Annotated in this window: 114 protein-coding genes, 1 other RNA gene, 2 pseudogenes, 1 riboswitch and 1 other annotated feature (2 of these 119 only partly in view); of the genes and pseudogenes, 86 read left to right on the top strand and 31 right to left on the bottom strand. The window is 46.5% G+C overall.

Annotation, left to right across the window (positions count from 1 at the left end):
• The 4 genes from mutM to KJS52_RS05510 form a co-directional block, all read left to right on the top strand.
• Positions 1–250, top strand: the end of a protein-coding gene (gene mutM, locus KJS52_RS05525; protein ID WP_213513668.1) for a DNA-formamidopyrimidine glycosylase. The gene continues 581 nt to the left of window position 1, outside the view; 250 of the gene's 831 nt are visible here — the last part of the coding sequence; the start codon falls outside the window, past its left edge; the stop codon is at positions 248–250.
• Positions 251–418: 168 nt separating this feature from the next.
• Positions 419–1,132, top strand: coding sequence for an MntP/YtaF family protein (locus KJS52_RS05520; protein ID WP_306433567.1), 714 nt, complete (start codon positions 419–421; stop codon positions 1,130–1,132).
• A gap of 12 nt (positions 1,133–1,144) precedes the next feature.
• Positions 1,145–1,741 carry a dephospho-CoA kinase gene (gene coaE, locus KJS52_RS05515; protein ID WP_213513667.1) on the top strand — a complete coding sequence of 199 codons (597 nt, stop codon included), beginning with the start codon at positions 1,145–1,147 and terminating at the stop codon, positions 1,739–1,741.
• Positions 1,738–2,310 carry a lytic transglycosylase domain-containing protein gene (locus KJS52_RS05510; RefSeq protein ID WP_213513666.1) on the top strand — a complete coding sequence of 191 codons (573 nt, stop codon included), beginning with the start codon at positions 1,738–1,740 and terminating at the stop codon, positions 2,308–2,310. Before coaE ends, KJS52_RS05510 begins: the two co-directional genes overlap by 4 nt.
• A 161-nt stretch (positions 2,311–2,471) precedes the next feature.
• Here the strand turns inward: KJS52_RS05510 and KJS52_RS05505 are convergent, their stop codons facing one another.
• Positions 2,472–2,690: an alpha/beta-type small acid-soluble spore protein gene (locus KJS52_RS05505; RefSeq protein WP_213513665.1), complete on the bottom strand. Its 219-nt coding sequence runs from the start codon at positions 2,688–2,690 to the stop codon at positions 2,472–2,474.
• Between the two features lie 93 nt (positions 2,691–2,783).
• On the opposite strand from KJS52_RS05505, the gene nrdR reads away from it, so the two are divergent.
• A complete protein-coding gene (nrdR, locus tag KJS52_RS05500) occupies positions 2,784–3,263 on the top strand; it encodes a transcriptional regulator NrdR (protein WP_213513664.1) in 480 nt (159 codons plus the stop codon).
• 112 nt (positions 3,264–3,375) lie between these two features.
• On the opposite strand, the gene infC is transcribed toward nrdR, so the two are convergent.
• Complete coding sequence (gene infC, locus KJS52_RS05495; protein WP_213513663.1) at positions 3,376–3,852, bottom strand: translation initiation factor IF-3; 477 nt, start codon at positions 3,850–3,852, stop codon at positions 3,376–3,378.
• Between the two features lie 26 nt (positions 3,853–3,878).
• The gene (locus KJS52_RS05490; protein WP_246563150.1) at positions 3,879–4,574 is read right to left on the bottom strand and encodes a Crp/Fnr family transcriptional regulator; all 696 of its coding nucleotides are present in this window, start codon (positions 4,572–4,574) and stop codon (positions 3,879–3,881) included.
• Positions 4,575–4,870: 296 nt separating this feature from the next.
• On the opposite strand from KJS52_RS05490, the gene KJS52_RS05485 reads away from it, so the two are divergent.
• The 6 genes from KJS52_RS05485 to KJS52_RS05460 all read left to right on the top strand — a co-directional run bounded on the left by KJS52_RS05485 (position 4,871) and on the right by KJS52_RS05460 (position 12,813).
• Positions 4,871–5,845, top strand: a complete 975-nt coding sequence (locus KJS52_RS05485; RefSeq protein ID WP_213513662.1) for a 2-hydroxyacid dehydrogenase — start codon at positions 4,871–4,873, stop codon at positions 5,843–5,845.
• Between the two features lie 48 nt (positions 5,846–5,893).
• Positions 5,894–6,673 (top strand): glutamate racemase, encoded by a 780-nt coding sequence (gene murI, locus KJS52_RS05480; RefSeq protein ID WP_213513836.1) that lies wholly within the window; start codon positions 5,894–5,896, stop codon positions 6,671–6,673.
• A gap of 100 nt (positions 6,674–6,773) precedes the next feature.
• Positions 6,774–8,717, top strand: coding sequence for a carbohydrate-binding domain-containing protein (locus KJS52_RS05475; RefSeq protein ID WP_213513661.1), 1,944 nt, complete (start codon positions 6,774–6,776; stop codon positions 8,715–8,717).
• 43 nt (positions 8,718–8,760) lie between these two features.
• Entirely contained in the window at positions 8,761–9,642 is an 882-nt protein-coding gene (locus tag KJS52_RS05470; RefSeq protein ID WP_246563148.1) for an ROK family protein, read from the top strand.
• A 94-nt stretch (positions 9,643–9,736) separates the two neighbouring features.
• A complete protein-coding gene (locus tag KJS52_RS05465) occupies positions 9,737–10,417 on the top strand; it encodes a PspA/IM30 family protein (protein WP_213513659.1) in 681 nt (226 codons plus the stop codon).
• Between the two features lie 74 nt (positions 10,418–10,491).
• On the top strand, positions 10,492–12,813 hold the full coding sequence (locus KJS52_RS05460; protein WP_213513658.1) for a septation ring formation regulator EzrA: 2,322 nt from the start codon (positions 10,492–10,494) through the stop codon (positions 12,811–12,813).
• A gap of 84 nt (positions 12,814–12,897) precedes the next feature.
• On the opposite strand, the gene nagZ is transcribed toward KJS52_RS05460, so the two are convergent.
• On the bottom strand, positions 12,898–14,136 hold the full coding sequence (gene nagZ, locus KJS52_RS05455; protein WP_213513657.1) for a beta-N-acetylhexosaminidase: 1,239 nt from the start codon (positions 14,134–14,136) through the stop codon (positions 12,898–12,900).
• Positions 14,137–14,231: 95 nt separating this feature from the next.
• Between nagZ and KJS52_RS05450 the strand changes: the two genes are divergently transcribed.
• Both KJS52_RS05450 and KJS52_RS05445 read left to right on the top strand, forming a co-directional pair.
• A complete protein-coding gene (locus KJS52_RS05450) occupies positions 14,232–15,236 on the top strand; it encodes a Gfo/Idh/MocA family protein (RefSeq protein WP_213513656.1) in 1,005 nt (334 codons plus the stop codon).
• A 64-nt stretch (positions 15,237–15,300) separates the two neighbouring features.
• A complete protein-coding gene (locus KJS52_RS05445) occupies positions 15,301–16,224 on the top strand; it encodes an aldo/keto reductase (protein ID WP_213513655.1) in 924 nt (307 codons plus the stop codon).
• A 235-nt stretch (positions 16,225–16,459) separates the two neighbouring features.
• Here the strand turns inward: KJS52_RS05445 and KJS52_RS05440 are convergent, their stop codons facing one another.
• The 4 genes from KJS52_RS05440 to KJS52_RS05425 all read right to left on the bottom strand — a co-directional run bounded on the left by KJS52_RS05440 (position 16,460) and on the right by KJS52_RS05425 (position 20,620).
• Positions 16,460–17,395 carry a ribose-phosphate diphosphokinase gene (locus KJS52_RS05440; protein WP_213513654.1) on the bottom strand — a complete coding sequence of 312 codons (936 nt, stop codon included), beginning with the start codon at positions 17,393–17,395 and terminating at the stop codon, positions 16,460–16,462.
• 134 nt (positions 17,396–17,529) lie between these two features.
• Positions 17,530–18,720: an enoyl-ACP reductase FabV gene (gene fabV, locus KJS52_RS05435; RefSeq protein WP_213513653.1), complete on the bottom strand. Its 1,191-nt coding sequence runs from the start codon at positions 18,718–18,720 to the stop codon at positions 17,530–17,532.
• 620 nt (positions 18,721–19,340) lie between these two features.
• Positions 19,341–19,547 (bottom strand): alpha/beta-type small acid-soluble spore protein, encoded by a 207-nt coding sequence (locus tag KJS52_RS05430; RefSeq protein ID WP_281425550.1) that lies wholly within the window; start codon positions 19,545–19,547, stop codon positions 19,341–19,343.
• A 77-nt stretch (positions 19,548–19,624) separates the two neighbouring features.
• Positions 19,625–20,620, bottom strand: coding sequence for an aldo/keto reductase (locus KJS52_RS05425; protein ID WP_213513651.1), 996 nt, complete (start codon positions 20,618–20,620; stop codon positions 19,625–19,627).
• Positions 20,621–20,774: 154 nt separating this feature from the next.
• Here KJS52_RS05425 and KJS52_RS05420 point away from each other — a divergent pair, with 154 nt between their 5' ends.
• The 5 genes from KJS52_RS05420 (at position 20,775) to KJS52_RS05400 (ending at position 25,538) form a co-directional block, all read left to right on the top strand.
• Positions 20,775–22,262, top strand: a complete 1,488-nt coding sequence (locus tag KJS52_RS05420; RefSeq protein WP_213513650.1) for an alpha-N-arabinofuranosidase — start codon at positions 20,775–20,777, stop codon at positions 22,260–22,262.
• 24 nt (positions 22,263–22,286) lie between these two features.
• Complete coding sequence (locus KJS52_RS05415; RefSeq protein ID WP_213513649.1) at positions 22,287–22,574, top strand: DUF6171 family protein; 288 nt, start codon at positions 22,287–22,289, stop codon at positions 22,572–22,574.
• Between the two features lie 143 nt (positions 22,575–22,717).
• On the top strand, positions 22,718–23,503 hold the full coding sequence (locus KJS52_RS05410) for an ABC transporter ATP-binding protein (protein WP_246563145.1): 786 nt from the start codon (positions 22,718–22,720) through the stop codon (positions 23,501–23,503).
• Between the two features lie 39 nt (positions 23,504–23,542).
• A complete protein-coding gene (locus KJS52_RS05405; RefSeq protein ID WP_213513648.1) occupies positions 23,543–24,379 on the top strand; it encodes an ABC transporter permease in 837 nt (278 codons plus the stop codon).
• Between the two features lie 73 nt (positions 24,380–24,452).
• Entirely contained in the window at positions 24,453–25,538 is a 1,086-nt protein-coding gene (locus KJS52_RS05400; protein ID WP_213513647.1) for an ABC transporter substrate-binding protein, read from the top strand.
• Positions 25,539–25,663: 125 nt separating this feature from the next.
• On the opposite strand, the gene KJS52_RS05395 is transcribed toward KJS52_RS05400, so the two are convergent.
• The 3 genes from KJS52_RS05395 to KJS52_RS05385 form a co-directional block, all read right to left on the bottom strand.
• On the bottom strand, positions 25,664–27,793 hold the full coding sequence (locus tag KJS52_RS05395) for a coiled-coil domain-containing protein (protein WP_213513646.1): 2,130 nt from the start codon (positions 27,791–27,793) through the stop codon (positions 25,664–25,666).
• Positions 27,794–28,283: 490 nt separating this feature from the next.
• On the bottom strand, positions 28,284–29,096 hold the full coding sequence (locus KJS52_RS05390) for an aldo/keto reductase (protein WP_213513645.1): 813 nt from the start codon (positions 29,094–29,096) through the stop codon (positions 28,284–28,286).
• Positions 29,097–29,134: 38 nt separating this feature from the next.
• On the bottom strand, positions 29,135–30,301 hold the full coding sequence (locus tag KJS52_RS05385; RefSeq protein WP_213513834.1) for an iron-containing alcohol dehydrogenase: 1,167 nt from the start codon (positions 30,299–30,301) through the stop codon (positions 29,135–29,137).
• Between the two features lie 165 nt (positions 30,302–30,466).
• On the opposite strand from KJS52_RS05385, the gene KJS52_RS05380 reads away from it, so the two are divergent.
• The 4 genes and pseudogenes from KJS52_RS05380 to KJS52_RS27645 all read left to right on the top strand — a co-directional run bounded on the left by KJS52_RS05380 (position 30,467) and on the right by KJS52_RS27645 (position 34,328).
• Complete coding sequence (locus KJS52_RS05380; protein ID WP_213513644.1) at positions 30,467–31,381, top strand: ArsR/SmtB family transcription factor; 915 nt, start codon at positions 30,467–30,469, stop codon at positions 31,379–31,381.
• 406 nt (positions 31,382–31,787) lie between these two features.
• Positions 31,788–32,123, top strand: a pseudogene (locus tag KJS52_RS27295) (hypothetical protein); the annotation flags it as partial.
• A 479-nt stretch (positions 32,124–32,602) separates the two neighbouring features.
• Positions 32,603–32,989, top strand: a pseudogene (locus KJS52_RS27965) (hypothetical protein); the annotation flags it as partial.
• A gap of 547 nt (positions 32,990–33,536) precedes the next feature.
• Positions 33,537–34,328: a collagen-like domain-containing protein gene (locus KJS52_RS27645; RefSeq protein WP_213513642.1), complete on the top strand. Its 792-nt coding sequence runs from the start codon at positions 33,537–33,539 to the stop codon at positions 34,326–34,328.
• A gap of 101 nt (positions 34,329–34,429) precedes the next feature.
• Here KJS52_RS27645 and KJS52_RS05360 read toward each other — a convergent pair whose 3' ends face one another.
• On the bottom strand, positions 34,430–35,353 hold the full coding sequence (locus KJS52_RS05360; RefSeq protein ID WP_213513641.1) for a hypothetical protein: 924 nt from the start codon (positions 35,351–35,353) through the stop codon (positions 34,430–34,432).
• 223 nt (positions 35,354–35,576) lie between these two features.
• On the opposite strand from KJS52_RS05360, the gene KJS52_RS05355 reads away from it, so the two are divergent.
• The 17 genes from KJS52_RS05355 to KJS52_RS05275 all read left to right on the top strand — a co-directional run bounded on the left by KJS52_RS05355 (position 35,577) and on the right by KJS52_RS05275 (position 47,407).
• Complete coding sequence (locus tag KJS52_RS05355; protein ID WP_246563143.1) at positions 35,577–36,158, top strand: hypothetical protein; 582 nt, start codon at positions 35,577–35,579, stop codon at positions 36,156–36,158.
• Positions 36,159–36,212: 54 nt separating this feature from the next.
• Positions 36,213–36,256: riboswitch (PreQ1 riboswitch) on the top strand.
• 166 nt (positions 36,257–36,422) lie between these two features.
• The gene (queC, locus tag KJS52_RS05350) at positions 36,423–37,079 is read left to right on the top strand and encodes a 7-cyano-7-deazaguanine synthase QueC (protein WP_213513640.1); all 657 of its coding nucleotides are present in this window, start codon (positions 36,423–36,425) and stop codon (positions 37,077–37,079) included.
• 1 nt (position 37,080) lies between these two features.
• Positions 37,081–37,542 carry a 6-carboxytetrahydropterin synthase QueD gene (gene queD / locus KJS52_RS05345; protein ID WP_213513639.1) on the top strand — a complete coding sequence of 154 codons (462 nt, stop codon included), beginning with the start codon at positions 37,081–37,083 and terminating at the stop codon, positions 37,540–37,542.
• Positions 37,539–38,309, top strand: a complete 771-nt coding sequence (gene queE / locus KJS52_RS05340) for a 7-carboxy-7-deazaguanine synthase QueE (protein WP_246563141.1) — start codon at positions 37,539–37,541, stop codon at positions 38,307–38,309. Before queD ends, queE begins: the two co-directional genes overlap by 4 nt.
• Positions 38,310–39,198: 889 nt before the next feature.
• Positions 39,199–39,699 (top strand): preQ(1) synthase, encoded by a 501-nt coding sequence (gene queF / locus KJS52_RS05335; protein ID WP_213513638.1) that lies wholly within the window; start codon positions 39,199–39,201, stop codon positions 39,697–39,699.
• A 505-nt stretch (positions 39,700–40,204) separates the two neighbouring features.
• Positions 40,205–40,615, top strand: coding sequence for a YhjD family protein (locus tag KJS52_RS05330; protein ID WP_213513637.1), 411 nt, complete (start codon positions 40,205–40,207; stop codon positions 40,613–40,615).
• 134 nt (positions 40,616–40,749) lie between these two features.
• Positions 40,750–41,139 (top strand): cupredoxin domain-containing protein, encoded by a 390-nt coding sequence (locus KJS52_RS05325; RefSeq protein ID WP_213513636.1) that lies wholly within the window; start codon positions 40,750–40,752, stop codon positions 41,137–41,139.
• Positions 41,140–41,444: 305 nt separating this feature from the next.
• Positions 41,445–41,732, top strand: coding sequence for a Dabb family protein (locus tag KJS52_RS05320; protein WP_213513635.1), 288 nt, complete (start codon positions 41,445–41,447; stop codon positions 41,730–41,732).
• A 159-nt stretch (positions 41,733–41,891) separates the two neighbouring features.
• A complete protein-coding gene (locus KJS52_RS05315; RefSeq protein WP_213513634.1) occupies positions 41,892–42,314 on the top strand; it encodes a DUF86 domain-containing protein in 423 nt (140 codons plus the stop codon).
• Positions 42,315–42,332: 18 nt separating this feature from the next.
• The gene (locus tag KJS52_RS05310) at positions 42,333–42,968 is read left to right on the top strand and encodes a helix-turn-helix transcriptional regulator (protein ID WP_213513633.1); all 636 of its coding nucleotides are present in this window, start codon (positions 42,333–42,335) and stop codon (positions 42,966–42,968) included.
• A gap of 142 nt (positions 42,969–43,110) precedes the next feature.
• The gene (locus KJS52_RS05305) at positions 43,111–43,563 is read left to right on the top strand and encodes a DUF948 domain-containing protein (RefSeq protein WP_213513632.1); all 453 of its coding nucleotides are present in this window, start codon (positions 43,111–43,113) and stop codon (positions 43,561–43,563) included.
• A gap of 1 nt (position 43,564) precedes the next feature.
• Positions 43,565–43,981, top strand: a complete 417-nt coding sequence (locus KJS52_RS05300) for a YtxH domain-containing protein (RefSeq protein ID WP_213513631.1) — start codon at positions 43,565–43,567, stop codon at positions 43,979–43,981.
• Positions 43,982–44,040: 59 nt separating this feature from the next.
• Entirely contained in the window at positions 44,041–44,895 is an 855-nt protein-coding gene (murI, locus tag KJS52_RS05295; protein ID WP_213513630.1) for a glutamate racemase, read from the top strand.
• 194 nt (positions 44,896–45,089) lie between these two features.
• Positions 45,090–45,329 (top strand): hypothetical protein, encoded by a 240-nt coding sequence (locus KJS52_RS05290; protein ID WP_213513629.1) that lies wholly within the window; start codon positions 45,090–45,092, stop codon positions 45,327–45,329.
• Between the two features lie 32 nt (positions 45,330–45,361).
• On the top strand, positions 45,362–45,664 hold the full coding sequence (locus KJS52_RS05285; RefSeq protein WP_213513628.1) for an iron-sulfur cluster assembly accessory protein: 303 nt from the start codon (positions 45,362–45,364) through the stop codon (positions 45,662–45,664).
• 37 nt (positions 45,665–45,701) lie between these two features.
• Positions 45,702–45,929 (top strand): YuzB family protein, encoded by a 228-nt coding sequence (locus tag KJS52_RS05280; RefSeq protein ID WP_213513627.1) that lies wholly within the window; start codon positions 45,702–45,704, stop codon positions 45,927–45,929.
• A 77-nt stretch (positions 45,930–46,006) separates the two neighbouring features.
• A complete protein-coding gene (locus KJS52_RS05275) occupies positions 46,007–47,407 on the top strand; it encodes a PDZ domain-containing protein (protein ID WP_213513626.1) in 1,401 nt (466 codons plus the stop codon).
• Here the strand turns inward: KJS52_RS05275 and KJS52_RS05270 are convergent.
• Together KJS52_RS05270 and KJS52_RS05265 are read right to left on the bottom strand one after the other, a co-directional pair.
• Positions 47,401–47,610, bottom strand: a complete 210-nt coding sequence (locus KJS52_RS05270) for a hypothetical protein (protein ID WP_213513625.1) — start codon at positions 47,608–47,610, stop codon at positions 47,401–47,403. The genes KJS52_RS05275 and KJS52_RS05270 overlap by 7 nt on opposite strands.
• A gap of 43 nt (positions 47,611–47,653) precedes the next feature.
• Positions 47,654–48,796 (bottom strand): THUMP domain-containing class I SAM-dependent RNA methyltransferase, encoded by a 1,143-nt coding sequence (locus KJS52_RS05265; protein ID WP_213513831.1) that lies wholly within the window; start codon positions 48,794–48,796, stop codon positions 47,654–47,656.
• Positions 48,797–48,959: 163 nt separating this feature from the next.
• Here KJS52_RS05265 and KJS52_RS05260 point away from each other — a divergent pair, with 163 nt between their 5' ends.
• Positions 48,960–49,631 carry an O-methyltransferase gene (locus KJS52_RS05260; RefSeq protein ID WP_213513624.1) on the top strand — a complete coding sequence of 224 codons (672 nt, stop codon included), beginning with the start codon at positions 48,960–48,962 and terminating at the stop codon, positions 49,629–49,631.
• Here the strand turns inward: KJS52_RS05260 and KJS52_RS05255 are convergent.
• Entirely contained in the window at positions 49,628–50,836 is a 1,209-nt protein-coding gene (locus tag KJS52_RS05255) for an MFS transporter (protein WP_213513623.1), read from the bottom strand. The two genes, KJS52_RS05260 and KJS52_RS05255, sit on opposite strands and share 4 nt — an antisense overlap.
• Positions 50,837–50,995: 159 nt before the next feature.
• Between KJS52_RS05255 and hemE the strand changes: the two genes are divergently transcribed.
• The 5 genes from hemE to KJS52_RS05230 all read left to right on the top strand — a co-directional run bounded on the left by hemE (position 50,996) and on the right by KJS52_RS05230 (position 56,928).
• Positions 50,996–52,045, top strand: coding sequence for a uroporphyrinogen decarboxylase (hemE, locus tag KJS52_RS05250; protein ID WP_213513622.1), 1,050 nt, complete (start codon positions 50,996–50,998; stop codon positions 52,043–52,045).
• An 86-nt stretch (positions 52,046–52,131) separates the two neighbouring features.
• The gene (gene hemH, locus KJS52_RS05245; RefSeq protein WP_213513621.1) at positions 52,132–53,076 is read left to right on the top strand and encodes a ferrochelatase; all 945 of its coding nucleotides are present in this window, start codon (positions 52,132–52,134) and stop codon (positions 53,074–53,076) included.
• A 4-nt stretch (positions 53,077–53,080) separates the two neighbouring features.
• Positions 53,081–54,514, top strand: a complete 1,434-nt coding sequence (hemY, locus tag KJS52_RS05240) for a protoporphyrinogen oxidase (RefSeq protein WP_213513620.1) — start codon at positions 53,081–53,083, stop codon at positions 54,512–54,514.
• Between the two features lie 191 nt (positions 54,515–54,705).
• Positions 54,706–56,070 (top strand): CapA family protein, encoded by a 1,365-nt coding sequence (locus tag KJS52_RS05235; protein ID WP_213513619.1) that lies wholly within the window; start codon positions 54,706–54,708, stop codon positions 56,068–56,070.
• Between the two features lie 42 nt (positions 56,071–56,112).
• Positions 56,113–56,928, top strand: a complete 816-nt coding sequence (locus KJS52_RS05230) for a DUF92 domain-containing protein (RefSeq protein ID WP_213513618.1) — start codon at positions 56,113–56,115, stop codon at positions 56,926–56,928.
• A gap of 98 nt (positions 56,929–57,026) precedes the next feature.
• Here the strand turns inward: KJS52_RS05230 and pepF are convergent, their stop codons facing one another.
• A complete protein-coding gene (gene pepF / locus KJS52_RS05225) occupies positions 57,027–58,817 on the bottom strand; it encodes an oligoendopeptidase F (protein ID WP_213513830.1) in 1,791 nt (596 codons plus the stop codon).
• Positions 58,818–59,061: 244 nt separating this feature from the next.
• Between pepF and KJS52_RS27875 the strand changes: the two genes are divergently transcribed.
• Positions 59,062–59,238, top strand: coding sequence for a hypothetical protein (locus KJS52_RS27875; protein WP_213513617.1), 177 nt, complete (start codon positions 59,062–59,064; stop codon positions 59,236–59,238).
• Here KJS52_RS27875 and KJS52_RS05215 read toward each other — a convergent pair.
• Positions 59,235–59,477 (bottom strand): hypothetical protein, encoded by a 243-nt coding sequence (locus KJS52_RS05215; protein ID WP_373871339.1) that lies wholly within the window; start codon positions 59,475–59,477, stop codon positions 59,235–59,237. The genes KJS52_RS27875 and KJS52_RS05215 overlap by 4 nt on opposite strands.
• Before the next feature lie 226 nt (positions 59,478–59,703).
• On the opposite strand from KJS52_RS05215, the gene KJS52_RS05210 reads away from it, so the two are divergent.
• From KJS52_RS05210 to KJS52_RS05195, 4 genes are all read left to right on the top strand, one after another.
• Positions 59,704–59,901, top strand: coding sequence for a cold shock domain-containing protein (locus tag KJS52_RS05210; protein ID WP_306433566.1), 198 nt, complete (start codon positions 59,704–59,706; stop codon positions 59,899–59,901).
• Between the two features lie 340 nt (positions 59,902–60,241).
• Positions 60,242–61,273, top strand: a complete 1,032-nt coding sequence (locus KJS52_RS05205) for a tetraprenyl-beta-curcumene synthase family protein (protein ID WP_213513614.1) — start codon at positions 60,242–60,244, stop codon at positions 61,271–61,273.
• Between the two features lie 32 nt (positions 61,274–61,305).
• Entirely contained in the window at positions 61,306–62,274 is a 969-nt protein-coding gene (gene pfkA, locus KJS52_RS05200) for a 6-phosphofructokinase (protein ID WP_213513613.1), read from the top strand.
• A gap of 236 nt (positions 62,275–62,510) precedes the next feature.
• Positions 62,511–63,530 carry a glycoside hydrolase family 53 protein gene (locus tag KJS52_RS05195; RefSeq protein ID WP_246563191.1) on the top strand — a complete coding sequence of 340 codons (1,020 nt, stop codon included), beginning with the start codon at positions 62,511–62,513 and terminating at the stop codon, positions 63,528–63,530.
• Between the two features lie 103 nt (positions 63,531–63,633).
• Here KJS52_RS05195 and KJS52_RS05190 read toward each other — a convergent pair whose 3' ends face one another.
• Together KJS52_RS05190 and KJS52_RS05185 are read right to left on the bottom strand one after the other, a co-directional pair.
• Positions 63,634–63,828, bottom strand: coding sequence for a hypothetical protein (locus KJS52_RS05190; protein WP_213513611.1), 195 nt, complete (start codon positions 63,826–63,828; stop codon positions 63,634–63,636).
• Positions 63,829–63,959: 131 nt separating this feature from the next.
• A complete protein-coding gene (locus KJS52_RS05185; RefSeq protein ID WP_373871337.1) occupies positions 63,960–64,811 on the bottom strand; it encodes a YitT family protein in 852 nt (283 codons plus the stop codon).
• Between the two features lie 168 nt (positions 64,812–64,979).
• Between KJS52_RS05185 and cshA the strand changes: the two genes are divergently transcribed.
• Positions 64,980–66,545 (top strand): degradosome RNA helicase CshA, encoded by a 1,566-nt coding sequence (gene cshA / locus KJS52_RS05180; RefSeq protein WP_213513610.1) that lies wholly within the window; start codon positions 64,980–64,982, stop codon positions 66,543–66,545.
• 65 nt (positions 66,546–66,610) lie between these two features.
• Here cshA and KJS52_RS05175 read toward each other — a convergent pair whose 3' ends face one another.
• Positions 66,611–66,733 carry a YjcZ family sporulation protein gene (locus KJS52_RS05175; RefSeq protein WP_213513609.1) on the bottom strand — a complete coding sequence of 41 codons (123 nt, stop codon included), beginning with the start codon at positions 66,731–66,733 and terminating at the stop codon, positions 66,611–66,613.
• A 144-nt stretch (positions 66,734–66,877) separates the two neighbouring features.
• Here KJS52_RS05175 and KJS52_RS05170 point away from each other — a divergent pair, with 144 nt between their 5' ends.
• The 3 genes from KJS52_RS05170 to KJS52_RS05160 all read left to right on the top strand — a co-directional run bounded on the left by KJS52_RS05170 (position 66,878) and on the right by KJS52_RS05160 (position 68,423).
• On the top strand, positions 66,878–67,687 hold the full coding sequence (locus KJS52_RS05170) for a YesL family protein (RefSeq protein WP_213513608.1): 810 nt from the start codon (positions 66,878–66,880) through the stop codon (positions 67,685–67,687).
• A gap of 51 nt (positions 67,688–67,738) precedes the next feature.
• A non-coding RNA gene (ssrS, locus tag KJS52_RS05165) (6S RNA) lies at positions 67,739–67,923 on the top strand.
• A 104-nt stretch (positions 67,924–68,027) separates the two neighbouring features.
• Complete coding sequence (locus KJS52_RS05160) at positions 68,028–68,423, top strand: DUF1499 domain-containing protein (RefSeq protein WP_213513828.1); 396 nt, start codon at positions 68,028–68,030, stop codon at positions 68,421–68,423.
• A gap of 42 nt (positions 68,424–68,465) precedes the next feature.
• On the opposite strand, the gene tpx is transcribed toward KJS52_RS05160, so the two are convergent.
• Entirely contained in the window at positions 68,466–68,984 is a 519-nt protein-coding gene (gene tpx, locus KJS52_RS05155) for a thiol peroxidase (RefSeq protein WP_213513607.1), read from the bottom strand.
• A 118-nt stretch (positions 68,985–69,102) separates the two neighbouring features.
• Between tpx and KJS52_RS05150 the strand changes: the two genes are divergently transcribed.
• Positions 69,103–69,762, top strand: coding sequence for a rhomboid family intramembrane serine protease (locus KJS52_RS05150; RefSeq protein ID WP_246563136.1), 660 nt, complete (start codon positions 69,103–69,105; stop codon positions 69,760–69,762).
• Positions 69,763–69,777: 15 nt separating this feature from the next.
• On the top strand, positions 69,778–70,677 hold the full coding sequence (gene gltC, locus KJS52_RS05145; RefSeq protein WP_213513606.1) for a glutamate biosynthesis transcriptional regulator GltC: 900 nt from the start codon (positions 69,778–69,780) through the stop codon (positions 70,675–70,677).
• Between the two features lie 79 nt (positions 70,678–70,756).
• On the opposite strand, the gene KJS52_RS05140 is transcribed toward gltC, so the two are convergent.
• Together KJS52_RS05140 and KJS52_RS05135 are read right to left on the bottom strand one after the other, a co-directional pair.
• Positions 70,757–71,425 carry a zinc metallopeptidase gene (locus KJS52_RS05140; RefSeq protein WP_213513605.1) on the bottom strand — a complete coding sequence of 223 codons (669 nt, stop codon included), beginning with the start codon at positions 71,423–71,425 and terminating at the stop codon, positions 70,757–70,759.
• 71 nt (positions 71,426–71,496) lie between these two features.
• Positions 71,497–71,937, bottom strand: a complete 441-nt coding sequence (locus KJS52_RS05135) for a MerR family transcriptional regulator (RefSeq protein ID WP_213513604.1) — start codon at positions 71,935–71,937, stop codon at positions 71,497–71,499.
• Between the two features lie 321 nt (positions 71,938–72,258).
• Between KJS52_RS05135 and KJS52_RS05130 the strand changes: the two genes are divergently transcribed.
• From KJS52_RS05130 to KJS52_RS05120, 3 genes are read left to right on the top strand one after another with little or no spacing between them, the layout of a single operon-like run.
• The gene (locus KJS52_RS05130) at positions 72,259–73,611 is read left to right on the top strand and encodes an ammonium transporter (protein ID WP_213513603.1); all 1,353 of its coding nucleotides are present in this window, start codon (positions 72,259–72,261) and stop codon (positions 73,609–73,611) included.
• A 41-nt stretch (positions 73,612–73,652) separates the two neighbouring features.
• On the top strand, positions 73,653–74,723 hold the full coding sequence (locus tag KJS52_RS05125) for a DUF294 nucleotidyltransferase-like domain-containing protein (RefSeq protein ID WP_213513602.1): 1,071 nt from the start codon (positions 73,653–73,655) through the stop codon (positions 74,721–74,723).
• Between the two features lie 12 nt (positions 74,724–74,735).
• The gene (locus KJS52_RS05120) at positions 74,736–75,473 is read left to right on the top strand and encodes an exonuclease domain-containing protein (RefSeq protein ID WP_213513601.1); all 738 of its coding nucleotides are present in this window, start codon (positions 74,736–74,738) and stop codon (positions 75,471–75,473) included.
• Here the strand turns inward: KJS52_RS05120 and KJS52_RS05115 are convergent.
• Positions 75,459–75,872 (bottom strand): M67 family metallopeptidase, encoded by a 414-nt coding sequence (locus tag KJS52_RS05115; protein WP_281425549.1) that lies wholly within the window; start codon positions 75,870–75,872, stop codon positions 75,459–75,461. The genes KJS52_RS05120 and KJS52_RS05115 overlap by 15 nt on opposite strands.
• A 156-nt stretch (positions 75,873–76,028) precedes the next feature.
• On the opposite strand from KJS52_RS05115, the gene KJS52_RS05110 reads away from it, so the two are divergent.
• Positions 76,029–76,586, top strand: a complete 558-nt coding sequence (locus KJS52_RS05110; protein ID WP_213513599.1) for a TlpA family protein disulfide reductase — start codon at positions 76,029–76,031, stop codon at positions 76,584–76,586.
• 53 nt (positions 76,587–76,639) lie between these two features.
• Here KJS52_RS05110 and cimA read toward each other — a convergent pair whose 3' ends face one another.
• Positions 76,640–78,256 carry a citramalate synthase gene (gene cimA, locus KJS52_RS05105; protein WP_213513598.1) on the bottom strand — a complete coding sequence of 539 codons (1,617 nt, stop codon included), beginning with the start codon at positions 78,254–78,256 and terminating at the stop codon, positions 76,640–76,642.
• Between the two features lie 217 nt (positions 78,257–78,473).
• On the opposite strand from cimA, the gene KJS52_RS05100 reads away from it, so the two are divergent.
• Positions 78,474–79,769, top strand: a complete 1,296-nt coding sequence (locus KJS52_RS05100) for a DNA polymerase IV (protein ID WP_373871336.1) — start codon at positions 78,474–78,476, stop codon at positions 79,767–79,769.
• Positions 79,770–79,875: 106 nt separating this feature from the next.
• Positions 79,876–80,112, top strand: a complete 237-nt coding sequence (locus tag KJS52_RS05095) for a ferredoxin (protein WP_213513597.1) — start codon at positions 79,876–79,878, stop codon at positions 80,110–80,112.
• A gap of 125 nt (positions 80,113–80,237) precedes the next feature.
• Here the strand turns inward: KJS52_RS05095 and KJS52_RS05090 are convergent, their stop codons facing one another.
• Positions 80,238–80,378: a hypothetical protein gene (locus tag KJS52_RS05090; RefSeq protein WP_213513596.1), complete on the bottom strand. Its 141-nt coding sequence runs from the start codon at positions 80,376–80,378 to the stop codon at positions 80,238–80,240.
• Positions 80,379–80,557: 179 nt separating this feature from the next.
• On the opposite strand from KJS52_RS05090, the gene KJS52_RS05085 reads away from it, so the two are divergent.
• Positions 80,558–81,655 carry a quinone-dependent dihydroorotate dehydrogenase gene (locus tag KJS52_RS05085; RefSeq protein WP_213513595.1) on the top strand — a complete coding sequence of 366 codons (1,098 nt, stop codon included), beginning with the start codon at positions 80,558–80,560 and terminating at the stop codon, positions 81,653–81,655.
• Positions 81,656–81,672: 17 nt separating this feature from the next.
• The gene (gene yjbM / locus KJS52_RS05080; RefSeq protein ID WP_213513594.1) at positions 81,673–82,476 is read left to right on the top strand and encodes a GTP diphosphokinase; all 804 of its coding nucleotides are present in this window, start codon (positions 81,673–81,675) and stop codon (positions 82,474–82,476) included.
• Positions 82,477–82,563: 87 nt separating this feature from the next.
• Here yjbM and KJS52_RS05075 read toward each other — a convergent pair whose 3' ends face one another.
• Positions 82,564–83,067, bottom strand: coding sequence for a PCYCGC motif-containing (lipo)protein (locus tag KJS52_RS05075; RefSeq protein WP_213513593.1), 504 nt, complete (start codon positions 83,065–83,067; stop codon positions 82,564–82,566).
• 12 nt (positions 83,068–83,079) lie between these two features.
• Positions 83,080–83,595 carry a thioredoxin family protein gene (locus tag KJS52_RS05070; RefSeq protein ID WP_246563133.1) on the bottom strand — a complete coding sequence of 172 codons (516 nt, stop codon included), beginning with the start codon at positions 83,593–83,595 and terminating at the stop codon, positions 83,080–83,082.
• Positions 83,596–83,719: 124 nt separating this feature from the next.
• Here KJS52_RS05070 and KJS52_RS05065 point away from each other — a divergent pair, with 124 nt between their 5' ends.
• The 3 genes from KJS52_RS05065 to KJS52_RS05055 all read left to right on the top strand — a co-directional run bounded on the left by KJS52_RS05065 (position 83,720) and on the right by KJS52_RS05055 (position 86,719).
• Positions 83,720–85,252: an RsmB/NOP family class I SAM-dependent RNA methyltransferase gene (locus KJS52_RS05065; protein WP_213513591.1), complete on the top strand. Its 1,533-nt coding sequence runs from the start codon at positions 83,720–83,722 to the stop codon at positions 85,250–85,252.
• On the top strand, positions 85,253–86,020 hold the full coding sequence (locus tag KJS52_RS05060; RefSeq protein ID WP_213513590.1) for a pseudouridine synthase: 768 nt from the start codon (positions 85,253–85,255) through the stop codon (positions 86,018–86,020).
• A gap of 429 nt (positions 86,021–86,449) precedes the next feature.
• Positions 86,450–86,719 (top strand): hypothetical protein, encoded by a 270-nt coding sequence (locus KJS52_RS05055; protein ID WP_306433565.1) that lies wholly within the window; start codon positions 86,450–86,452, stop codon positions 86,717–86,719.
• A 1,262-nt stretch (positions 86,720–87,981) separates the two neighbouring features.
• On the opposite strand, the gene KJS52_RS05050 is transcribed toward KJS52_RS05055, so the two are convergent.
• Positions 87,982–89,529, bottom strand: a complete 1,548-nt coding sequence (locus KJS52_RS05050; protein WP_213513589.1) for a bifunctional metallophosphatase/5'-nucleotidase — start codon at positions 89,527–89,529, stop codon at positions 87,982–87,984.
• 240 nt (positions 89,530–89,769) lie between these two features.
• Here KJS52_RS05050 and KJS52_RS05045 point away from each other — a divergent pair, with 240 nt between their 5' ends.
• From KJS52_RS05045 to KJS52_RS05025, 5 genes are all read left to right on the top strand, one after another.
• Entirely contained in the window at positions 89,770–90,870 is a 1,101-nt protein-coding gene (locus KJS52_RS05045; RefSeq protein ID WP_213513588.1) for a phosphate/phosphite/phosphonate ABC transporter substrate-binding protein, read from the top strand.
• A gap of 102 nt (positions 90,871–90,972) precedes the next feature.
• On the top strand, positions 90,973–91,773 hold the full coding sequence (phnC, locus tag KJS52_RS05040; RefSeq protein ID WP_213513587.1) for a phosphonate ABC transporter ATP-binding protein: 801 nt from the start codon (positions 90,973–90,975) through the stop codon (positions 91,771–91,773).
• Positions 91,733–92,545 carry a phosphonate ABC transporter, permease protein PhnE gene (gene phnE, locus KJS52_RS05035; RefSeq protein WP_213513586.1) on the top strand — a complete coding sequence of 271 codons (813 nt, stop codon included), beginning with the start codon at positions 91,733–91,735 and terminating at the stop codon, positions 92,543–92,545. Before phnC ends, phnE (KJS52_RS05035) begins: the two co-directional genes overlap by 41 nt.
• Positions 92,546–92,555: 10 nt before the next feature.
• Complete coding sequence (gene phnE, locus KJS52_RS05030; RefSeq protein ID WP_213513585.1) at positions 92,556–93,362, top strand: phosphonate ABC transporter, permease protein PhnE; 807 nt, start codon at positions 92,556–92,558, stop codon at positions 93,360–93,362.
• Positions 93,363–93,608: 246 nt separating this feature from the next.
• Positions 93,609–95,399, top strand: coding sequence for a sensor domain-containing diguanylate cyclase (locus tag KJS52_RS05025; RefSeq protein ID WP_213513584.1), 1,791 nt, complete (start codon positions 93,609–93,611; stop codon positions 95,397–95,399).
• Positions 95,400–95,423: 24 nt separating this feature from the next.
• Here KJS52_RS05025 and KJS52_RS05020 read toward each other — a convergent pair whose 3' ends face one another.
• On the bottom strand, positions 95,424–96,842 hold the full coding sequence (locus KJS52_RS05020; RefSeq protein ID WP_213513583.1) for a DEAD/DEAH box helicase: 1,419 nt from the start codon (positions 96,840–96,842) through the stop codon (positions 95,424–95,426).
• 168 nt (positions 96,843–97,010) lie between these two features.
• Here KJS52_RS05020 and KJS52_RS05015 point away from each other — a divergent pair, with 168 nt between their 5' ends.
• From KJS52_RS05015 to leuS, 3 genes are all read left to right on the top strand, one after another.
• A complete protein-coding gene (locus tag KJS52_RS05015; protein WP_213513825.1) occupies positions 97,011–97,325 on the top strand; it encodes a hypothetical protein in 315 nt (104 codons plus the stop codon).
• A 40-nt stretch (positions 97,326–97,365) separates the two neighbouring features.
• Positions 97,366–97,803: a hypothetical protein gene (locus KJS52_RS05010; RefSeq protein ID WP_213513582.1), complete on the top strand. Its 438-nt coding sequence runs from the start codon at positions 97,366–97,368 to the stop codon at positions 97,801–97,803.
• 48 nt (positions 97,804–97,851) lie between these two features.
• Positions 97,852–98,077 (top strand) — a binding site (T-box leader).
• A 72-nt stretch (positions 98,078–98,149) separates the two neighbouring features.
• A complete protein-coding gene (gene leuS / locus KJS52_RS05005; RefSeq protein ID WP_213513581.1) occupies positions 98,150–100,591 on the top strand; it encodes a leucine--tRNA ligase in 2,442 nt (813 codons plus the stop codon).
• A gap of 62 nt (positions 100,592–100,653) precedes the next feature.
• On the opposite strand, the gene comER is transcribed toward leuS, so the two are convergent.
• Entirely contained in the window at positions 100,654–101,493 is an 840-nt protein-coding gene (comER, locus tag KJS52_RS05000) for a late competence protein ComER (protein WP_213513580.1), read from the bottom strand.
• Positions 101,494–101,565: 72 nt separating this feature from the next.
• On the opposite strand from comER, the gene KJS52_RS04995 reads away from it, so the two are divergent.
• From KJS52_RS04995 to KJS52_RS04945, 11 genes are all read left to right on the top strand, one after another.
• On the top strand, positions 101,566–102,144 hold the full coding sequence (locus tag KJS52_RS04995; protein WP_213513579.1) for a ComEA family DNA-binding protein: 579 nt from the start codon (positions 101,566–101,568) through the stop codon (positions 102,142–102,144).
• A 107-nt stretch (positions 102,145–102,251) separates the two neighbouring features.
• Positions 102,252–103,544 carry a homocysteine synthase gene (locus KJS52_RS04990; RefSeq protein ID WP_213513578.1) on the top strand — a complete coding sequence of 431 codons (1,293 nt, stop codon included), beginning with the start codon at positions 102,252–102,254 and terminating at the stop codon, positions 103,542–103,544.
• Between the two features lie 102 nt (positions 103,545–103,646).
• Positions 103,647–104,180: a deoxycytidylate deaminase gene (locus KJS52_RS04985; RefSeq protein ID WP_213513577.1), complete on the top strand. Its 534-nt coding sequence runs from the start codon at positions 103,647–103,649 to the stop codon at positions 104,178–104,180.
• 113 nt (positions 104,181–104,293) lie between these two features.
• Complete coding sequence (locus tag KJS52_RS04980; RefSeq protein ID WP_213513576.1) at positions 104,294–106,852, top strand: DNA internalization-related competence protein ComEC/Rec2; 2,559 nt, start codon at positions 104,294–104,296, stop codon at positions 106,850–106,852.
• 165 nt (positions 106,853–107,017) lie between these two features.
• Entirely contained in the window at positions 107,018–107,566 is a 549-nt protein-coding gene (locus KJS52_RS04975) for an RNA polymerase sigma factor (protein ID WP_213513575.1), read from the top strand.
• A gap of 23 nt (positions 107,567–107,589) precedes the next feature.
• Entirely contained in the window at positions 107,590–108,612 is a 1,023-nt protein-coding gene (locus tag KJS52_RS04970; RefSeq protein ID WP_213513574.1) for a hypothetical protein, read from the top strand.
• A gap of 219 nt (positions 108,613–108,831) precedes the next feature.
• The gene (holA, locus tag KJS52_RS04965; protein ID WP_246563132.1) at positions 108,832–109,899 is read left to right on the top strand and encodes a DNA polymerase III subunit delta; all 1,068 of its coding nucleotides are present in this window, start codon (positions 108,832–108,834) and stop codon (positions 109,897–109,899) included.
• 196 nt (positions 109,900–110,095) lie between these two features.
• Complete coding sequence (locus KJS52_RS04960; protein WP_213513573.1) at positions 110,096–112,429, top strand: ABC transporter permease; 2,334 nt, start codon at positions 110,096–110,098, stop codon at positions 112,427–112,429.
• Positions 112,430–112,524: 95 nt separating this feature from the next.
• A complete protein-coding gene (locus tag KJS52_RS04955) occupies positions 112,525–113,292 on the top strand; it encodes an ABC transporter ATP-binding protein (protein ID WP_213513572.1) in 768 nt (255 codons plus the stop codon).
• A 110-nt stretch (positions 113,293–113,402) separates the two neighbouring features.
• Entirely contained in the window at positions 113,403–114,056 is a 654-nt protein-coding gene (locus KJS52_RS04950) for a TetR/AcrR family transcriptional regulator (protein WP_213513571.1), read from the top strand.
• Between the two features lie 20 nt (positions 114,057–114,076).
• Positions 114,077–115,343: the 5' portion of an MFS transporter gene (locus KJS52_RS04945; RefSeq protein ID WP_246563131.1), read on the top strand. Its footprint extends 29 nt past the window's final position; the window shows 1,267 of its 1,296 coding nt (coding positions 1–1,267); it begins with the start codon at positions 114,077–114,079; its stop codon lies off the right edge, out of view.

The following is a 115,343-nucleotide window of genomic DNA, read 5'->3' as shown; positions in this document are numbered from 1 at the left end:
ATTGAGCAAGCAGGAGTGGAGCAAGCTGCACCAAGCGATTGTCGATACGCTGACTTCAGCAGTTGAAGCGGGCGGCTCATCTATTAAGTCATACGTAAATGGGCAAGGCGAAATGGGGATGTTCCAGCAGCAGCTGCTTGCTTACGGGCGTGAAAACCAGCCCTGCTCCAGCTGCGGTACGATGATCACCAAATTTGTCGTAGGAGGGCGGGGGACGCATATTTGCCCGCGCTGCCAGAAAGTCAAGTAGCCCGACTTTGATGACGATGCAATGCGTTGAAGCTAATTCGGTCCTGAAAGCCGGGCGTGTACTAGAAGCATTTTTTAAGCACGATTCTTCTTCCTGGCGCATATGATACGTTACGTTTGTAGGCATTTGTCTACAGCTTATCGTAGAGGTGCAGGAAGGAGAACGATTATGTTGTTTGCTCATTTCGCTTCTATGGCAGCATTAGCCATTGCCGTAAGTCTGGACAGCTTTGGAGTAGGGATCACCTATGGCTTAAGAAAAATTAAAATCCCGTTTATCTCGATTTTAATTATTGCTTGCTGCTCAGGCGGCGTAATCGGCATTTCGATGCAAGCAGGCGCATGGCTGTCCAATCATTTATCGCCCATAGCTGCCAGTCGAATTGGAGCGGGTATTCTCGTAATGATCGGAATTTGGGCTTTATATCAGTATTATCGGAGCATGAATGAACAAAGGGATGGAAAAAGCGAGGCTGAGGAAGCTGCGGATGTGAAAGCGGCAGCCGAGCCGAGTACGGACACTGACGAGCGGGTAAAGGAAGCGAGCGTATTTACAATAGAGCTGAAACGGCTCGGTCTCGTTATTCAAATTTTGCGCAAGCCGCAGACAGCTGATTTTGATGCTTCGGGCACGATATCAGCCTCAGAAGCGCTAATGCTGGGCATCGCGCTCTCGTTGGATGCTTTTGGAGCGGGGATCGCGGCTGCCTTGCTTGGGCTGCATGCGCTATATACTCCGATCGTAATCGCATTGTGCGGTGCTATCTTCTTAATTGGCGGAACGATGCTTGGACGTAAGCTGTCTCATCTGCCAATTGTCAATTATATTAGCGGTCTGCCAGGACTGTTATTGATTTTGCTTGGAATCATTAAATTTTTTTAAGAGGTGAATGCAATGCTGATCGGATTAACAGGCGGAATCGCTAGTGGGAAAAGTACAGTCAGCGCTTTATTTGTTAAGCATGGCGCATTGCTTGTTGATGCGGATCAGGTTGCGCGAGAAGTAGTAGAGCCAGGCGAGCCTGCTCTACTACAAATTATTGAGCAATTCGGAGAGCAGGTGCTGAATGCTGATGGCAGCTTGAATCGTCAGGCATTAGGTGCGCTTGTTTTTTCTGATGTGGACAAGCTTAAACAGCTTGAGCAAATTACCCATCCTGCGATTCGTGCCAGAATGCAGGAAAAATTCAAGCTGTACAAGCATCAGCAGCCTGATGCACTCATCATTGCGGACATTCCGTTATTGTATGAGACGAAGCAAACACACCTGTATGAAGGTATTGTTGTCGTTTACATACCTCGCTCCATGCAAATTGAACGTTTAATGAAGCGTAATCATTTAAGCGAGAAAGAGGCTGCCGACCGCATTGCGCTGCAAATGGATATAGAAGAAAAGAAAAAGCTGGCTGATTGGATTATAGATAATTCTTCAACACTTGAGCATACTGAGCAGCAGGTGATTGAGCTTGTAAAGAGGCTTCGTACGCGATGAAAAAGAAACGAATGCGAAGAAGATTGCTGCTGCTTATTATTATTGGCATTGTGACAGTTTTATTTATTCAATCGACATGGCTTAGTGAACGCTTATATCCTGTTAAATATCAGGAAATAATTGCAGAAAAGTCCAATAAGTACGAGGTAGATCCCCATCTGATCGCAGCCGTTATTAGAGTGGAGTCGAATTTTACGACGGGAAGAGAATCTCCTAAAGGTGCGATTGGCTTAATGCAGCTAATGCCAACGACGGCTGAATGGATTGTGGAACGTACCGAGATGAGGGCGATTTCGTCAGAAGAGCTGAAGTTTAATCCAGAGCTGAATATTGAGCTTGGTACTTGGTATTTAAAGCATTTGATGGAGCAGTTTGAAGGGGATATGATCATTTCCATAGCAGCCTACAATGCTGGGCCTGGCAATGTAAACAAATGGCTGAGTGAAAAAACATGGGATGGGCAATATGACACGGCTGATCAGATTCCATTTGGAGAGACGCGAAATTATGTCCACAAGGTTATATACTATTACAACAAGTACAAGGAGATTTATCCTACGCTATCTTGAGCGAGGCTGTCCAAGTCGATCTATTAGCTTGTCAACTTTGTCTGGACTGCACAACAGCAAAAATATTATAATATAAGTAAACTTTATCGGAACAGGAAACAATGAGACTGCTCTTCCACTAGGAAGAGCAGGCCCATTGCTTAATTTATTAAAGCTATACATTAACGTTGACCTGCTAGTGATTGTTCTGCGATTTGAACTAGGCGACGAGTAATGAATCCACCGATATAGCCAGTTTCCTTAGTAGTAACATTACCATAGTAGCCGTCTTGTGGGATCGCAATACCAAGCTCTTGAGCAACTTCAAATTTCATACGATCTAGAGCTGCTGCTGCTTGAGGGATAAGCAAGTTATTGCTATTGCTGTTGTTTTGTGACATGTTGTTTCACCTCCTTACGGTTGGTAAATGTATTATGTGCGATCTTCAATGTTTTATTACAGGAAACGATTGGTAAAAGAAAGGAGGAATACGATGAAGTGTCCTTACTGCGATTACTCCGGTACAAAGGTGCTTGATTCGCGTCCAGCCAATGAAAACAAGTCGATTCGCCGCCGCCGCGAATGCGAAAGCTGCAATCGACGCTTTACTACATTTGAGATGATTGAAGAGACTCCGCTCATCGTAATTAAAAAGGATGGCAGTCGTGAGGAATTTAGTCGAGACAAAATTCTTCGCGGCTTGATTCGAGCATGTGAGAAGCGTCCAGTACCTGTTGAGCGTCTGGAGGTTATCGTATCCGAGGTTGAAAAGGAGCTGCGTACAACTGCGCTTGCTGAGGTTGAAAGCAGTGATATAGGTGCAATCGTCATGAATCAGCTATATCCGGTAGATGAAGTGGCATATGTTCGATTTGCGTCCGTATACCGCCAATTCAAAGATATTGATATGTTCATGAAAGAGCTCAATATGCTGCTATCGAACTCCAACGTTCGCGGCACTGAAGAGAAGTAAAGAGGAAGAATGTCAAGGCTGCCAGCCTTTAAAACAAAAAAAGCTCCAGCGGAGGAGCAAAGCAATCTGAGAAAGCGAATGGATGATTGCTTTGCTCCGCAGCGCTGAAACATTATTTAGGCATGATTGTGACAGCGGCTTGCTTGCCACTAAGCTGAATGCCTGAAGCGGGTGTTCCATAAGGCTTTAAATCCTGAATAAGTTGCTGCAGCAGCTCCTTGGCGATTTGCCCTTGCTTGCCGCTTAGCTTTATGACCAATGAGACAGGATGACCGCTTGCCAGCAGCTTTTCGCATTGCTTCAGCTTCGTATCGTAATCATGCTGTTCAATGGCTGGCGTTAGACGAATTTCCTTTTCTTTTTTAGGCGTATTGTCATCAGCTTTTTTGATTTGAGCTTTCGCTTTCCCTCGTGCTATAAGCTGACACTGAGGCGGGCTTTTCATCATATTTACACATACAAGATCGGCTTGCTGTTCCTTTGCAAGCTGCAATGCCTTCTGTGTTGGAAGCTCTCCAATCAGGTTGCCTTCCAAATCGAGCAGCTCTACCTCGCTCGCTTTTATTTTTTCGTTCATAATTAATGCCATTCGTGCTTCTCCTTTATGTCTAATCGCTAAATATTGAGCATTTCCGTTAATATTTCCGGCTTGAGCAGCGTTAATTTCTTATTGCTCAAATCGACAAGCTCTTTATCCTGCAAGTCGATAATAATTTTGGATACGGTTTCGCGAGCAGCTCCTACTGTGTCAGCAAGCTGCTGATGTGTAATTTTTACGGGAATGACATAGCTGCCGTCCTCGCGCATTGTTCCAACCTCTTTGCCGAGCTCAAGCAGACGGCGAATAATTCGATTTTGCACATTGAGAAAGGTGAGATCGTAAATTTGATTGTTAGCTTTGCGCAATCTTTCCATTGTATAATTGAGCAGCAAAAACGGGACATTACGCTCCTTCTCAACGAGCCGCTGAAAATCAGCACGGTGCAAGGTGTAAGCTTTAACAGCAGTCAATGTTTCAGCAGTAGCAGACCGCGTCAGCCCAGGCTGCATTAATGCCATTTCACCGAAATATTCTCCTTTGGTCAAATACGCCAATGTAATTCGCTTTGCTTTATTAGAGGTATAAATGCTGACCATGCCTGATCTAATAAAGAAAATTTGGTTCCCCTCGTCACCTTCATGAAAAATAATTGAGCCCTTCCGATAGGATTCCTCGCGCATATACGGAACAAGCTGCTCGAGTAAACCTTGATCAAGATCTTTAAAGAAGGGAATGGCCGCTCTTAATTTGCTCGTATCGATACTATTCAAGGCTAATTCCTCACTCCAAATTTAAATTTTTGTAATCTTTGTTACTGATTGCAATGTGCAGTTTTGCTAATCTAATGGTGGGAGAAGGGAATAGATCAAGTATAAAGGAGGTTGGAACATCTTTAATTAATGATAACGATTCTAGAGTCGTTTATCAATCCATTAAGCTGAAAAATAAGGTACTTACGGGGAAGAGCTTTTTTTGCTGTTGGGAGGCGGCAAAAAAGGCTCTTTTCGTTGTCATAATAATAGGCAACCGTTATTATTAAATTAACACCTGCGAAAGGGATGGTTTTATGAAGCCTCTTGTATTTGTAGATCGACGATTGCCTGAAGATGTAAAGCACTATTTGGAGCAGCACTGTACCATTATAACGTGGAAGCCTGATGAAGCAAGATCGGAGCAAGCTTTGCTGCATTATTTGTCAGAGGCAGAAGGCTATTTTACGAGCGGCTCAATGAAAATCAATGACGCTCTGCTGGATGCGGCGCCTAAGCTGAAGGTAGTTAGCTCGATGAGCGTTGGTTATAACCATTTTGATCTTGCGGCGATGAAGGCGCGTCATATTATCGGAACACACACGCCGTATATTTTGGATGATACTGTTGCGGATCTTGTATTTGGACTAATGCTGAGCTGTTCTCGCCGCATTGCCGAGCTTGATCGATATATTCGCAATGGACAATGGCAAGGCAATGAAGGCCGAAAGCTGTTTGGTCTCGATGTGCATCATCGCAAGCTGGGCATTATTGGCATGGGGAGAATTGGCGAGGCTGTTGCCAAGCGTGCGCTGTATGGCTTTGATATGAAGGTGTCCTACTATGCGCGCTCACGCAAGCCTGAGCTGGAGCAAAGAATGGATGTATCCTATGAATCGCTTGATCAGCTGCTTGCCAGCTCTGATTTTATTGTACTGCTTACACCGTTGACGCCTGCTACGAAAGGACTAATCGGAGCAGAGCAGTTTTCAAGGATGCAGCAACATGCTATATTTATAAATGCATCAAGAGGAGCAACTGTGGACGAGCAAGCGCTTATTGAAGCATTGCAGACAGGAAAAATTGCAGGCGCAGGCTTGGATGTTTTTATGCAGGAGCCTTTGCCGCTCGATCATCCTTTCATGAAGCTTGATCAGGTTGTAATGACTCCTCATATCGGTTCGGCAACGGACGCGACACGACAGCAAATGGCGATGCTCGCTGCCCGCAATTTGGTCAATGCGCTGCAAGGCTCAGAAGATGTACATATTGTGCCCGAATTGAGACAATGACATCATTAACGAAATATATTTATGAAGAAGCAAGAGGGAACGATTAATATGACAATAGGCATCTTTGATTCGGGAATAGGCGGATTGACTGTCTTAAGTGAAGCGATTCGCAGAATCCCGACAGAGGATTATTATTTTGTAGCGGATACATTGCATGCTCCATATGGAATCAAAAGCAAGCAGGAAGTTGAAAGCTACGTTATGGAAGCGGTCAGCGGAATGATGGAGCTGGACATTGACGCGCTAGTTATCGCTTGCAACACAGCGACAAGTATTGCTGTTGAGCTTTTGCGCGAGCAGTATCCTGCCATTCCTATTATCGGAATGGAGCCTGCTGTCAAGCCGGCAGTGGAGATGAATGCTTCAACTGGTCGAAGAGTGCTCGTATTTGCAACGCCGCTTACGTTATCACTGCCTAAATATTATGCGCTGGTGTCCAGAGTGGATGACAATCATATCGTGGATTCCTTGCCAATGGAGCGGCTGGTTCCATTTTGTGAGCAAATGAAGTTTAACGAGCATGAGGTTGAGCAGTATTTTCTTGATAAGCTGGCGGATTACGATTTGCAGCAATATGGGATGGTTGTACTGGGCTGTACCCATTATCCATATTTCAAGCCGATCCTGCAGCGGATTTTGCCGCCTCATGTAGGAATTGTAGATGGCAGTGTTGGCACAGTGCGGCGCTTGGCTGCGCAGCTCCATCGCTACGGCCTGGCTCGCGGCAAAGGCTCTGGTCGCGTTACCTTCTACAATACAGCTCAGGATGATAGCTACAATGAAAAGATGAAAAAAGCGCTGCAATATTTGCAGCATAACGAAATTTAGCTGGCATTTATAACTTTCAGATCGGATTCAGTAATCTTTAAGTTTTATTTAATTTGCTGCTGCTATACTTAGTCCTATCGAAGGTATAGGAGTGGTGGATATGAAATCAGGTTATCAACAGTGGCTTGGCTTAACACTGCTAACACTTGGCTTAATCGCGGGAGGTTGCAGCTCGTCTATAAATGATAAAAGCAATATATTGCAAACGTCTGTCTCAGACAATGCACAGAAGTCTGGTGAGAATCAACGCAAGCAGGCGCTTGTTGAGTTTGAAGAAGCTGACCTGGATGCCAGCTGGAGCGATTCAGATGCGGAAACGATCAGCTTTAATGGCAGCAGCATTGCTACCAGCGCTAAGCGTGGTGTATTTATCGAGCACTCTGATGTGACCATTGCTTTGCCCGGTACATATGTACTGAATGGAGAACTGTCTGATGGAAGCATCCATGTTAAGCTGGAATATGACGGTGATGTAAAAATAATTTTGAACAATGCTTCTATTCACAATGAGGATGGAGCGGCTATTTTTGTTGAAGATGCCGGCAAAGTTGTCGTTACACTAGCTGATGGCACAGCAAATACACTGTCCGATGGAGAGCAGTACAAGCTGGCGGACGGCGTCGATGAGCCGATCGGCACGCTCTACAGCAAAGCTGACTTGACGATTAATGGCACGGGCAAGCTAATAATTGATGCCAATTACAATAATGCGATTGTTGGCAAGGATCGCCTGCTGCTTGCAGACGGTCAATATGAAATAAATTCGGTCGATGATGGAATTGTCGGCCGCGATCTGCTGGCGGTGCGACAGGGCTCCTATAAGCTTAATGTGGCAGGAGATGGCTTAAAGTCAACGAATGACAATGCAGACAAGCTCGGCAGCATTTATATCGCTGACGGTGAGTTTACGATAGATGCAGGGGCGGACGCTATAGATTCCATCGGCGAGCTGCTGATTGACAATGGCAGCTTCAGCATGATAAGCGGCGGCGGAGCACATGCTGCTTCCAGCGTATCAAGCGCCAAAGGAATTAAAGCAGCTACTCTCCTCACGATACAAGGCGGCAGCTTTAAGATTGACGCCTATGAGGATGCATTGCACAGCAATGGCAATGTAGATATACGCGGAGGTCAATTGACGCTAGCATCAGGCGATGATGGTGTACATGCCGATCAAGCACTGTCGATTTACGATGGTGAGCTTACGGTTGCAGCTTCATATGAGGGCTTGGAAGGCATGCAAATTTCAATTCAAGGCGGTCGTATTGAGCTTCACTCATCGGATGATGGAGTAAATGTTGCAGGGGGCAATGATCAATCTGCATTTGCAGGCAGAGGAGCAGCAAGCTTCAGCTCAACTACAGATGCTTACTTGTCTATTACAGGCGGACAATTGCTTGTTGATGCAGACGGAGACGGGCTGGATTCCAACGGCAGCATAGAGATGAGCGGCGGCACCGTAATCGTGAACGGGCCAGAAAATAACGGCAATGGAGCGCTGGATTACGATGACAGCTTTACTCTGATGGGCGGTACGCTAATTGCTGCAGGAAGCAGCGGCATGGCTATGGCGCCGTCAGCTGAGCAATCGACGCAGCCTTCCATATTGATGTACTATCCAACGAATCAAGCGGCAGGCACATTGGTGCAGCTTAGCAACGAGGCGGGCGAGGTGCTTGTTGCCTTTAAGCCAACCAAATCGTATCAGTCGATCTTGATAAGCTCAGCAGAACTGCAGGCTGGTGAAACCTATACGCTATCAAGCGGCGGTCAAGCGGAGCTTGATGAACAACTGGGCTTGGGAATAATGACGCCAGCTCAGCCTGGTACCGAGCTGGTCAGCTTTACAATTAGCGAAGGTGTTACTTATGTTGATGAGAGCGGGATAACAACGATGCAAGGAGGCTTCGGTCAAGGCGGTGGCTTTGGCGGCGGAGGTCGTGGCGGCGGTGGACGCGGTGAGCGCGATGACATAGCTCCTGATGCCGCAGACGACAGGCGCCCAATGCAAGAAGATGCTCCAGCAGACATTCAAACACAGTAAATTTGGCTGTTCTATAGAAGAAACCATTTGGGAGGTTTATCCATTGAGAATTGGCGGAATCGAAGCAGGCGGTACTAAAATCATTTGTGGCATCGGCAATGAAAAAGGGCAAATTGAGAAAAAAATTAGCTTTCCTACAGAGTCTCCTGAAATCGTATTTGAAAAAATAAATCAATTTTTTGCAGGTGAGCAGCTCGATGCGCTAGGCGTGGGCACTTTTGGTCCGATTGATGTGAATCGAAAAAGTGCAACCTATGGATATATTACATCAACCCCTAAGCCAGGCTGGAAAAACATTGATGTGCTCGGCGAGCTGAAAAAGCAGTTTAATATGCCGATTGGCTTCGATACAGATGTTAATGGCGCTGCGTTGGCAGAGGCAACATGGGGTAGCGCACAAGGCTTGAATAGCTGCGTATACTATACGGTCGGCACAGGAGTAGGGGTAGGCGTATTTGTCGAAGGCAGCCTGGTGCATGGACTGCTTCACCCGGAAGCGGGGCATATTCCAGTCAAGCGACATCCTGCCGATTCCTTTGAAGGCTTCTGCCCATACCATAAGGACTGCCTCGAGGGCGTTGCGGCAGGACCTGCAATTGAAAAAAGATTCGGCGTTAAGGGACATGAGCTGGGGAAGGAGCACGAGGCTTGGCAGCTTGAGGCCTATTATTTGGGACAGGCGCTTGTGTCCACTATCTTGCTGCTTTCGCCCGAGCGCATTATTTTGGGCGGCGGCGTTATGCATCAGGAGCAGCTGTTTCCGTTAATTCGCGAACAGGTTAGAAGCACCTTGAATGGCTACGTTCAGCATCAAATGATTTTAGAGCAAATCGATCAGTACATTATACCGCCAGCCTTAGGCGACGATGCAGGCTTGTGCGGGGCGCTGGCTCTCGGCTTGCAGGAGTATAAAGCTGGCCGTTAAAGTCAACTTTAGATGGTATTGGCGGATTTTATGAAACCCGGCCTCATTTTTAACGTATTACCATTATTATGACAGAACGAGGAGGTATGTTTGAATGAGCATTTTTCAACGTTTGTTTAGAATTGGTAAGGCGAATGTAAATGCAGCTGTAGATAAACTGGAGGATCCCGTTAAAATAATTGACCAGGTTTTGCGTGAGCTGGATGAGGACGTAGAGAAGGTAACGGCTGCTGTAACCTCGCAAATGGCTGTGGAAAAGCGTTTTGAGCGCGAGCTTAAGGAAGCAGAAGAGCTTGTGGCGAAGCGTGAATCGCAGGCTCGTCAAGCATTGGCTGCTGGCAATGACGATTTGGCGCGTGAAGCGCTGGCTGACAAAGCCAAGCAGGTTGAGAAGCGGGATAAGCTGCAGGAAAGCTATGATCGCGCCAAAGCGACAGCAGACAAGCTGCGCGACCAGCTGCGTGATTTGAAAAATCGCGTTACGGAAATGAAGGATCAACGCAGCACGTTAATTGCACAGGCGGAAGCAGCTAAAGCTCAGCAAAAAATTAATAGCACGATGAAGGGTGTAGGCCGCAACGATGTTGGTGCTACCTTCAGCCGCATGGAAGAAAAAATCCAAAAAATGCATGATGAAGCGGATGCCGCATTCGAATTGGCCAATGAGGATAAATCGTTAGACCAGAAATTCGAAGAGCAGCTGAAAGCAACTAAAGATAATGCAATCGAAGATGAATTGGCTGCATTAAAAGCAGAGCTGAACGGAAATAAATAATAAACAAGAAGGGGTGTTCAATCGTCAGTAGTCACTGACTTTCTGAATAACCCCTTTCTCATGGAGGTAGCTGAATGAATAGACGAACTAGCTTCACACTGGCTGCTATACTGCTGCTTATGCTGCATATGCTGTTCGCGCCTCCAGTGCAGGCGGTTGGACCTAATGGATCTTACATTCATGATGAGACAGGCGCCTTGTCAGGACAAGAGATTTCAGCATTGGAAGCAAATATGAGCAAGCAGGGGATCAAGCTCAATGTTTTGCTTGTTGCATCGATTGGCTCGCAAGATATTGCAAGCTATAGCGAGCAGCTGTTTTCGGACTGGGGCTTAGCGAGCGATGAAGGCTTGCTGGTCGTTGACGATGGCATTGGAGAAGTATGGCTGCAGTTGCCGATCGGCTCGACGCTGGAGTCAGCGCTGTACGCTGCAGACGATCTGCGGCGCAATGATCCCGTAGCTTCTTTTTTAGAGCAGAGGTTTTTCCCGAAAGCAGGAGAAGGTAATTATTACGCTGCTATCGAAGAGACGATAAATGGACTGGCGTTCTACTTAGACAGCTATAAGTCTCAACCGACAAAGGGAACGAATGGAGCAGCTTCTGTTCCTCGCAGTGAAGGCTCAGGTCTTACGATGCTTATTATGATTGCGGTTCTCATTATCGTTGGCGCAGCTATAATTATTTTTGCACAGCGTGCGAAGCGCAAGCGCGTGAAAAGCTTGCTGCTGCAGCTGGAGGATCGCTACGAGAAACGATCAGCAGAGCTGCATAAGCTTAACTACGAAATGGAAGAAATTAAAAAGTTTTCAATGGGCAAGTCGCGCGATATTATTGGCGATGTTGAGGATGATTTGTACGAGCTGCTGCAGCAAATGTCACGCTATCCCGAGCAGCTTCGAGCATGGCAGCAGCTTGCACCTTCCCAGCTGCAAAAAACGGAAGCAAGTTTGCATGATATGTCTCGCGCGTTAAATGATATCGAGCATTCGATTGCAGAGCTGCAATCTGCGGTAGACAAGTACAAAAATATCGAGGCAGCGGCTACCGAATTGCTGCGGCAGCGACAAGAAAGCTTTGCTCAAGGGAAGAAGGCTTTGCTGGCGATTTCTACCGATGCAGAAACGACGTTAAGGGCGTTGTTTGACCGTCAAACCGAAATCGAAGCTTTGCTTAAGGACATTGAAGCTGCGCTAGCCTTTAATCCAATCGAAGCAAGCACGCGCTTGAATGCTGAAGAAGCAAAAATTACGAGCTGGGTTGAAGATGTCAATATGTATGAGCATTTGATCGAAGCACTGCGCAAGCTTCCGCAGCATATTGAGCAAACGAAGCAAAAGCTTGATACGCTTGTCAGCAATGAGGGCTTGACTCTGCAGGAAATTTCGCCATATCAATGGTTTGATTCGATGAATGGACAGCTATTGACGATTGAACGCTCATTAAAAATCGGAGATGTGCCAACGGCAAGAGAGTGTGCCAACCGGATTGAACACTGGCTGAGCACCGCGCTGTCTGACGTTACGCGTTCTATAAGCGCCCGTGATGCCAATATTGAGCATATTAGAGCTTTGGAGCAGGCGCTGCAAGAGCTGAAATCGCAACGAATGGCAAAGGCTCAGCAGTCGCTCTCATTAACAAAGCAGCAGTTTGATGCTGCGCATTGGCAGGAAGCAGAGCAGGAGCTTGAGCAGCTTCCTCAGCAAATTGCACAAATTGAACAGCAAATCAAGCTTTCCTGTCAGTACAATGATGCTAAAACGCAGCGATATTTGGAAGCGGAAAGCATATTGCAGGAGGCACAAAATAAAGTGAACGAGCTTGAAGCCTTCTGTCTGGAGTTGGAGCAGCTTCATCATGAGCTGGAGTCATCGCTGCAGCAGCTTATCCATCGTGTAGCACAGGAAAAAAGCGGCTTCGACCATGTGCGCAGCAATTTAAACAGTCATAATCTTCAAATGCATGGGGGGATGGCGGATGCGCATATGAGAGGGCTGCAGCTTCTTAATGGAATCGAGCAGCAGCTGGCAAGCAGGCCAATCATGCTGGATGGTATGACCGAGCAGCTTAAGTATGTTCAGCAATATTATACGCAGTTCCATCAGATGGCTGCAAAGGCTATTGCAGATAAGCAAGCTAGAGAGCGGGCTGAGCAGGAACGGCTTCGCCAGCTTGCACAAATAGAAATGATGAGGCGGATGACTAACCAAAATCGCCGTAATAATGGAGGCGGTTTTGGTGGTGGCGGCTTTGGCGGAGGTGGCTTCGGCGGCGGAGGCGGCTTTGGCGGCGGCTCTCGCGGCGGCGGAGGCAGCTTCCGTGGCGGCGGTTCTCGTGGCGGCGGAGGCAGCTTCCGTGGAGGCGGCTCGCGCGGTGGAGGCGGACGCTTCAAATAGTCGCACTAAACCACTAAACAGAACCCCTTGGTGCAGCTGAGTAATAGCTGAGCCAAGGGGTTTTAATGTTTGTTTGCCGTCTGTTTACTGCTGCTCTTCAGGCCAATCGGACGAGTGCAAATAGTTAAGCTTGTTCAGCTTCATGCGCAGGACCAGCTTAACCTGCTCATCTATTAAACGCTCATCCAGCTTATGCTGCTTGACTGCTTCTACTAAAGATTGAATGACCTCCTGCTGCTGCTTCGGATGATGACCTACAATGAGCATGGTGTTGCCAGCCTGGAGCGCTAATACCGCGGCTTCGCCTACCTCATAATTTTCTGTAATACCTCCCATCACCAGATCATCGGTAATGACAAGTCCTTCAAATCCCAGCTCGTCTCGCAAATAATGCTTAATAATAGTAGGCGAGAGTGAAGCGGGAAATTGCTCATCAACTTGCGGCAAATAAAGATGTCCAACCATAATCGCGTCGATATGTCGCTTTATAGCGGCGCGAAAAGGGATCAGCTCAAGCTGCTCCAGCTCTTCCCAGCTTTTATTGATCGTCGGCAGGGAAGCATGTGAATCTACATTCGTATCCCCATGTCCCGGGAAATGCTTGCCAACGGTAAGCACATAGTCATCCAGTCCGTCCAGCATCGCAATGCTGTGCGTTACAACTTCCTGAGCCGTCGAGCCAAATGCTCTGCTGCCGATTACCGGATTGTCAGGATTGTTATTAATGTCAAGCACAGGCGCGAAATTTACATCAATGGAAAGATCCGCAAGCGCTTCTCCCATATGCTCTCCGGTTTGCTCGGTAACAGCCGTATCATCCAGTTCAACCAGCTCCTCGGCTGAAGGAAATTGCTCTGGCAGCCGATTTACTTTACCGCCCTCCTGGTCAATTGTTATCCAGAGTGGAGGAGCATGATCGGCAGGCAGTTCCTTTAATGCCTCGATCAAAGAGGCCAATTGCTTATCGTTTTTAATATTGCGTTTAAATAAAATAATGTTGCCTATGCCCTGATCATGGACGAGCTGCTGCGTTTGCTTGCTTATGCTGGAGCTGTTGTCATCTATACCGACGATTAACAGCTGCCCGATCTTTTGCTCTAGCGTCAGCTCATCAAGCTGCTGCTGAATTTGCAGCTCTTGTTCGTCTTGCTCCTCTTGCTCCTCTGAAGGTGCAGGAGACTGAGTCGGAAGGGAAGATTCCTCTGGCTGATTGTTGTGAGGCTGCACATCTATATTTGTTTTGTTCGTCTTATCGAGTGGAAAAAAGTAAAGGATGCTGCCAAGCAATAATATAATTGGAAAAATAATGAGCCATTTTTTCATCAGCCATTCACCCCTCTCAACTTAATGGTATAATAAATCATACCCTATTCTCACAGGCAGAGACAACTATTCTATATTGGAAAAGGAGCTGTATCATGTCAAACCAAACCATTCGCTGGGGGATACTTGGCTGCGCTTCCATAGCCAAGCGCTCCGTCATTCCCGGCATTCAAAAGTCCCGCTTTAATGAGGTTAAAGCTATTGCAAGCCGCTCCTTGGAAACGGCAAAGGAAACTGCCGAGCAGCTTAATATTCCGCAAGCCTACGGCAGTTATGAGGAGCTGCTTGCTGATCCTGAGCTGGATGCGATTTATATCCCGCTGCCTAATCATTTGCATAAGGAGTGGACAATTGCTGCTGCAAAAGCAGGCAAGCATGTACTGTGCGAGAAGCCGATTGCGCTCAATTATGAAGAAGCATTAGAAATGGCGGCTGTGGCAAAGCAAGCAGGGGTTATTGTCGCCGAGGCATTTATGTATCGCTATCACCCGCGTTATGCGCAAATTAAGCAATTAATTGCTGATGGAGCAATCGGCGAGCTTCGCTTAATTCGCGGCTGCTTTACCTTCAACAACGGAGACAGCACAGAAAATGTTCGTTTTGTAAAGGAATGGGGAGGCGGTTCGCTCTATGATGTAGGCTGCTATCCAATCAGTGCTGCTCGCTACCTAATTGGCCAGGAGCCGATCGCGGCAACGATGCACGCGCTGTTTTCGGAAAAGCATGGCGGCGTAGACATGATGGCGTCTGGCCTCGTTGAGTTTCCGGACGACCTGACACTAGTATTTGATTGTGGCATGTGGGCAACCTTCCGCAATTCACTTGAGATTGTCGGGACGAAAGGAAGAATTGAGCTGCCGCATGCTTTCCTCGGCAAAAATGAGCAGGAAGCCAATTATTTTCTATATACCGATGCGGGCGTGGAGGAAATTCAGGCTGAGCATCTGGACAGCTACGCCTTGCAGGCGGATGCGATTGCTCAAGCGATTTATGGCGAGCAGCCTTTGCCGTTCCCGCTTGAGGATGCTGCGGCCAATATGAAGGTGCTGGAGGCATGCTTAACCTCAGCAGAGCAAAAAGCACGTATAACAATCCAATAAACTGCTAAAGATCAAGTCTCCGCAATGCTATTCTTATCGTTATAATATGAGGAGTGAGCGTATTATGCAATATATGTCGATAGCGGGCTGTTCCAAGCCGGTTTCTAATGTGATTAAAGGTTCCGACTACTTGCAGGTTGACAGCTATGAGCATCATCTTCAGGAGCTTGATCAATATGTCAGTATTGGCGGCAATACGATCGATACGGCACATATTTATGCAGGAGGCGAAAGCGAGCAGGTTATTGGCCGCTATGTCGAGCAGCAAAAGCAGCGCGATCAGCTTGTCCTGCTGACAAAAGGCGGCATCTCTACCTTGCAGCCTGACATTTTGGATCGCGAAATCAAGACCAGCCTTGAACGGCTGCGTACGGATTACATTGACCTATATGCGCTTCATCGCGATGATGCCTCGTTAACAGTTGGTCAAATTATTGAAAATTTGAATCGATATATTGATTCGGGCACGATTCATGCGATAGGGGCTTCTAACTGGACGCCTGCCCGCATTTTGGAAGCGAATCGCTATGCAGCAGAGCACGGCTTGGTCGGCTTCACTTTCAACAGTCCGAATTTAAGTCTCGCTATTCCTAAGGAGCCGTTCTGGAAAGGCGTGCTGCATGTTGACGATGAAATGGCTGCAATGCATAAGCTGACAAAGCTGCCATGCCTATCATGGTCACCGCTAGCCAGAGGCTTTTTCTCAGGCCGTTTTGTGCCTGATGTCGTTACGGATAAAGATATGGAGCGCGTATTTTACAGTGAGCAAAACTGGCAAAGATATGACCGCGCCCAGCAACTTGCTCAGCAGTTGGGTGTGTCAACATCAGAAATCGCGCTTGCTTACGTGGCCAATCAAGCCTATCCTACAGCGATCATTGCAGGCGCGCGCTCGCTGCAAGAGCTGCAATCCTGTATAACGGCTATGAAGCTGGAGCTTAGCGAGGAGCAGGTGGCTTGGCTGGAAAACGGTGAGGAAGGCGCATAGCCTGTAACAGAACAAATCTGTAGAAGCGAAGAGGGGAGGGCAAGGATGCTCAGACGTATGTCTGTTTGGCGGGGAGCATACGGCTTTAGTCGTGTTGCAGAAAGCTCTGTCAGCTAACCATGTTTAGAGCGCTGCCTTCCTTCTAGCCGCCGCGCAACAAAAAAGGCTGCTGCGGCGCAGCAACCTGAGTGCATTTATGTGAGTGATCAAAAAGCCGGCTTTTTGAACATCCTCTTTATGATTTGAATAGTGTGGCAATCGAGCCGCCGCGCGTAATAATATCAATGGCTTGCGATATGAGCGGCGCCACGCTTAGTACGACAAATTTGTCGGAATGCTCTTCATCAAGCAGAATGGAATCAGTAATAATAACCTCTTTAATATAAGGATGATCCAGCTTTTTCACAGCATTGTCGGAAAACAGGCCATGTGTAGCGCAAATAAAGGCATCATTGGCGCCTTTTTTATGAAGCGCCTCTACTACATTAACAATCGTACTGCCAGTATCTATTAAATCCTCAATAATAATCGGCGTCATGCCATTAACTTCCCCGATAATATGAGTAATTTCCGACTTGTTATGAGCAGGGCGATTTTTAATCATAATCGCGAAGGGACAATTGATTAGTCCCGCCAGCTTCTCAGCGACGGTTGCCCGTCCTGCGTCTGGCGATACAACTACAGGATTCGTTATATTTTTCTCGCGCAAATAGTTGATAATAATATCCAGCGCTGTTAAATGGTCAACCGTAATATCGAAAAAGCCTTGAATGGCATCGGCATGCAGGTCAATCGTTATAATGCGGCTCGCACCAACGGTTGTCAATATATCAGCAACCATTTTAGCCGAGATCGGCTCGCGCGGCTTGCTTTTCCGTTCCTGACGCGCATAGCCATAGTACGGGATGACGATGTTGATCGTTTTAGCCGAAGCTCGCTTGGCAGCGTCGATCATAACAAGCAGCTCGACCAGATGCTCATTTACAGGGTGAGACATCGCCTGTACGATAAATATATCGTGATTGCGCAATGATTCCTCGTAGGAAATATGAATTTCTCCACTCTCCTGGCGAGAAATAATCGCATTTCCTAGCGGCACGTTCAATTGATCGCAAATCGCTTGCGCCAGCGGTCTGTTTGATGAGCCTGAAAACACTTTTAATTGAGCCATAACATCCTCCAAATTTTAAAGCTTATCGTAATCCAAGTATGTAAGCACCTCTATCATATCAAATTCAGGTCATCTTCACAAATGCTGCCTATAAAAAAACAGCTATGACTGTTGCCGTCATAGCTGTTCATTGATTATTTCAAGTTTGCAATGTCAACGTTAGGATCAACGTCTGCCTCGTAGTCGATGCCATCGACATAGAAGCCGAACAAGCCGAAGAATTCTTTGCGATAGCTTTCGAGATCTGTTAGCTCGTACACATTTTCCGTCGAGATATTTTCCCAAGCCTGTGCAACTGCTGCTTGAATTTCAGGACGCATTTCCAGATCGTCAATACGAATTTGACGCTTCTCATCAACAGGAATTTCTCCCTCGATGTAGAGGCGCTCGGAGAATAGGCGGTACATTTGCTCGATACAGCCCTCGTGAGTGCCAGCTTCCTTCATCACCTTATATAGCGCGGAAATGTAAAGCGGAACAACCGGGATAGCGGAGCTTGACTGTGTCACCAACGCTTTGTTAACGGAAATAAAAGCTCGTCCGCCAGTTCCTTTTAATTGTTGATGAAGCAGATCAGCCGTTTGCTGCAAATCGTTTTTCGCAGCGCCAATCGTTCCATCGTGATAAACGGCATGTGTAATTTCCGGGCCGATATAGGAGTAAGCAACGGTTGTCGCATCTGCGGTAATAGCATCAGCGGCTTGCAGCGCATCGATCCACATTTTCCAATCCTCGCCGCCCATAACCGCAATCGTTTGGCGCAGCTCATCTTCAGTAGCCGGCTCAATCGTAGCTTCTGTAACCTCTCCGTTATGAAAATTAACCGTTTTGTTCGTATATACACTGTGAAGCGGCTTTATGACGGACGAAAACACTTCACCTGTTTTCGGATGTACACGACGCGGAGAAGCAACGCTGTACACAATCAAATCAACCTTGCCCAGCTCTGTTTTAATGAGATCAATCGTTTTGTTTTTAATTTCATCGGAGAAGGCGTCGCCCACGATGCTGAACGACTTCAAGCCTTCTTTAGCAGCAGCAGCCTCGAATGCAGCGGAATTGTACCAGCCTGCTGTCGCAGTGCGTGCTCCTTCTGCAGCTTTGTCAAAATAGACGCCAACCGTATTGGCGCGAGCACCGAAGGCAGCAACAATGCGAGAAGCAAGGCCATAGCCAGTAGAAGCACCAACGACAAGCACATTTTTAGGGCCATTTACTGCCGGCTGCTGTTTAACATAATTAATTTGCGATTGCACCTGCTTCTCACAGCCTACAGGATGAGCTGTTGTACAAATAAAACCTCTTGATTTTGGTTGAATAATCATATTAGAAAAATTCCTTTCTATCATTAGTTTCTCTATGTATTCCCAAGTCGTGCTTGTTGAACTACCACTTTCAATAAAAGTTCAAAAAGTCGGCTTTCAGGACCAAGAAGATTAGACGCTAGTAGAAGGGGAGGAGCGCAGCGTAGAGCGTTGCTACGTGAGCACCTAAAATGTTTCCGCCGGAAACATACTTCGGAAGCATAATCTTTCGCTAGCGTTCAAGATTCGCCGTCGAATCTGCTACAACGCAATGCATCGTCATCAAAGTCGAGCTTCTTGAACATCCACTTTCAATAAAAGTTCAAAAAGTCGGCTTTCAGGACCAAGAAGATGGCACGATACTAGAAGGCGAGGAGCGCAGCGTAGGCAATAGCTACGTGAGCACCGGAGCCTTCGGTAGCGTGACATATTCGCCGTCGAATCGACTACAACGCCCATCATCGTCATCAAAGTCGGATTTTTGAACATCCTATTCCTCTACTCTATTTTAACGATAAATGATTGGTCTGTGAAGACACAAACTAAAACAGGCTATCCTGCGTGACGGTGAGTTGTCCAAGATAGCCTGCTTGCATTGCTTGTTATAACAATAAATAGGGTTTCCTGCGGAAGCATCAATCCTAGAAACGATTCATAAGCTGCTGTTGTCCTAGGGCAACAAGGCGCTTCGTTATGTATCCGCCGATTGATCCAATCTCGCGAGTTGTCATATGTCCATAGTAACCGTCCTGCGGAAGCTGTATGCCGAGCTCCTGTGCAATTTCAAATTTCATAATCTCAAGGGCGGCTTTAGCATCAGGCACGACAAGTCTATTTCTTGAACTCATAGCTATCATCTCCTTTCAAAGCTAGTATGAGTTCAATGCTGGAGCATTATGCATCATTTTCCTTTTGTTCACTACATTTATACGCTTTTAATGCCTGGATTATGGGTGCCGCTGGCGGTAGCGTAAAGCGTCCACCATTCATCGCGCGTCATCAGCTCGGCTTGCCGCTCGGCGTCCTGACAGGCCAGTATGCGTGCAGCATTGGTCGTGCCCAGCACTGGCTGGATGCGTGCAGGATGCTTCATTAGCCAGCCTAGCAGGATCGCTTCCTTGCTAGTTTCCTTAAGCCGTGCCAAATAGGCTATATATTGCGCGGCAAGCTGCTCTGCCTCAGTTGTATCGCTTGCCGCAGCTCCCGTGTAGCGGCCTTGTGCGAGCGGCCCCCAGGCTTGAGCTTGTATATTGTTCATTTGCATATAGGCCATTAATCCAGGGTCAAAGCTGACAGCGCTTCCTTCATTGCGGTTAATAAGCAGGCCTTGATCGATAAAATGACGATGAGCAAGACTCATATGGAGCTGATTGACGATGAAGGGCTCGCTTACTGCCGCTTGCAGCAATTGCAAATGAGCGCTATGCATATTGGAAACGCCAAAATGCCGAACCTTGCCGCTTGCTTTCAGCGTATGAATCGCTTCCGCAACTTCTTCCGGCTCCATTAATGGATCAGGGCGATGCAGCAGCAAAATATCAAGATAGTCGATGCCAAGCCGTTGTAGAATGCCGTCTACCGAGGCAACAATATGCTGCTTGGAAAAATTGTAGCGACCAGGCAGCTCCCCGTCCGCTAATTGAATGCCGCATTTGGACTGGATAATAAGCTGCTCGCGCAGTGAAGGACGGGCTGCAAGCAGCTCGCCGAACATCGCTTCAGCTTTGCCGCGCGTATAAATATCCGCATGATCAAAAAAATTGATGCCGATGGACAAAGCCGCATCGACAGCCTCTTCAAGCTGCTTCATATGAGCAGCAGTATAGGGCTCGGATGCATCCCATGAGCCGCCAAAGCCCATACAGCCAATAGCAAGGCGGCTGGCCGCTATGCCGTGGCTCTGTAAAGGTAAAGCCTTCATCAAATCACTCCCTTTTTTTGGTTTTCCAATTTAATTATAGCAAACCTGCTTAAAGGTGTTGTCAAAATTGCAAATAAACATTATGATAGCTTTAGGATTAATAATTTAAAGTATGGATTAATGTAAAAATTAATTCAATGAAAGGTTGGGTATGATGTCTACTAATAAACTAAGCATTAATGCAGATCAAACACTATCCGTTATTGACCGCCAAATTTATGGCCATTTTTCTGAGCATCTTGGTCGCTGTATCTATGAAGGAATTTGGGTGGGCGAGGACTCTCCGATTGAAAATACGAAAGGGATTCGCAATGATGTCATTAAAGCGCTTAAAGAGCTGAAAATTCCTGGCTTGCGCTGGCCTGGCGGCTGCTTTGCCGATGAATACCACTGGAAGGACGGAATTGGTCCAAAAGAGCAGCGTAAACGGATGATCAACACGCATTGGGGCGGCGTCGTTGAAAATAATCATTTTGGTACGCATGAATTTATGCTGCTGTGTGAGCTTTTGGAATGCGAGCCGATTATTTGCGGCAACGTAGGCAGCGGTACGGTGCAGGAGATGTCTGAATGGGTAGAGTATATGACCTTTGACGGCGTATCGCCTATGGCACAGCTTCGTGCTGATAATGGACAGGAGAAGCCGTGGAAGCTGAAATATTTCGGCGTTGGTAATGAAAACTGGGGCTGTGGCGGTAATATGCGCCCGGAATATTATGCCGATTTGTATCGCCGTTACGCTACATATGTGCGCAATTATGGCGACAATAAAGTGTTTAAAATCGCTTGCGGACCTAATAACGATGACTACCGTTGGACAGAGGTGCTGATGCGCGAAGCGGGACGCTTTATGGACGGGCTGTCCTTGCACTACTATACCGTACCGGATCAATGGCACCGCAAGGGCTCTGCTACAGGCTTCCCTGAGCATGAATGGATTGATACGCTTGTGAAAGCCCAGCATATGGATGAGCTGATTACGCGACATTCTGCCATTATGGATCAGTATGACCCGGATAAGCGCGTTGCATTGGTCGTGGATGAGTGGGGAACATGGTACGATGTAGAGCCTGGCACAAACCCTGGCTTCCTGTACCAGCAAAACTCGATTCGCGATGCGCTTGTTGCAGCGTTGACCTTTAATATTTTCCATGCTCATAGCGATCGTGTTCGTATGGCCAATATTGCACAGGTTATTAACGTGCTGCAATCGGTTATTTTGACAGAAGGCGATAAAATGATTTTGACGCCTACGTACCATGTTTTCAATATGTACAAGGTGCATCAGGATGCGCAGCTGCTGCAGCTTGATTTGCAATCCGAGGACTTCACAAGCAATGGCAAATCGATTAAAGCGGTTAGCGCAACAGCCTCCAAGGATGCTAATGGCACGATTCATATTAGCCTTGCACATATGAACCCAAGCCAAACAACAGAGCTGGAAATTGATTTGCGTGGACTTGCCAATGAGAAATTCAGCGTGCAAGCAACCGAGCTGACAGCTAATAAAATGGACGCGCATAATACGTTTGAAGCACCAGAGACTGTGAAGCCGCAAAGCTTTACTGCCTTCGAGGTCAATGGTCACAGCTTGAAGCTTACGCTTTCACCAGCTTCTGTAACGTCAATTAGCATTGCCTAAAGCGAAAGGTCAGGGGACAGCAGGATGAACGAAGAGAGCCGAAATCGCACCTGTCGTGGCTGTGGACCGCAGTATGAGGTTACCGAGGCGCAGATAGATCGCATATTGCAGGCTCCGATGTTTCAGGATGAGACTATTGTTGTGCCGGATCATATTTATGAGCAGCGACTGGCTGCCTGTCACGGCTGCGAGCATTTGCTGCAGGAGCAAACCTGCCAGCTATGCGGCTGCTACGTCCGGGTTTCAGCAAAATATCGCAGCAAAAGCTGTCCCAACGTCAAGCTGCGCGGCTGGGAAAGCTATGCAAACTAACCTTATACAAAGTTCATAATTAGTGATAAAATAATAGCTGCTAGCTTCATCAGATGATGAGGCTGGCGGCTTTTTGTTTCTGCTGTCATGTACATACATGCTCATCGTGTTGAATAGCTTTCCAGTATCGAGAAGATGGATAGGTGGAGAAATTGTCCTATATTGAGTTGACGCAAGTAAGCAAGCAGTATCGGCGGCGCGGGCAAGCTACGGAGGCGCTGCATTTAATTGATTTGAATATAGAAAAAGGAAAATTTGTCAGCATAATCGGCCCTAGCGGCTGCGGCAAGTCTTCGCTGCTGCGCATTATCGGTGGTTTAGTGAAGCAGGATTGCGGCGAGGTGCTCATTAATGGTCGCTCGCCGCTTGAAGCGCAAAAGCAGAAGCAGTTTGGCTTTGTACCGCAGTCGCCCGCGCTATTTCCATGGCGTACCGTGCTGCAAAACATGCAGCTGCCCTTTGAGGTCAACCGTCAGGCTGCTGAGCAGCCTCCACAGCGTGAAGAGCTGGTCAAGCTGCTGGAAATGGTCGGGCTGGGAGAATTTACAGACGCTTATGCCAAGGAGCTGTCTGGAGGGATGCAGCAGCGAGTAGGCATTGCTCGCGCCTTCGGATCAGGCGCGCCTATTTTGCTGATGGATGAGCCTTTTTCTGCCCTGGATGAAATCACGCGCGAAAAAATGAGCTATTTGCTGCTAAATATATGGGAATCGTATCAGAAAACGGTTGTTTTTGTGACCCACAACATCCGCGAAGCGGTGCTGCTATCGGATGAGGTTATCATAATGAGTCCGCGTCCCGGGCGTATAAAGGCTCGAATAGGCATTGAGTTGCCTAGACCGCGCAGTGCGGAGCTGGAGGAAAGCGAGCAGTTCCAGCAGTATATGGCGGATATTCGCGCTTATTTGCGTCAGGATTGGCAAGTATAGACATAAAAAAGACGGAATTGGAACAGGAGAGAGGGAAAGGTGCACAACGATGACCATGAATCAAAGCGGCATCAGCCAGCGAAAGCTAAGCTGAGCAAACGATTGAAGCGCTTGTATGTCAAATCCTCGTTTTGGCCGCCGCTTGCCGCATTTGCCGGATTATTCATTGTTTGGGAGCTGGCAACGAAACTATTTGCCATTAATCCGATTACGCTGCCATCTGCGTCGGCGATCGCGATCGAGTTTTTTCAATCATTTACGTTTTATTTATCGCATGCCTGGGTTACGTTTTATGAAGCTGTGCTCGGCTTTTTGTTAGGCTTGAGCGTTGCTTTCGTAATGGGAATTGTAATGGCTCATTCCTCTGTGCTGGAGCGTACGCTGCTGCCGCTTGCTGTGCTTGCGAATGTAACGCCAATTATGGCAGTTGCACCGCTGTTTATTTTATGGTTTGGCTTCGGTACTCTGCCCAAAGTGCTAATTGCGGCGATTATTACATTTTTTCCGATGCTCATTAATTCCATTATGGGCTTTCGCTCGATTGATGAAAATCATTACGAATATATGCGCTCGCTGCACGCCAGCAAGGCAGAAATTTTTATGAAGCTGAGGTTGCCCAACAGCCTGCCGTATCTGTTCAGCGCAGCGAAAACATGCGTCAGCCTTAGCGTCATGGGGGCGGTCGTTGGCGAATGGAGCGGCTCGAGCGAGGGCTTGGGCAATGTCATTATGATGTCCGGCAATTACATGCAGACTACCCGCATGTTTGCCGCTATATTTATGCTGGCATTTATGGGGATTGTGCTAACCAATGTCGTGCGCTATATTGAACGTAAAGTATTGGATTGGCATGTATCAGCTAACAGCTGGAACTAACAACACAGCTTGCAAGAAAGCAGTTGATCTGAAAGCTGTACTTTGAAGCTGTACGAAGGAAAGGAAGAGCAGGATGAAGAAATGGTTATGGCTTAGCTTGCTGCTGGTGCTGTGCGCATGCAGCAATCAATCAGCCACCTCTAACAACAATATGCCTGTGGAGGCTGAACCGGCCCCAGAGCTGGGCAGCGAGGAGCGCAAGGCGCTCAACGCCGCTGCAGGAGAAATTACATATATGACGGGCTTTTACTATGCGGCTTCGCCGCCAGATATTCAAGCCGTATTAGCCGATGAGCTGGGCTATTTTGAGAAGCTTGGGCTTAATGTGAAGATTGTGCCAGGGCTTGATGCGGAGGGCATGAAGTTTCTTGCAGCCAATCAAGCGCAGTTCGCCAGCTCCGGCACACCTAGTCAAGTAATCCAGTCTGTTGCACAGGGAGCGGATATTCGTGGCATTGCCACATTTGGCTCAGTTGGAACGAGCGCGCTGCTTGTGATGGAGGATTCAACCATTTACGCCCCTGAGGATTTGAAGGGCAAAAGGGTTGGCTATCACGGAGCGCTGCCCGCCAATTTGATCGCGATGCTGCAATACAATGGCATGTCGCTTGCCGATATAAAGGGAGTAACGATTGGCTATGATGTAACGGTGCTGTCCTCTGGCAAGGTGGATGCGTTAACGGTATATAAGTCCAACGAGCCTTATCAGCTGGAGAAGCTGGGGGCCAAGGTTCGCCTGATCGATCCTGGTCATTTTGGCGCGGAAACGTCATTTGGCGTGCTGGCGGTTAATCAGAAATGGGCCGAGCAGCATCCTGCAACGGTAGAGGACTTTTTGCGGGCGCTGCTGAAGGCGCATGAGTTTGCAGCAGCCAAGCCGGAAGAAGCAATTGAGCTGCTGGCAGCGCGCTCCGAAACTGTCTATGATGTGGAAGCAGAGCTTAATCGCTGGCAGGTTGAGCTGGAGCTGATCACAGAATCGCGTGATCCAAGCACGGGCATTGGCTGGCAAACATCGGAGCAGTGGGAGAGAGAAAGCAAGATGCTGTTCGACGCCAAAGTAATTGAGCAGCCATTGCAGGCAGATCAGCTCATAAACAATGCATTTTTGCAAGCAATCTATGATGGTACGAATTTAATATGGGTGGATGAATCATAGGCTGAGAAAAACAGCCAGTAAAAGCGTAAGAAGGACTGATGAGCACACGGGCAGCATAAGCTGAGCTGCGTGGCTTATCAGTCCTTTTTGTTACAAAATATAGCTTGGCTTAAGCACAGTAAATGCTAGGCTTCAACTGGCCGATTGGATGATCGAATAATTTGCTGATTTTCCCAAAGCAGCTTGCGCAAATTGGATTTTGAACCTTGAATAATAAAATGAGGAATTTGATTGCTCTTGGCAATTTCAATGCCTTCCCATGTCGCGCGATGCGAGGTGGAGGTTAAAATCATAAACAGCGCTTGCGAGCGGCCCAGTTCTGCTGCAATACGCTCTGGATGCTCGCCTCCGTCATGTACCAGCTCGGCGCCAGTTTCCTTAACGACGGATTCAAACCATTTACGCTGTCCGCCAATAATTGTAATTTTGCAGTCCTGCAAATAGGGTTCAGCTTTACGGCGCTGCACGAGCTTGCTGCGCTGCTGCTCGTTCTTTTTGCGCGCAGGATGCGATTCAATCATCTCGCCATGCAGACGGTACAGCTTCGTTAGTCTGGCAATATGCCCATCCTCCGCCACGTTGAAGGTGCACGGATCGCCATGTCCCGGCTTTTGAATTTCGATATCCTTGTAGTGGATAGGGAAGCGGTTTGAATCATCATTCAAATCTATGCAATACCATTTTTGGTCCTCGTCAAAATGAACAAAGCCGTCATAGGTGTTGATTGGTGAATAGCTGTCATCACCTTGGAACAGCAGCTCTATCGTATAGTGATTGGCGCGCCCTGGATGTGCGGTAGGCGTACAAAGCACCTCGGCTTCATGCTGCAGCTCCAGCTGCTGGACAAGCGATTCGGTAATATTGAATATTTCTCCACTGTCCAGCTCTATGTATCCTCCATGATCTCGTCTGTAAAATGTGCCATAGCGTTGATTGTCTTGTGTTTTCTCATGCTTGCTTGAAGCTGCTTTAAGCTCTTCCGGTGTAAACAGCTGCTCAGCGGCGATCGGCTTGTCTTGCTCCAGCTTTTCCTGCTCTTTGCTATCCATATGCTGCTCGAGCTGGAATTTATCAATCGCATCAATAACTTTCAGTGCATTAACCATTTGTTGGCGATAGTGCTGACGCTGCTCATAGCTGGAGGCAGTTTCCTTCATCAGTCGCAGCAGCTCACGATTGTACTGTTCCAGTTCAAGATGCATGTGCTCCGACAGCTCAACAAGCTGCTTGTCAAGCGGCTGCTTGCTGTTCAACAGGCTGTTTAGCTCTTCCTGCCGCTGCTGGGCGATTTGCTGCCAGTTGTTCGTTTGCCGTTTGCTATCCTCCAGCTCGCGCTGAATTTGCTCCAGCTGATTGGACAGCTTGCGCATCTCGTCTAAATTGGCTCTGTTTTGTCCCAGCAGGCCAGTACGTTCATTGAGCCAGCGCTCCTCGTCTTCCTTGCGCCGCTGGTTCGCTTCTTGCTGCGTTCGATTGAGATTGACAATCTTCAATTCATACATCGCAATCTGCTCCTTTAACAGACTAGCTTGCTGCTGAAGCTTCTCCTGTTCCTGCTGAAGCTGACGAATCATTTTATCCTTTTGCACGCTTGCCAGCTCTAATTGCTGCCGAGTTGCTGTTTCTTTGCTAATCTTATCTTCTAAAATTGCAATTTTCTTCTCTATCCTGAGCTGCTCTTGCTTGCTGTCGTTCTGCCTGCTGTCAACAAGGAGTTCGCTTGCTGCAGCCGTTTCACGCTGGCTTATCGTCTGTTCCTGCTGGCTAGCCTGATCGGCTAGCTGCGCTTCCAATTTCGAGCGTATCGTTTGATACATGTCCTCTTGCTCTTGACGATCGGGATGGAAATATAGCGTCCAGTATACGCTCCAATAGCCAAATTCCTCTACAAGCTGTGGCAATTGTTTGTTAATCATTGTTAATGAAGGTGCTTCTACTATGGTGCGGTCTATTAAAAAAAACAGCAGTTGCTTTTTAAGCTTGCGGTCAGTAGCTATTTTTTTTAGCATCAGATTAAGCTTTTTATAAAACAGCAGATCCGGCCACTGCTTCAAATCTTTTCTTGTAAATGGTAATTTTAATGTTATTGCGAGCATTAATTTATCATAATTGGAAAGCGTTTTAACATACTGTAAAAAATGGTTGAGCGGAAAGGCTTGATGCACATGGAGCTCCAGGCTTTCGCGGTAATTAGTGCGATGATTGTCTGTCATCGGTTTTTCGAAGCCCGCTCCTGCAATCGATTTTAACTTCAAAGTATCACCCCTTAAATGAGCGGAATTATTTATTATTGTACATAAAATTTATTCGACGTTAAGGTAATTGATTCCTGTAGGTAAATAGCCTTAAAATCACAAGCATGCCCTTGTAAGATTGACGGTGAATCTGTCGAGCTTGCGCATAACTGCTCGAAAATATAGGTGAACAGGAAGAAGGAGACTACTGCCTCAAGCGAAGTTTTGGCAGTAGAGTTAGTGGAAAGCCAAGGCATCCGTGGGAATGCGGGATGCCTTGGCTGAGGCTTGCGGGATGCTCTTGCAGGACTTTTTGAAGATCCTCTATAAATGAGTGTTCAAAAAGCTCGGCTTTCAGGACCAAGAAGCTTGGACGCTAGTAGAAAATGAGGAGCGCAGCGTAGGCAAAAGCTACGTGAGCACCGGAATTTTCGCTAGCGTTCAAGCTTCGCCGTCGACTACGCTACAGAGAAGTAGCATCGTCATCAAAGTTGTGCTTTTTGAACTTCTTCTAAAAGTTAAAGTTGTCTGGGTCTGAGCCGAAACGTTGATTACGGTTTAACGCGGAAATTTGCTTCATTTCCTCTGCACTCAGCTCAAAATCGAAAATTTGGCTGTTTTCAATAAGGCGAGAGGAGGTCGTTGTTTTTGGAATCGTAATGACGCCGTTTTGAATATCCCAGCGCAAAACAACCTGTGCTGGTGATTTTCCATGCTTCTCGGCGATTTCCTTAAGCACCAGCAGATCAAGGTTGCCCTGCATTAACGGGCTCCAGGCTGTCATGCGAATGCCTTTTTGCTCGCAGTAAGCGCGAAGCGGCTCCTGCGTAAGCAGCGGATGGTATTCTACCTGATTGACAGCAGGCGTAAGGCTGCTGCTTGCTGCGATATCATCGAGATGGTGGGTTTGGAAGTTGCTGACGCCAATGGCGCGCACCTGGCCTTTGCTGTAAATTTCCTCAAGCGCTCTCCATGTATCCACATATTTGCCTTTAACCGGCCAGTGGATGAGCAGCAAATCTACAACGTCCATATCAAGCTTGCGGCGGCTTTCATCGAAGGCAGCCAGCGTCTGCTCATAGCCTTGGTTGCTGTTCCAAATTTTTGTTGTAACGAAAATGTCCTCGCGCTTTACGCCGCTTTGGGCAATGCCGCGTCCAACACCTTCTTCGTTGCCGTATGCGGCAGCGGTATCAATTGCGCGATAGCCTTTTTCAATTGCTTCTCTTACAATGCGTTCAGCCTCATCATCAGAAACCTTCCACACGCCCAGACCAAGCATAGGCATGGACACACCGTTATTCAATGTTACGAATTGCGTCATTTCAATTCCTCCTAGATTATCATTTTCCTCCAAGCTTATTAGAGGCACATTTGCAAAATAGCAAGCACATCTTCCTTGTGCAAACGCTTAAAGGAGCCGATCGGACCGTAGCGTACTGCTTCCTCAGCCATGCGCTCAAGCTGGCTGTCGTCGATATTGAACTCGGATAAAGTAGCCTCAGCACCAATCCGCGTAAAAAATTGCCGCGTTGCTTCGATTCCGGCAAGCGCCAGCTCATCTGTTGTTTTTCCCTCAGGCGAGATGCCCCATACTCTGGTCGCATACTGTGCGAAGCGATCAGGGCGTTCCTTGTACACATATTTCATCCAATTGGGAAATACGATGGACAAGCCAGCACCATGCGGAATATCGTAAATTGCGCTAATTTCATGCTCGATGCCGTGAGATGCCCAATCATTTTGCATGCCAAGCGAAATTTGTCCGCCGTTTAACGCCATTGTGCCGCACCACATCAAATTCGCACGTGCTGCCGCATGCTCGGGATTGTCCAAAGCAAGCTCGACATTTTCAATGACGGTTTGCAAAATCGACTCGCAGAAGCGCTCCTGCAGCGGTGTGTCCGGCGTTAAACTGAAATATTGCTCAAACACATGCGACATAATATCAACCGAGCCGTACACGGTTTGATTGGCAGGCACAGTATACGTTAGCGTTGGATCAAGAATAGAGAAGCGAGGGTAAACAAGCGGACTGCCTGAGCCGCGCTTAAGCTTTTGCTCCCAATGGCTGATTACCATCGACCCGTTCATTTCTGTACCTGTCGCTGCAAGCGTCAACACTGCTCCGAGCGGGACAGCAGCTTGAATATGTGCTTTATTCGTGAAGAAATCCCATACATCGCCTTCATACGGTACACCTGCTGCAATGGCCTTGGCTGCATCGATGACACTGCCGCCGCCGACAGCCAAAATAAAATCAAGCTTATGCTCGCGCACGAGTCTTATTCCTTCATATACGCTTGTCAGACGCGGATTTGGCTCTACGCCGCCAAGCTCTACATATCGGATATTGGCCTGCTGCAGCTGATTGACAACCGATTCGTACAAGCCGGAGCGTTTAATGCTGTTGCCGCCGTAAACCAGCAGTACATTTTTGCTGTATGTAGCCGTTATTGAACCAGTTTCGCTTGCTTTTCCTTCGCCAAAAATGATGCGGGTTGGATTGTGAAACGTAAAAGGTAAAATGGTAATCCCTCCTTTGGTTAATCTAAAAGTTAATGAATACGTGTTTATTTTACACCTCATTATTTTATTTCAAGAAAAATACGCTGTCAATGTTATGAAGTAGCTTGATAGATTAACTTTTGAGTTATACAATTAAGTAGATTTTGAGATAAAAGGAGAATCGCTATGGAAGTCTCGGTTAATCGGGATAATTTCGCCATTTTGGAGAGCTTTTCCTCGCCTACTAGAATAAGAATAATAGAATTGCTCAACGAGCAGCCGATGAATATACGCGCGCTTTCGGAGGCGCTGGACATAAAGCCGCCAATCGTCACCCGCCATATTCAAATGCTGGAGCAGGCAGGCATTGTGCGCAGCGAGCTCATTGCCGGCAAGCGCGGCCAGCAGAAGGTTTGCTATTTGCAATTGGAGCAAATGGTATTAAACTTCAGGAGCAAGCCTGAAGAACTGAAGCAGCCTGTGCAAAAATATGAGGTCATTGTACCTGTTGGCATGTATGCCGATTTTGAGGTCAAGCCAAGCTGCGGTCTCGCATCGGAGCAGAGTATGCTCGGTATGTGCGATGACCCGCGTTATTTTGCTGATCCTGTACATCGTGATGCTCGCATACTTTGGTTTGGCAGCGGCTATATTGAGTATCGCATTCCCAATTATATGCTGTACAATGAGCAGGCCAGCTCGCTTGAAATCGCACTGGAAATTTGCTCGGAAACACCGTGTGCGTCCTCGCATTTGCAGCCCTCGGACATTGTGTTCAGCTTCAACGATATTGATGTGGCGGTATGGACCTTCCCGGGCAAAATCGGCAAAGGAAAAGGCATTTATACGCCGTCCTGGTGGCATAAGGATATTCGGCACGGCGTGATGAAGCATATTCGCGTCAATGAGCAGGGCACATATATTGATGGGATCCATGCTTCAAATGTAACGATTGATCAGCTGGCTCTGGCAGCGGACGAGGAGATTGTGCTGCGGATTGGCAGCAGGCCGGATGCCAAGCGCTGCGGTGGTGTTACGCTGTTTGGCAGCGGCTTTGGCAATTATAATCAGGATATTCATTGTACACTTGTTTGCAAATAAGTGCTGCAATTTATAGGAAAGTTAATTTTTATATGAAACAAAAAATGGGATTTTCCAGAACGTAGTTCTTACTCACTTTCTGGAAAATCCCATGTTTATTTCCGTATATGTTCTTATAGTCTGCCTGGTCGCCATATATAACTCAACTTTAATTTATGAACACACATTTACTGCAAAGGTGATTTGTCCCACACGTAAATAGCTCGTTATTCATATTTATAACAGGTATCATTCAATTCATACAGGTTTATTGTATATAAGCCCTGCGAATGCAGCGGCATCAGAATTGAACGGGTGCATCGCATTACCCGCCTTTCCTCGACTAATGCTGAGAGTGCAATAGAAGTAAAGGAGAATGGTGTTTATGTCAAACGAAGAACAACATGTACTGAACTTGCAGGAAGCTGGTCCAACGGGCCCGACCGGTCCAACGGGTCCTACAGGACAAAGAGGCTTAAATGGGCAGAATGGAGCGACCGGTCCAACGGGTCCGGCAGGAAGCGGAGCGACGGGCCCGACAGGAACGCCGGGAACACCAGGCCCAACCGGCCCGCTAGGAGAAACGGGTCCGGCAGGAAGCGGAGCGACGGGCCCGACAGGAACGCCAGGAACACCAGGCCCAACCGGCCCGCCAGGAGAAACGGGTCCGGCAGGAAGCGGAGCGACCGGTCCAACAGGAGCACTGGGAACACCGGGCCCAACAGGCCCAACAGGGGCAATCGGTCCAACAGGTCCGCCAGGAGCGAATGTGGCGATTTTCTATGATGCTTCCGATAATTCACTGAATGGAACAGGAGAAGTATTTACGCAACAACTTAGCGGACTTACAGAATCGAACATGTATCAATTGTTTTTGAATTTCACATTTGTTTATGTTATAAGCAATAGTGAGAACTCCTATGGTTCTGCGACATTCAAGTTCACCTGGGGAGATGGAGAAGATGACAATACAACTTTAACGTACGGTTTAGTAGCGACGACTACTACCGACCCCTTCAGTTACCGATATTCCTTTGCCAAAACAATTACTGTCTCAAATAATCCTTATATAAGGCTGGAGGTAACGGATTATGATAATCTCACGCTTCCTTTAAAATTTAATGATATTGAACTAATGATCCTTCCAGTAACTCAAAGTGTATAGGTATATCAGTGCCCCTTAAAGTGCGTATCTTTAAATGGAGAAAGGAAGATTACTATTTTGGAAAGGAGTTAGGTGAGATGACAACAAAAAATGGAGATTTTCAAGCTCAGCAGGATGTTGGTCCGACAGGCCCAACCGGTCCAATGGGTCCTACAGGACAAAGTGGCTTAAATGGACAGAATGGTTTTAACGGAGCGACCGGTCCAACGGGTCCGGCAGGAAGCGGAGCGACGGGACCGACAGGAGCGCCAGGAACACCCGGCCCAACCGGCCCGCCAGGAGCAACGGGTCCGGCAGGAAGCGGTCCGACAGGTCCGACAGGAGCTTCTGGCCTAACGGGCCCAACTGGTCCAGCAGGAGCAACCGGTCCAGCAGTGAGCGGTCCGACAGGTCCGACAGGCCCAACAGGAATACCGGGCCCAACGGGCCCAGCAGGAGCAACTGGTCCTCAAGGTGCGGGAGGAGCAGGCAAGGCCATTTACTATGCTATTCCCGATCAAACCTTCAATGCTTTCACTGGAGAAGTGTTCACTCAACAATTCAACGGACTTACAGAGAATCAACGGTATCAATTGGTTTTACACTTCTCATTCTTATTCGCTGTATTTGGTCCTACTACTGGTTGGATAACATTCCAAATCTACTGGGGAGATCAATTTTGGGATAATCACAATACATCTCTAACATATGGATTTGTATTTGAGGGGAATCTTAGTGACACTTACACTATCCCTTTCTCTTTTTCAGATGAATTTTTAGCCTTTGATTTTTCTTATGTGACTGTGAATTTAGTGGCTGCTGGTCCAGAATATCCTTTTTACTTTAACAACATCGAACTGATGCTCATCCCGATAGGTCAAGGTATGTAGCTCATTAAAGTATGCAGTATATAGTTTCTAGTAATAGCTATCTTTTCGTGCAACCCATCAGAAAGTGTATTTTCCCATTTTGTCAAAATTAAACCAAGATAAGAAAGGGAAGATCACTATTGTGGAAAGGAGTTAGATGGAGATGGCAACAGAAAATAGAAATTTGCAAGCTCAACAGGATGTTGGTCCAACGGGTCCGACGGGTCCGACCGGTCCTACAGGACAAAGAGGCTTGAATGGCCAGAATGGCTTTAACGGAGCAACAGGTCCGGCAGGAAGCGGAACGACTGGTCCAACAGGAGCGCCAGGAATACCAGGTCTAACAGGACCGGCAGGAGTAACAGGTCCGACAGGAAGCGGAACGATCGGCCCAACAGGTGTGCCGGGAACACAAGGCCCAACGGGTCCAGCAGGAATAACTGGTCCAGCAGGAAGCGGAACGACCGGTCCGACAGGAGCGCTAGGAACACCGGGCTCAACGGGACCGGCAGGAGCAAGCGGTCCAGCAGGTCCTCAAGGAGAGATAGGAGCAACTGGAGGGTTCATTGTCTATACTATTTCTGATAAAACAGTGAATGCTCAAGGTGAAATATTCAGTCAACAATTTAACGGGCTTAAGTCAGGGGAAATGTATCAATGGGTTTTACGTTTATCATTGGGCTATGTTAAGGACAGTGATAGTAATAGCGGAGCTGGTGCTGTAGTATTAAAGGTCATATGGGGGGATGGAGATCAAGACAATTCAACTTTTAAGTATAATGTTACATGGAATAGTGCTAACACCCTCTATTTACCTTACTCATTTGCCAAAACATTTCAAGCCTCGAACAATTCTTATATGAGACTGGATTTAGTGGATGTTAACAATATTTCGTGGTCGTTTACTTTTAAGGACATTGAACTGTTGGTCGTCCCAGTTACTCTAGGTTCATAAATCTATTAAAGTACGTTTTCCTAAAGCAAAAGTTGGGCGAGATGTCTCGCCCAACTTTATTGAAGCCTGTTTTTGCGGTAAAGTGTGCCGCTGGCTTTACTTTATTCGCTTGGCAGTGTTGCGGCGTAATATTCGATGAATTGCAATGCTTTATCGTAGTTAGGCGCGTCCGCTCGGATGCCGACCAGCAGTTTAGTATGTGCCATCGGCATATCTTCAGCAAGCTTGCTTTCTGTTAGGTCGAGCATATAGACATGCTCTTCGCCCAGCTGCTGCTGGCTGTCCAGTACGGCTCCTTTAACGACGTATTTGCTGTCCATTAGATGTGACAGCGATTTCACTTCATCAAGCTTTACATATAGTCCTTGCTGCAATGTCCAGTCCTTCATTGGCTCATCTGCAATGTAGATGTCTGGTGTTTCAGTCATCAGCATGACCATCGCTTTTTGCAAGTAAGCATATTGCATGGATGGATCCTCTGGGACGTAGATCAGGTCAGTTTTGAAGCGTTGGTACTCTGGAAAATCCGTAAGAAATTTTTGATTCGTTGTTTCATAGGAGCTGTCCTCGGTTGTGTCGTAATAATTGCCGATAAAGGATACTGCAACGTCAACCGGAGGCAGACTGGCCAGGTAGCGTTTTTCTTCTTGTCTGTCAAGAAAGGCGATGACGCCATAGATAAGGGCGATTACAAGTCCGATTGCTACAAAGGTGTGCACTTTGTAGTAGCGCCAGAAGTGGTCGATTTTTTTGGCTTGACCAGCCATTTTTTTGTATTTTCCATACTCTTCCTGCTCGAAAGCCTCCGTATATTTCTTCGTTTCATAATCGAGTATTGCGCGATAAGCTTCTGTTATTTTGTCAAAATCAAACTTATCATCTGCTTCAGGCGTTTGTCCTTGTGCTTCCAGCTTTGCGCGGGCTTTATGCTTGCGCAGCGCCTGTCCGTATCGCTGCTCAACAAGATCCTTGCTGGCAAATGGTTCAAGCCCCAGCTCCTCGTAGGCTTTTTTAATGTCTTCCATTATGTCACCCCTACATTGATTTACATTGCTTTTTTATTCTATTTTAAATAGTATACGACATTTTGCAGACAGTTGGATGTATTATTTGAAGAAATGATGTCGCTTTTCGCAGTTTGCTGTTGCAAAACGAAATGTTTCATATACTATTATTGTACGACTAGCCGTTTTTTTGGTTGCATAAATTTGGACAGTGGTACCAACTGTTTCGTTAAGGAAGGAATGAATGTTATTGCTGTTTGACCCTGTAATATTTGAAAACTTGAAGGTGGCGCTGGAGAATCAGCTTTATGATCTTGACAATCTGGATAATCGAATCGCGATTATTGACCGCAAGGATACGCTTGATATGGCTGTAATGTCCAGAACATGGTCGCTTGGATTTACATTTCCACAGCTGGTTTCTGATCCGTCGTTTAAAGCTGAGATCGTGCTGTCCAGCTCGATACAGGATTTGGCAGATGAAATTTTACAGCGCAAGGGAGCGGCGCCAGCATGCTCGCTGCTGCTTAGATTTACTTGCCAAATAGAACAGCCAGCCGTTGCTTGTCCGCAAATTGAACAGATTATTGCTTCAATTTGGCAGCGGGAGCTGCAGCCCAAGCAGCTGTTGACCGCAAGCTATGATGCCGATACACGAGCTGCTCAGGATAGCGGGCTATGGATACCATTATATTATGAAAATGTAATCGAGCTTCCATTCAATCGCCGCATTAACGAGGAGCAGATGGAGGATCTCGAGGAGCTGATTGAGCATGTCATGATGACGCTTGATGCGCTGCATGAGCTGTGTTATAGTAGCAAATGACAATTGAACAAGAAAATCTGAGCAGCATCAAAGCAAGATCAGCTTGCTATGGTCTCAGGAGAGGTTCGCGAACTCCCTCTATAAAAAACTAAACCAAACGATTCTCTTTTTGGAGCATCGTTGTTTTGTGTTCGGCGTGTATTGCTTATGCAATGCTCGCCGTTTTTATTTGAATGAAAGAGAACTTTCACTGAAATTGGGGCGTGCGTTGCTCGGATTTGTTTTCGATTGATCTTATTGACAAGAAGGTCAGGAGGAAGAACGATGCGACATCAGGAAAAAGCAGTAGTCGTATTTAGTGGCGGGCAGGACAGCACCACTTGCTTGTTCTGGGCGCTGCAGCGCTTTGCAGAGGTGGAGACCGTCACCTTTAATTATGGTCAGCGCCATGCGCTTGAGCTGGAATGCGCAGCGGCGATTGCCAAGGAGCTTGGCGTCAAGCAGCATGTTCTGGATATGGGACTGCTTAATCAGCTTGCGCCCAATGCGCTTACGCGATCAGACATTGAAATTGAGGCGAAGGATGGAGAGTTGCCGACTACATTTGTCGACGGGCGCAACCTGTTATTTTTATCGTTTGCCGCTATTTTAGCGAAAGGAATTGGCGCAAGGCATATCGTTACGGGAGTATGCGAGACCGATTTTAGCGGTTATCCCGATTGCCGCGATATATTTGTAAAGTCGCTCAATGTTACCCTTAATTTATCAATGGATTATGAATTTGTAATAGATACACCGTTAATGTGGCTTGATAAAGCCCAAACCTGGCAGCTGGCTGATGAGCTTGGCGCCTTTGAGTTTGTGCGTCATAAAACGCTGACCTGCTACAACGGCGTCATAGCAGATGGATGCGGCCATTGTCCTGCATGCGAGCTGCGCCATCGTGGTTTGCAGCAATACTTGGCAAGGCGGGTGGTATAGCATGCTGCAGCAAACTTATCCGCAGGTTTCGCATCCTTTTGCCTATGAGCTGAACAAAGATTTTCATTTTGCAGCCGCCCATTATGTGCCTTCGGAAAAAGCGGGAAAATGCCAGCGTGTGCACGGTCATACGTATTTCGCCAATATCACTATAGCAGGGGATCAGCTGGATGAAGCGGGATTTTTAGTGAACTTTTCTATTATAAAGCAGCTGATTCATGACAAGCTGGACCATACGTTGCTGAATGAGCATGGCGAGCTGTTCAGTGATGAAAGCTCAGCCCTGTTTCCAACGACCGAAGTAGTGGCGCGGGTCATTTATGAACTGATTGCTGCATATTTGCAAACGACGGAAAATAAGCCGCTGTGCTTGCAAGTCTTTTTACGAGAGACACCGACGAGCTACTGCATCTATCGTCCAGTTAAGCTGCTGCGTCAGCTGCAGGGAGGTAGCGTATTATGAGTATGGCTAACCTTGGCGGCAATACCGTTTTAGCAAATTCGGCAGTACGGCCAATTCCGGTGCTTGAAATATTTGGGCCGACAGTGCAAGGCGAGGGCATGCTGGCTGGCCGCAAGACGATGTTTGTCCGCACAGCCGGCTGCGATTATCGCTGCTCCTGGTGCGATTCGGCCTTTACATGGGACGGATCGGCCAAGGATGATATTCGCTTGATGTCAGCTGGCGAAATTATAGCGGCATTGGATCAGCTTGGCGGGAGCGGTTATGATCATGTCACGCTGTCAGGCGGCAATCCAGCGCTTCTGCCGCAGCTGCAGGCGCTAATCTCCCAGCTTCATGACGCTGGCAAAAAGGTTGCGCTGGAAACGCAGGGCAGCAGATGGCAGGATTGGTTTAAGCAAATAGATCATTTGACACTATCTCCGAAGCCGCCAAGCTCAGGCATGGAAACGGACTGGCAGCAGCTTGATGAGATAATCAACAGACTGCTGCAAAATAAATCGCAGTTTTGCCTTAAGGTCGTTGTGTTCGACGAGCAGGATTTATACTATGCAAAGCAAGTGCATGCCCGTTATCCGCAGGTTTTGTTTTACGTTCAACCTGGCAATGACCAGCTTGCCGAGCAGGAGCAAGAGCGGCTGCTGCCGCATTTGCTGGCTCGCTATCAATGGCTGATTGAGCAGGTCATGGCAGATAAAGAGCTGACGAGTGTATTTGTTTTGCCGCAGGTACACACCTGGGTATGGGGCAACAAAAAAGGCTTTTAGAGGTAGTTCAAAAAGCCGACTTTGATGACGATGATGGGCGTTGTAGTCGATTCGACGGCGAATCTTGAACGCTAGCGAAAACTGCGGTGCTCACGTAGCTCTGCTCTACGCTGCGCTCCTCGTTTTCTACTAGCGTCCAAGCTTCTTGGTCCTGAAAGCCGACTTTTTGAACTTCGATTGGAAGCGGATGTTTAAAAATTGGACTTTGATGACGATGCTGTGCGTTGAAGTTTATTCGACATCGAATCTTGAACGCTAGCGAAAACTGCGGTGCTCACGTAGGTTTATCTACGCTGCGCTCCTCATTTTCTACTAGCGTCCAAGCTTCTTGGTCCTGAACTCCGAACTTTTTAAACTTCGATTGGAAGAGTAGTTCAAAAAGCCGGACTTTGATGACGATGCGGTTGCGTTGTAGCGTAGTCGACGGCGAATCTTGAACGCTAGCGAAAGGTTATGCTTCCGATGTATGTTTCCGGCGGAAACATTGAAGGTGCTCACGTAGCGTGTGCCGTAGCTAGCGCTCCTCGCTTTCTACTAGCGTCCAAGCTTCTTGGTTTTACACTCAAAGCTACAGCGGAGGAGCAAAGCATCCGGAAAACGAAGTGGGTCGCCTTTAACATCGTAATGCAACCTTAAAAAATTTAAATAAAGAGCATTACGATTTAAAAAGCGACTGAAGGATGCTTTGCTCCGAAGCGCTGAATAGCCAAAGGCTAGAAGCTATGCCCAGAATGCATTTAAAAAAGCACCAGCGAAGGAGTAAAGCAATCCGAAAAACGAACGTGTGTCGCCTTTAAATCCTGATGCTACCACCACTAGATAAGAGCATCAGGATTTAAAAAGCGACTGGAGGATGCTTTACTCCGGAGCGTTGAAAGGAATGGATAATATGACTGAAGGAAGAAAGCAAGCTGATTTGCAAGGGATAACATTATTGGGCAATCAAGGGACGAGGTACCCGAGTGATTATGCGCCTGAGGTACTGGAGACGTTTGAGAACAAGCATCCTAATCGAGACTATTTTGTGAAGTTCAATTGTCCGGAGTTTACGAGTCTTTGCCCAATCACGGGACAGCCTGATTTTGCAACGATCTATATTTCATATATTCCAGACATTAAGATGGTTGAAAGCAAGTCGCTAAAGCTGTATTTGTTCAGCTTCCGTAATCATGGCGACTTTCATGAGGATTGTATGAATATTATAATGAATGATTTGATTGAGCTAATGAATCCGAGATATATTGAGGTTTGGGGAAAATTTACGCCGCGCGGTGGCATTTCCATTGATCCGTATACGAACTGGGGACGTCCCGCTACAAAGTATGAGCAAATGGCAGAGTACCGCTTATTGAATCACGATTTATACCCTGAAAAAATCGATAACCGCTAGCTTTTACATGTTTGTTGCACTAGTGCGAAGTTTATTAAAGGAGCCGAATATGTTAACCGCACGTTAGATCCAGTGAGGCGACCATCCAAAACGTAATAGCTAATTGTTAAGGAAACTGGATAACGTTATTGGTGACTAAATAAGTTTTTTTCGATTTTAATGAAACTATCATGCCTTATTCGCCTGCTTTTACCGTGAATGAGCTGGGATGTCCAGGCATAACGTTGTCCATATTCATTAGGTTTCTATCGCTGCCTACTTGTTCATATTAACGTTACCGAGATTCTTTAAAATCTTAATTATTCCTATTCGAGGCTTTTTCGCTATTACTTGCTCGATTTCTGCTGCTGAGAGCTGTCTGCATAGCGCATTGGATCTGCTTTATGGAAATCAGGTTGCATCAAAGCTCATTTGTTGCATATAATAAGAACGTGTGTTCTGGTTATATCTGAAATGAACGATGGGAACGCTGTTAATATCAGGCGCTTATGTAGGAGGTGCTGGAATGGACATAAAGCAAAAGCAGCATGAAATCGCAGAAGAAAAGCCTCGCCAATCCTCAAATGTGCCGCTGCAGGAGCAGTATGAATCAGAAGCAGTCAAGCAGTATATGGTGCTGGAGCTGGCGTTGCTTGTTATTGAGCATGACGTTAAGGTCATCGGCTTGTCCAAGTTCAAGCTTCCGCGTTTGTACGAGTCCATCCTGCGGGGGGTACAGGATCGCGTATTGCTCGATATGGCAGATTTGCGGCGGATGTTCCGTAAAAATGGTATTAAAATTTATGAAAAGCAGAGAATGGAGGATGGACTGCTGACCAAATACGTATGCCGAGGCTATCATCATAAAAAGTTTATGATGTGGAATGTCGTCAAGGTTGAGTGTGAGCAAATGCTTAAGCGTTACATGGCCCAATAATTCGAAAAATGTTCATCATTTTGTCATAAAGATGAAAAAATATTCACATTTGCTTAGTTAGTAGTTGAGAAAATTAAGCGATGTTAGTTAATATAGGAAGTAGACATTATGATATAGAAGGGGAGCACATTGTAATGCAGAAATGGATTATGTTTACGCTGGTATCGATTGCCTCTATTATGGCAGTATGTCTTGTTGCTTTCGGATTGCCAGACAAGCCTGTCGATGAATCTGCTTCATTGCCAGAGGGTGTAAGTTTGATGAAAATTGTTGCATCCAACGACTTTACATTTAACGAAGAGGAGTTTACTGCAAAAGTTGGCGACACTGTAATTATGCGTTTCTCTAACAAAAGCGGTATTCACGGAATTGATATTGCGGATCTAGGCATTTCCATGGACAAGGATAATGCGGAAACTGAATATACGTTTACTGAGCCAGGCGAATATTTAATTGAATGTAATATTCCATGCGGTCCTGGACACGGTACAATGACTGCAAAGCTAATTATTACGGAAGCTTAAAGAAAGAGCCCACTAGGGCTCTTTTTCATTAGGGGAAGTTTAAAAAGCGGGCTTTGATGACGATGCTGGGCGCTGTAGCTTAGTATAGGCAGCTGTAGGAAGGCTTGACTCGAGAGCGAAAAATGACGGTTGTCGTAACAAAACGACTAGGGTATCATTAAGGAAGTATTATGAGAGCATAAGGCAAGAATATTTGTCACAGAAGCTGTACATGCCCGGCATTTGGCTACGGCTATGTGCAGCAGTCTACCGACGATAGAGGCAGGCAAATCAAACATACGACACGTTTTGAGGAGGCAATTTAATTGATAACACATATTGTTTTTTTCAAGCTGAAGGATAATTCTCCAGAGAAGGTTGAAGTGACAGCACAGGTGCTGCGCGATATGGAAGGGAAGATCGAGCAGCTGAAATATATTGAGGTTGGAGTGGATATTGTTCATTCTGCTCGTTCCTATGATATTGCATTAATTACAAAATTTGATTCTATGGCAGATTTGGATGCGTACCAGGTACATCCTGTTCATCAAAAGGTGATTGAGCATATGAACGAGGTTCGCGAATCCTCCGTAGCTGTTGACTTTGAAAGTTAAGAGGGATAAATGCGATGCGCGACGTATATGAAATGGCCACTTACCTGTTTATTATTATTGCAAGCTGTTTTGTAATGGGCATATGGCTAAAACGTAAAGCAAAAAAGAAAAATGATTCAGAAAAGCAATAGCGCATTTGGAGAAGGTGGCGAATAGTAAATGTACTATGTGAATCAAGAGCAAATTGCAGTGCGCTTAAATACAATTGCTGGCTTAAGCGAAGCAATAGAACAGCTGCAGCAGCAATGGACAGGCGATGCCATCCAGTGTCTGGCTCAGGAACGCGCGCTGCATCTGGCAATTGAAATTGTAACCGATGTTGGCAGCTATCTCATTGACGGATTTTTAATGCGCGATGCCAGCAGCTACGAGGATATTGTAGAAATTACAGCGGGCGAAGGCGTCTATCCGGAAGGAATGGCGGATGTGCTCTTGGAGCTGGTTCGTTTGCGCCGTCCGCTAGTGCAGGAATATTTTCAGTGGCAGTCAGAGCAGCTGCATCCACTTATGAAGCAGCTGCCTATGCTGCTGCGGCAATTCAAGGATGCGGTTGAGCAGTACGTAGATAAAGAGCTGGTATAGCTGGAAAGGTGGGCTGTTATGAAGCAGACTGGTTCGACTCGAGATGCCATCATCTATAAGCTGCGTAGTCAAGGACGAATGCAGATCAGCGTAATAGCCCATCAGCTAGGACTTACTGAAATGGCGATACGCCGACATATGCATGAGCTGGCCAAGCAAGGCTATGTAGAAATTATTTCAATCAAGCAGGCTATGGGCAGACCACTGCATGCTTATGAGCTTACAGCGAAAGCAGAGGAGCTGTTTCCGCGAAATTATCAGCTGCTGACCGTGGATTTGCTGAGCGAGCTGGAAGAGGACCCGCAAACGAAGCCTTACATCGAGCTGATGTTTCAAGGCAGAAAACGCAAGCTGCTGCAGCGATATCGGCCGACCATGCAAGGGAAAAGTCTGGCGGCCAAGGTTCAGGAGCTGACGCAAATTCAACTGGCGGGCGGCTATATGGCTGAGGCTAAGCAGGATGAGCACTACTACTACATCGAGGAATATAATTGCCCGATTAAAGGAGTGGCGGATCGCTATCATCATGCTTGTCAATGTGAGCTGGAGCTGTTTCAAGAGCTGCTTGAAGCACCGGTAGAGCGTACGGAATGCCTCGCCAAAGGCGGAGCCAAATGCAATTATCGAATTCGTATTTCGAGTGATAAGAAATAGTGATCAACGCATGACGTAATCGTCATGCGTTTTTTTCATGAAATAGAGTGTCAAGACAAGCCCAAAATGATTATACTGTGTTACACAACTAGGCAGAAGTCTAGCTGGAAGCATTAGAGAAAACAGCAAGGGAGGAGCAGTTATGCCGCTTGAAATCAGCTTGCTCATTATGGCAGCAGCCTGCATCGTATTTGTCATTACTGTCCTTATTGCAATGCGCTTGTTTATGCTGCGTCTGCATGTTTTGACAGAAAAAACAATCGAGCTGCAGCGTGATTTGAACCAGCTTACCCAAGATTGCAGCAAGCTGCTGCAAACAACAGACCATACCGTGAAGGAAATTGGCGAGGCCGTTTCCACGGTCAATTACGTCGTAGGGGCAGCAAAAGGAATGGGGCAAAGCCTGGAGCAGACGGCTGGCGTTATGAAGAAAATAAGCGGATTGCTTTCACAGCGGGCTGCTCAATATGCAGAACAGGAACGAGACAAAAGACAGCTAGAGGATATGATGCAGTGGGCTGAGCTGGCAATGTCGGCATGGCAGCTTTGGCAAACTGGACGCCAAAAAAACAAGCAACCTGAGAGGAGAGAGTAGGATGGGTTTCAAAAACAAAGGAGTTGCATTTATTGTTGGAGCCGTAGCAGGCAGTGTAGTCGGCAGTGTTACTGCTTTGCTGTTTGCTCCAAAAAGCGGCAAGGAGCTGCGCAGCGATATTAAAGCTGGCACAGGCAAGGTGATCGAGGCTGGCTCAGAGGCATTCGATCATATGAGCGAAACAGTGCATGAGGTGGGCAAAAAGCTTGAGGAAGGCACAGCCAAAGTGGTACACAGTGCCAAGCAAGGCGTGCAAAGCGTAGTGAGCAGTGTAAAGCAGCGCTGCAATTCGGAGGATAGCCAGCAGCCTGAACAGGAGAAGCAGGGCGGCGAAAGCTTGCAGCAGGGGCATGACATGCTGCAGGAGCAAGGGGAAAGCTTGCAGCTGAATGAGCGGGAGCAAACCCTGCAAAATTAAGCAGCTCAGCGACTCAATTGCTTGAACAATCGGCGAGTTGAGAGGAAAGTGGTGGAGCCGTGCGAGGTCCGATAGCGGTATTCGATTCTGGTGTAGGCGGGCTTACAGTAGTGAAGGAACTGCTGAAGCAGCTGCCGCAAGAGGCTATAGTTTATTTTGGAGATACAGCGAGAGCTCCATACGGCCCTCGCCCTAAGCAGGAAATTATTCAGTTTACAGAAGAAATTGTACACGATTTGCAGCGCTATCATCCCAAGCTGGTCGTGATTGCCTGCAATACCGCAACAGCAGTCGCGCTCGATAAAGTAAAGAAAGAGCTCTCGATTCCAATAGTCGGCGTTATTGAGCCTGGCGCTCGGGCAGCACTGAAGGCTACGAAAACCGGGTATATAGCGGTTATAGGGACTGAAGGCACAATAAAAAGCAAGGCATACGATGAGGCACTGCTGACGCATGCTAGTAATGTGCGAATTATGAGCCAGGCATGCCCGGCATTTGTACCGCTCGTTGAAAAAGGCGAATATCGCTCGAGCAAAGCATATAGCGTTGTACAGGAAGCGATAGGACATATGCGCTCCTATCCGATTGATTGCTTAATATTAGGCTGTACACATTATCCATTTCTGTCCGACACCATTGCAAAGGTAATGGGCAGTGATGTAAAGCTGATTCATTCAGCAGAAGAAACAGCGCGCGAGGTCGGTGGCATCATAGCCGAACTAAACAAAAAAAAGCTGGAAGGCACAGCGATGATCAGCAGCCAGCAGAAAAGAACGAAGGAGCTGCAAAGATCCGAAATTGTTCATCGTTTTATTTGCAGCGGCGATCTGACAACATTTCGTGCAATTGCAGAAGAATGGCTCGGGCTGGAGCTGAAAAAGCGAAAGGTTATATATGAACGCAAGCAGCCATAGCATAGAATATAGCTTTAGGGGATGCGGTCGGCTTAAAGGCGAGTCGGCCGCAAGCTCGTTGCACTCAGGTCCAGGGGCAAGCTGGATTCAAGTCCAGTTACACATCCGACCTGCCATGCTATACTTTCTACAATAACCTCTAGACTGTTTTACAAGGACATTCATATAACAAAAAGTTGTAGGAGTGAGGACTAATGAGAAAACTGCTGTCTCTACGTCATTGGGGATCGACATTTTCATTAATTTACAGGCTGATTACTTCTCGTAAGGTCGCATTGTGGGAAAAGCTGCTTTTTATTGTTCCCGTCGCTGTGTACTGGATAAGCCCGGATATTATGCCGTTCTTGCCTGTTGATGATATAGCGTTTACGATGATTATTGCAGAAGCGTTTGCGAGTAGGATGGCTAAGAAGTATAATATAACGAGAGTGTAAATGAAGGGCATTGTAAAAGGAGCGGACAAGCTATGAAATGCAAAATATCAAGAAGTGCAGCAAAAGTGATCAGAGCCGAGCTGGAGAAGCCGGAAAGCGAAGGGAAGCTGCTTCGCGTATTTGTTACGCATGCGCATGGTGACCATGCACATTATGGCATGGGGGTTGATGTGCCGTCAGATCATGATGTAGTCGTATCGACGGATAGCGGAATTGATGTTATCCTTGAAAAAGGCAATGAATTTTTGGATGGTGTGCGCGTTGACTATTTCTACCTTCCAGAGGAAGGGTTTGTGATCACCAATCCTTCGAAAGGCAATCACGGGGATCATTAATTTTGTAACTTTGACAAATAGAATGGGAAGAGGAATTATGGCGGTAAATGACATAAGAGTTTGTGATAAATGCAGACATATGAAAATGAAGAGTACAGTTGCCAAGCTGGAAAAGCTGGCTCCCGACTCCGAAATTAAAGTAGGCTGTAAATCCTATTGCGGGCCGTGCAAGCGATTTGCTTTTGTATTCGTTAATGGCCGTTACATTAAAGGCGCGACGGAAGATGAAGCAATCGAAAAAGCGATGGCATATGTAAAAAAATAATAATAAAGTCCAAGTCCTTCACTTACGGGTTGCCATAAGCTGGAGGGCTTTTTGCTGACTGGAAGGTGCAGGGTAGTATGAATAGAAGCAGCTTACGCTGGTATTATGGCGGTTTCATTGGCATTCTAATAGCCGTTCTCGCATTTCAATTAATATGGCTGCCAGCTCCACTTGTGATGCAGCCGCAATTAGAATGGATTTCGGTTGTTGACTGGCTGTATTATGGCCTGCTGCTTATTCCTGTCTGCTGGCTAATAGGAGCATGGCAGACATTGCGCATGAAGCGCGCCAGCCTCCACGCCGCAGGAACTTCGGAAAAGCGCAGCTGGATGGCCTTGCTGCCGGCTCTGCTGATCGTGGCAGTCTCGATTGTGTTAATCATATTGCTGTTAAATCCACTGCAATATTTGCAGGCTGATTTGGCGCTATTGGCGGTACTTTTGCTGCTTGTTGGCTTCGAGCTGCTGCGCAGCAGGCTGGCGTTAAAAAAGCTGCTCGCAATGTTTGCTGGCTATGCTGTGGCGCTACTGCTTTTGCTTTGCCCTACAGGCTATCAGGTAACGTATCCTGCGATGACTATGAATATGAACCAATATGCGCAATTTACAGAAGCAACCGCTTCCGAGCAGCAGGGCTGGATCGACGGCGTACTCGTCTTTGACCGCCCAGCCTTCCCGATCGACTGGCTTTATGCCAAGCTGCTGCCGCAGGTCGAGCTGCGCAAGCAGGCGGCTGATGAGCCGGGCATTCGCGAAACGTACAGCCAGGTCGTGCAGATGAAAAATGACGCGAATCAGCTTGCGGCAGCGACTGCCTGGGAGCATGCAGGCAAGGGAAAGGCGATTTTGTTTGACGGAGTAGGCGTTATTGCGGTAGTTGCAGATTCTCCAGCAGATGGCGTCATTTATGCTGGCGATATCATTGAATCGGTCGACAACCATACGATCGTCAATCATCTTGCGCTGCAGCAATATATGAACAGTCAGATCAAGCCAGGCGATCAGATTGAAATTGAGCTGCGCAGAGCAGAGCAGCTGGTAACTGTAAAGCTGGAAACGATCGCAGCTGACGATGATCCGGCACGGCCCATACTCGGCATTATTATTCAGGATGCCTATCACATTGAACTGCCGCAAGGCATCGCGCTGTCGAGCTATTTGCTGCATGCAGGCGGACCTTCTCATGGCGCTATGCTGACCTTGGCACTGCTAAACCAGTTGACTGCCGGAGATATTACGGGCGGGCTGCATGTTGCCGGTACTGGTACAATTGAGGTTGACGGTCGTGTAGGCATGGTCGGAGGTATTCCGCAAAAAGCGTATGCCGTTAGCCGCACGGATGCCGACGTGTTTTTTGTACCGCTGGAGGGAGAAGCAGCGGCGCGAGCTGCGGCGCCTCAGCTTAATGTTGTTGCAGTAGAAACATTTGAAGATATTGTAAAGTGGCTGGAGCAGCACGCACCACCGCAAGCTCAGTAGAGGAACGACGCAAGGAAGGCTACCGCTGAATGAGGAAAAGCTGCCAGCGGGGCAGAAAGGAACGTCAGAAAGAGAAACATCAGGCCTTGCGCCTCCTTTTTGTCCTGGTAGTTCAACAAAAAGGAGCGCAAAAGCCTGTGCAGACGAGCCTGGCCGCGCAGCGTTGCTGGTGCTACAGCGTCAACCGCGCGTAGCTTTAGCATTCAAGAAGCATCTACGTGATGCTAAGCCAAGCCACAGCGCACCTCAGCTCATATTACGTGGGGGCAAAGGCCCAAAAAAGCTGTGCAAATTACATTGAATACGACCGTTGTACAGCTTGCGCTTCTTATCCGCTACCTTGCTCATATAGTGCTCGACGCTGGCGGACGGACTAAAAATAAAATACGACCATGTTGGATAATAAAGTGAAACTTTGCCAAGCTGGCGCAAAGCGAGCTCAGCTTCCTTATCATCGCCTAGACGCTCGCCGTATGGCGGGTTCGTAATAACAACGCCATAATCGCCTTGCGGCTTAATTTTCGAAACAGGCGCCACATGCAGCTTGATTTCCTTACCCAAGCCAGCGCGGCGCACGGCCTCCTGTGCAATTTCAATCGCATTTGGATCGATGTCCGAGCCTGTAATTTGCAGCGGCACATCGTCCTTGACAGCGTCGTATGCTTCATCGCGCGCTTCATCCCACAGCGCCTCAGGCACAAGCTGCCATTGCTCGGCATCAAAGCTGCGGCGCAGCCCCGGCGCAATATTCCAGCCAAGCATTGCGGCCTCGATCAAAATCGTGCCGGAGCCGCAAAATGGGTCATACAGTGGACGATCCGGCTTCCAGCGAGATAGCTGGACAATCGCAGATGCCATCGTTTCTCGCAGCGGCGCTTCGGTAGCAGCCTTGCGATAGCCGCGCTTATGAAGTCCGGAGCCAGACGTATCTATGGTTAGCAGCGCCTCATCGTTAAGCAAAGTAATTTCGATGACATAACGCGGCCCTTCCTCTGGAAACCACTCTGTGCCATGCTTTTCCTTCAGCTTCTCAACAATCGCTTTTTTTACGACGCCTTGCACGGCGGGAACGCTTGTAAGCTGTGATTTATGCGATCTGCCGTTTACAGGAAATTCCGCATCGGCCGGAATCCACTCATCCCAATTTAAAGCCTTCACCCCTTCAAACAGCTCATCAAAGGTCGTCGCTTTAAATCTCCCCATATTGACCAGTATGCGTCCTGCTGTGCGCAGCCACAGATTGGCGCGCGCAATATCTACGGCTTCGCCCTTGAAATTGACCCGTCCGTTTTCGGTAACTGTATCCGTATATCCAAGCTCCTTTAGCTCACGCGCAACAATCGCTTCAAGACCCATTGGAGCAGTAGCAATCAAATCCAGTTTCGACATTGTAGCAACACTCATTTCTTTATAAATATAGATCATTACTGCTTTGAACATGCACTTCAACTATCTTGTGCAAATAAGAAGGGTTCATTCACCTTTCTTGCCAGCTGTCCCTTAAAATCATACAATAAACGCTAGAGTAAAATATACATTAAAATAAAATTTAATGATAGATCATGCGAAGGAAGGACGTAAAGCAGTGACAATTGAGGAGCAGTACATCGATGGATTATATGAGCAGGATTCAGTTCTGGAACGGATTCGGCAGGCAACAACAGCAGCAGGCATGCCAGATATCGCAATAGCGGACGGCTATGGACGACTGCTGACGATGCTGGTGGAAATGAATGGAGTTAGCAAAGCGCTTGAAATCGGGGCGTTAGGAGGCTACAGCGGCGTATGTATTGCACGAGGCTTGAAGCAAGGCGGCAGCCTGACCTGCCTGGAGCTGCTGCCGCACTATGCTGAGGTTGCCGAACGAAATGTTGCTGAGGCAGGCTTTGCCGATATGATTCAATACATCGTGGGCGATGCCAAGCTAAGCCTGCAGCAGCTTGTCGAACGCAAGGAGCGCTATCAGTTTTTCTTTATCGATGCAGATAAGGAAGGCTATCCGCTATACCTGGACTATGCGCTGCAGCTTGCAGAGCCCGGGGCTTTAATTGTAGCGGACAATATTTTACTGCGCGGACGGACAGTCAATGAGCAGAAGCAGGGTCCAGCCGTGCAGGCGGTACGCAGCTTTAATAAGCAAATTGCAGCAGATCCGAGACTGCAAAGCACCATATTGCCCGGCTATGACGGGCTGGCGATAGCCAGAGTCAAGCAGCAGAGCTAGCCTTCAGCCTTGCTGCCTTGATGGAGCAAAGAGAACCATACCCAAACGCCGTTGAGCAGCATTAGCACCGCCGAAATAATAAAGAGCCCGTTAATGCCGATCCAGCCAGAGACAAAGCCGCCAGAAATCGGGGCAATCACATTGCCGAGACTGATTGTGCTGCTGTTGAAGCTGTACGTGCGCGTTTCCATGCCTCGCGGCGAATATTTGCCAAGCAGCGTATTGACCGTCGGCACCAGTCCGCCAAGAAATAAACCGAGACAGAAGCGGGCCAGCAGCAAATGCCACACATCGCTTGCCAGCGCCTGCGGCACAAAGCTGAGAGCAGAGCCGAACAAGCAAATCAGCAAAATCTTCTCTGCTCCGATAACGTCGCCTATTTTACCTAAGACAGGTGAAGCCAGCATATTGGACAAGCCTGTCGCCGAGCTGACAAGCCCGGCAAAAAATGCGAGATTGGTCAGCTCCGGGTTAAGCTCTTGAATATAAAGCGGTATGAGCGACATCGGACTCATATTGGCAAATTGGATGAGCAGCGTAATCATGAACAGCGCAGCAATTTGCGGCACAACTACGATTTGCTTCAAGCCTGCAAGCACTGAAATTTGCGGCTTGGCTGAGGCTTGCTTGCGATCGAAGCGCTCCTTGACGATAAACATGACAAGCATCGTCGCGACAAAAATGGATGCGCCCGTAATATAAAAGATGAAGCGATAGCCAATAGCATCTGCAAGTATTCCACCTATAAGCGGACCAAGAATCGTACCGGCAATTCCTCCAGATTGCAGCGTTCCCATAGCGAATCCGAGCTTGTTCTTAGGTGTTGTGGCAGAAACTAATGCTACTGAAGCGGGATTAAAGCCTGAGATGACGCCATTAAGCAGCCGCAGCAAAAGCAAATGGATTGGCGCGGCAGCAAAGCCCATTAAGCACATGACGATGGCCATGCCAAAGCCGGAGCGCAGCAGCATCAGCTTGCGGCCATATTTGTCGGACAGCTTTCCCCATAAGGGCTGAAACAAAAAAGCTGTAATAAAATTGCTCGAAAATATAAAGCCTGCCCAAATGGCAATTTCATGCGGATCACTCAGGCCTAGATCAGTTTGCAGGTACAACGTAAGAAAAGGCATAATCATAGTCATGCCCGACATTACCAAAAACTGACCGAACCATAATACAATTAGATTCTTTTTCCATTGTTCCATACGATTAGTATAACACGTTTAGCTAATAATCATTATTATTGAGTAAAGATTTTAATTGTCATTGGATTGTCAAACAGAATATGAGCTATTGGCTGTTAGTTTCTAGTAAAATGGGGCATAATGAGATAGAAACGATAACAAGTGAGATGAGGGTCATGAATGACGTACAATGATTTGTTTATCCGAGCTTGCATGAAGCAGGAAGTTGAACGTGTGCCGGTATGGTATATGCGTCAGGCAGGCAGATACGATCCTGAATATCGCAAAATTAAAGAGAAATATAGTTTGCTAGAAATATGCAGACAGCCTGAGCTTGCGGCAGAGGTTACGATGATGCCGGTGAAAAAGCTCGGAGTAGATGCAGCTATTTTATATTCCGATATTATGAATCCAGTAGCGTCAATCGGCATTGATTTTGATATCGTGGCGAATATTGGACCTGTTATACATAACCCGATTCGCAGTGCAGAGGATGTTGCGAGGCTGAAGCCAATCGATGTTGACGGTGATTTGTCGCATGTCATCGACACGATCAAAATATTGGTCAAGGAGCTGGAGGTTCCGCTTATTACCTTTGCAGGGGCGCCATTTACGATTGCCAGCTATTTAATTGAAGGCAAGCCGTCTAAAAATTATTTGCGGACGAAGGAGCTGATGTACAGCGCGCCTGAAGTGTGGCATCAGCTGATGGAAAAGCTGGGCGATATGGTCATTACGTATTTACGTGCGCATATGGCAGCAGGCGGACAGGCCTTTCAATTGTTTGACAGCTGGGTAGGCGCTTTGTCGCCGGCAGATTTTAGAAGCTTTGTGCTGCCTACGATTGAACGGATTTTTGCTGAGCTTAGCGATTTGCCGCAGCCTAAAATTTATTTTCCTGGCGTTGCCTCAGGAGAGCTGCTGCCAGAATTGAAAAATGTGCAGGCTAATGTAATCGGTCTCGATTGGCGAGTGCCAATTGCCGAAGGCAGACGCAGGCTGCAAAGCGGTGTAGCCGTGCAAGGCAATCTTGATCCGACGATATTGCAGGCACCGCAGCATGTTATAGAGCAGCACGCGGCAGCAATTATAGATCAGGGCATACAGCAGCCGGGCTATATTTTCAATCTCGGACATGGCTTATATCCTGAAGCTTCACTTGAAAAGCTGAAGGCGCTGACGGACTTTATTCATACTTACTCAGAGCAAGCGATTTCCAGACTGAAGTAGACGGTTAAGGGATAGGCACAGGTATGAGAAACAGGGAAGCAGCATAATATGCTTAGTTAATAAAAGTTTTAGGAGGGTTTGAACGAATGGGTCAAGCAGCAAAAATTGGCGTTCTTGTGATGTCCTACGGCACGCCAACATCTCTAGATAATGTTGAAGCTTATTACACGCATATTCGCCGTGGTCACCCGCCAAGCGAGGAACAGCTCAAGGAACTGGTGGAACGATATGAAGCGATCGTTGGCGGGGTATTTCCGCTGCGTGAAAATACAAATGCGCAGGTAGCTGCGCTGCAGGCTCGCTTGGATGAGCTGGCGCCTGGACGCTATCAATGCTTCCAGGGCTTAAAGCATGCAGAGCCGTTTATTGAGGACGGAGTTGAGCAAATTGCCAAAGCTGGCATCGCCCAGGCGGTAGGGATCGTGCTGGCGCCGCATTATTCCGTTATGAGCGTTGGCGGCTACATTAAGCGCGCACAAGCAAAAGCGGCTGAGCTGGGCGTTAAAATGTGCTTTGTTCACTCCTATCACCTGCATCCAAAGCTGATTAGCGCTCTTACAGACCGGGTAAACAGCGTTCACGAAAAGCTGTTGCCGCTTAGCGGCGACAAGCCTGTCAAGGTATTGTTCAGCGCACACAGCCTGCCTGAAAAAATTAGAGAGCTTGGCGATCCTTATGAGCAGCAGCTGCTTAATACATCCGAGGCGATTGCAGAGGCGGCTGAAATCGAGGATTGGGAGTTCACTTGGCAAAGTGCAGGCCGCACGAGCGAGCCTTGGCTAGGTCCAGATATTTTGGATACGATGGAACAAGTAGCCGAGCAGGGCTATAAAGCGATTCTATCTGCTCCAATTGGCTTTGTATCCGACCATTTGGAAGTGCTGTACGATTTGGATATTGAGGCGAAGGCAAAGGCAAAAGAGCTTGGCATCGCATTTGAACGAATTGAAATGTTGAATACAGATCCACTGTACATGGACACGCTGGCTGAATCAGTCATGACCGTACGTGAACAGTTAGGGAAGGAATGAGCATATGCGGAGTGCAGAATCAATTGATACGATTGTCGTAATTGGCGGGGGGATCAGTGGACTGAGCTCCGCTTTTTACTTGCGTAAAAAAGCGAAGGAGCAAGGAAAAGAGCTGCGCATTGAGCTGATCGAGGCCCAATCAAAGCTGGGCGGCAAAATCAACACGCTGCATAAGAAAGGCTTCGTCATCGAAAAGGGACCGGATTCCTTTTTGTCGCGCAAGCTGCCGATTATCGAGCTGGCCCATGAGCTGGGCATTGAGCATGAGCTTGTGCCTACCAATACTAAAGCTGCAAAAACGTATATTATGAAAAACGGCAAGCTGCACGAAATGCCTAAAGGCTTGGTGCTTGGCATACCGACCAGTATTTTGCCGTTTCTTGCATCAGATCTGGTGAGCGGACAAGGCAAGCTTGCTGCGCTGGCTGATTTGCTGAAGGGCTCGGAGGCGCGTGAGCAGGATGAGTCGCTAGGCGGTTTTCTTGCCCGGCGAATTGGCGATGAAATCGTGACAAGCATAGCAGAGCCGCTGCTGGCAGGCATTTATGCCGGGGATTTGTACAAGCTTAGCCTGCAGGCGACTTTCCCGCAATTTGCGGAATATGAGCGCAAGCATGGTAGCATCATATTGGGCTCGCGCCATAACCGAGCGATTATGGCAGAAAAGAACAAGGGCAAGCAGCCGGCAACATTTATGACCTTCCGCCAAGGCTTGACCTCAATGGTTGAGTCGCTGCAGTCGGCGTTAACAGATATAACCGTGCGCACTGAGACAAAGGTGGAGGCGCTTGAAAAGCATAACGGCCATTACGAGCTAAGCTTGTCAGGCGGAGAGAAGCTGAATGCGCAAGCGGTTATTATTACAACTCCTGCATTTGCTGCTCATCAGCTGCTGCAGCCGTATATCGAAAGCACAATGCTTGCTGAAATTGATTATGTGTCGGTTGCCAATGTTGTGCTGGCCTTTGACAAGACGAGCTTTGATGCAGAATTTGACGGCTCAGGCTTTTTAGTGCCGCGCTCGGAAGGGCTGCACATTACAGCCTGCACATGGACCTCCAACAAATGGCTGCATTCCGCTCCGGATGACAAAGTGCTGCTGCGCTGCTACGTTGGCCATTCTGAGGATCAGGAGACGGTGAAGCTTGACGATGAAGCGATTGTTGCAGCCGTTCGCAATGATTTGAAGCAGGTCATCGGCTTGCAGGCGACGCCATTATTTACAGAAATAACCCGTTTGAATCATTCGATGCCGCAATATCCGGTCGGTCATGTACAGGCAGTGCGCAATCTGCGGACTGAAATGAGTGAAAAGCTGCCAGGCGTATTTATTACAGGCGCTGCTTTCGATGGTGTTGGATTGCCTGATTGCATTCGCCAAGGCAAGGAAGCAGCAGAAATTATGCTGGACTATTTGGAGACTACTCATTCAAAATAACCGGATATAAAAACCGTCCTTTCTGAAATGATCGTGAGTTAACCTTCATTAAACAGGAAGAGACGGTTTTTGTGCTTTTTTGGCGCAGACCGTTATAAAACATAAAAAGCTATACTCAAGCAGTCAATTACAAGCTATAATGATAGAAATCTACTAAAAACGAATAAATACATAAGAAAAGGAGCTGCCTCATGTCGTTATCCAGGGTTGAATCTCGTAAACGTCAGCAGGAAAATAAGCAGAAGCGCAAAAATAGACGCAAAAAATTCGTTGTTGTGCAATTATGCTTAATTGCCTTGATTTTGCTTGGCCTCGGTCTAATCCTTCAAGCCGATCGCTTGAACATATGGGTTGATCAGGTAAGCGGCATGCTAAAAGGCGAGCAGCGTGTGATTCATAATGTTCCAGACACTGGCACGGACAACGGCTTGCAGGCAGATGATGCGGAGCCAGAGCCTTCACAGCAGCCGAATGACGAGCAGGAAACGGGAGCGGGAGCGGATACTGACCCGCAGGAGGATTCTGAGCAAGCTGCCGAACCGCCAGCAACAGATGGAGAAGGGCAAGTAGATGAAGATGTGCCGCCGCCAGCTACTGCAGAACCGAGCGAAAGCCAGACCGTTCAGCTTGCTTTCGTTGGCGATCTGTTGCTCGGCGAGTATATCCAAAGCTATCTTGATTCTGAAGGGGCTAGCTATCCTTATCAGCAAGCGTTGTTTCATTTGACATCGGCCGATATTACTGCAGGAAATTTGGAAATGCCGATTACGAAGGTTGATGAGCCTGCTGAAAATAAAACGTATGTTTTCAAAGGCGCACCCGAAGCGTTAAACGGCTTGGTTGATGCGGGATTTGACGTTGTATCGCTGGCCAATAACCATACGCTGGATCATGGTGTTAATGGACTGCTTGATACGATGAAGTATTTGGACGAATACGGCATTCACCATGTTGGAGCAGGCAACAATGCAGAGGAGGCTTATGCGCCCTACATCCAGGAGGTCAACGGCATTAAGGTTGCTTATGTTGCAACAAGCCGAGTGCTTCCGGAAACGACATGGAAAGCGAACCGCTACAGTGCCGGATTGGCCGAATCCTATGATCCGACTCAAACCTTGGACAGCATAGCTGAGCTGGAGGAAACCGCGCATATTACCGTTGTGCTTGTCCATTGGGGCAAGGAGCGTGCAGACTCGCCAGACGAGAATCAGCTTAATTTGGCGAAAAAGTATATCGATGCGGGTGCAGATCTGGTCATTGGCAGTCATCCTCATGTGCTGCAGGGCTTTGAGCAATATAAAGGCAAATGGATTGCGTACTCGCTTGGCAACTTTGTCTTCTCCTCTCATCCTAAAGGGAGACAGGCAGAAACAGGTGTACTGACGGCGACCTGCAACCATGAAGCAGATTGCGAGCTGCAATTTGCACCGATGAAAATTAACAATGCCCAGCCTACTCCAGTTGAAGGAGCAGATGCAGTGAATATATTGCAGTTTCTTGAGCAGGTTTCATTGGGCGGGGTGAGAATAGATGAACGAGGCAATATTTCAAGCTAAATGGAACGCGAGCCGAAAGAGCGGAGAAAAGGAGCAACGTAAATGGTATCTATAATTGCAGAATGGTGGCTTCGTCTGCTGCTTGGCTTGGCAGGAAGTGTGCTGATTAGCTATGCGGCGTATCGGCATCGCTCTCTGTCGCTTTCGGGCGCGCTGTCGGCTGTCGTAATGGGGATGGGCTTTATTGTATTAGGCACTCCGCTTTGGTTTACTTTATTGATCGTCTTTTTTGTAAGCTCAAGCTTTTTGTCCAAATGGAAGCGCTCCTCGCACAGCAAGCAGGAGGCTGAGCAGCAATATGAAAAAAGCGGAAGACGCGATGCAGGACAGGTATGGGCTAACGGCGGCATTGGCTTGCTGCTCTGTGTTGCATATGCATTGTTCCCGCATAAGGCATTAATTTACGGCTACATCGGCGTTATGGCAGCAGTTACTGCCGATACATGGGCAACGGAAATTGGCGCGCTCAGCAAGCGCATGCCGCGCTCGATTTTAACGCTGAAGCAGGTTAAAGCAGGAACGAGTGGAGGGATTACAGCGCTAGGCTTGGCAGCCTCGCTGGCAGGAGGATTGCTGATTGGGCTGGTTGCCTATTTGCTTGATGGCAGCTTGCTGCATGGCGTCTGGATCGGTGCTGCAGCCGGATTGCTTGGCTCGATCGTGGATTCCTTGATCGGCGCAAAATGGCAGGCGATGTATCGCTGCCAAATATGCGGCAAAGAAACCGAAAGACAGCAGCATTGCCAGCAGCGTACATTGCCGCTGCGCGGAGCGGCATGGCTTAATAATGACAAGGTCAATCTATTGTCCAGCATTATTGCTGGCGGAGCGGCCTGGCTGCTGTCTGCCGCGCTGTAGAAGCTTTATGAAAACCTATAAAACCTCTGGCAACGCTGCGGTTCATGCCGCCGCGTCAGACAGAGGTTTTGTTGTTGCCAGGCTACTAGCATTGTAGGTTATTTGACAAGCTCTTCCATTTGCTCGATCAATTCCTTGAAAACACTCATTGCTTGCTCAATCGGCTCTGGCGAGGACATATCAACGCCGGCACGTTTAAGAATTTCAATCGGATAGTCGCTGCCGCCGCTTTTCAGGAAGCCAAGATAGCGTTCGACTGCTGGTGCGCCTTCTTCAAGAATTTGCTTGGAGAAGCTTGTAGCAGCAGAGAAGCCTGTTGCGTATTTGTACACATAGAAGCTCGTGTAGAAATGAGGGATACGCGCCCATTCCATCGCAATATCCTCGTCAACCACAACACCGTCGCCGTAATATAGCTTATTCAAATCATAATAGATGGCGCTGTACTCCTCAGGCGTTAACGACTCGCCTTGCTCGGAGCGCTCGTGAACAATCTTCTCGAACTCTGCAAACATCGTTTGACGGAATACAGTGGTACGGAATTGATCTGCGTAATAGGTAAGCAGATACAGCTTCTCCTTAGGATCGGTCGAATTTTTCAGCAAATGATCCATTAGCAGCGCTTCGTTCAAGGTTGAGGCGACCTCTGCAAGGAAAATCGGGTATTGTGCATTGCGATACGTTTGCGCTTCATCGGAATAGTAGGAGTGCAATGCGTGACCCATTTCATGCGTGAGTGTAAACATGCTGTTCAAGTTGTCTTTATGGTTCAGCAGCACATAAGGATGGGTGCCGTAAGCGCCCCAGCTATAAGCGCCGCTGCGTTTTCCTTCATTTTCATAGACGTCGATCCAGCCATCTTTAAAGCCTTGCTGCAGCACGCTTAAATAATCATTGCCAAGCGGCTTCAAGCTTTCAGCAATGATGTCTTGTGCCTTGTCGTAGGAAATATTCATATCAAATTCCTCTACAAGCGGAGCAAACAGATCGTACATATGCAGCTCCTCAATGCCAAGCAGCTTTTTGCGAAGCTCCATGTAGCGGTACATTAACGGCAGATGCTCATGGATCGTTTCAATCAAGTTGTTGTATACACTTGTCGGCACATTGTCGCCATATAAATACATTTCCAAAGCGGAATTGTATTTTCTTACTTTTGTCATAAACAGGTTTTTGTTAATGTTGGCGCTGAAGGTTGCTCCGAGTGTGTTTTTCAAGCTGCTGTATGTACGGTACATCGCACCGAATGCTTCACGGCGAACGTCGCGGTTTTTGCTTTCAAGAAATTGAATATAGGTGCCATGTGTCAGCTCAACCTCTTCACCGCGCTCATTTTTCACCTTTGGAAACTTCATATCGGCATTGTTCAGCATGCCGAATATATTGCTGGAGGCCGAGCTGATGTTGCCAACCTGTGCCATGATTGCTTCTTCTGCCTGTGAAAGGATATGCGCCTTTGAGCGCTTCATTTCTTCAAGCGAATGCTTGTATTCGGCAAGCTGCGGATCAGCGATTAGTTGGTCCAGCTTTTCGTTGGAAAGAGCGAGAATTTCAGGATTAATAAAGGATAATGCCTCGTTAGCCTCGACATTCAGCTTGCGGGCTTTTTCTGCCAATGCTTGATATTTGGTGTTTGCCATATTTTGATGCAGGCGCATGTTGGCATAAACATACAAGCGCTCAAGATGCATCGATAGCTGATCGTCAAGCTTGAAGCATTCAAATATATCCTGGGCATTGTTCAGCTTGCCTTGATAAGCTTGAAATTGCGGCAGCATGCTTTTCGCTTTTTCAAATTCTTCATCCCATGCCTTTTCAGTTGCAAAGATGTCTTCCAGCTTCCATTGGTATTGCGGATCCATTTCCTCGCGTTTTTTTACCGTTGTCATCGTATTCCTCCTTGTTTCTTTTTTGTTGTCAAGCTGCGTGATGTAGGGTGGAGCAGCATTGGCTGTAGTCGAGCCAAGCAAGCTTAATGCAAGCACAACGCCCAGACATTTGCCTATAGCAAGTTTCATGATTCACCTCTAACCAATATTAGTCAGCCTTACTTTTTCCAAAAGCAGGTGAAATCATTCTTGCTGCTGCTCAATTTTAGATTATGTTCCTAGCTTGAATAAAGAATAAATGATGATGAAAAAGGCGAAAGCAATCATGACTAAGGAAGAGATTGCCAACCACTTCTTCAACGGAGCAGGTATCGTATCCTTCTTCAATATAAGAATTAATCCTAAAGAAAAAGCCAATATGATAAAGATAACGCTTATCGAGCCGTCCATACTTCACCTCCATCAGCGATTCAGCAGCTAGATGCTGCGTAAATTTTGCATAATTTGCTCTAGCTCATCTTCTTTGCCGATAAAGTCCCCAGGACGAAAATGCTTGCCAGCCCAGTCCATCAGCTCGGCACGGCTTACAAACTGAAAGCCTTCCTCGCCCCATTGGTCGGAAATTTTGCGGACAACAAGCGTTTTGCCTTGCTCCTCAACTGTAAGCATGTTGTATTTGTCATGCTTGTAAATGGTATGCTTTTTAAACAATCGGATCACACTTTCTCTTTTTGTAATGAAGCTAATAGTATCATCATAGCTATAATTAAAGTAGTAAGCAACTAACCGGGGCAAATTGCATAAAATGAATAGGCATAAATGATTAGTATGCGCAATATGTTTAAAATGTATTCAACTTTTGTAAAAATTGCAATTAATTTGAAAAGGCACTATAATGACAGTATTCACTGCTTTAGCAGTGGCCAATTTTAGGAGGTTATGTAATTTGAAAGGTACAGTTAAATGGTTTAACGCAGAAAAAGGTTATGGGTTTATTCAAGCAGAGAATGGTGAAGATGTGTTCGTTCATTTTTCTGCGATTGTTGGCGACGGCTTTAAATCTTTAGATGAAGGACAATCGGTTGAATTTGACATTACTGAAGGTAATCGTGGTTCACAAGCTGCGAATGTTCAGAAGCTATAAATAGATCGAGCTAAGCCGAAGAGAGCTTGTCATGCCCAAGGGACTTGTCCCGTGGAGGGCAGACAAGCTCTCTTTTAATTTAAAGCTGCTGTGGATAAAATAAAATATAGCAGGACTGGCTGAAAGTAAGCGCCGTCATTGCATAATTTGTTGTTCATAACGAATTTGTAACAGCTAATGGCTAGATTATTTAGTGCAAGATATGTTACATTAGGGTGTAGATGATGCGAGCGTGACATTTGCACTTTTCATCTGCATGAGCAACATGAAAAGTTTTAGGAGGTGCCTTCACATTATTATCGCTAATCGAAGTAAAAAGGCTCCAACGGGTGCTATTCGAATGATGCATCGCGTCTACAAATATGTGCTGCCAAGTGTTGATGCTGAGCTGGACGAGCTTAAGCTTAAAGCTAGAAACATCCCTGATCCAGAGCTGCGGCAGCAGGCGTTGAACAGTATCCGCGACAAAAAGTTTCATTGCCAGGGTGGAGGCGTGTATGCAGCCGCCAATTTGCAGTATCATGCCGTGTTGATACGACTAATCGTTGCCTTGCAAACGATCAGTGATTATTTAGATAATTTATGCGATAGAAGCACGTCGCTTGACGGAGATGATTTCCGCATGCTGCATCAATCGATGCTTGATGCGGTTACGCCTGATGCTGAGGTAAAGGATTATTACGCCTACCGCCAGGAAAAGGATGACGGCGGCTATTTGCATGGGCTTGTGCTGCAATGTCAGGAGCAGATCAATAAGCTGCCTTCTTATGCGAAGGTGCAGCCTTATGTGATTGAGCTTGTCTCGCTTTATTGCGATTTGCAGGTTTACAAGCATATTGCCAAGGAGCTGCGCGAAGAAAAATTGCTGCAATGGTGGGAAACACATCGTGATTGCTACCCGCAGCTGGAATGGAATGAGTTTGCAGCAGCAACGGGCTCAACGCTGGGCATGTTTATGCTGTTTTTAAATGCAACGGATCCAGCGCTTACGACAGAAGAGGGACAGAAGTTTAAAGATATTTATTTTCCTCATGTTTGTGCCTTACATATTTTGCTTGATTATTTGATTGACCAGGAAGAGGACAAGGCGGGCGGAGATTTGAATTTCTGCAGCTATTACAATGACGAGACTCATCTTGTTGATCGAATCGGCATGATTGTAAGCCGGGCGAGGGAGGATGTACAGCTGCTTCCCGAGTCAGGCTTCCATCGTTTGATTATAGAAGGACTGCTGGCCTTGTACTTGTCTGATCCGAAAGTACAGCAGCAATCTGGCGTGCGCAAGGTTTCGAAGCAGTTAATGAAAAAAAGTCCAATGACCCGTTTATTTTTTTTGCTGAACAGCGTTTGGATACGTAAACAGCAGGCTTAATATATTGAACTATTTGAAAGTGAGGAACTAATATGTCAGCAGTGAAAAAAATCGCAGTACTTACAAGTGGTGGAGACTCCCAAGGAATGAACGCAGCAGTACGTGCTGTAGTACGCAGTGCGATTTATCATGGAATTGAGGTTTTTGGCGTTCAGCGCGGTTATCAGGGCCTGTTGAACGATGATCTTCGTCCGATGGATTTGCGCAGCGTGGGAGATATTATTCAACGCGGCGGTACGATTTTGCAAACAGCGCGCTGCAAGGAGTTTACAACGCCTGAAGGACAGCAGCGTGGTGCTGATATTTTGAGAGCAAGAGGCATTGACGGACTGGTCGTAATCGGTGGCGATGGTTCTTATCAAGGTGCGAACAAGCTAAGCAAGCTAGGCATTAAAACGATGGGCATTCCTGGTACGATTGATAATGACATTCCGTATACTGATTACACAATCGGCTTCGATACAGCTGTAGGCATTGTTGTTGATGCAATCAATAAAATTCGCGATACAATGTCCTCGCACGAGCGCACAAGCGTTGTGGAGGTTATGGGACGCCATTGCGGCGATATCGCGCTTTATGCAGGGCTTGCAAGCGGTGCAGAAACGATTATTGTACCTGAAGTGCCGTATGATATTAACGAAGTAGCTGAGCGCATGAAGCATAATTTCGCTAAAGGCAAGCGCCATAGTATTATCGTAGTTGCTGAAGGAGCCGGTCGTGGTGAAGATGTTGCCAACAAGCTTACCGAGCTGAGCGGAATTGAAGCGCGCGTTACTGTACTTGGACATATTCAGCGTGGAGGTACGCCGACAGCGCAGGATCGTATTCTTGCCAGCCGTTTGGGCGATTTTGCTGTGCGCCAATTGATTGAAGGCAATTCAGGCAAGGGCTGTGGCGTTATTGACGGCGAACTGGTTACAACCGATATTGATGTTGTAACGTCAACCAAGCGTCCTTTCAATATGGAAATGTACGATCTTGCACTTCGTCTATCGCAATAATTTAAGATGGCAATGAAGAGAGGGTTCAGTCTGTCAGTTTCACTGACTTTCTGAGCAGCCTCTCTTTTTTTATCCATTTAGCACTGCGACAACGAGGTGAACGCTGTCGAGATTGTTAAAACATCATTTATGTTGAGATATTAGCCTGTAACGCTGCAGATTCTGCCTCTATACTCTTGGTGAAGCGACAGCTTCGATTAAATTAACAGGAGGTATGAAGCATGTGGAAAAAATCTATGCTGCTTTTGCTGCTATGTGTTGTGCTTGTTACGGTTCATCTTAGCGGCTTGCAGCCGGCTCAAGCGGCGCCAAGCTTTGCGAAGGGCGCGGACATCAGCTGGGTTCCTGGCATGGAAGCGCAGGGCTATGTGTGGCGGGATAAGAATGGCGTGCAGCGAGATATTTTGGACATTTTGAAAAATGATTACCAAATCAACTCGGCCCGCATACGCGTCTGGGTTAATCCCTCGAATGATTATGGAAACGGTTACTTGACGGTGGATCGAGCTGCAGCACTGGCCAAGCGCGCCAAGGATAAAGGAATGAGCATTATGCTGACTTTGCATTATAGCGATTCCTGGGCTGACCCGGGCAAGCAAAACAAGCCGGCCGCTTGGGCAAATTACAGCTTCCAGCAGCTGATGGATGCCGTATACAACTGGACGCGTTATGTGATGACGACGATGCAATCAAAAGGCGTAACGCCAGACTGGGTGCAGATCGGCAATGAAACGAACAACGGTATGCTGTGGAACGATGGCAAGGCTACCAACAGCATGAGAAACTATGCATGGCTTGTAAATAGCGGACATAATGCAGTCAAATCGGTTAGCAGCAGCACCAAAACAATCGTTCATTTGGCTAATGGCTATGATAATGGCTTATTCCAATGGAATATTGGAGGCTTGATCAGCAATGGCGCTAATTTTGACATAATCGGAATGTCCTTGTATCCATCTGCCTCGGACTGGTCTGCGAAAGTTAACCAAACAATTAGCAATGCCAACAATATGATCGCAAGCTACGGCAAGCCGATTATCATTACAGAAATTGGCATGGATTACAACCAGGCCACGGCTGCAAAAAGCTTTATAACGGACATTAAAAATAAGGTGAGGAGCATTTCAGGCGGCAAAGGGCAAGGGGTGTTTTATTGGGAGCCTCAAGCGACGCCAGGCTATAATGGCGGCTATAGCAAGGGAGCCTGGAATTCCAATATGAGACCAACGATCGCCCTGGAGGGCTTTATTAACTAGACAGAAATGAAAAACGGGCTGTTTATAAAGATAACAGCCCGTTTTTCGATAAATCTATAATCTTTTCGCCAACTGTAACGTTATTGGCGGTAACCCCAAAACTTTAATGCAGAATCGTACCTGACTGTCCGCGACAAATGCTGAATTGGACGATTTCCAGTGCATCTTCAGGCTCTAGCAGTTCAATTCCATCGCGCAGTACGATTTTAGTCTCCAACTCCTGAGAGGTTAAAAAATCAAACATTTCAGGCGCCAGACGTTCTACAATTGTTGCAAGCTTTACTGTTTCCATATCCATCAACAACACCCCAATCCATAAGTTTAAAGTGTTACAAGACAAAGAAAACATTTCTTCAACAGCTGCGTTGGAACGTCTATATTATAACACAAATCTCGTGAAAAAAAACACGTTGTGAGATGAAATAGGCGTCAGCCTTCTTTAAGTCTGCGAAATTCGCCGACAACTCCTACTGTTTCTACGATTGTTACAAAGGCAAACTTGTCGACACTTTGAATTTGTTTTTTGAGCTCGGCAAGCTCATAGCGTGTTCGTACCGTCATCAGCATATCCTTGTCGCTTGAAGTGTAGGCGCCGCGCGTTTTAATAATCGTAATGCCGCGTGGATGCGACAGCAGCTGCTTCAGCATTGCCTCGGTTTGCGTCGTAATAATAAAGACAGTGACCTTCAAATGCTTGATATGAATAACGTCAATCATTTTTCCTGCAACAAAAATCGATACAAGCGAATACATCGCCAGCTCAAAATCTTTCGTAAATATAATGTGCATTGCAATAACGAATCCATTTAAGCCAAATAATATCATTCCGACAGGGATATCCTTTTTTAACGTAACGATGGAGGCGATAATGTCAAAGCCGCCAGTTGAACCGCCGCCGCGCAGGGCGATGCCTGAAGCGAGGCCAACCGCAATACCTCCGTATACAGCGCCCAGCAGCATGTCATCGGCCAGCGCATGAACAGGAAGCAGCTGCAAAAACAAGGTTGAAGTAATGACGGAATAAACGCTCCACATAATAATTTGCTTGCCCAACTCGAACCATCCCCAAATCAGCACAGGCAAATTCAGTACGAGATAGAGCCAGCCAATATTGCTGTTTGTAATATAGCCGATTACCATCGCAACCCCAGAAATTCCGCCGCTCAGCAATTGTAAAGGAACCAGCAGCATGTTGAAGCCAAAAGCAAGCAGCAGCGAGCTTGCCGTCATCATAATAAGCCGAAAAATAAATTGCTTTCTGCTGTACATTATTTTTGCCATAGCTTGTCTCACTCCTAATATTTTTAGATTTAACTGCCTGATTATGTAAATCGAACAATTATCTATAGTATGGTGTTGAAACGTTAGCTAGTATTCATATGTTAAACTGTGGTATAATAATTAAGACGTTTTTTAGAGGCTTTAAAATAGAAGGAGTATGAGAAAAGTTTGAAAACATTTGCTGAATTTGGCTTGGAACCAAAAGTGTTGCAAGCAATTACAGAGCTTGGATTTGAGGAGTCAACACCAATACAGGATAAAGCGATTCCGATTGCGTTAACTGGCAAAGACTTGATTGGCCAAGCTCAAACAGGGACGGGTAAGACTGCAGCGTTCGGGATTCCGCTCATTAATAAAATCCCCGTGCACGAAGAGCGCATTGTAGCGCTTATTATGACACCAACACGTGAGCTTGCTATTCAAGTGTCAGAAGAAATTGGAAAGCTTACGAGATACAAAGGACTTCGCTCGCTGCCGATTTATGGTGGACAAGAAATTGGCCGTCAAATTCGCGCATTGAAAAAGAAGCCGCAAATTATTATCGGTACACCAGGAAGATTGCTTGACCACATTAATCGTAAAACGATTCGTCTAGAAGACGTACAAACTGTTGTATTGGATGAAGCCGATGAGATGCTCGATATGGGCTTCATGGAGGATATTCAAAACATCCTGAAGCAAGTTCCTGAAGAACGTCAAACGATGCTATTCTCGGCTACAATGCCAGCCAACATTCAACGCCTGGCACAACAGTTTTTGAAGGAACCAGAACATGTTTCTGTCATTCCGAAGCAAGTAACAGCACCATCGATCGAACAAGCTTATATTGAGGTGCATGAGCGTCAAAAATTTGAAGCTTTAAGCCGCTTGCTCGATATGGAATCTCCTGAGCTTGCCATCATTTTTGGCCGCACCAAGCGCCGTGTTGATGAGCTGAGCGAAGCGCTGCAAAAGCGTGGCTACAGTGCTGATGGCTTGCACGGCGACCTTTCGCAAAACCAGCGCGACACCGTTATGCGCAAGTTCCGCGATGGCAGCATTGATGTGCTGGTTGCAACAGATGTTGCGGCGCGCGGTCTGGATGTAACAGGCGTAACGCATGTTATTAACTTTGACCTGCCACAGGATCCGGAAAGCTATGTACACCGCATCGGCCGTACCGGTCGTGCAGGCAAGGAAGGTAAGGCATGGACTTTTGTCACACCGCGTGAAATGGATCATTTGCGCTTTATTGAGCGCATTACGCGCCAACGCATGGTGCGCAAACCGTTGCCTAGCTTGAGCGATGCAATCGAGGGCAAGCAACGCATTACGGCAGAGCGCGTCATCGATATTGTGGAAAATGGCGAGTTCTCCGAGTACAAAGGGCTTGCTATTCAACTGCTTGAGCAATATGACTCCGTGCAAATGCTGGCAGCTGCATTGAAGCTGTTGACAGGAGACAAAAAGGAAATATCAATTGAGCTGACGCCTGAGGAACCGCTTCGTGCTAAAAAACGCAGACCGGACATTCGTTCCAGCGGTCGTCCATTCACTCGTGATCGCGGCGGCAGCAGCTACCGTGGTGGCAGCAGCAGCGGCGGCTCCAGAGATCGCCGTTCCAGCAGCTACAAAGGCGGCGAAGGAAGTAAGGATGGATCGCGCAGCTACGGCAAGCGCAGCAGCGAAGGTCGCAGCTATGATTCTCGCTCTGAGCGTCGTCCACGTCCGAACTTTTCGTCAAGCAAGGAATAAAATGGAAAAGTCCGTGTCGCCTGCGGGCAACACGGACTTTTTTCTACCTATACATTAGCTTTGAATTAGTAATTGTAGCCAAAACCGAATGTTGCAACAATGATTACAAGAAGAATGAAAAGAACTAGAACCCAAGCAGCGTAAGAACCGCCATAACCACCACAATTGTTGTATGATGCGTTGCCCATATTAGCAACCTCCTTTGAGTTTTCTTGTTGGGGAACATACCATATACTATGCAGTTGCTTATGGATGGTTTAAACGAATACCCAGATCAGTTAATTTTGGGCTAATTTTATCTATTTACTTATCATAAAATGGAGGCGTATTCAATGGAACCTAGAGGCGTCATGGGTGGGATCTATCGACTAACGGAATGGATCATGAGGCTTTCAGTCATTAATCTGCTATGGATACTTTGCGGAGCACCATTTTTCTACTTTATATTCGTAAGCTTCCTTACATTGCTGAATGGCAGTGTACAGGAAGAAGATTTGCTCGGCTTTGTCCAAACGGCTTGCTTGACGCTCGGCGTTTTAGCTCCCTTTACATTCTTTCCCTCGACTGCCGCAATGTTTACCGTTGCTCGCAAATGGGTTACAGGAGAAGCTGATGTGCCGCTATTTAAAACGTTTTTTAAAGGCTACAAGGATAACTTTAAGCAAAGCATGCTGGGCGGCATCATTTATACGGTACTAATCGTCGTCTTGATTGTCGATTATTATTTCTTTATCGGAAGCGAAAACGGCCGAATATTGTCCGGTATCTTCATCGGCTTAATTGTACTGGCGCTTGTTTCGTTGCTCAATTTCTTCTCGATGCTGGTCCATTATCATATGAAAACGCTGCAATTGATTAAAAATTCGCTGCTCATTACGATCGGCAAGCCGCTTCGTTCGATTACGGCAGCAGTCCTGGTAGCGTTTATTCTTTTCCTGAGCTTCACGCAATTTACATGGCTGCTGCTATTTTTTACAGGCAGTATGATTGCGGCAGTTGCTTACTGGAACTTCAACCTCATTTATATGAAGCTGCAGCAGCAAATTGAGGATATGAAAAAGAACGAGGAAGAAGAGGTTGAAATAGCGGCGGAGATGGATCGTGAGGATCTTGTAAAGTCAGATTACAAGGAGACCAAATAATAACAAGCCAAACTCCGTTTACTTTTTATCAAATTCGGTCTATAATGACAATACATCCTGCGATGTTCGTCATGGCTCAACGTTGTTTTGAACCAATGGCTGTTTCACGGGAGTTCAACATCATTATACAAATGACCTGCCCTGCACAGCAGGGACTTCAAATGTATAATTGCGGACACCCACCTGCGAGAGCGGGTTCAGAAACATATGGGCTTAACGGCATAGGCGGGTTGTCATACATAGGCCGAGAGCGATTAACTAGTGAATACTGGTGAAAGCTCTTTTTTCATGCATAGAAACATGGTATTATGGTAAGAGTTAGGACAAGAGGGGGAGATCACTGTTGTTAAAGCGAACCTTAGTTGGATTGATACGAAGCTATGAAGGAACGGGTGACAGAGCAAAGGATCCTGCATTAAAGTCTCATATATATAAGTTATCTAAAGAGAAGGCTTGGGAAGAGGTTGTTTCCACGCTTAAAAAAATGCAAGGGTACAGACTTCTGCATGAAGTGCAAAACGTAGGGGAGATTGTTCTTGAGAAAAGAACAATGTTCGGTAGAACGATGGACATTACCGTTTCAGTCATTAGCGTTGATCCGCTACGTTCAGCAGTAGATATTTATTCGGCATCGAGAGGCTCTCTTGGGGACTTAGGCTCCAATTATCGCGTTATAATGGAGATTTACCGTGTGCTAGATAAAAAGCTTGCCGCTTATAAATTGAATAACGTATAAATAAAAGCGAGGAAGGATTATCCTTCACTCGCTTTGTTTCAGTTATACTAATTGTTTGACTGCAGCAATCGCGGCATCGTAATCAGGATGATTGCTCATCTCGGACAAGTATTCCACGTATTGAATAACATTGTTTTCATCTACGATAAAGATGGAGCGCATATCAAGTGCAAATTCTTTAATGAATACACCATACGCCAGACCAAAGTTGTTATCCTTGTAATCAGACAGCATAACTACTTTGTCTACGCCGCTTGCACCGCACCAGCGTGCTTGTGCGAACGGCAAATCAGCACTGACAGTTAGAACGACAACCTTGTCGCCCAGAGCTGCCGCAGCTTCGTTAAAGCGGCGGGTTTGTGCTTCACATACGCCGGTATCAATCGAAGGAATTACGCTGATCAGCTTCACTTTGCCTGCGTAATCATTAAGAGAAACATATTCTCCAAGTGATTTGCAAAGTGTAAAATCTGGTGCCTGGTCACCAACTTTAAGCTCTGGACCGACTAATGTAAGCGGATTGCCTTTCAAAGTGGCAACACCTGTGCGTTCTTGAGTCATTATTAAATCCTCCTTTTAATTCGTGTTCAAAATTAAATTTTTGAACCTCTATGTAATGCGTTACGTAAATATTATAAACGTTACAACAAGAGCTTGTCCAATCGTAGAAAAGGATGTGATGGCAGAGATGATTTTTTTAAGATATGAAAGCTTTAAGGGATATTTGCGCAGCTACCCAGTAACAGCAGCAATTGCTGCATTATGCATCATATATTTTTTTATTACGAGCATAATGGGCAATCCTGGCATGTCGCTTGATGCAATCCGCTTCGGTGCATTCCTTTCCGTTCCCGGAGTTGATTCCTGGGGGATGGAGCAGCCCTGGCGCTATATTACGTCAATGTTTATGCATGCAGATTTTGCGCATTTATTCCACAACATGATGATGCTGATCATCTTTGCCCCGCCGCTGGAGTACGTCATGAAGAGCAAGCGCTATGTGTGGTTCTATTTGCTGTGTGGCATCGGTGCCAATGCCTTTTCTGCGCTAATTTATAAAATAGAAGGTCAGGGGCAAATATCAGTCGGTGCATCAGGAGCGATTTTTGGCGTATTTGGCGCATACTTCTTTTTAGTGCTATTTCGCAAGCAGCTGCTTGACCCGGCTTCAATCAAAACGATTAATATGATATTAATCATAAGCCTGATTTCTTCATTGCTAATCGTTAAAGTTAATTTATGGGGGCATGTTGGCGGCTTTATTACTGGATTTATGCTATACCGATTCTTTGATCAAATTCAAAGGATGAAATTACAAAAAAGAGATCATGTCAATTAGGAGAGAACATATTTTATGGAATTGCGACAGCTTTATTATTTTGTAAAGGTGGCGAAGAAGGAGCATGTGACTCAAGCTGCAGAAGAGCTTCATGTTGCGCAATCGGCGGTAAGCCGACAAATTCACCAGCTGGAAGAAGAGCTTGGAGTCAAGCTTTTTGTACAAAAGGGAAGGAATTTACAACTGACCCCGGTAGGTCAGCTTTTCTTACGTCGAGCTGATGAAATTTTGCGCGATCTTGATCGGGCAGTTCAGGAGGTTCACGAGTTTCTTGATCCAGAGAAAGGGGAGATTAGGCTTGGATTTCCTCATAGCCTTGGAATTTCGTTAGTTCCGCAGGTCGTTGCGGCTTTTAGATGCCTAAACCCAGATGTTCGCTTTCGTTTTAAACAAGGAATGTATCCTTCATTAATTCGCGATTTGGTTAAGGGAGAAATCGACCTCGCTTTTATTTCACCTGTGCCTAATGACGTCGAGCAGGTGACGGGGAAAATTTTAATTACTGAGGAGCTGTTTGCGATCTTCCCGAGCACGCATCGACTGGCAAAGCGTGAGCAGGTTCGTTTGGAGGAATTGAAAAGCGATCCGTTTATAATGTTCAGCGAAGGCTACTCGCTGCGGCCGCTTGTAATGAACGCTTGTGAAACAGCCGGCTTTACGCCGAATATTGCATTTGAAGGAGAAGAAACGGAAACAATTCGAGGATTGGTTGCCGCAGGCATGGGGATTAGCCTGCTGCCAAAGCTTGCTGTTGAATATATTGCGCCGCTGCCTATTTCGATTGTTAAGGTAGTCGACCCTGTCGTTACGCGCAATATCGGTCTTATCCATCGCACTAATGAAAAGCTGCCGCTTGTTGCAAAAGTTTTTTATAATTTCTTAATGAATTATTTTGCTAATGAATTAAAGAAGTAAGCAGAAACCGTTTCTTTTAATTGTAAAAATAAAGGGCTTATCGCAGGTATGATGACCAGCGAAAGCCCTTTTTAACGTATTATTCTCTGTTTTGCGTAAGAATAAGAATGAAACGGACCAGCTCAAGCAAGGAGAGGAGCGCTGCAGCGACGTACGTTAGTGCAGCGGAGTTTAATACCTTTGCTACTCCACGCTCTTCATCGGTGCGGATAAAGCCTTCTGCAACCATCAAATCACGTGCGCGGCTGCTTGCATTAAACTCAACAGGCAGCGTAATCAGCTGGAAAATAACCGTAACAGCAAAGAAAATAACCCCTAGCTGAGCAAGACCAAATGCCCCGAACAAAAAGCCGGCAATTAATAAAAATGGAGCGATGCCTGACGCAAAATTGACGATTGGAAATATTCTATGACGAGCAACAAGGAACGGATAAGCTTCCTTGTGCTGAATCGCGTGACCAATTTCGTGACATGCAACTGAAATCGCACTAATGGAACGCTCATAATAAACTGGTTCTGATAAACGAACTACGCGGTTAATTGGATCGTAGTGGTCAGTCAATGCTCCTGCAACCGGTTCGATCGGTACATCGTGCAAACCGTTGTTGTCCAGCATGCGACGAGCTGCCTGATATCCGGTCAAGCCGCTGGATGCTTCAACATCTGACCATTTCTTGAATGTTCCTTTTACTTTGAATTGAGCCCAAATTGTTAAACCAAAAGCTAGTATTAACAATATGTAGATCATTCTACATTCCTCCATATGAAGTTATTGATTACGCCATTCGAGAGCAGGACATCAGCTAATATCGAAAGCAATTACATTAATGAGCCTTTATTCATAATCAGCATGAGCGCCTCCATACATGCGGCAGTTTGCGGCAGCAGGCGAGTGTACAAATGCTTGGCTTGATTAGGCTTAAGCTGGTCCAGAACAGGCTCAAGCTCCTTTACCTCCCGTTGCAGCGCGGTAAGCTGCTTCTCAAGCTCAGATACCTTTTGCTTGATTTCCTGCTTAGGGGAGATATGATCCAATTGCTTAAGGATGTCTTTAATCTCGTCTAACGTATATTTATCTTTTTTCAATGATTCAATACGTTCTAAACGCTGTAAGGTTTCAACATTATATAGACGATAATTATAATTTGACCGCTTAACAGGCATGATTAGACCAATCGAGGTGTAATAATCAATAGTACGAGAATTAATGTTAGCGAGCTTAGCCAATTCGCCAATCCGATAAAGCTTAGCTTCTGTCAATTTACTTCACCGTCCTTTCCTAACGTATCCTTATTAATTTTAATAGGAAATAGTGCAAAACGTCAAACAGGAACAAAAGTATCTTTATATAGATAGCTTGTCCTATTTTGTAGCGATGTTGTTAAGTAAATTATACTTTTAACGTTAGAACAGCTAAAAATAATGTTAGGTATTTTGGATTATTGTGCTCCATTAACAAAAGTGTCTTAAAAATGCAAATTTCAATACAGAAAATATATTCATTAGCCAAAACCTCGGGTATATAATGACATTAATTCTTGCGAATGGTGTTAGAAAACATTACACTGAGGAGTGGTAATCATGGTTAAGAAAACATTACTAGCTTTGGGGTTGATATCAATGATCTTCCCGCTGGCAGCTTACGCATCAGAAGCTGACATTGCCAACCTGACGATCGGCCTGGATTCATTATGGATTATGTTGGCGTTCATTCTAGTGCTTTTGATGCAAGGTGGCTTCATTTTACTAGAAGCTGGTTCAACTCGCATGAAGAATGCTGGCCATGTAGCTGGTAAAACAATTTTTACCGTAGCGCTAGCGGCGCTTGTTTATTGGGCGGTCGGCTACGGGATTGCATTTGGTACGAGTGGAATTAACGCATTTATCGGTTGGGGTGAGTTTTTCTTTAACCCTGCTACAGCAGTTCTTGAAGGTGAAAGCTACCCAGCGGCTGTATTTTTCCTGTTCCAATTAGCTTTTGCAGCAATTTCCCTTTCAATCGCTTGGGGCGGATTTGCTGAGCGTGCGAAACTAGGTTCTTATATCGTATTTACACTATTCTATGTTTCCTTTATCTATCCTATTGTAGCACATTGGATCTGGGGCGGCGGCTGGTTGGCTGACCATGGTGCCCAAGACTTTGCAGGCTCGACGGTCGTTCACCTGTCAGGGGCGGTTGCAGCGCTTGTTGCTACAATTTTACTAAAACCACGTATCGGAAAATTCAACAAAGACGGTTCTCCTAATGAAATTCTTGGACATAACCAAGTGTACACAGCACTTTCTGTTCTATTGCTATGGGTTGGCTGGTTCGGCTTTAACGCGGGTTCAACTGTAGCAATCGGCGATGGCTTCTTCGCTTACGTTGGCTTCACGACTATGCTGGCTGCTGGTGCCGGCGGTGTTGCAGCATTGTTGATTTCATGGGCGGTTAGCGGCAAAGCAGATATTACAACTATGCTGAACGGCGTGCTTGCAGGTCTTGTTGCGATTACGGCATCCTGTGCTTTCGTTGAGCCATGGGCGGCAGTTGTGATCGGTTTAATTGCAGGGGTGCTTGTATTCTACAGCGTTAAAATGTTTGAAAAGCTAAAAATCGACGATCCGATCTATGCATTGTCTGTACACGGTATGGCAGGTATTTGGGGTACATTGGCTAACGGTATTTTTGCAACACAAGAGCTTGCGGAAAAAGTTGGCGTTGGTCAAGGCGGCTTGATAGATACTGGTAGCTTCAAGCAGCTTTGGGTCCAAATCGAGTCTGTTGTATTTGCCGGCGTATTTGTAGCAGTTGCTTCCTTTATCGTGCTTGGTATTATGAAAGCAGTAATGGGCTTCCGTGTAACAGAAGAACAAGAAATTGTTGGTCTTGATCTTTCCGAGCATGGCGTGTATGGTTATCCAGAGCAGCTTGGCAAATCAGAAAAAGCTTAATAAACGCTTAAGCATTACTCTAGGTTGAGGAGTCGATGGTGTTGGAGGTTGAAACATTCGTTAAGCTGAAAAAGATGATTGATGATGCGGATCAACTAACACAGCTGCGCAGCTTAAGAGATCAATTTCAACTATCAATACAGCATAATGAGCAGATGGTTCATAAGGACTCCATCGCAAATTGGAACTTTCAAATCAATGAGGTGCATGATGCCTTTATAGCGAAGACGATTGCACTGGCAGAATTGCGTATGGTAGGAGAAGGGCTTGGTCCTCCTCCTACCTCGTATTCTTATTTGCTGCTGGGCAGTGCTGGCAGAAGCGAGCAAACTCTGGCAAGCGATCAAGACAGTGCCATGATCTATGAGGATACGGACGATGCAGAGGCGTCAAGGCATTATTACAGAACATTTGCGTCCTACGCTGTATCGATGCTGATTGAGCTAGGGTATCCGCCTTGTGATGGAAAGGTTCAAAGTAATGAAAGCCTATGGTGCCAGACGGAAGCAGAATGGAAAGCCAAGCTCGATCATTGGTACGAGGATGCCAGCTGGGAGTCCATTCGCTATTTGCTTATTGTTGCCGATGCGCGATGCATTGTTGGAGATGACTCGCTGTTTTCACGTGTTAGAACGTATTATAGAGAAGGTCTGGCTGCACGTCCGCACATTTTAGAAAGAATGATCGAAAATACCGTTCAGCATAAAATGCTGCTTGGAGTTTTTGGTCAGTTTATTACCGATCGCTATGGCGAGCATGTTGGGAGCATTGATGTGAAATACGGCTCTTATATTCCGATTGTCAATTCAGTGCGCTGGCTTGCTTTGGACTCGGGAATCCTTCAGACTTCAACGCTTGAAAGAATGGAAGGCTTGCAGGAGGATGGCGTTTTAACTTTTCAGGAGTATGCGGATTATCGCGATGCCTTTTTGCAAATGCTGTCGCTGCGCTTAAAAGCAGGCTACCGTATTGAAAATGGCATGTATGAAGGGTTTAGCAAGCTGCACCCGAAAAGGTTAGATTCGGACGAAATAAAGAGATTAAAGAAAAACTTAAGATTGGGCAAGGAATTGCAAAGGCTCGTCTTAAAGAAATTTGCAAGGCTTAAGTAGGACGGTGTAAGTATGAAGGAGCCTAACGGCGTAGGCAGAATGTGGAGTCTGTACAAGATGGGTGGATTTACGCCTGCGATTGCCTCCATGCTAGGATCGCAGCACGCGCAGCAAATGGCGCAAATTCGCAATATGAACCGAACGCAAAGGAAAACGTCGGTACTTGACAGCAAATTAACGGAGCTGGAAATTGTCGTATTCGATCTTGAAACGACAGGATTCAGTCCAGCAAATGGTGATGAAATTATTTCATTTGGCGCAGTGGCAGTTCGCGAGGGAAAGGTGATTGAGGAGGAAAGCTTCTATTCTCTAGTCAACCCGAAGCGAGCAATTCCGCCTGTCATCGTTGAACTGACAGGTATATCAGATGAGATGGTCGAGGATGCACCTGATCTTATACATGTACTGAGTGCATTTATGCAATTTATCGGCCGTAGAGTGCTGGTCGCGCATGCTTCGGGCCATGACAGGCAGTTTCTTAATCAAGCACTGTGGAAAACGTCAAAAACAAGCCTCAACCACCGTGTAATCGATACAATGATGCTTGCAAAATGGCTGGAGCCAGGGCTGGCGCAATACGACCTGGATACGTTGCTGGATCGGCATCATATTCCGATTGAAAACCGTCATCATGCGCTGTCAGATTCTTTAATGACGGCACAGCTTTGGCTGCAATATATGAAAAAAGTAAGTGAGAAAAAAAATATTGTTACTTTAGGAGATTTATACGCCTATTTAAGTCAGCACTAACGGATAGTTTATAAATTGATTCTGCACGTTCCTGCGGTAGAGTTTAATTTGTAGGCTGTCTTTTTGTTTTAAACTAACGATGGCGTATAGCAATTGGCTGTCAAGAAGGCCTGCCACGTCTCTTGAAGACGGTACGGCTTCCGCTGTCGGATGCGAATGGTAGATGCCTGCAATGGTCAGCTGCCGCCTGCTGGCCCAATAGTGGGCATTTACCCATTGCTCAGGATCAAAGCGAAAAGCGCTCGTTTTTTGCTCATGAACATTGTCAATGCGCATGCAAGCTGTAATCGTGCTGTCCCCGTCGGGTGCCAGCAGAATGCCGCAAGCTTCTTCGGGAAAAGCTTCCGTGCTGTGCTGTATCATTTGCTGATAGCAGCTTTGTTTTAACGAGATTTGCATAGTTTCCTCCGTGTCATGATTGGTCTCTTTTACTTAGTATAGCAAAGCTCAAATAAGCTTACACTATAGAAATAAACGTTAGTTGGCATATGCTTGAAGCAAGCAACGTAGCATGATAGTATAATTGTAAGAACTGGATAGAGGAAAGGGCTAACGATGAAAAAAATATATTCCGCTGTCATTGTAGCAATGCTGCTTTGCGGCTTTGCAGTTTATGAATTTGTGCAATCAGGCGAGGAGAAGTCCAGCAGCGCTATCAGCCATGCGGCTCAAAACTTTAAGCCTAAGGCTGGAGAACTGTCCTTTGTTAATGAGCTGCCGAATATAGAGGAGAAGCCGGTTAGCTTTGGCGGTCAGCAGGCCAAGCTGCAGCTTATTAATTTCTGGGCTTCATGGTGCGGACCTTGCGAGCTGGAGGCGCCGGATTTGCAAAAGCTGCACGAAAAGTATGGTGAGCAGCTCGCTTTGTACGGCGTTAACGCAACAGATACAGACAATGAGCGTCAAGCTCGAAAATTTGTAGAGGATTTCGGTTTTACATTCGAGGTGCTGTTTGATCGGGATGGCGATTTGACGAAGCTGTATAGTGTCAGAACTTTTCCGACCAGCTTTTTAATTGATGAACAGGGCGTTATTCGCGAGCGAATTAATGGCGTGATTACGTTGGAGCAGTGGGAAAACATCATTGAATCCTACTTGCCGAACGTCTCGTAATAAAAATTAGGCGTGAGCAGCATACTGATATGCTGAGCTCACGCCTTTTTGCTTTAGATATTGGCTAGTCCTGCATATTCCTGAGAATTTGCAGGCTGCTCTACGCTCACTCTTTGAATGCTGAGAAGCGCATAATGGAAGCTGTCAACAATTGCAGCCCAGCTTGCATCAATTACATTGCCGGACAGGCCAACTGTGTTCCAGCTGTTTTGCTTGCCTGTTGATTCGACGAGTACGCGAACCTTGGCTGCTGTTGCATCAGTTTCGTCGATGACGCGGACCTTATAGTCTGTTAGATATACTTGTTCGATATCTGGATAATATTGAGACAACGCTTTTCTTAACGCATTATCAAGCGCATTGACAGGCCCGTTTCCTTCAGCAACCGTATAAATTTGCTGTCCATCGATGCTGATTTTTACGACTGCTTCAGAAATGATCGAATCCTGCTTGTATTCAGTATGGACCTTGTATGATTCAACCAAGAACGCAGGCTGCCAATCGCCGAATGCTTTGCGCAGCAGCAGCTCCAGCGATGCATCCGCCGCTTCGAATTGATAACCCTCATGCTCAAGCTTCTTAATATGATCCATAATTTGTTTCGTTTTTTCATTGTTAGTATTTACATCCAAGCCCAATGCGCTCGCTTTGGAAATGATATTGCTTTGTCCAGCAAGCTCGGACACGAGCACACGCTGCTTGTTGCCGACCAGCTCAGGCTGAATATGCTCGTAGGTTTTGGAATCCTTCATAATGGCAGACACGTGAATGCCGCCTTTATGAGCGAACGCCGCATTGCCTACATATGCTTGACCGACAGGCATATGCACATTGGCCACCTCGCTAATATAGCGCGCGGTATTGGTCAGCATTTTCAAGTTATCGTCTGGCAAGCAGTCATAGTTCATTTTCAATTGCAGGTTCGGGATGATGGAGCATAAATTCGCGTTGCCGCAGCGCTCGCCATAGCCGTTAATTGTGCCCTGCACCTGAGTTGCGCCAGCATTGACTGCAGCCAATGTATTGGCAACAGCAAGCTCGCAGTCGTTATGCGTATGAATGCCGACAGGCATATCAAGCTCTTGCTTGACACGAGAAACGATTTCTGCAATTTCATTAGGCAAGGTTCCGCCGTTTGTATCGCAAAGCACAAGCCAGTCTGCGCCGCCTTCCTTCGCGGCTTTTAATGCGGACAAAGCATATTCCGGATTGTTTTTGTAGCCGTCAAAGAAATGCTCGGCATCATACATTGCTTCGATTTCGTGACGCTTAAGAAATGCAAAGGATTCTCTAATCATTGCCAAATTCTCTTCCAAAGATGTCTGCAGTGCAATATGCACGTGAAAATCCCATGCTTTTCCGACAAGTGTTGCTGCAGGTACGCCTGATTCAATAATTCTCAACAAGCTTGCATCATGCTCGGCAATGCTATTTTTGCGGCGAGTGCTGCCGAAGGCAGTCAGCTTCGCTTTAAGGTTTAACGATTTGACGCGCTGAAAAAATTCAATGTCCTTGCCATTGCTTCCAGGATTGCCGCCTTCAATATAGTCAACACCCAATTGATCAAGCTTTTGGGCGATCTTCAACTTATCATCTGCCGACAGGCTGATACCCTCTCCCTGCGTGCCGTCGCGCAGCGTCGTGTCGAATATAAAGATTTTAGATGACATAAAACAAATGACGCCTCCTTCATTGATAGCCAATACAAACCATATTGACCTATTATATCATTATCTAGTCATATTGCGATAGCGATAGGTAAAAATATGCGGCAAATCGCTTAATATGCCTATATTTCAGCTTAAATGAGCAAAAAATGGACAAATGATTAAGTTTAGCTTGGCGAACATATGTGCTATAATAATGTAATCGAGACAAGTGTAGGAAATGAAGGTGGAGCATTTGCCAGATGTAAATGAGTATTATCCTGTAAGCGGTAGAGTCATATTGCATTTGGATATGAACGCATTTTATTGTTCTGTGCATAGCGCCGAGCAGCCTGAGCTGTACAAGGGCAAGGCAACCGCAGTATCGGGAAGCATAGAGAAGCGAAAAGGCATTATCGTTACTTGCTCATATGAAGCAAGAAAAAAAGGAATACGTACGGGTATGCATGTGAGAGAAGCGAAGCAAATCGCGCCCGAGCTTATTCTCATTTCGCCTGATTTTGATCTGTACCGCAAATATTCAAGAGGCTTTATGTCAATCGCCGCTCAGTACACACCGCTAATTGAGCAAGTATCGATCGACGAATGCTATATGGATATTACCGGCTCGAAGCTGTTTGGCACACCGCTTGAAATTGCTCATGCGATTCAAAAGCGAATAGCAGAGGAGCTTGGTTTGCCTTGCTCGATTGGAGTTGCACCAAACAAGCTGCTTGCTAAAATGGCCTCCGATATGAAGAAGCCGAACGGCATTACAGTATTGCGTCGGAGGGATGTGCCGAATATATTATGGAATAAGCCATGCGATCAGCTGTTTGGCATCGGTGGGCAAACGGCAAAAAAGCTGAAGCGCCTCCATATTCATACAATCGGCGAGCTGGCGCAGGCAGATGAGCACCTGCTAACGAAGTCATTCGGCGTTCTAGGCAATTGGCTCAAGCAGGCTGCCAATGGCATAGATGCTAGAGAAGTAAAGGCAGAGCGCGAGGCTAATAAATCAATTGGTCATACCACAACTTTACCAGCAGATTTAACGAATATTGAAGACATTAATCGTGTATTACTAAATTTGTCCGATCAAACCTCACGCAGATTGCGCCGCCAAAAGCTCGTTGCTTCCACCGTGCAAATTACAATACGCAGACCAGATATGTCGACCTTTACTCGCTCCTATACGCTGCCAACACCAACGCAAAGCATGGAGGTCATCTACAAGCATGCGCAGCAATTGCTTGTTCAGCACTGGAAGCCGGCTGAGCCGGTGCGGCTGCTGGGTGTTACGCTGCAAAATTTGCAGCCTGAGCATAATGCGGCTATTCAACTCGATTTGTTCAACTACGAGCAAGAGCCTAAAAAAGAAGCGCTAACGAAAGTAATGGATCAGCTGCGCAACAAGTTCGGCGAAAGCGCGGTGCTGACAGCAGGGATGCTTAGTGATGATCCATCCAGTCTTATTCGCAATAAAAAGCTGCGCGGCACCTCCTTGCAAAAGCTGGAGGATAATCATTTCGAATAAGTTTAAACGTATACACATTTATAGCCGATTTATGTTATAATATTTTTTGGTATAGATAAAGAGTACATGGTAACGTGCTTTGTGATAGAACTAGGAGGGAATAGCGTTGGCTAAATTTACATGGGTTGAAAAAGACACCTGTATCGCTTGTGGCGCATGTGGGGCTACTGCGCCTGACATTTACGACTACGACGATGAGGGCATTGCTGAAGTGATTTATGACGGCGATAATAATAGAGGGGTCACTGAAATTCCGGAGGATTTGTACGAGGATATGCAGGATGCTTGTGACGGTTGTCCGACAGATTCCATTCGTATTTCAGACGAGCCGTTTAACCAATAAATGACCGTTATGGGCAGCCAGGATAACGAGCGTATTCCTGGCTGCTTTTGTGACAAAAATTAAAGAAGCCTCGTGAGGTTCTATTGAATAGAGCTTCAGCGAGGCTTCCTTCATCATGCATCTGTTTATGAGAAAACAATTAATAATACCGAAATTATGACAACGACAGCAACGGCTGAGCCGATCGTCCAATATAAAGCTTTTTTGTTTACTTCTTCTTGCTGTTTTGGTTTAATTGTTGCTGGCTTGCGTTTTGTTGCGCCCATTGCTACTCAACCTTTCTATTTGCTTTTTCTTCTATATAATTGTATTGTAATGCTTTTACAGTGGACTGGCAATATGAATGCGTTATCATTGTTGTAGAAACGGTTACAATACTTTCTTTTTATGAGCAAAAAGGATACACTAAAAGTTGGAGATTGTTTTCTGAAACGGAGTGGAATAGATGTTATATCGAAGTATACTGAAGCCCTTCTTTTTTAAGCTGGACCCGGAGAAGGCCCACCATATCGTAGTGGATGGATTTGCAGTAGCGGGCAAGGTGCCCGGGGTACTGGCTATTATGAATGGGCTTTATGGAGTGAAACCCGCTCCCGAGCTGGCAGTGCAGCTGCTGGGCATGCAGTTTCAGCATCCTGTCGGACTAGCCGCAGGACTTGATAAAAATGGCGTTGCGACAGATACGTTTTCCAGCATCGGCTTATCCTTTGTAGAAGCGGGCACGGTAACACCGAAGCCTCAGCCAGGCAATGAGCAGCCTCGCTTGTTTCGTTTGCCGCCAGATGAAGCGCTTATTAATCGAATGGGCTTTAACAACAAAGGCGCTGATGAGATGCGTCAAACACTGCAGCGGCGCAAGCGGCACGATGTACCGGTTGCTGTAAATATCGGCAAAAACAAAGTGACGGCCAATGAGCTGGCACATGAGGATTATCGCGCTTGTATTCGTACGCTGTACGATGAAGGGGACTTTTTCGTAGTCAACATAAGCTCTCCCAACACTCAGGGCTTGCGGGACTTGCAGCATGGCAACGAGCTACATAACTTATTGGTGCATGTATCCGAGGAGATGGAAATCCAAGCGAGCAGCCGCAATGCCAAGGTAAAGCCGATTTTTGTTAAAATTGCGCCTGATATGACGGATGATCAACTGAAGCATACCGTCCATACGATTATGGATAGCAGCATTAACGGCATTATTGCAACGAATACGACACTGTCGCGCGATGGCTTGACGCATGCCAACCGTCAGGAAGCGGGCGGCTTGAGTGGCGTTCCGCTGCGCGAGCGCTCAACAGAGGTTATACGTCAGGTGTACAGTCTAACAGAGGGCAAGCTCCCAATTATCGGCTCTGGTGGAATTTTTACAGCACAAGATGCATACGATAAAATTCGAGCTGGTGCTACCTTGGTGGAAATATATACAGCGCTTATTTACAAGGGGCCAGAGGTGCTTCGTGAGCTTACGGATGGATTGAAGGAATGTCTGCGCAAGGATGGCTTTTCCAATATTACTGAAGCAATCGGAGCAGATCATAAATAAACACAGGAGGCGGCCGAATGGACGGAAGAGATTGGAGTCTATTTTTGCAGCCATACGAGCAAGCCGTTGAGGAGCTAAAGGTCAAATTCAAGACCATGCGTACCGAGTTGAAAAGTCGAGAGGATTATGCGCCGATTGAATTTGTAACAGGTCGAGTTAAACGGATCTCAAGCATATTGGATAAGGCAAAAAGGTTGAATGTTGAGCATGATCGATTGCACATTGGCATTGAGGATATTGCAGGGATCCGCATAATGTGTCAATTTGTTGACGATATATATCGTGTAGCTTCATTAATTCGCATGCGCAAAGATTTGAAGCTTGTATACGAAAAGGATTATATAGCCAATTATAAAGAGAGCGGTTATCGCAGTTATCATATGATTATTGAATACCCTGTACAAACCGCGCTTGGTCATACCTTGATTTTAGCTGAAATTCAAATTCGAACGCTTGCAATGAACTTCTGGGCGACAATCGAGCATTCTTTGAATTACAAATATAAAAAGGATTTGCCATTAGAAGTGAGGAAGCGGCTGCAAAAGGCTGCTGAGGCTGCAAATCGACTGGATAATGAAATGACAAGCATTCGCAAAGAAATTTTGGATGCGCAAACGACTTTTGAAGAAAATTCAAATTGTGTTGCAACAATATTATCAGGCATTCAGAAGCTGTATTCCTTTCATGAGGTACGGCTTGCCGCCCAATATCAAAGCAAGTTCAACGAACTGTTCCAGCAGGAGGATTATCCCGCTTTGGAGCAGCTTTCGCTTGAGCTGGTAGCGGATATTGCCCAGGCTAAAAAAAATACTCAGCTATAGCTCGCATATAAATGCTTAGTGAAAGAAAAAAACCGAGTCTCGCTGGTGCAGAATTAATTTCTGCCCGGAGAACTCGGTGTTTTTCATTTAATGCTTGAATTGCTGGTCAATTGCTTGCTTGATCTCATCGAGGCTGCTTCCCTTGTCTGCCATCTCTATGACGAGCTCCATTTCCTGCTTGCATATCCCGCAGGTGGTGCTATGATCGGTCCACGTTACCGATCCGTCGTCTCCAGGCATTTCAGCCAAATAGCATCGCCTTAGTGAATCATGCGGCTCGTCCATATCGGTTCCGTCCATACAGCCGCAATAGCAAGGGAGCTCCCCTAGCAAGTGAGAATGCTCCACCGCATGGCCATATAGCGAGGCGGTCAGCTCCGTATGATTGTCAAGAAACTGGGGAAGCTGATCAGCCGATTCGGTTGTCTCCCATGTTTCCGAGCCGACTGTATGCACATGGCTTTCTTTATCGTCGCTAAGGCCGCAGGCCGCAAGCAGCGTAATTAAAGCGAAGCCAAGCAGAAACAGATACATGAATGATGACAGCTTGGAAGAAGCTTGATTTTCTTCTTCATGGTTCAAAGTATTCATGGCAGCTCCTTTTTATCCTTTGTATTTTTCAAAGAATGCTCGGAAATCCTCCAATGTAGCACCTGAAGTGCTTCCTTCCGGCATGACTCCGCCGACGATACGCTCTTTTTCTACACCGTCCTCAAAATAAATCAGGGTTGGCGTATATTCGATATTGTATTTCGTTTGGTATTCAGGAAATTCTAAAACATTGAATTGATTAAGCTCGACGCCCAGCTCATTTACGATAGGCATAATTTGTGGTGTTGTTTCCTTACAATATTTGCAAGTGGAAGAAAACATATACACAAGGAAATCTTCTTGATTTTGAACCTTTTCATCGAGCGCCGCTGGTAATATAATATTCTGGTAATTCTCATCTTTCAGCAGCTCGCGTGTAGCTGGGTTCAGCTCATTGGTCGGTTTTCCATAAACCGGATTGTCCTTCTGAAGATTGTCCAGCGCAAAAATTCCTACAAGCAAAACAACCACAACAGCAGCATAAATGATGACCATATTATTTTTTTTCTTCTTTTTCTTAGTGTTCACTGACATATTCCCTCCGAAAATTGAAATGAATGCAAGAATTCAGAATGATGGCTTCTTACTTTTTTTTATTATACACGAAAATTATAGTGGATGAAAATTTTCTATCGAACGTGGAGGACACAGCATGAAAATTCAATTGCCTGAACCATTTGTTCAAAAAATGAAGCAGCTATTAGACGATGAATTTGATCGTTTTATAGCTTCGTACGACGATGAGCGCGTATATGGATTGCGCGTCAATGAATTAAAAATAAAGGCAGCCGAGTGGCAGCAGCAAACTGAGATAAGAGAGCATTTGCAGCCAATACCATGGTGTCCGACCGCATTTTATTATACGGAGGAGGATCGCCCCGGCAAGCATCCGCATTATCATGCAGGGCTTTACTATATACAGGAGCCAAGCGCGATGGTGCCAGTCGAGCTGCTCGATGTGCAGCCAGGTCATCGCGTGCTGGATCTATGCGCTGCACCTGGCGGGAAATCGACGCAAATCGCTTCCAAGCTGCAGGGACACGGGGTATTGGTCAGCAATGATATAGCAGCCGAGCGCGCAAAGGCGCTTGTTAAAAATATCGAGCTTGCAGGAGTACGCAATGCGGTCGTGCTTAACGAGCATCCTGCCAATATTGCTAAAGCTTTTTCTGGCTGGTTTGACCGTATTTTAATTGATGCGCCATGCTCGGGCGAAGGGATGTTTCGAAAAAATCCAGCGATGGTAGAGGAATGGCAAGCTTATTCCGTTGAGCGCTGCTCTAGCATGCAGCGCGAGATTTTAGAGGAAATCGCCCCCATGCTGGCGCCAGGCGGCCGTTTGGTCTATTCAACATGCACCTTCTCGCCAGAAGAAAATGAAGAGCAGATTGCGCGCTTTCTCGCTCGTCATCCAGATTTTAGCGTAGTATCGATCCAGCCGCAATGGGGCTGGGGCAGCGGTCAGCCAAGCTGGATAAGCAAGGAGACGAAGGAGCAGCTAAGCGAGCAGCAATGGCAATCGCTTGCCGGCACGATTCGGATATGGCCGCATCGTTCGAAGGGTGAAGGACATTTTGTAGCTGTGCTCATGAGGGCGGGAGATGCATATATGCCTCCGCAGAGCTGGGAGGAGCGACGCAAAATGCGAATTTCATGGCCTAGCGCCATAAAGCAGGAACGCGTGTCAGCGAAGGCTAAGCGCAGCATAGGGGCAGCGAAAGGGATAAAGCCGCTTGAGCTTGATTTGCAGACCGTATGGGAGTCTTTTTCCGATGAGAATGTTGAGCTGACAAGCGGTGAGCAGGTGCGGGCCATTTTATTCGGCAGTCGCGTCTATTTGCAGCCATTCGAGCTGCCTAGCCTTGAGGGCTTGAAGGTCGTGCGCGCCGGCTGGCTTATCGGTGAACTCAAGCATCATAAATTTGTACCGTTTCACCCACTTGCGATGGGGCTCAAGCCTGATGAGGCAGCGCGGACGATTTCCTTTGCCAGCACGGACGAGCTATTGCTTCGCTATTTGAAAGGTGAGACAATATTTGTGGATGATGCTTTGATTCAGCGCAAGGCCGGAGTAAAAAAGAACGGTTATGTATTGATCTGTGTGGATCAATATCCGGTAGGATTTGGAAAATACTTGGATGGCATGATAAAAAATGAGCTTCCTGCAGGCTGGAGGTTGATATAATTGGCAGAGAGGCTACGAGTCGATAAGCTGTTGGCGCATGCCGGCTTTGGCACCCGCAGTGAAATTAAAAAGGCAGTAAAGGCAGGCAGAGTGTATGTAGATGGCAGCAAGGTTAAGGACAGCGGACTCATTGTCGATCCGGATACGCAAGCTGTTACATTTGATGGGGAGCGGGTTGTGTATCGTTCAGTCATTTATTTGATGCTGAATAAGCCGCAAGGCGTCATTTCAGCGACAGAGGATGGAAGGGAGCGCACCGTCATCGATTTGCTTAAGCCGGAGGATACGCTGCTGCAGCCATTTCCCGTTGGCAGGCTGGACAAGGATACGACAGGACTGCTGCTGCTGACGAATGATGGTCAGCTGGCGCATGAATTGCTGTCTCCGAAAAAGCATGTCGATAAAACCTATGAAGCGCTTGTGCTTGGTGAGGTGACAGAACTGGATCAGCTTGCTTTTGCCCAAGGGGTTACGCTCGACGACGGCTATGTAACGAAGCCGGCAAAGCTGCATATTGTGGGGATAGACAAGCAGGAGCAAGGTATATGCAGTTTAATTCGTTTAACGATAACAGAAGGCAAGTTCCATCAAGTAAAACGGATGTTTCAAGCTGTCGGCAAGCAGGTGCTGACCTTAAAGCGCTTGACTATGGGACCGCTCGCGCTTGATCCACAGCTGGAGCTAGGCGAATACCGCGAGCTGAAAGATCAAGAGATTGAGCTGCTTAAGCAGCATCGCGGCACGACCAAGGGGCTGTCTGAAAAGTAAAGGCTGAATGGCTGGCAAAGTGATAGCTAGCTGCTAAGGAAGCTGGATAACGTTATGTGTGACCAATGAAGCCTTTCTAATTCTAAGGAATACACAGCGTCTTATTAGGTGGTTTTCTCTGTATTTAAGGTGGATTTTTGCAATTAAGGTTATGTATATTCGTTAGAATGTCCATCGCCTCCAAACAGATCATTTAACGTTAGCCAGATTCTTTAAACCTTCACTTAACCTTGCACAGAGGCTTACAGCTCAGCTTCATCCGTACATTTCTTCGTACATTTCATAGAGAAAAATTTGCACCAGTATACCAGAAATCTGCATCAGTAAACCAGGCATAAATAGGCCGAGCTCTGCATTATATAGAAAAGGTTCTCTCTGCCAGCGCAATGCTGAGCACAGTGGATACTTTTTGATATTGTGGAGGTCACTATGGCTAAAAATAATCGTGGAAAATCTCTATATAAGCTGCCGACAAAAGCGCGCGGCACATGTCCGGTTTGCTTGGCAACACGCATTAAATTGCTCTATACGGTTAAAAAGGCAGACGGTATCCAGCTTCAAGTTTGCAAGCGATGCAGCAAGGCTTCAACGGAGCGGATTGAAGCAGCAATTGTCCCGACTGCTCCGCTAGCCTATCGTCGCAAACATAAAGCTGCTTTTCATCGCTACGGAGCAAAGCAACCTCCAGTCGCTTTTTAAATCGTAATGCTTTTTTATTTAAATTTTTAAGGTTGCATTACGATGTTAAAGGCGACGCACTTCCGTTTTTCGGATTGCTTTGCTCCTCCGCTGGAGCTTTTTGAGGTTGACCAAGCTACGAAGCGGTCGTGGGGGTATCAAAGTCGAACTGTTGGATCATCATCGCTACGGAGCAAAGCAACCTCCAGTCGCTTTTTAAATCGTAATGCTTTTTTATTTAAATTTTAAGGTTGCATTACGATGTTAAAGGCGACGCACTTCCGTTTTTCGGATTGCTTTGCTCCTCCGCTGGAGCTTTTTTGAGGTTGACCAAGCTACGAAGCGGTCGTGAGGTTATCAAAGTCGAACTGTTGGATCATCATCGCTACGGAGCAAAGCAACCTCCAGTCGCTTTTTAAATCGTAATGCTCTTATTTAAATTTTTAAGGTTGCATTACGATGTTAAAGGCGACGCACTTCCGTTTTTCGGATTGCTTTGCTCCTCCGCTGGAGCTTTTTGTGGTTGACCAAGCTACGAAGCGGCCGTGAGGTTATCAAAGTCGAACTGTTGGATCATCATCGCTGCGGAGCAAAGCAACCTCCAGTCGCTTTTTAAATCGTAATGCTCTTATTTAAATTTTTAAGGTTGCATTACGATGTTAAAGGCGACGCACTACGTTTTTCGGCTGCTTTGCTCCTCCGCTGGAGCTTTTTTAAGGTTGACCAAGCTACGAAGCGGTCGTGAGGTTATCAAAGTCGAACTGTTGGATCATCATCGTTGCAGAGCAAAGCAACCTCCAGTCGCTTTTTAAATCGTAATGCTCTTGCTTGAATTTTTAAGGTTGCATTACGATGTTAAAGGCGACGCACTACGTTTTTCGGCTGCTTTGCTCCTCCACTGGAGCTCTTTCACCACTGTATGGACCAAGAAGCTTGGACGCTAGTAGAAAACGAGGAGCGCAGCGTAGGCACAAGCTACGTGAGCACCTACAATGTTTCCGCAGGAAACATACTTCGAAAGCATAAGCTTTCGCTAGCGTTCAAGATTCGCCGCCGACTACGCTACAAAGCAACGCATCGTCATCAAAGTCCAGCTTTTTAAACTTTTCTTAAAATCGAGGTTTAAAAAGCTGGGCTTTCAGGACCAAGAAGCTTGGACGCTAGTAGAAAACGAGGAGCGCAGCGTAGAGCAGAGCTACGTGAGCACCGCAGTTTTCGCTAGCGTTCAAGATTCGCCGCCGACTACGCTACAAAGCAACGCATCGTCATCAAAGTCCAGCTTTTTAAACTACCTTCCAGTTGGGCTTACAGCTTGCATGTATTACCGGACGCCTGCGCAAATAGTCGGCGATCAGCTCGGTCATATCGATTTGCTGATCCTGCAGCACCGGGCATGTAGCGAAATAAGGGAAATTGCCTGCACCAGTAGCTCGGTAGCTGTTCATCACGACCTCGTACACCCGGCTCGGCTCAATCGGCTGACCGCGATACGTTGCCTTTACAATGCGCTGGCCTACGGGCTTGGCTGGATCGATTACATAGTCTATGCCTTCCCACATATCGTAATTGTAGCCTTGGCTTTTAGGATACTGGAAGGCGGGAGAAACTGTAAGCTTGCCGTCGACCAGCTCGAAGTAAGAGGCGGATTGCTCCAGCGCCATCAGCATTTGCTCTCCTGTAACGGCAAGCACCTTTAATGTGTTCGGGTAAATGTAATTAGTTACGATATCGCGCATCGTAATTGTTGGTTTGAACCCTCCAGGCAGATCATGTAACAGTGAAGCGCAGGAAATAGACGCTCCCGTAGCATACATTTGCAGCTCCTGTAAAAATTGAACATATGCATGCTTATGTACTCTCACATCGAATGCGTCCTCATAAAACATATTGCCGTTTACGACCGCAAGCGTTTGATCCAGCCACTGCTCTGTCGCTTCATGCATAACGCTAACTGCATCGACTACGCCCTGCATCGGCGTTAGCTCCGGCTTGGCCGCGATCAGTTGTGCCTTATGCTGCTTGCTGATGCATTTTCCTTGCTCCAGCTCCACCGTTATTTCGATTTTTCCGACATAAGCGCCGCGATAGCCTGGCTGCACGATAGATTTGCCATGAGCTGAAGCGGCAAGCTCGCGATGCTGATGGCCTGTCAGCAAAATATCAAAGTCAAGCTCTGCCAGCATTTGATAGCCTTGATTTTCACCGCTGCTAGCCTCCTCTGCTTCTCCAGTTTCCAAACAGTGCGAAAAGCCTCCATGATAGCTAATGACCGAAATATGAACCTCCTCTTGCTTCATCACCTCCAGCCAGTAACGAGCTGCTTCAAGCGCATCGTTAATCGTAAGCCCCGCAATATGCTCAGGCCGCTCCCATTGCGTTATAAAATGAGTCGTAACACCGAGCACGCCAATTCTAACTCCATCTACCTCAAAAATGTGATAGGGCTGTACCCATGGACTGCCGTCTTCATGCACGATGTTGCAGCAAAGCCAAGGGAATTGCGACTGTTCAATCGCCTTATTCAAATGCTGCAAGCCGTAATTGAATTCATGGTTGCCGAGCACTGCTGCATCGTAGCCAATGGTGTTCGCTGCTGCGATAATCGGATTCGGCTTATCTGCTTGAAAAGCATTGCTGTAATAAACTAGCGGACTGCCCTGTATCAAGTCTCCATTATCGATCAATAGTGTTGGGCGCTCCTTGCGCAGCTGCTCAATGGTCGATGCCAGCAAAGCAAGCCCTAAATGCTCCTGCACGCCGCGATAAGCGGTCGGCATAATATAGCCGTGAATGTCGCTCGTTAGCAGTAATTGAATATGATGCGTCGTCATACGCTCACCTCTTTCTCTCAACTACAACAAGTATAGTATGAAGCTTTTATTTATTGCGCTTATTTACAATTTCTTATTATGCGGACTGTCGTTATGGCATTCTTTAACAAAGCTTAATAATTCGTTGACATTGCATTGATAATTCGTTGTTAAAGTTTTAAGGTGCAAGCATAAGACAGACCATACTACAACAGATAATCATGGTCCGAATCGAAAAGGGAATGTGGAGGGAATATCCAAATGAAAAAGCTAGGCTTATGGTTGAACCTGCTCGTTATGGTCGCTTTACTCGCAGCCTGCGGCGGAAATAACGGGGGAAACAACCCGACAAATGGAGCCGGGAATGCAGCGAACGAGCAAGCAGCAAACAATGGGGACAACAGTGCAGCGCAAAGTGAGGCTAAGAGCATAGACAAGCTTTCAGTAAGCTTTGTTCCGTCTCGTGATCCACAAGAAATTATTACAGCGACTGAGCCTTTAAAGGACATGCTTAAAACGGAATTGGCCGCGCTAGGTTATGAGGTAGGGAGTGTAGATATTAGCGTTGGTACGAACTATGAAGCCGTTGGCGAAGCGTTATCGGCAGGCACAACTGATGTAGGGCTTATTCCAGGCGGTACCTATGTACTGTACGATGATGGTGCTGAAGTGATTTTGACAGCTACTCGCGCTGGTTTAAGCAATGATTCCGACAATCCGGCAGATTGGAACAATAACGAGCCGACAGAAGGAACCGACCAGCAAACAACCTCTTATCGTGCGATCCTTGTTGCCGGACCTTCAGAAAAAGGTAAGGCGCTGGCTGAAAAAGTGAACAATGGCGAAGCATTAACTTTTGAGGATTTGGATGGCGCTGCTTGGAATGTCATGTCCACATCATCTCCTGCAGGCTATATTTACCCGGCATTGTGGCTTAAAGAAAATTTCGGCAAAACGATCTCCGATCTTTCACAAGTGGTACAAGCAGACTCTTATGCTAACGCATTTGCACGCTTGGCGGCAGGTCAGACCGATCTATTGGTAACTTATGCGGACGCAAGACGCGACTATGAAGAAAAATGGACTACGGAATACGGCCGCAGCGCATCGATTTGGGAAGAAACAGATCTAATCGGTGTTATGCCAGCTATTTATAACGATACGATAAGCGTTAGCAAAAACTCGCCAATTATGACCGATGAGCTTAAGCAAGCGCTGCAAACTGCATTTATTAATATCGGCAACTCTGATGCCGGCAAAGAAGTAATTGCAATTTACAGTCATGGCGGATACCAGGTAGCGAAGGATTCCGACTACGACAATGAGCGTAAAGCACAAGAGCTGGTTCAACAGCTGCAATAGCTTGGATCGGTTGATAACGCCTATATGGCAACACATTAATCAATGAAAAAAATGAGAACATGCATCCCATGTTCTCATTTTTCAATGAATGGGGATTTTTAAATGATTCAGTTTGAACAAGTTAATAAGCAGTATCCTAACGGCTATCATGCTTTGAAAAATATTAATGCTGTCATTGAGCAGGGAGAATTTGTTGCAATTATCGGCTTATCCGGCGCTGGCAAGTCGACTCTGCTGCGCTGTATTAACCGGATGCACCACATAACCGACGGCTCCTTAAAAGTAAATGATGTAGAAATTAGCGAGCTTAGAGGCAGGCAAATTAGAAGATTAAGACGCAATATAGGAATGATCTTTCAATCCTTCAATCTGGTGACGCGTATGTCAGTTATTAAAAATGTGCTCGTTGCCTTTGTGCCTGAGATGCCGTGGTGGCGCAAGCTGCTCGGAATATTTACGAAGGAGGAGAAAAAGCAGGCGCTGATGGCGCTTGATCGGGTAGGGATTTTGGACAAGGCGTTTGTGCGGGTTGATCAGCTTTCTGGCGGACAGCAGCAGCGTGTAGCGCTGGCCAGGACGCTTGCGCAAAATCCAAGCATTATATTGGCGGACGAGCCGGTCGCTTCGCTTGATCCCGTTACCGCTCATCAGGTTATGAATGATTTTAAAAATATTAACGAGCAGCTGAATATGACGATTTTAATTAATATCCATCATGTCGATTTGGCGCTCGCATATGCAAGCCGTGTCATTGGAATTCGTGCAGGAGAAATCGTATTTGACGGCACGGCAGAAGAGGTGAACGAGCAAATTTTGCATCATATTTACAATGGCAAGCTGGAAGAGGGAGGCCTGGGCGAGCATGCTGAACAGACTGCTGCGGAAAAGCATTACACTGCCTAATGGCAGGACCGTCTATGAGCCCCGCTCCTTTATGCCGTTGTATATCGCAGTTGCGCTTGTACTTATTTATTATTCGGCGAAAATGACGGATTTCGATTTCCAGCTACTTGTCAGGAGAATTTCGGAGTTTTTCGTTATTCTTCAGAATATGGTTCCACCTAACTGGGAATACGGCAGTCAGCTTTGGCAGCCGCTGATCGCAACGATTAAAATGTCGCTGTTCGGTTCGCTGCTTGGCGCTGTATGTGCGCTTCCGTTAGCGATTTTGGCAGCAAGAAATATTAACAAGCATGCCTGGCTGGCTGCACTTGTTAAATTTTTTCTCAGCTTGCTGCGCACGCTGCCGACTTTAGTAGTGGCATTAATTGCAACCTTTATATTCGGACTTGGCACGATGGCGGGAACGGTTGCGATTTTCATATTTTCAGTTGCCTATGTTGGCAAGCTGCTTTATGAGCAAATCGAGAATGCAGAAATGGGGGCGTACGAGGCTATGCATGCGATGGGAATGTCAACATTGCAGTCGTTCCGCTACGCAATTTTCCCACAGGTGCTGCCTAATTATTTGTCGACCTCACTATTTTGCTTTGAAGGAAATGTGCGCTATGCCTCGATTTTAGGCTATGTAGGAGCGGGAGGGATCGGCTTGCTGCTTAATGAAAGCTTGGGCTGGCGCAATTACGCCAATGTGGGCATGATTTTGCTGCTGCTCGTGATCACGGTATATATCATCGAATCAATCAGTGCATATTTCCGTAAAAAACTGTCATAGGAGATGCTGTATGAACGCTATAGAAGCACAACTGCGAAAGCAACCCCGGCTCCGCTTTCTGCATGCTGTGGCAACAACGGTTATTCTGATCATTTTTTTCTGGTCAACCTCAGCCATTCAGTTTAATAAACTAACGATCAATGGCCTGGAAATCGCCGGTAATATCGTGAAGGGTATTATTAACCCTGATCTTGATTTGCTGTTTAATTTTACGGATAAAGGGGTCGCTTATTTATTGCTGGAAACGATGGCGATTGCACTGCTGGGAACGATTGTCGGTGGATTGCTGGCCATCCCTCTTGCTTTTTTATCGGCGTCTAATATTGTACCGAAGCCGATTGCGGCGGTAATTCGTTTTATGCTTATCGTCATTCGTACGATCCCTGCAGTTGTCTACGGCTTAATGTTTATTCGAGTTACCGGGCAAGGACCGTTTGCAGGCGTTTTGACGATGTCGCTTACAAGCATAGGCATGCTTTCCAAGCTGTTTGCAGATGTTATTGAAGACTTGGATACGTCGATTCTGGAATCGATGGAGTCGATCGGCTGCACCACGTTTGAGAAAATACGCTTCGGCATTATTCCTCAGCTTACGGCCATGTTTCTATCGATTATGATTTATCGCTATGATATGAATTTGCGCGATGCGGCGATCTTGGGTCTGGTGGCGGCAGGCGGCATAGGCGCGCCGCTCATATTTGCGATGAATTCCTATCGCTGGTCTGAAGCAGGCTCGATATTGATTGGTTTAATTGTATTGATTTTGTTGATTGAGTATATTTCCAGTAAAATAAGAGCAAAGCTCGTGCAAGGCTAAATGTATTGCGCCATATGCAAACTCCTGAAGCTTCAAGCAATTGAAGACAGGAGTTTTTTGTTTATTGTAATTTTGTAAATAATGTGTAGAATTCTAGCTAAGCATACTTTCATGGCGCTATTCGCGTTTAGATAAAGTGACAGAGGTGAACGCTCATTGTTGCGAAATGTAGTTAGGCTGCGTTCGAGGATCGGTATTATATTGGTTTTTTTGCTTTTGTGCATGCTGCTTGTCGTGCTTGTACCCTTGAAAAGCGCACAAGCCGAGGATCATCCATTGGCGCTAATCGATTTCAGCGGCAGTGATGCAGCTGAATTTTACACTTCACTGGATGGCGAATGGTTTTATTTCGAGGAGCAGCTTCTGCAGCCAACAGAGGTATACAGCTTCATTTTGCGTGATTATGCGCGTACGGTACAGCTGCCGAGCTCATTTAAGGAGCAAGGTGGAATTTCCAATACGTATGGAACCTATGCAACTAGAGTTAAAATTCCGAGAGCCTTAGTCGGACGCACCCTTGCTATTCATATTCCGCATCAATACAGCGCTTACAAGCTTTACGCCGACCTGATTGAAATTGCCAGCAACGGCCGTGTCGGGTCAAGTGCTGAAGAGCATGAATCAGAATTGTCGCCCAAGCTTGGCTATTTCGTGCCGCGCACAGATGAGCTGCTGCTCACTATTCAAATTTCAAACTTTGAGCATCAACGAGGCGGCTTTGAGCATTCGATTTTTATAGGCGAGGCTTCGGAAGTGGCTCAAAAATTTAATACGAGCATCATTTGGATGCTGTTTGTTGTTGGTTGTATTTTCATTATGGGGATGTTTATGATTTTGTTTGCCTGGTTCCGCCGCCAGGAGAAGCTGTTTCTTATATTTGGCTTGTTCTGCATATGCTTTGCCATTCGCGCCTTTTTTGCAGATCCGTTTTTTTATTCGCTTACGCTGCTGCAGGTTTCTTATCTTTGGGGGACGAGGCTGGAATATTTATTTACTCATGCCACGGTATTGCTATTAGTTTTTCTCGTCTATGAATGGTACAAGCAGCAATTTTCCAAGCAAGTGCTGAAGCTTATTACCTTTTCCATTACTGCCGCGATAGTAACTACGCTTATAACAAAGCCAATTGTTTTTCAGCGAATGGCTGAATATTTATTTTGTTTTGCGGTTCTTGGATTCGTGTACTTGGTCTATGTCATTTATCGCGGCTATCGGGAGCAGCATATTCGCAACTTTGCCAACATTGTCGGATTGACTTTGGTCAGCATCGGCTTGTTTAACGATTTCATGCTGGCGCACGGCTGGATTAAATCTGTCTCATTGTCCTTGCTTGCAGTAGGCTTGTATGTCGTGATCCAGGTGTTTATGATGAGCAAAAGCTATGCTGACAAGGTTTTGGAAACAGAGCAGCTGAATCAGTCTCTTACGACGCTTAATGCAACATTGGATGATCAGGTTAACCGGCGTACAAAGGAGCTTAGATCAGCTAATGAGCAGCTGGAGCATTTAGCTTCAAAGGACGCCCTGACGGGCATTTACAATCGGCATCGCTTCAATGCTTTTATGCAGAAAGCGTTCCAGCAGGCAAAGGAAAACTGTACGCCACTGTCTCTGATTATGCTTGATCTTGATGAATTTAAGAAATATAACGATAACTATGGACATATTCAAGGCGATGCTCTGCTTAAGCAGGTTGTAAAGCTTATTGGCGAGCAGCTTCCTGAGAACAGTCTGTTTGCACGGTTTGGCGGGGAGGAGTTTGTTGTTGTGCTGCCTGCTTGTCCACTTGCTGAAGCTTATCAGCTGGCAGAGCAGATGCGGAGCGCGGTGGAGTTTGCGAGGCTGCCGCATGCGAAGCGCGAGCTCGGCTATGCGACGATAAGCATCGGCGTCGCTGCATTGGAGCATAAGTCTCTTTACCGTAGTGAAATAGAGTTGATGGATGCCGCTGATCAGCAGCTGTACCGCTCCAAGCGCGAGGGGCGCAACAGAACTTCGGTAGCGCGGCTCAAACAGGAGCAGCCGTCACTGCTATAGCAATGACGGCTGCCTTAGTTTTTATTATTGTGAGCGTCTGCGAGACGAGCTGCGGCCGCCGGAGCGCCCAGCCTGGGAACGCGGTTTAGAGCCCGAACGAGATTTTGCTTGGCTGCCGGAAGATTTTCTGGCGCCTTTTTCTTTTTTTCCTTGCGCAAATTCAAGATCTGCTTGTGTAATTTCCCACGGATTATCCTTTTTAGCTTTTGTTTTAGCGCGGCCTTCATGCTGCTTGCTTGGCGGCGAGCCGATTGCGTCCTGTCTGGAGCGCTGACGAGAACCGCGATTTTCCTTGCCTGCACGCTCCTTGCGACCGCTTGCAGGCTCCTGCTGCTCAATAGCTCGGCGCGCAATGGTCATCTTAATACCGCGCTCAATGAGATCAAGCTTGCTCATATCCTTAGCGGTAACGAGTGTAATCGCATAGCCGGAATGTCCTGCTCTGCCCGTTCGGCCGATGCGGTGAATATAGCTTTCTGCGTCGAGCGGAATATCATAGTTGTACACATGAGAGACGCCTTCCACATCAAGCCCGCGTGCAGCGACATCAGTCGCCACCAATATTTGCAGCTTCAGCTCGCGAAATTTGCGCATGACCTGCTCACGCTTTGCCTGCGTCAAGTCGCCATGCAGCTCGTCCGCATTAAAGCCAGCCTCCTGCAGAGCCTCTGTAAGCTTTGAGGCACGCAGCTTTGTGCGGCAGAAGATGACAGCAAGAAACGGATTCTGGCTTCGCAGCAGCTCGATCAATGCAGCTTGCTTGCCGCGGTCAGTTGTTTCCACGACGCGCTGCTTAATATTTTTCAATGTTACCTGTTCGGTCTGGATGTCAATTTGCTGCGGCTTGTTCATATACTGCGCTGCAAGCTGGCGAATGGCATCAGGCATCGTAGCCGAAAAAAGCATCGTTTGCCGTGCTTTTGGTGTTTGCACAATGATGGATTCCACCTCTGGCAAAAATCCCATGTGCAGCATTTGATCGGCTTCATCAAGCACAAGGCTGGAAATTTTTCCGATGTTGATGCTTTCGCGACGCAAATGATCCAGCAAGCGGCCAGGCGTTGCGACAACGATATGAGGCGATTTCTGCAGCTTTTTAATTTGAGCGGTAACATCTTGTCCGCCGTAGCAGGCAAGCACCGTCGCTTGCATAGCGCCAGCAAGCTTTTTTACCTCACTCGTAATTTGAATCGCCAGCTCGCGAGTTGGCGTCAAAATTAAAGCCTGCACCTGATCCTTTTGCGGATTCAGCTTCATTAATATAGGCAATGTGAAGGCGAGTGTTTTGCCTGTACCCGTTTGCGCTTTGGCAATAACATCAGCTCCGCGCAGCAGCTCGGGAATAGCGGCCTTTTGCACAGGAGTCGGTTCTGTAATGCCATTCATTTTAAGCTCAGCTGCGAGCTGCTCTGCGATTCCCAATTCAATAAATGTGTTTTTCATAAAAAGTAGTCCTCATTTCTAAGCTATTGCTATATTTAAGATTATGCCAATCATCGCGTTCATCATACAGCTCATTTAGTATACCAGTTGTAACCAACAAGTGCATCAATTGCTTTCATGTGGTATGCTAAAGTATCTGTGCTTTTTACAATTAAGGGGGTGTAGGATATCGCTTTTGGTATCTCGCGAGCTGAATTGAATGCTTGGAAAGCTGCTATAGAGCAAGGTCATATCGCCTTTTTAACTCATTATTGGCATGACGAGCGCTTCCCAAACTGCCGAACTGTTACGAAGGTTGGCTGCAGCGATGTCGACAAGCTGAGCGCCTGGTGCAAGCAGCATCATTTAAATCCCGCCTATATTCACCATAGAGACCGTTATCCACATTTTGATTTACTAGGTCCTTACCAATATGAGCTTTTGCAGCAGCTCGGTCTTCATGATCATATTGAACGCTTTGGACTGCATAGGCAGCGTTCTTAATCGATTGAACGGATAACATGAAGAAAGTGAGGTGTAGCTGATGCTATACCGTTGGTGGCAGATCGTTCTGGTAGCTGTAATGTGTTGCGCGCTCGGTATCAATTATACCTACTATACATGGCTGGATTATGAAATACTCGGCATAAGCAAAGGCAGATTATCAACGAGTCTGCAGGTATGGGGCTATATTCTGCTTGCGCTTGGCCTGCTAATGTTCGCCACGCTTGCAGCTCGCAAAAAGATTAATGTCAAAATGATCGACAAGCAGCTTGAAATCTTTATTACCCTCATATTTGTGCTACAGCTGCCGATTATTAGCCTTTGGTTTATGGCGATGTTCATGCAAGGGATAGAAGCTTTACCGGGGGGACTGCTGCATCTTCTTCTGCTTGGCCTTGCCGCATACAGTTTTTTGTCCAATCATCATATGTCGGACAAGCAGCATTCATATCCCAATGATACGGGACAAAGCTCCTGACTTGACACTGTCACGCATGCTTTATATAATCAATAATAACTGTAAAAAGTGAATGTGATGAAAAGGAATAGTATGATCGTAATCAAGCTGCAGAGAGCCGACGGACGGTGAAAGTCGGTGCTTGAACGAGCGGAACTCGCCTTGGAGCAGTGTATGTAAAGCAATTGCGAAATACACCGTATGTCTGCGATAAAGACGTAAAGTGAGCAGCTCATAGAGCATATGGCTGCTAACTAGGGTGGTACCACGTGAGCAATCTCCTCTCGTCCCTAGCGTTAATCCGCTAGGATGAGAGGTTTTTTTGTATCTATTGAGCTGACATGAAAAGTTTTTAGGAGGAATCGTGATGAGTCAAGAGCAATCTCGAGACGGCTATAATCCGTTAAAGATTGAACCGAAATGGCAAAAGTTTTGGGAGGAAAACAAAACGTTCAAAACTGGCGAGGATAAAAACAAGCCGAAGTTTTACGCGCTTGATATGTTTCCTTACCCGTCTGGCGCAGGACTGCATGTCGGTCATCCAGAGGGCTATACAGCAACTGATATTGTTGCTCGTTACAAAAGAATGCAAGGCTACAATGTTTTGCATCCAATGGGCTGGGACGCGTTCGGCTTGCCTGCCGAGCAGCATGCGCTTAACACAGGCCAGCATCCGCGAGATATTACATTCGTCAATATTGACAATTTCCGACGCCAAATCAAATCGCTTGGCTTCTCTTATGATTGGGATCGAGAAATTAGTACGACTGATCCAGACTATTACAAATGGACACAGTGGATCTTTATTCAGCTTTATAAAAAAGGGCTTGCATACGTAGACGAGGTGCCTGTTAACTGGTGTCCGGCTTTGGGAACGGTGCTTGCCAATGAAGAGGTTATCGACGGCTTGAGCGAGCGCGGCGGCCATCCGGTTATCCGTAAGCCAATGCGTCAATGGGTGCTGAAAATTACCGAGTACGCTGAGCGCTTGCTGGAGGACCTGGAGGAGCTTGACTGGTCTGAAAGCATTAAGGATATGCAGCGCAACTGGATTGGCAAATCAACAGGCGCTGAGGTTACCTTCAATATTGACGGGCATGATGCATCGCTCGTTGTATTTACAACTCGTCCTGACACGCTGTTCGGTTCTACGTATTGCGTGCTTGCTCCCGAGCATGCGCTAGTTGCACAAATTACAACTGAAGCGCAAAAAGCAGCGGTTGAGGCTTATCAGGAAGCTGCTTCCCGCAAAAGCGACCTTGAGCGCACCGATCTTGCGAAAGAAAAAACAGGCGTATTTACAGGGGCATATGCAATTAATCCGGTAAATGGCGCCAAGCTGCCAATCTGGATTGCTGATTATGTGCTAGCTGGCTACGGTACAGGGGCAATTATGGCAGTTCCAGGCCACGACACTCGCGACTACGAATTTGCCAAGCAATTCGATTTGCCGATTATAGAGGTTGTTTCGGGCGGAAATGTTGAGGAAGAAGCCTATACTGGCGACGGTGCCCACATTAACTCTGATTTCCTGAACGGCTTAAACAATGCCGATGCGATCGCAGCGATGATCAAGCATCTTGAAGAAACTGGAGCAGGCAAAGCAAAGGTTACGTACCGCCTGCGCGACTGGCTGTTCTCTCGTCAGCGCTATTGGGGCGAGCCGATTCCGATTTTGCATTTGGAAGACGGCACGATGAAAACTGTTCCAGAGGATCAATTGCCGCTGCTGCTTCCAGATGTCGACGCTATTACACCTTCTGGCACAGGTGAGTCTCCGCTTGCCAATGTTGAGGAGTGGGTCAACACAATTGATCCGGAAACAGGCATGAAGGCGCGTCGTGAAACGAATACGATGCCGCAATGGGCAGGAAGCTGCTGGTACTATTTGCGTTATATCGATCCGAAAAATACGGAGCAGATTTGCTCGCCAGAGAAGCAAGCCGAATGGCTGCCAGTTGACCTTTATATTGGCGGTGCGGAGCATGCCGTGCTTCACTTGCTCTATGCACGTTTCTGGCACAAGGTGCTATATGATCTTGGTGTTGTTCATACGAAGGAGCCATTCCAAAAGCTTGTCAATCAGGGAATGATTCTAGGCACCAACAACGAGAAAATGTCCAAATCTCGCGGCAATGTCATTAATCCGGATGATATCGTCAATGAGTTTGGCGCAGATACGCTGCGTATGTATGAAATGTTTATGGGACCGCTTGAAGCGACTAAGCCATGGAGCACGAACGGCGTAGAAGGCTCTTACCGCTTCCTAAGCCGTGTATGGCGTCTGTTTATTTCAGAAAACGGCGAGCTTAACAGCCGTATTACCGATACAGAGCAGGCGAGCGACGCATTTATGCGCACATGGCACCGTTCCGTCAAAAAAATTACCGATGATCTTGAAAATCTTCGCTTCAACACTGCAATAAGCCAAATGATGATATTTGTCAATGAGGCATATAAAGCAGAAGCGCTGCCTCGCAAAGCGATGGAGGATTTCGTTAAAATGCTTTCTCCAATTGCTCCGCATATTGCAGAGGAGCTATGGGAAGCGCTTGGTCATCAGGGTACAATTTCTTATGAGCCATGGCCGACATTCGACGAGGCTTGGACAGTTGACCAGGAAGTCGAAATCGTTGTTCAAGTCAATGGCAAAATTGTTGAGCGTCTTTCAATCGCTGCTGATTTGGATGAAGCGGCAATGGAAGCAAAAGCGAAGGAAAGCGCCAAAGTTGCCGAGCTTATTGCTGGCAAAACAGTCCGCAAAGTTATTGCTGTCAAAGGCAAGCTGGTTAACATCGTAGCCAACTAGCCGCAAGCAGCCAAAGCGCAGTCAGGACAAGGGAGAGGACAGCGAATGCAGCTGGCAATCAGCTATTGCTCGCTAACCTCTTCCTTGTTAAAGGTTGCCTGCACCTTTTCCAAATCCTCATAGTATTTATTATGGGTAGTACGAATCAGATTGTTGAAAATGCCTACAGTATCCCTTTGCAGCATTGCAAGCGCCTGTGCAGTAATTCCGCCCGGCACTGCAACTCTTTGCTGCACATCCTCCGTTGTCATGCCGCCTTCAGTTAGCAGCAGCCCCGTACCGAGCAGCATATTGCCGGCAATCATCATCGCTTCATCGCGGGCAATGCCTGTTTCCTCGACTGCCGCTTCAATAAATTGCTGCAGTAAAAAGGCGAAAAAAGCAGGTCCACAGCTCGATATGTCGGACACGATTCTCGTAAAGCTTTCCTCAATTCGAATCGGCTCGCTAATATAAGCCAGCAGCTTTTCCAGCTCTGTCTGATGAGCTTTAGTAATTTGCTTGCCATAAATGCAAAGCGTAGCTCCGCTCCACATTTTGTTCGTAATGCTCGGAATGACCTTGGCAATTTGACAGTCGAGCTCTTGCTCCAACTGGCGAAGCAAAACGGGACTCGTAATCGAAACAACGAGCTTATCTTTCGTCAGATATGATTTAATTTCTGCAACGACTTGAGCAAATTCATGTGGCTTAATACATAGAAAAATGATATCAGAATGCTGCGCAACGGCAACATTCGTTTCTTCTGCCTGCAGACCAGGAAATTTCAACGCAAGCTTCTCAACCTTGGCGAACGTTCGATTGCTAACATATATTTGATTTGGCTCAGCTGCCTCGGCTACTATGAATGCTTCAATTAATAGGCTCCCCATACTTCCTGCTCCGATAAATCCAATTTTCATCATGATCCCTCCTATTATGAAAGTGTGAAAGCACTATTCAAAACCTATCCTATTCCGCAATGCTTGTATCTTATGTCAAAGAGATTAAAAGAAAGAAGGGATTGCATGCTCCCAGCAAAAAAGAACAAGGATGCTCCGCAGCTTGTACTGCTTTCTGTACTAGGCGCAGGGCTGTTATGTATCGTTATTGCCTTTGCTATACGACTTGCCGCAACCAATGAGGTGGAACAAATACCAGTTGAGCAGCTGCTGCAGCAGTATTGGCAAGAGCAGCAGCGGGAGCAATTAACAGAAAGCGGACAAGACAAGCTGCCTCTACAAGCTGCTGGCAGTGAAAATGTACATTCAGTCAATACTGTAGAACCAGTCAATACTGTGGAACCAGCGAGCCCTATTGTGCAGGGCGAGGAAACATCAGCATCAACCTTAGAGCAGGACAATGCGGCAGATTCGGATAAAATTGATATCAATAGCGCTTCCATCGAGCAGCTGCAGCAGCTAAAAGGCATCGGCCCGTCAAAAGCAAAAGCAATAGTTGAGGATCGTGAGCAAAAAGGAAGGTTCAAGAGAATTGAAGATATTAAGCGGGTAAAAGGAATTGGAGAAAAACTTTATGCAGGAATACAAGAAAGTATTGTAGCAAGTCCATAGTTCGTTCATAATGGTAATGTATCCGTATTAATTGGATTATTTACCACTAACTATTTTTCCGATGTATCATATACAAGGAAGAACAAAAAGTTTTGAGGAGGATTCTTATGTCAGAAGAAAGAAAGCTTTCGCTTGAAACCTTATCGATCCATGGTGGTCAAACGATCGATCCTACAACGATGTCTCGTGCTGTTCCGATTTATCAAACTACATCCTATGGCTTCAAGGATACAGATCATGCAGCTAATTTGTTTGGTCTGGCTGAATTTGGCAACATTTATACACGCATCATGAATCCTACATCCGACGTTTTTGAAAATCGCGTAGCTCAGCTTGAAGGCGGGGTTGCTGCATTGGCTGTCTCCTCTGGACAAGCTGCGATTACGTATTCCATCTTAAATATTGCGGGCGCAGGTGATGAAATTGTATCTGCTACAAGCTTGTACGGCGGTACATACAACCTGTTTGCTCATACACTGAAAAAGCTGGGCATTACGGTTCGCTTTGCTGATCCATCGGATCCTGAAAACTTCCGTGCTCAAATTAATGAAAAGACGAAAGCAGTATTCGCTGAGACGATTGGCAATCCAAAGGGAGATGTCATTGATCTGGAAGCAGTAGCGGCTATTGCTCATGAAAATGGTATCCCGTTCATTGTGGACAATACGTTCCCTAGCCCGTATTTGTGCCGTCCAATTGAGCATGGCGCGGACATTGTTGTCCATTCAGCAACTAAATTTATCGGTGGTCACGGAACGTCTATTGGCGGCGTCATTGTCGACAGCGGAAAATTCGATTGGGCTGCCAGCAACAAGTTCCCTGGCTTGACAGAGCCGGATCCAAGCTACCACGGCTTAGTTTATACACAGGCACTAGGCCCGATTGCTTATATCATTAAAGCGCGCGTGCAATTGCTGCGCGATATGGGTGCTGCATTGTCGCCGTTCAACTCCTTCTTGCTGCTGCAAGGCTTGGAAACATTGCATTTGCGTATGGAGCGCCATAGTGAAAATGCACTTAAGGTCGCTCAATATCTCGAAGCGCATGATGCAGTGGAGTGGGTGAATTATCCTGGTCTGCCTAGCCATCCATCTTATGAGCTGGCACAAAAATATTTGCCGAAAGGTCAAGGAGCAATTATGACATTCGGCATTAAAGGCGGCGTGGAAGCGGGCAAAAAGCTGATCAATGCGGTGAAGCTGTTCTCGCATCTTGCCAATGTTGGCGATTCCAAATCACTCATTATTCATCCTGCGAGTACGACGCATCAGCAGCTTGGAGAAGAGGAGCAGGCGGCAACTGGCGTAGCGCCTGGCATGGTTCGTTTGTCAGTCGGCACAGAAGGCATTGATGATATTATTGCCGATTTGGAGCAGGCGATTGCAGCGAGTCAGCAATAGTTCGTAAAACGGGGCAGCTTGTTTTGCATTCCTCTTTCTGCAACCTTATAATATAGCTAACAACTTGGTTTGATATGCTAGGGCAAGGAAGGGAAGGTTCATATGCAAAGCAGTGCAAGGGAGCATGCGCGCAAAGATTGGGATACGTATTTTATGGATATCGCTTATATGGTTTCAACACGCTCGAGATGTCATCGCAGACATGTCGGAGCAGTGCTTGTGCAAGGCAAGAAGCTGCTTGGTACAGCTTATAATGGTGCTCCAATGGGAGTTGAAGATTGCGAAGAGGCAGGCTGCATGATTTCCGAGGAGTATGAGCTTGTTACCAATGAGCAGGGCGAGCAGCAAATTGTGAAGAAGCAGCGCTGCATTCGTACGATTCACGCAGAGCAAAATTTACTGCTGTTCACAGATCGGATTGACCGTGAAGGCTCGGTGGTATATGTAACCGATCAGCCATGCTGGACATGCGCCAATATGCTTGCTAATAGCGGGATAAGTGAAATCGTATTTCATCGGCCTTATTCTAAGGATGATCAGAAGGTAAGGCATTTGATGGAGCAAGTTGGAATAATTTTTCGTTCATTGGATATGTACGAGCCTCCAGCGCATGCGGCTATGGAAATAAAACAATAACATATTGCAATAAGGGAGAACCTGGACCATTGGTCTGGGTTCTTTTTATTTTGCCTGGCGCTGAGCAAGCAAAGCTGCGCTGAGCAGAAGATAGAACAGGAGGGAAGCATACTGTGGCTAAAAGACCGCTTCTATACGCTGTCCTTGCATTTTTGCTTGGTCACATAAGCATCATTTTTCAGGATATCGCCTTATGGCTTTTATTAACCTTCGCGCTAATCATCGTTCTCATTATAGCAGGCCTCAGACAGGCATGCTCGCGCAAGCTTGCTTGTCTGCTGCTCGTATTATTTATGCTCGGATCAGTGCAGCGCTATACGGTGGATTATTACAATACAACTGCTTTGCCGCTGCAGCTTGATCAGGCTGATGCTGAGGCTTCTGGCATCATTACAAGCGAGGTGGAGATTGACGGCAATATGGTTCGCTTCACGTTTCAAGCTAAGGAGCTTTTCTTTCCCCGGCAGGATTTGCCGATTCATGAAAGCGAGACATTTGCTGTGCAGTTAACCTTGCAGGAGCAATCAGAGCTCGAACAGGCTTCAACATGGCGGCGTGGATTGAATATAGCGCTGCAGGGCACGATCACAATCCCGGCAGAAGCGAATAATAAAGGCATGTTTGATTATCGTCAATATTTGCAGCGCAAGGGCATTCACTGGCTATGGAAAAGCAAGGGGAGCAGCAGCCTGCAAATTATGGATAGCAACTGGCATTACAGCAGTCTGCTGCACCAAATTGACCTGCTGAGAAAGCGGATGGCAGCGCCGCTGGATCAGCTATATAATGAGGTTGAGAGCGGGTATTTGAAGGGATTGATTTTAGGAATTCGCGAGGATTTGGATCCTGAGCAGTTTCGCAGCTTTTCAACCTTGGGGTTAACCCATATATTAGCGATTTCAGGCCTTCATGTAGCGGTATTTATGTATATTGTGACAACCGTATTGAAATGGATGCGCTGCAGCAAGGAGCAGATTATTAGTCTGCTGATGCTTGCGATTCCATGCTATGTTGCAATAACAGGCGCGTCGCCCTCTGTACTTAGAGCAGGAATGATGGCGATGCTGGGCTTGCTGGCAGCAAGAGCAGGCAGGCTAAAGGACGGTCTGCATATTATTGCGATTGTTGCAGCCTTGCTTGTACTGTGGAAGCCTTACTTGCTGCATGATGTAAGCTTTCAGCTATCGTTCGTCGTAACATTAGGCTTGATTGTAGGCGTGCCTGCCGTACAGCGTCTTTTGCCGCAAACCACCCGCTGGAAATGGCTAATTGATCTTTTTTCTGTAACGGTTGTTGCACAGATCATTTCCTTTCCGCTCTCCATATACTATTTTAATCAGTTTCATTTATTGTCGCTGGCGGCTAATTTTTTCCTCGTGCCATTCATTAGCATGATCGTCATGCCGCTTTCCAGTATTTCCTTGCTTATCGGCCATATATCGCTTGCTGCTGCGAAACCAATTTCCAGCATTGTCCATTGGTGCAATGAGCTTACTTTTGTTATCGTAGAGATGTTAAGCAAAGTAAATCAGCTGTACACGATTTGGGCAACTCCGTCTATTTATTGGATATTGCTTTGGTATGGCATTTGGTTTTACTTGTTTACGCGCTGGCGGCGTATTGACCGCAAGCCAGAATTGTCCAATTCGTCAGATCGCTCTGTTACTGAACCGATTGATGGCTATGACGAGCTGTCCATTATTTATCCGCAGCAGCAAAAAAGCTGGCTGCAGGCTAATAAGCCGACATGGATTTGCTTGCTGCTTGCGGGACTGCTGCTTGTTTACGGCTATGCTCCGCAAATGCTGGATCGCAATGCAACGATAAGCTTTCTTGATGTTGGTCAGGGTGATGCAAGCTTAATCCGCACGCCAACTGGCAAAATGCTGCTGATTGACGGTGGCGGCACGATCCAGTTTGGCCAGCAGGAGGAATGGAAACAGCGCAGGGACCCGTTTGAGGTTGGCAAAAAGGTGTTGCTGCCGCTTCTTATGAAGCGAGGAGTCCATCAGCTTGATGCAGTCATTATTTCGCATCTGGATAGCGATCATATTGGCGGCTTAATTGAAATTATAAAAATGATACCAGTAAAAGAGATATGGTGGAACGGAAGCTATAAGCAATCAAGCGAGGCAGAGCAGCTTTTTCAGCTTATTATGGAAAAAGGGATTGTTTTGCGCACACCAATTATAGGTGAGCAGATTAATATTGACCGTTATACGACAGTTGATGTGCTGTGGCCGCTGCAGCAGCTTCCATCCGCTATTTACGAGGCAGAGAAGCAAAATGAACAAAGTCTCGTATTTATGCTAACCGTATATAAGACAACGCTGCTGTATACAGGTGATGTAGGCAGCAGTACGGAAGAATCGATCATTAATGAGCATCGCATGAGGGTGGAAGAGGCTCGAGCCACGCCGTTGCCTCCGATTGATATTATGAAGGCGGCACATCACGGCAGTCGTTATTCCACAGATTATAGCTGGCTGTCTTTCGTACAGCCTCGGACAACAGTTATTTCCGCGGGACGCAATAATGTTTACGGTCATCCGCACCCTGATGTTTTAGGTAGATTGTCGCAGTACCAAAGTCTTGTATGGCGTACCGATTTGCAGGGCGAGGTGCAATTTATTGTTGATCCAAAAGGTTCCTATTATGTGAAGTGGAACTAAACGGTGACGAATGTTGCATTATTTGATATGCTTTTAATGGTAGATTCTGAAGGTTTGCTGAAAAAGCATAAAATTATTTAAAATAGTGATAACATTGAAACATGAACTGCAACCTTTGCGCTGAGCAAAACGTCTGTAAGGTTGCATGAGAGGGGGAGCTTTCACGTGGTAGAGCCTTCGCTAATTAAAGCGGCTCAATCGGGTGATCGAGAAGCATTAGTCACTCTTTTGCGGGAGATTGAAAACCATGTGTATCGAACCGCTTACTATATATTAAACAATGAGCAGGATGCGCTAGATGCTTCGCAGGAGGCATTGATTCGTATTTATACAAAGATAGATACTTATGAAGAAAAAGCTCAGTTTAAGACATGGGTACAGCGTATCGTTACCAATATTTGCATTGACAAGTTTAGGCGCAACAAGCCAACAATTTCAATTGAAGAGCATGAGCTTGTCTTTCAGGAAAAAAGCAATGTAGAGCATGACGTGCTTGCTGCATTTGCTATGGATGATATTAAACAAGCAATTGAGCAGCTTCCTGAGCATCATCGAACTGTAGTTATTTTACGGTATTTGCAGGACTTTTCTTATAATGAGATCGCAGCATCGCTGGATCTTCCGCTAAATACTGTGAAATCCTATCTGTTTCGTGCGAGACAACAGCTACAGCAATTACTGCAAGATTATCAGAAAGGTGGTGTTAGAGGATGATTTGCACAGAAGTAGGTGAACTAATGCAGCGACAATTAGACTACGATCTGAACGAGCAAGAGCTTACTACACTGATGAAACATCTTAGCGAATGCAAAGCTTGCAAGGATTTATTCGAACGGCTGACGCTGCTTTCTGGTAGCTTAGAGCAGTTGCCTCGGGTAACCCCTTCGATAAGTATTGTAGATTCCATAATGCCAGAGCTGGATGCGATAGATCGTCAGCGAGCCAAGCAGGATCATGCCAAATCGGTCCATTGGAAGCGCTGGATGACAGCAGCGGCAAGCATTGCAGCGGCAGCTGCCGTTATATTTACAATGTCCAGCCTTGCGGGCGACAATAAAGCCAATGATACCTCAACTGAGCTGGCTTTATCTGATACGAGAATTTCTGACAAGGATTATAATGTGATGTCGACTTCAGGCGCGCACAAAAACTTTGTTAACAAAAGTATGGAGGATTCCATTGGCGATCCTGAAAGCGGATATCACATCGAGCCGCTTTCATCTCCTATTGAAAGCATAATCGAAAACATGCAAAAGAATAGCCAGTCCACTTCTTCAGGCTCTTATGAATCGACGTATACGCCTTCTCCAACGTTTCAGGCTAACGAGGGCGGTGGTCTAACTATCGAATCATTACCAAGTGAAGTGACCGGTCCGGGCAAGGATACTGCTTCTCAGGCGACTGAAGCACCCGTGTCTCCGTCTGACAACAGAGAAACTACAATCATTGATCAGAGCGGAAGCTATCAACCTGACACAGCTGATGAAGAGCTTGAGTCGTCCTCTCCATCATTCGGCATAGCGAGTGAAGGCACTTTAAACGATAAGCATTTTTCTCCTGATGGAAAAGTCTATATTGCCTTTGAGGGGCATACAATAGTTTTATATGAGACAAGTTCCGAGCAAAAGCTGCAAACCTGGGAGCTGGAAGCAAGCGGTACGGCCAGCTTTATTGAATGGGATGCCGAAGGCAAATCATTCAAGTATGGCGTAACAAATGACGCTGGACAATTTTCCAGCTATACTGTGCGCCTAAATTAATAACATTCTGTCACACATTTCACTACTGCTGCGTATATTACAATATATCAAAGTCTGCGACTGGTTGAAGCCGTCGTAAGACCATTCTATAGCTAGTGCCATGGAACTAGCTAGGAATGTTAATATATAACAAAGGGATGCCGATCAGGTTATCCCTTTGTTTTGCTGCTAAAACATTGCAGTAATGCCAGGACAGTGGTACACTTTTGACGATTGGGGGTGTGCGATATAGAGGCAACAGAGGCAATCAAAGCTGTAAAGGCCGGACGCTTTTCGCCGTTATATGTTGTATACGGCAAGGATCGCTACCGTATTGAGCAGTTTGTTGAGCTGCTAAAAAACCGTATGTTTACAGCTGAGGATCAGCATATGGGGATTGTTAAATTTGATACTCAAGAGACATCGCTGGAGGAAATTGTAGTCGAGGCTGATTCCGCACCTTTTTTTGTGGAAAAAAAGCTAATTATCGTAAAGGACAGCTCTATTTTCAGTGCTAGTGTCGGTAAAGACAATGCCAAGCTTGAGCATCGCCCGGAGACGCTATTGAGCTACATAGAGCATCCGCTGGAAAGCACCGTTATGGTGTTTATTGTATACGCAGAAAAGCTGGATGAGCGTAAAAAACTGGTCAAAAGCTTAAAAGATCGCAAGGTGCTTGTTCATTTTCCCGAGCTAGACCATATACAGCTTATTCAATGGCTGCGTAAAAAAGCAGGCGAGCAAGGCCGCGAAATTAGTCCGGATGCTGCAGAGCTGTTAATACGCAGAATTGGCATGTCCATGCAGCAGTTGTCTCAGGAGCTGGACAAGCTGTGTCTGCACGTTGGAGACAAGGGAGAAATTACAGTTGCACTTGTCGATCAGCTCATTGCTGTGACGATTGAAGAAGATGTGTTCGCGTTAGTAGATGCGATCGTAAATATTAAGTTAAATGAAGCGCTAGCCATTTATAAGGAGTTATTGGTCCGCAAGGAAGAGCCGATTAAGCTTATCGCTTTAATCGTGCGGCAAATTCGCATGATGCTGCAAATTAAGGAGCTTGAGGAGTCGCAATACAGCCCCAAGCAAATAGCTGGCATGATTGGCGCCCATCCATATGCCGTCAAGCTGGCGGCAGAAAAGGCAACGAGCTACCCAAAGAAACGGCTGGCAGAGCTGTTAAGCTCGCTTGCTGATCTCGATTACAGTATGAAAAGCGGTCGAGTCGAGAAGGCACTTGGACTTGAGCTGTTCATTTTATCGCTTGGCAGCAGCTATACCCTGTCCTTTCACAGGAAGATGTCATAGAACCCAAAAATAATTAAATATTTCCTGTATGATGCTATAGCCATTAACATTTTGTTAGTGGCTATTTTTTTGTACCTTGTTTAGCAACAGAGCAATTCAGTCCCTGGACTGATTACAGGGTGACAGGACGTGTTAAGATAGTAGTAGAAATAGTTTCCATATATTAAATGAAAGGATAGGAGGGCATTTAGTTTACATGCTGACAAGTATGCTTAAGAAAGACATGCTGCGCAAAAAAAGTATTACCGCAACCTTGTTCATCTTCATTTTTTTAGCTTCTGTGCTCATGGCATCAGGCGCCAAAATGATTGTCGAGCTTACGCAGTCGATTCAGCATTTGTTTACTGAGGCGAAAGCGCCCCATGCTGTACAAATGCACGCAGGCGCATTGAACGAAGCAGAAATTGAACAATGGGCAAGGGACAATGAGCTGGTGGAGCATCTTCAAATTGTAGAAATGCTTAATGTGGACGGCTCACAGTTATTTCTTCAGGAGGAGTCAGAAAAGGCAAGCGTCATGGACATCAGCTTTGTTACGCAAAGCGAGCAGTTTGATTATTTGTTGAATTTGCAAAGTGAATTGGTGCAAGTAGGTGAGGGCTCTATCGCTGTACCCGTCTATTACAAGTCTCAATACGGGCTGGAGATAGGAGATCAGGTCAAATTCGATACCGGCCGCTACTCTGCCACATACACCATTTCAGACTTTGTAAGAGACGCTCAAATGAATCCTGCACTGGTGCATTCGAAGCGCTTTGTCATTTCCGAGCAGGACTTTGAAAAGCTGACGCGTGTCATTCAGGAGCGGGAGTACCTGATTGAGTTCAGGCTTCATGATTTTTCAATGCTAAAAGCATTTACAACGCAATTCCAAAATTCGGCTTTACCGCAGCAAGGGCCATTTGTCGACTATTCGCTGTTCCAGCTATTAAATGGCTTGGGTGACGGAATAATCGCAGCAGTGATTATACTCATCAGCATCATTCTTAACCTAATCGCAATACTGTGCATTCGCTTTACGATGCTGGCGACGATGGAGGAAGATTACCGGGAAATTGGCGTAATGAAAGCAATCGGCATGACGCCGAGCATGATTAAACGGCTGTATATGAGCAAATATGTTGCGCTAGCGCTAACAGCAGCAATTGCAGGTTATGCTGCAAGCTTCGCCGTCTATCGCTTGTTTACGCAAAATATTGCGCTTTATATGGGGACTGCTCCACAAACTGCGCTGCATGCGCTAGTACCACTCGTCGCGATTGCTTTAATTTTTGGCATGATTGTGCTGTTCAGCTATATGGTGCTGCGCAGATTTGATCGCATATCTGCTGTTGAAGCGATACGCTCCGGCAGCACAGGCGAAGCGGGCAGATCGAAGCTGAAGATGTCGATCCATAAAAACAAATCATTGTCTGTGCCGCTGCTGCTTGCTGTGCAAGACGGCTGGCAAAGAATGAAGTTGTTCCGACTGCTGTTTTTTGTTTTTGCGATTAGCGCATTTATTGTGATCGTGCCAGTCAATTTCTATAATACGATGAATTCGCCAAGCTTTATTTCTTACATGGGGATTGGAAACAGCGATATTCGCATTGACCTTCGCCATACTAGCGATATTAAAGAGCGCTATGCGCAGCTTTTGCAAACGGTAGAGCAGGATGCAGCCGTGCAATCGCACGCCGCGCTTGTTACGAGCCAATTTAAAATCGCCAACGATGAAGGCAGCTATGACAATTTAAGCGTTGAAACTGGAGATCTTGATGTTTTTCCGCTTGAGTATATGGAAGGAAGAGCTCCGCAAACAATGCAGGAAATTGCGCTTTCCTATACGAATAGCAGCGAGCTTGGAAAGTCAATCGGCGATTCAGTCGTGCTGCAGGTTGAGGGTCAGGATCAAAGCTTTACCATAAGCGGCATTTATCAGGATATTACCAATGGCGGACGAACAGCCAAAGCGCGCTTTGCAGCGAATGAAGACAATATTTTATGGTATGTCGTAAGCCTTGATGTAAGGGATCATAGTCAGCTTGATTCTATTATGAAGCAATATGAGGAGCAGTTTGCGCCGGCGAAGGTGACGAATCTGGAAGGCTATCTGGAGCAAACGCTTGGCAATACGGTTGAGCGCTTGCAGCTGCTAGTTGTCGTAGGCATTGTCATTGCCGTCTTTTTATCGCTGCTGATAACTGCTTTATTTATGAAAATGCTCATTGCCAAGGATACTTCAGAGATTGCCATTTTACGCAGCATCGGCTTCTCGCTATCCAATGTGCGCGTCAAATATTTGAGCCTGATGCTGATGATTTTGCTGCTCGCAGTTGTTATTGGCACGATTTGCTCCAACACGTTTGGCGAGGCGCTAGTCGGCATGGTGATGGCTTCCTTTGGCGCATCTAATATTCGCTTTGTCATTGACCCGATGCAGGCATATGTATGGAGTCCGCTGCTGCTGTTTGCTGTTGTCAGCCTGACCGCTTTAGGCAGCCTTGCTTCGATTCGCAAAACGAGTATTTCTCGCTCGATAGCCGAGTAAACATGAAAAGTTGTAGCGTATGCTTCCGATGTACTTTTCATGTACGGAGAAGTATAGCTAGGCATTAAACTTGAAAAGTCGTGGGAGGTTTCTGCATGTCAGTTATTTTGGAGGCAAAATCTTTAAGCAAATCAGTTCAAGTCAACGGTCAGCAGCCGCAGCCTATTTTGAAGGATGTTGATTTGCAAATTAAGCAGGGTGAATTTGTAACGGTTATGGGGCCGTCTGGTTCTGGCAAGTCGACGCTGCTCTACAATATTAGTGGAATGGACCGAGCGACAGGCGGAGAGGTGCAATTTCAGGGCAAGAAGCTGACCGCATTGTCGGAGAAGGAGCTTTCCAAGCTGCGCTTATCCAGTATGGGCTTTATTTTTCAGCATATTCATTTGCTCAAAAGCTTGAATATTTTGGACAATATTGTGCTGTCCGGCTTTATGGCCAAAAAAATGCCGCGCGAGCAGGTTAAAAAGCGCGCAGCAGAGCTTATGGAGCGTGTCGGTATTTCGTCGTTAATTGATCATGACATTACTCAAGCTTCCGGTGGACAGCTGCAGCGAGTGGCGATTTGTCGAGCTTTAATTAATAGCCCGGATATATTGTTTGGCGATGAGCCTACTGGGGCGCTTAATTCCAAATCGTCAAATGATATTTTGGATATTTTGCATGAAATCAATGAATCGGGCACGACGATTATGGTTGTTACCCACGACAGCAAAGTAGCCGCCAAATCTGAACGTGTGCTGTTTATGGTTGATGGCAGCATTGTAGCTGAAAAGCATCTTGGCAAATATAAGCGCGGCAGCGATCAATTGTCGCAGCGTGAGCAGGAGCTGCATACCTGGCTAACTGCGCAAGGCTTCTAAGCTTGTAGCTTTAGTTTTACGAGCGCGGCATACATTTTTTTTCATCACTCTCGACCGACGGTCGGTCGAGAGTGATGAAGTTGAAAAGATAATGAGAAAGGAGAATCAGGATGTTTGCAGGAAAACCACCCGAGGATCGACGACTAGAAATTTTGCAGGCAGCAGAACAGTTGTTTATTACGCAAGGCTACGGCAAAACAACGGTAGAGCATATTTTGCAGTCGGTTGGTATTGCCAAAGGGACATTGTACTATCACTACCAATCGAAGGCAGACATTCTTGAAGCTATCGTACTGATGTATGTAAATAAAGGAGTAGAAGCGGCAGAGAATATTTTAGCCATTCCGTCACTGAATGCACATGAAAAGCTGAAGCTTATTTTAAGCGCGCAAAGCTTTGAAACTGACAACAAAAAAGAAGTGATCCAGCAAATTCATCGGGTTGAAAATGCCGAGCTGCATATGAAATCGTTGACGGAAACGATTAAACGGATAGCGCCGATTATCGCCAAAGTTATCGAGCAGGGAGTGGAGGAAGGCATTTACCAGCTTGACAACGATGCGCAGGAGGTTGTTGAGTTTTTGCTGGTCGCTTCTCAGTTTCTGTTGGATACAGCGATATTTGACTGGACAGCTGAACAGCTATTAAAGCGTGCGCAAACCTTTCAATCGATCACTGAAACGGTGCTTCATGCAGAGAAAGGAAGCTTTCATTATATTACCGTCATGTATGAAAGGCTAGTGGAGCATTTTGAATTGAAATAGCATGAAAGGTGAGGATGAGTATGGCAGAAAAAAAATCTTTCGCAAAGTTTTTAATCGTATGGGCGGGACAATTTATCTCAATGATCGGCATCGGTTTGACGGCATTTTCGCTAGGCGTTTACGCATTCGAAACAACGAATACGGCGACAGCCGTTGCACTTATTACGCTATTCACCTTTGTTCCGAATATTTTGCTGCGCCCTATTGGCGGCGTGCTCGCTGATCGCTATGATCGCCGCCTGATGATGATTATTGGCGATTTAGGAGCTGCGCTTGGCTTGCTGTTTATACTGCTGATGATATTGTCCAATCGGATTGAGCTGTGGCATATCTATGTCGGTGTGACGATCAGCTCGATTTTTTCCTCCCTGCAAGCGCCGGCTTATCGCGCTTCGGCAACGGATTTGCTGGATGAGAAAGATTTTTCTAAAGGAAGCGGGCTCGTCCAGCTTGCCGAATCTGCAAAGTTTTTATTTTCCCCGATTATAGCTGGCATATTGCTGTCGATTACTACGATCGATATTATTTTAATAATTAATATGCTGACCTATGTGGTGGCAGTCATTGCTGTATTTGTTATTCGCAATAAGCTGAAAGCGGCGAATGACGAGGGAGCGAGGCAGCCGTGGTACAACGAAATTGTAGAAGGCTGGAATACGATTAAAAATAATCGCGGTGTACTGCTGCTCATTATTATCGTCTCGCTTGCAACCTTCTATCTCGGCTTCCTGGAAACCTTGATTGGCCCAATGATTCTATCCTTTGCCAATGCGAAAACGTTAGGCATGTTCCAGTCAATCAGCGCAATCGGCATGCTTGTTTCTTCCCTGCTGATCGGCATGTTTACATTGATGAAGCGTTACTCTTCCATGCTTGTTATCGGTCTTGTAATGGCCGGGCTTGCTTTTGCACTGCTGGGCACGTCAACGAATATTTATTTGCTGATTGCTGCAGGCTTTCTGTTTTTAGGCTCGCTGCCATTCGTCAATACTAGCGCAGACGTTCTTGTAAGGCGCAATATTCCGAACGAGAAGCAAGGTCGAGTATGGGGGATCATTGGGATACTTTCACAGATCGGGTTTATTATCGCATACAGTACAGCTGGTGTACTGGCTGATAAGGTGTTTAATCCATGGCTTGTCGAAGGCGGAGCTCTGGCTCATTCGGTTGGCTCCTTGATTGGGGTAGGGCCAGGCAGAGGCATCGCATTTTTATTTATCATTGCAGGACTGCTAGTAGTAGTCGTTGCGCTAATTACTTCTCGTATTCAATCGATTAAGTCGCTTG

Source organism: Paenibacillus montaniterrae, assembly GCF_018403185.1.
GTDB lineage: Bacteria > Bacillota > Bacilli > Paenibacillales > Paenibacillaceae > Pristimantibacillus > Pristimantibacillus montaniterrae.
This window is presented reverse-complemented; position numbering and strand designations above follow the sequence as displayed.

Excerpts from the sequence above, each read along its gene's own strand:
- KJS52_RS05505 (WP_213513665.1), bottom strand. The coding sequence starts at position 2,690 with ATGTCACAAAACAACAGCAATAGCAATAACTTGCTTATCCCTCAAGCA.
- KJS52_RS05475 (WP_213513661.1), top strand. The coding sequence starts at position 6,774 with ATGAAATCAGGTTATCAACAGTGGCTTGGCTTAACACTGCTAACACTT.
- hemY (WP_213513620.1), top strand. The coding sequence starts at position 53,081 with ATGCGGAGTGCAGAATCAATTGATACGATTGTCGTAATTGGCGGGGGG.
- phnE (WP_213513586.1), top strand. The coding sequence starts at position 91,733 with ATGCTGAACAGACTGCTGCGGAAAAGCATTACACTGCCTAATGGCAGG.
- KJS52_RS04995 (WP_213513579.1), top strand. The coding sequence starts at position 101,566 with ATGTCAAAGAGATTAAAAGAAAGAAGGGATTGCATGCTCCCAGCAAAA.
- KJS52_RS05450 (WP_213513656.1), top strand. The coding sequence starts at position 14,232 with ATGTCAAACCAAACCATTCGCTGGGGGATACTTGGCTGCGCTTCCATA.
- KJS52_RS05420 (WP_213513650.1), top strand. The coding sequence starts at position 20,775 with ATGTCTACTAATAAACTAAGCATTAATGCAGATCAAACACTATCCGTT.
- KJS52_RS05380 (WP_213513644.1), top strand. The coding sequence starts at position 30,467 with ATGGAAGTCTCGGTTAATCGGGATAATTTCGCCATTTTGGAGAGCTTT.
- fabV (WP_213513653.1), bottom strand. The coding sequence starts at position 18,720 with ATGATTATTCAACCAAAATCAAGAGGTTTTATTTGTACAACAGCTCAT.
- queD (WP_213513639.1), top strand. The coding sequence starts at position 37,081 with ATGCTGCAGCAAACTTATCCGCAGGTTTCGCATCCTTTTGCCTATGAG.
- KJS52_RS05440 (WP_213513654.1), bottom strand. The coding sequence starts at position 17,395 with ATGGCTCAATTAAAAGTGTTTTCAGGCTCATCAAACAGACCGCTGGCG.
- KJS52_RS04985 (WP_213513577.1), top strand. The coding sequence starts at position 103,647 with ATGCAAAGCAGTGCAAGGGAGCATGCGCGCAAAGATTGGGATACGTAT.
- KJS52_RS05305 (WP_213513632.1), top strand. The coding sequence starts at position 43,111 with ATGCCGCTTGAAATCAGCTTGCTCATTATGGCAGCAGCCTGCATCGTA.
- hemE (WP_213513622.1), top strand. The coding sequence starts at position 50,996 with ATGACGTACAATGATTTGTTTATCCGAGCTTGCATGAAGCAGGAAGTT.
- KJS52_RS05260 (WP_213513624.1), top strand. The coding sequence starts at position 48,960 with ATGATAGATCATGCGAAGGAAGGACGTAAAGCAGTGACAATTGAGGAG.
- KJS52_RS05050 (WP_213513589.1), bottom strand. The coding sequence starts at position 89,529 with ATGACGACGCATCATATTCAATTACTGCTAACGAGCGACATTCACGGC.
- KJS52_RS05330 (WP_213513637.1), top strand. The coding sequence starts at position 40,205 with ATGGACATAAAGCAAAAGCAGCATGAAATCGCAGAAGAAAAGCCTCGC.
- KJS52_RS05280 (WP_213513627.1), top strand. The coding sequence starts at position 45,702 with ATGGCGGTAAATGACATAAGAGTTTGTGATAAATGCAGACATATGAAA.
- KJS52_RS05090 (WP_213513596.1), bottom strand. The coding sequence starts at position 80,378 with ATGGGCGCAACAAAACGCAAGCCAGCAACAATTAAACCAAAACAGCAA.
- KJS52_RS05205 (WP_213513614.1), top strand. The coding sequence starts at position 60,242 with ATGATGCATCGCGTCTACAAATATGTGCTGCCAAGTGTTGATGCTGAG.
- KJS52_RS05355 (WP_246563143.1), top strand. The coding sequence starts at position 35,577 with ATGTTATTGCTGTTTGACCCTGTAATATTTGAAAACTTGAAGGTGGCG.
- KJS52_RS05290 (WP_213513629.1), top strand. The coding sequence starts at position 45,090 with ATGAGAAAACTGCTGTCTCTACGTCATTGGGGATCGACATTTTCATTA.
- KJS52_RS05445 (WP_213513655.1), top strand. The coding sequence starts at position 15,301 with ATGCAATATATGTCGATAGCGGGCTGTTCCAAGCCGGTTTCTAATGTG.
- pfkA (WP_213513613.1), top strand. The coding sequence starts at position 61,306 with ATGTCAGCAGTGAAAAAAATCGCAGTACTTACAAGTGGTGGAGACTCC.
- nrdR (WP_213513664.1), top strand. The coding sequence starts at position 2,784 with ATGAAGTGTCCTTACTGCGATTACTCCGGTACAAAGGTGCTTGATTCG.
- KJS52_RS05175 (WP_213513609.1), bottom strand. The coding sequence starts at position 66,733 with ATGGGCAACGCATCATACAACAATTGTGGTGGTTATGGCGGTTCTTAC.
- gltC (WP_213513606.1), top strand. The coding sequence starts at position 69,778 with ATGGAATTGCGACAGCTTTATTATTTTGTAAAGGTGGCGAAGAAGGAG.
- KJS52_RS05150 (WP_246563136.1), top strand. The coding sequence starts at position 69,103 with ATGGCAGAGATGATTTTTTTAAGATATGAAAGCTTTAAGGGATATTTG.
- KJS52_RS05425 (WP_213513651.1), bottom strand. The coding sequence starts at position 20,620 with ATGAAGGCTTTACCTTTACAGAGCCACGGCATAGCGGCCAGCCGCCTT.
- KJS52_RS05255 (WP_213513623.1), bottom strand. The coding sequence starts at position 50,836 with ATGGAACAATGGAAAAAGAATCTAATTGTATTATGGTTCGGTCAGTTT.
- pepF (WP_213513830.1), bottom strand. The coding sequence starts at position 58,817 with ATGACAACGGTAAAAAAACGCGAGGAAATGGATCCGCAATACCAATGG.
- KJS52_RS05190 (WP_213513611.1), bottom strand. The coding sequence starts at position 63,828 with ATGGATATGGAAACAGTAAAGCTTGCAACAATTGTAGAACGTCTGGCG.
- leuS (WP_213513581.1), top strand. The coding sequence starts at position 98,150 with ATGAGTCAAGAGCAATCTCGAGACGGCTATAATCCGTTAAAGATTGAA.
- KJS52_RS05520 (WP_306433567.1), top strand. The coding sequence starts at position 419 with ATGTTGTTTGCTCATTTCGCTTCTATGGCAGCATTAGCCATTGCCGTA.
- KJS52_RS05065 (WP_213513591.1), top strand. The coding sequence starts at position 83,720 with ATGAAAATTCAATTGCCTGAACCATTTGTTCAAAAAATGAAGCAGCTA.
- coaE (WP_213513667.1), top strand. The coding sequence starts at position 1,145 with ATGCTGATCGGATTAACAGGCGGAATCGCTAGTGGGAAAAGTACAGTC.
- KJS52_RS05415 (WP_213513649.1), top strand. The coding sequence starts at position 22,287 with ATGAACGAAGAGAGCCGAAATCGCACCTGTCGTGGCTGTGGACCGCAG.
- KJS52_RS05140 (WP_213513605.1), bottom strand. The coding sequence starts at position 71,425 with ATGATCTACATATTGTTAATACTAGCTTTTGGTTTAACAATTTGGGCT.
- KJS52_RS05510 (WP_213513666.1), top strand. The coding sequence starts at position 1,738 with ATGAAAAAGAAACGAATGCGAAGAAGATTGCTGCTGCTTATTATTATT.
- phnE (WP_213513585.1), top strand. The coding sequence starts at position 92,556 with ATGAACGCTATAGAAGCACAACTGCGAAAGCAACCCCGGCTCCGCTTT.
- KJS52_RS05185 (WP_373871337.1), bottom strand. The coding sequence starts at position 64,811 with ATGGCAAAAATAATGTACAGCAGAAAGCAATTTATTTTTCGGCTTATT.
- queE (WP_246563141.1), top strand. The coding sequence starts at position 37,539 with ATGAGTATGGCTAACCTTGGCGGCAATACCGTTTTAGCAAATTCGGCA.
- KJS52_RS05045 (WP_213513588.1), top strand. The coding sequence starts at position 89,770 with ATGAAAAAGCTAGGCTTATGGTTGAACCTGCTCGTTATGGTCGCTTTA.
- KJS52_RS05285 (WP_213513628.1), top strand. The coding sequence starts at position 45,362 with ATGAAATGCAAAATATCAAGAAGTGCAGCAAAAGTGATCAGAGCCGAG.
- comER (WP_213513580.1), bottom strand. The coding sequence starts at position 101,493 with ATGAAAATTGGATTTATCGGAGCAGGAAGTATGGGGAGCCTATTAATT.
- KJS52_RS05115 (WP_281425549.1), bottom strand. The coding sequence starts at position 75,872 with ATGCAAATCTCGTTAAAACAAAGCTGCTATCAGCAAATGATACAGCAC.
- cimA (WP_213513598.1), bottom strand. The coding sequence starts at position 78,256 with ATGTCATCTAAAATCTTTATATTCGACACGACGCTGCGCGACGGCACG.
- yjbM (WP_213513594.1), top strand. The coding sequence starts at position 81,673 with ATGGACGGAAGAGATTGGAGTCTATTTTTGCAGCCATACGAGCAAGCC.
- KJS52_RS05265 (WP_213513831.1), bottom strand. The coding sequence starts at position 48,796 with ATGTCGAAACTGGATTTGATTGCTACTGCTCCAATGGGTCTTGAAGCG.
- KJS52_RS05310 (WP_213513633.1), top strand. The coding sequence starts at position 42,333 with ATGAAGCAGACTGGTTCGACTCGAGATGCCATCATCTATAAGCTGCGT.
- KJS52_RS05390 (WP_213513645.1), bottom strand. The coding sequence starts at position 29,096 with ATGACGCAATTCGTAACATTGAATAACGGTGTGTCCATGCCTATGCTT.
- KJS52_RS04990 (WP_213513578.1), top strand. The coding sequence starts at position 102,252 with ATGTCAGAAGAAAGAAAGCTTTCGCTTGAAACCTTATCGATCCATGGT.
- KJS52_RS05055 (WP_306433565.1), top strand. The coding sequence starts at position 86,450 with ATGGCTAAAAATAATCGTGGAAAATCTCTATATAAGCTGCCGACAAAA.
- KJS52_RS05235 (WP_213513619.1), top strand. The coding sequence starts at position 54,706 with ATGTCGTTATCCAGGGTTGAATCTCGTAAACGTCAGCAGGAAAATAAG.
- KJS52_RS05100 (WP_373871336.1), top strand. The coding sequence starts at position 78,474 with ATGAAGGTGGAGCATTTGCCAGATGTAAATGAGTATTATCCTGTAAGC.
- KJS52_RS05010 (WP_213513582.1), top strand. The coding sequence starts at position 97,366 with ATGCTATACCGTTGGTGGCAGATCGTTCTGGTAGCTGTAATGTGTTGC.
- KJS52_RS05465 (WP_213513659.1), top strand. The coding sequence starts at position 9,737 with ATGAGCATTTTTCAACGTTTGTTTAGAATTGGTAAGGCGAATGTAAAT.
- queC (WP_213513640.1), top strand. The coding sequence starts at position 36,423 with ATGCGACATCAGGAAAAAGCAGTAGTCGTATTTAGTGGCGGGCAGGAC.
- KJS52_RS05360 (WP_213513641.1), bottom strand. The coding sequence starts at position 35,353 with ATGGAAGACATTAAAAAAGCCTACGAGGAGCTGGGGCTTGAACCATTT.
- nagZ (WP_213513657.1), bottom strand. The coding sequence starts at position 14,136 with ATGAAAAAATGGCTCATTATTTTTCCAATTATATTATTGCTTGGCAGC.
- KJS52_RS05270 (WP_213513625.1), bottom strand. The coding sequence starts at position 47,610 with ATGCTAAAGCTACGCGCGGTTGACGCTGTAGCACCAGCAACGCTGCGC.
- KJS52_RS05075 (WP_213513593.1), bottom strand. The coding sequence starts at position 83,067 with ATGAATACTTTGAACCATGAAGAAGAAAATCAAGCTTCTTCCAAGCTG.
- queF (WP_213513638.1), top strand. The coding sequence starts at position 39,199 with ATGACTGAAGGAAGAAAGCAAGCTGATTTGCAAGGGATAACATTATTG.
- tpx (WP_213513607.1), bottom strand. The coding sequence starts at position 68,984 with ATGACTCAAGAACGCACAGGTGTTGCCACTTTGAAAGGCAATCCGCTT.
- KJS52_RS27645 (WP_213513642.1), top strand. The coding sequence starts at position 33,537 with ATGGCAACAGAAAATAGAAATTTGCAAGCTCAACAGGATGTTGGTCCA.
- infC (WP_213513663.1), bottom strand. The coding sequence starts at position 3,852 with ATGGCATTAATTATGAACGAAAAAATAAAAGCGAGCGAGGTAGAGCTG.
- KJS52_RS05460 (WP_213513658.1), top strand. The coding sequence starts at position 10,492 with ATGAATAGACGAACTAGCTTCACACTGGCTGCTATACTGCTGCTTATG.
- KJS52_RS05195 (WP_246563191.1), top strand. The coding sequence starts at position 62,511 with ATGCTGCTTTTGCTGCTATGTGTTGTGCTTGTTACGGTTCATCTTAGC.
- KJS52_RS04970 (WP_213513574.1), top strand. The coding sequence starts at position 107,590 with ATGCAGCGACAATTAGACTACGATCTGAACGAGCAAGAGCTTACTACA.
- phnC (WP_213513587.1), top strand. The coding sequence starts at position 90,973 with ATGATTCAGTTTGAACAAGTTAATAAGCAGTATCCTAACGGCTATCAT.
- KJS52_RS05130 (WP_213513603.1), top strand. The coding sequence starts at position 72,259 with ATGGTTAAGAAAACATTACTAGCTTTGGGGTTGATATCAATGATCTTC.
- hemH (WP_213513621.1), top strand. The coding sequence starts at position 52,132 with ATGGGTCAAGCAGCAAAAATTGGCGTTCTTGTGATGTCCTACGGCACG.
- KJS52_RS05275 (WP_213513626.1), top strand. The coding sequence starts at position 46,007 with ATGAATAGAAGCAGCTTACGCTGGTATTATGGCGGTTTCATTGGCATT.
- KJS52_RS05300 (WP_213513631.1), top strand. The coding sequence starts at position 43,565 with ATGGGTTTCAAAAACAAAGGAGTTGCATTTATTGTTGGAGCCGTAGCA.
- KJS52_RS05230 (WP_213513618.1), top strand. The coding sequence starts at position 56,113 with ATGGTATCTATAATTGCAGAATGGTGGCTTCGTCTGCTGCTTGGCTTG.
- KJS52_RS05315 (WP_213513634.1), top strand. The coding sequence starts at position 41,892 with ATGTACTATGTGAATCAAGAGCAAATTGCAGTGCGCTTAAATACAATT.
- murI (WP_213513836.1), top strand. The coding sequence starts at position 5,894 with ATGACAATAGGCATCTTTGATTCGGGAATAGGCGGATTGACTGTCTTA.
- KJS52_RS27875 (WP_213513617.1), top strand. The coding sequence starts at position 59,062 with ATGAAAAAGGCGAAAGCAATCATGACTAAGGAAGAGATTGCCAACCAC.
- KJS52_RS05020 (WP_213513583.1), bottom strand. The coding sequence starts at position 96,842 with ATGAAAAACACATTTATTGAATTGGGAATCGCAGAGCAGCTCGCAGCT.
- KJS52_RS04960 (WP_213513573.1), top strand. The coding sequence starts at position 110,096 with ATGCTGACAAGTATGCTTAAGAAAGACATGCTGCGCAAAAAAAGTATT.
- KJS52_RS05110 (WP_213513599.1), top strand. The coding sequence starts at position 76,029 with ATGAAAAAAATATATTCCGCTGTCATTGTAGCAATGCTGCTTTGCGGC.
- KJS52_RS05085 (WP_213513595.1), top strand. The coding sequence starts at position 80,558 with ATGTTATATCGAAGTATACTGAAGCCCTTCTTTTTTAAGCTGGACCCG.
- KJS52_RS05430 (WP_281425550.1), bottom strand. The coding sequence starts at position 19,547 with ATGAGTTCAAGAAATAGACTTGTCGTGCCTGATGCTAAAGCCGCCCTT.
- KJS52_RS05485 (WP_213513662.1), top strand. The coding sequence starts at position 4,871 with ATGAAGCCTCTTGTATTTGTAGATCGACGATTGCCTGAAGATGTAAAG.
- KJS52_RS05325 (WP_213513636.1), top strand. The coding sequence starts at position 40,750 with ATGCAGAAATGGATTATGTTTACGCTGGTATCGATTGCCTCTATTATG.
- KJS52_RS04950 (WP_213513571.1), top strand. The coding sequence starts at position 113,403 with ATGTTTGCAGGAAAACCACCCGAGGATCGACGACTAGAAATTTTGCAG.
- KJS52_RS05170 (WP_213513608.1), top strand. The coding sequence starts at position 66,878 with ATGGAACCTAGAGGCGTCATGGGTGGGATCTATCGACTAACGGAATGG.
- KJS52_RS05120 (WP_213513601.1), top strand. The coding sequence starts at position 74,736 with ATGAAGGAGCCTAACGGCGTAGGCAGAATGTGGAGTCTGTACAAGATG.
- KJS52_RS04955 (WP_213513572.1), top strand. The coding sequence starts at position 112,525 with ATGTCAGTTATTTTGGAGGCAAAATCTTTAAGCAAATCAGTTCAAGTC.
- KJS52_RS05400 (WP_213513647.1), top strand. The coding sequence starts at position 24,453 with ATGAAGAAATGGTTATGGCTTAGCTTGCTGCTGGTGCTGTGCGCATGC.